At 72.0% G+C, this 112125-nt stretch carries 104 protein-coding genes, 2 tRNA genes, 2 pseudogenes and 1 riboswitch (2 of these 109 only partly in view); of the genes and pseudogenes, 44 read left to right on the top strand and 64 right to left on the bottom strand.

What is annotated here, in order from left to right; genetic code table 11:
- The 4 genes from QHG49_RS21095 to QHG49_RS21080 all read right to left on the bottom strand — a co-directional run.
- On the bottom strand, positions 1-664 hold the 5' portion of the coding sequence (locus tag QHG49_RS21095; protein ID WP_301490693.1) for a hypothetical protein. The gene continues 263 nt to the left of window position 1, outside the view; only the first 664 of its 927 coding nucleotides appear in the window; the start codon lies at positions 662-664; its stop codon lies off the left edge, out of view.
- Positions 665-725: 61 nt separating this feature from the next.
- Complete coding sequence (locus tag QHG49_RS21090) at positions 726-1433, bottom strand: LPXTG cell wall anchor domain-containing protein (RefSeq protein ID WP_159701984.1); 708 nt, start codon at positions 1431-1433, stop codon at positions 726-728.
- 203 nt (positions 1434-1636) lie between these two features.
- Positions 1637-2221, bottom strand: coding sequence for an ATP-binding protein (locus tag QHG49_RS21085; protein ID WP_301490691.1), 585 nt, complete (start codon positions 2219-2221; stop codon positions 1637-1639).
- Positions 2222-2579: 358 nt separating this feature from the next.
- Entirely contained in the window at positions 2580-2966 is a 387-nt protein-coding gene (locus QHG49_RS21080) for an STAS domain-containing protein (protein WP_145488996.1), read from the bottom strand.
- Positions 2967-3213: 247 nt separating this feature from the next.
- Between QHG49_RS21080 and QHG49_RS21075 the strand changes: the two genes are divergently transcribed.
- Positions 3214-4110, top strand: a complete 897-nt coding sequence (locus QHG49_RS21075) for an RNA polymerase sigma factor SigF (protein WP_145488998.1) — start codon at positions 3214-3216, stop codon at positions 4108-4110.
- Positions 4111-4233: 123 nt separating this feature from the next.
- On the opposite strand, the gene hutI is transcribed toward QHG49_RS21075, so the two are convergent.
- From hutI to hutU, 4 genes are all read right to left on the bottom strand, one after another.
- The gene (gene hutI / locus QHG49_RS21070; RefSeq protein ID WP_301490689.1) at positions 4234-5409 is read right to left on the bottom strand and encodes an imidazolonepropionase; all 1176 of its coding nucleotides are present in this window, start codon (positions 5407-5409) and stop codon (positions 4234-4236) included.
- 50 nt (positions 5410-5459) lie between these two features.
- Positions 5460-6794, bottom strand: a complete 1335-nt coding sequence (locus QHG49_RS21065) for a formimidoylglutamate deiminase (RefSeq protein ID WP_159701990.1) — start codon at positions 6792-6794, stop codon at positions 5460-5462.
- On the bottom strand, positions 6791-7990 hold the full coding sequence (locus QHG49_RS21060; protein ID WP_301492869.1) for an allantoate amidohydrolase: 1200 nt from the start codon (positions 7988-7990) through the stop codon (positions 6791-6793). Before QHG49_RS21060 ends, QHG49_RS21065 begins: the two co-directional genes overlap by 4 nt.
- Positions 7991-8139: 149 nt before the next feature.
- A complete protein-coding gene (gene hutU, locus QHG49_RS21055; protein ID WP_145489005.1) occupies positions 8140-9804 on the bottom strand; it encodes a urocanate hydratase in 1665 nt (554 codons plus the stop codon).
- 138 nt (positions 9805-9942) lie between these two features.
- Between hutU and QHG49_RS21050 the strand changes: the two genes are divergently transcribed.
- The 5 genes from QHG49_RS21050 to QHG49_RS21030 all read left to right on the top strand — a co-directional run bounded on the left by QHG49_RS21050 (position 9943) and on the right by QHG49_RS21030 (position 13675).
- Entirely contained in the window at positions 9943-11316 is a 1374-nt protein-coding gene (locus QHG49_RS21050) for a diaminopimelate decarboxylase (RefSeq protein WP_301490688.1), read from the top strand.
- Positions 11317-11495: 179 nt separating this feature from the next.
- A complete protein-coding gene (locus QHG49_RS21045) occupies positions 11496-11879 on the top strand; it encodes a hypothetical protein (protein WP_159701993.1) in 384 nt (127 codons plus the stop codon).
- Complete coding sequence (locus QHG49_RS21040) at positions 11876-12766, top strand: transcriptional regulator (RefSeq protein WP_159701996.1); 891 nt, start codon at positions 11876-11878, stop codon at positions 12764-12766. The genes QHG49_RS21045 and QHG49_RS21040 overlap by 4 nt, the downstream gene beginning before the upstream one ends.
- A gap of 31 nt (positions 12767-12797) precedes the next feature.
- Positions 12798-13289 carry a roadblock/LC7 domain-containing protein gene (locus QHG49_RS21035; protein ID WP_145489013.1) on the top strand — a complete coding sequence of 164 codons (492 nt, stop codon included), beginning with the start codon at positions 12798-12800 and terminating at the stop codon, positions 13287-13289.
- An 11-nt stretch (positions 13290-13300) separates the two neighbouring features.
- Positions 13301-13675 (top strand): hypothetical protein, encoded by a 375-nt coding sequence (locus QHG49_RS21030; protein ID WP_145489014.1) that lies wholly within the window; start codon positions 13301-13303, stop codon positions 13673-13675.
- Between the two features lie 46 nt (positions 13676-13721).
- On the opposite strand, the gene QHG49_RS21025 is transcribed toward QHG49_RS21030, so the two are convergent.
- The 3 genes from QHG49_RS21025 to QHG49_RS21015 form a co-directional block, all read right to left on the bottom strand.
- Positions 13722-14333 carry a hypothetical protein gene (locus tag QHG49_RS21025; RefSeq protein WP_236576307.1) on the bottom strand — a complete coding sequence of 204 codons (612 nt, stop codon included), beginning with the start codon at positions 14331-14333 and terminating at the stop codon, positions 13722-13724.
- Positions 14334-14423: 90 nt separating this feature from the next.
- Positions 14424-15266 (bottom strand): MurR/RpiR family transcriptional regulator, encoded by an 843-nt coding sequence (locus tag QHG49_RS21020; protein ID WP_186337924.1) that lies wholly within the window; start codon positions 15264-15266, stop codon positions 14424-14426.
- Positions 15267-15552: 286 nt separating this feature from the next.
- Positions 15553-16761, bottom strand: a complete 1209-nt coding sequence (locus QHG49_RS21015; RefSeq protein WP_159701999.1) for an MFS transporter — start codon at positions 16759-16761, stop codon at positions 15553-15555.
- Positions 16762-16823: 62 nt separating this feature from the next.
- Here QHG49_RS21015 and QHG49_RS21010 point away from each other — a divergent pair, with 62 nt between their 5' ends.
- Positions 16824-17198 (top strand): MerR family transcriptional regulator, encoded by a 375-nt coding sequence (locus QHG49_RS21010; RefSeq protein WP_301490685.1) that lies wholly within the window; start codon positions 16824-16826, stop codon positions 17196-17198.
- Here the strand turns inward: QHG49_RS21010 and QHG49_RS21005 are convergent.
- The 10 genes from QHG49_RS21005 to QHG49_RS20960 form a co-directional block, all read right to left on the bottom strand.
- The gene (locus QHG49_RS21005) at positions 17156-18073 is read right to left on the bottom strand and encodes a fumarylacetoacetate (FAA) hydrolase (protein WP_301490684.1); all 918 of its coding nucleotides are present in this window, start codon (positions 18071-18073) and stop codon (positions 17156-17158) included. The two genes, QHG49_RS21010 and QHG49_RS21005, sit on opposite strands and share 43 nt — an antisense overlap.
- Before the next feature lie 59 nt (positions 18074-18132).
- Positions 18133-19419 (bottom strand): pyridoxal phosphate-dependent aminotransferase, encoded by a 1287-nt coding sequence (locus QHG49_RS21000; protein ID WP_236576309.1) that lies wholly within the window; start codon positions 19417-19419, stop codon positions 18133-18135.
- 64 nt (positions 19420-19483) lie between these two features.
- Positions 19484-21139, bottom strand: coding sequence for an AMP-binding protein (locus QHG49_RS20995; protein ID WP_145489019.1), 1656 nt, complete (start codon positions 21137-21139; stop codon positions 19484-19486).
- Positions 21136-22251 carry a Glu/Leu/Phe/Val dehydrogenase dimerization domain-containing protein gene (locus tag QHG49_RS20990; protein ID WP_145489020.1) on the bottom strand — a complete coding sequence of 372 codons (1116 nt, stop codon included), beginning with the start codon at positions 22249-22251 and terminating at the stop codon, positions 21136-21138. Before QHG49_RS20990 ends, QHG49_RS20995 begins: the two co-directional genes overlap by 4 nt.
- A gap of 53 nt (positions 22252-22304) precedes the next feature.
- A complete protein-coding gene (locus QHG49_RS20985; protein WP_236576311.1) occupies positions 22305-22883 on the bottom strand; it encodes a type 1 glutamine amidotransferase in 579 nt (192 codons plus the stop codon).
- Positions 22880-23689, bottom strand: coding sequence for an acetylglutamate kinase (locus QHG49_RS20980; RefSeq protein ID WP_301490682.1), 810 nt, complete (start codon positions 23687-23689; stop codon positions 22880-22882). Before QHG49_RS20980 ends, QHG49_RS20985 begins: the two co-directional genes overlap by 4 nt.
- A complete protein-coding gene (argC, locus tag QHG49_RS20975; protein WP_301490681.1) occupies positions 23686-24744 on the bottom strand; it encodes an N-acetyl-gamma-glutamyl-phosphate reductase in 1059 nt (352 codons plus the stop codon). The genes QHG49_RS20980 and argC overlap by 4 nt, the downstream gene beginning before the upstream one ends.
- On the bottom strand, positions 24741-25589 hold the full coding sequence (locus QHG49_RS20970) for a RimK family alpha-L-glutamate ligase (protein WP_145489023.1): 849 nt from the start codon (positions 25587-25589) through the stop codon (positions 24741-24743). The genes argC and QHG49_RS20970 overlap by 4 nt, the downstream gene beginning before the upstream one ends.
- A 1-nt stretch (position 25590) precedes the next feature.
- Complete coding sequence (locus QHG49_RS20965) at positions 25591-25776, bottom strand: lysine biosynthesis protein LysW (RefSeq protein WP_145489024.1); 186 nt, start codon at positions 25774-25776, stop codon at positions 25591-25593.
- Positions 25777-25844: 68 nt separating this feature from the next.
- A complete protein-coding gene (locus tag QHG49_RS20960) occupies positions 25845-26996 on the bottom strand; it encodes an isopropylmalate synthase (RefSeq protein ID WP_301490678.1) in 1152 nt (383 codons plus the stop codon).
- Positions 26997-27228: 232 nt separating this feature from the next.
- Here QHG49_RS20960 and QHG49_RS20955 point away from each other — a divergent pair, with 232 nt between their 5' ends.
- Positions 27229-28377: an acyl-CoA dehydrogenase family protein gene (locus QHG49_RS20955; protein ID WP_159702017.1), complete on the top strand. Its 1149-nt coding sequence runs from the start codon at positions 27229-27231 to the stop codon at positions 28375-28377.
- 29 nt (positions 28378-28406) lie between these two features.
- On the top strand, positions 28407-29771 hold the full coding sequence (locus tag QHG49_RS20950) for an acyl-CoA dehydrogenase family protein (protein WP_301490677.1): 1365 nt from the start codon (positions 28407-28409) through the stop codon (positions 29769-29771).
- A gap of 90 nt (positions 29772-29861) precedes the next feature.
- Here QHG49_RS20950 and QHG49_RS20945 read toward each other — a convergent pair whose 3' ends face one another.
- Together QHG49_RS20945 and QHG49_RS20940 are read right to left on the bottom strand one after the other, a co-directional pair.
- Positions 29862-30551, bottom strand: coding sequence for a response regulator transcription factor (locus QHG49_RS20945; protein ID WP_159702023.1), 690 nt, complete (start codon positions 30549-30551; stop codon positions 29862-29864).
- Between the two features lie 407 nt (positions 30552-30958).
- Positions 30959-31609 carry a ScbR family autoregulator-binding transcription factor gene (locus QHG49_RS20940; RefSeq protein WP_301490676.1) on the bottom strand — a complete coding sequence of 217 codons (651 nt, stop codon included), beginning with the start codon at positions 31607-31609 and terminating at the stop codon, positions 30959-30961.
- A 114-nt stretch (positions 31610-31723) separates the two neighbouring features.
- Here QHG49_RS20940 and QHG49_RS20935 point away from each other — a divergent pair, with 114 nt between their 5' ends.
- Positions 31724-32653, top strand: coding sequence for a ScbA/BarX family gamma-butyrolactone biosynthesis protein (locus QHG49_RS20935; RefSeq protein WP_301490675.1), 930 nt, complete (start codon positions 31724-31726; stop codon positions 32651-32653).
- 88 nt (positions 32654-32741) lie between these two features.
- Here the strand turns inward: QHG49_RS20935 and QHG49_RS20930 are convergent, their stop codons facing one another.
- A complete protein-coding gene (locus QHG49_RS20930) occupies positions 32742-33506 on the bottom strand; it encodes a glucose 1-dehydrogenase (RefSeq protein WP_301490674.1) in 765 nt (254 codons plus the stop codon).
- A gap of 180 nt (positions 33507-33686) precedes the next feature.
- On the opposite strand from QHG49_RS20930, the gene QHG49_RS20925 reads away from it, so the two are divergent.
- The 3 genes and pseudogenes from QHG49_RS20925 to QHG49_RS34140 all read left to right on the top strand — a co-directional run.
- The gene (locus tag QHG49_RS20925; protein WP_301490673.1) at positions 33687-34340 is read left to right on the top strand and encodes a carbonic anhydrase; all 654 of its coding nucleotides are present in this window, start codon (positions 33687-33689) and stop codon (positions 34338-34340) included.
- 115 nt (positions 34341-34455) lie between these two features.
- Entirely contained in the window at positions 34456-34902 is a 447-nt protein-coding gene (locus QHG49_RS20920; RefSeq protein ID WP_145489036.1) for a hypothetical protein, read from the top strand.
- A 421-nt stretch (positions 34903-35323) separates the two neighbouring features.
- A pseudogene (locus QHG49_RS34140) lies at positions 35324-35479 on the top strand (UDP-N-acetylglucosamine--N-acetylmuramyl-(pentapeptide) pyrophosphoryl-undecaprenol N-acetylglucosamine transferase); the annotation flags it as partial.
- On the opposite strand, the gene tgmC reads toward QHG49_RS34140, so the two are convergent.
- The 5 genes from tgmC to QHG49_RS20895 all read right to left on the bottom strand — a co-directional run bounded on the left by tgmC (position 35470) and on the right by QHG49_RS20895 (position 38945).
- Positions 35470-36612: an ATP-grasp peptide maturase system methyltransferase gene (gene tgmC / locus QHG49_RS20915; protein ID WP_159702035.1), complete on the bottom strand. Its 1143-nt coding sequence runs from the start codon at positions 36610-36612 to the stop codon at positions 35470-35472. The pseudogene QHG49_RS34140 and the gene tgmC sit on opposite strands and share 10 nt — an antisense overlap.
- The gene (gene tgmB, locus QHG49_RS20910) at positions 36609-37571 is read right to left on the bottom strand and encodes an ATP-grasp ribosomal peptide maturase (RefSeq protein ID WP_301490671.1); all 963 of its coding nucleotides are present in this window, start codon (positions 37569-37571) and stop codon (positions 36609-36611) included. The genes tgmC and tgmB overlap by 4 nt, the downstream gene beginning before the upstream one ends.
- Positions 37571-37843 carry a putative ATP-grasp-modified RiPP gene (gene tgmA / locus QHG49_RS20905; RefSeq protein ID WP_159702041.1) on the bottom strand — a complete coding sequence of 91 codons (273 nt, stop codon included), beginning with the start codon at positions 37841-37843 and terminating at the stop codon, positions 37571-37573. Before tgmA ends, tgmB begins: the two co-directional genes overlap by 1 nt.
- Positions 37844-37910: 67 nt before the next feature.
- Positions 37911-38261 (bottom strand): hypothetical protein, encoded by a 351-nt coding sequence (locus tag QHG49_RS20900; protein WP_145489044.1) that lies wholly within the window; start codon positions 38259-38261, stop codon positions 37911-37913.
- Between the two features lie 225 nt (positions 38262-38486).
- Positions 38487-38945: a hypothetical protein gene (locus tag QHG49_RS20895; RefSeq protein ID WP_145489048.1), complete on the bottom strand. Its 459-nt coding sequence runs from the start codon at positions 38943-38945 to the stop codon at positions 38487-38489.
- A 121-nt stretch (positions 38946-39066) separates the two neighbouring features.
- On the opposite strand from QHG49_RS20895, the gene QHG49_RS20890 reads away from it, so the two are divergent.
- The 4 genes from QHG49_RS20890 to QHG49_RS20875 all read left to right on the top strand — a co-directional run bounded on the left by QHG49_RS20890 (position 39067) and on the right by QHG49_RS20875 (position 40658).
- Positions 39067-39903: a helix-turn-helix transcriptional regulator gene (locus QHG49_RS20890; RefSeq protein ID WP_301490669.1), complete on the top strand. Its 837-nt coding sequence runs from the start codon at positions 39067-39069 to the stop codon at positions 39901-39903.
- Complete coding sequence (locus tag QHG49_RS20885) at positions 39900-40094, top strand: DUF397 domain-containing protein (RefSeq protein ID WP_301490667.1); 195 nt, start codon at positions 39900-39902, stop codon at positions 40092-40094. Before QHG49_RS20890 ends, QHG49_RS20885 begins: the two co-directional genes overlap by 4 nt.
- Positions 40091-40282 carry a DUF397 domain-containing protein gene (locus QHG49_RS20880; protein ID WP_301490665.1) on the top strand — a complete coding sequence of 64 codons (192 nt, stop codon included), beginning with the start codon at positions 40091-40093 and terminating at the stop codon, positions 40280-40282. Before QHG49_RS20885 ends, QHG49_RS20880 begins: the two co-directional genes overlap by 4 nt.
- Positions 40283-40406: 124 nt before the next feature.
- Positions 40407-40658 carry a hypothetical protein gene (locus QHG49_RS20875; protein ID WP_301490663.1) on the top strand — a complete coding sequence of 84 codons (252 nt, stop codon included), beginning with the start codon at positions 40407-40409 and terminating at the stop codon, positions 40656-40658.
- A 71-nt stretch (positions 40659-40729) separates the two neighbouring features.
- On the opposite strand, the gene QHG49_RS20870 is transcribed toward QHG49_RS20875, so the two are convergent.
- Positions 40730-42121, bottom strand: a complete 1392-nt coding sequence (locus tag QHG49_RS20870; protein ID WP_145489056.1) for a cystathionine beta-synthase — start codon at positions 42119-42121, stop codon at positions 40730-40732.
- 158 nt (positions 42122-42279) lie between these two features.
- Here QHG49_RS20870 and QHG49_RS20865 point away from each other — a divergent pair, with 158 nt between their 5' ends.
- The 3 genes from QHG49_RS20865 to QHG49_RS20855 all read left to right on the top strand — a co-directional run bounded on the left by QHG49_RS20865 (position 42280) and on the right by QHG49_RS20855 (position 45889).
- Positions 42280-43299, top strand: coding sequence for an SGNH/GDSL hydrolase family protein (locus QHG49_RS20865; RefSeq protein WP_201300578.1), 1020 nt, complete (start codon positions 42280-42282; stop codon positions 43297-43299).
- Between the two features lie 281 nt (positions 43300-43580).
- On the top strand, positions 43581-44801 hold the full coding sequence (locus QHG49_RS20860) for an acetyl-CoA C-acetyltransferase (protein ID WP_159702056.1): 1221 nt from the start codon (positions 43581-43583) through the stop codon (positions 44799-44801).
- Between the two features lie 308 nt (positions 44802-45109).
- Complete coding sequence (locus QHG49_RS20855; protein WP_145489060.1) at positions 45110-45889, top strand: hypothetical protein; 780 nt, start codon at positions 45110-45112, stop codon at positions 45887-45889.
- A gap of 185 nt (positions 45890-46074) precedes the next feature.
- Here the strand turns inward: QHG49_RS20855 and QHG49_RS20850 are convergent, their stop codons facing one another.
- Positions 46075-46386, bottom strand: a complete 312-nt coding sequence (locus tag QHG49_RS20850) for a hypothetical protein (protein ID WP_145489062.1) — start codon at positions 46384-46386, stop codon at positions 46075-46077.
- Between the two features lie 99 nt (positions 46387-46485).
- Here QHG49_RS20850 and QHG49_RS20845 point away from each other — a divergent pair, with 99 nt between their 5' ends.
- Complete coding sequence (locus tag QHG49_RS20845; RefSeq protein WP_145489064.1) at positions 46486-46716, top strand: DUF4287 domain-containing protein; 231 nt, start codon at positions 46486-46488, stop codon at positions 46714-46716.
- Between the two features lie 77 nt (positions 46717-46793).
- Here the strand turns inward: QHG49_RS20845 and QHG49_RS20840 are convergent, their stop codons facing one another.
- Both QHG49_RS20840 and QHG49_RS20835 read right to left on the bottom strand, forming a co-directional pair.
- Complete coding sequence (locus tag QHG49_RS20840) at positions 46794-47678, bottom strand: Bax inhibitor-1/YccA family protein (RefSeq protein WP_159702059.1); 885 nt, start codon at positions 47676-47678, stop codon at positions 46794-46796.
- A gap of 191 nt (positions 47679-47869) precedes the next feature.
- A tRNA-Leu gene (locus QHG49_RS20835) sits at positions 47870-47956 on the bottom strand.
- A 354-nt stretch (positions 47957-48310) separates the two neighbouring features.
- Here QHG49_RS20835 and QHG49_RS20830 point away from each other — a divergent pair.
- Together QHG49_RS20830 and QHG49_RS20825 are read left to right on the top strand one after the other, a co-directional pair.
- Positions 48311-49126 (top strand): ABC transporter ATP-binding protein, encoded by an 816-nt coding sequence (locus QHG49_RS20830; RefSeq protein ID WP_370530490.1) that lies wholly within the window; start codon positions 48311-48313, stop codon positions 49124-49126.
- On the top strand, positions 49126-51651 hold the full coding sequence (locus QHG49_RS20825; protein ID WP_145489071.1) for an ABC transporter permease: 2526 nt from the start codon (positions 49126-49128) through the stop codon (positions 51649-51651). The genes QHG49_RS20830 and QHG49_RS20825 overlap by 1 nt, the downstream gene beginning before the upstream one ends.
- A gap of 69 nt (positions 51652-51720) precedes the next feature.
- Here the strand turns inward: QHG49_RS20825 and QHG49_RS20820 are convergent, their stop codons facing one another.
- The 8 genes from QHG49_RS20820 to QHG49_RS20785 all read right to left on the bottom strand — a co-directional run bounded on the left by QHG49_RS20820 (position 51721) and on the right by QHG49_RS20785 (position 61453).
- Positions 51721-53019 carry a class I SAM-dependent methyltransferase gene (locus tag QHG49_RS20820; protein ID WP_301490657.1) on the bottom strand — a complete coding sequence of 433 codons (1299 nt, stop codon included), beginning with the start codon at positions 53017-53019 and terminating at the stop codon, positions 51721-51723.
- 225 nt (positions 53020-53244) lie between these two features.
- A complete protein-coding gene (locus QHG49_RS20815) occupies positions 53245-54618 on the bottom strand; it encodes an NAD(P)/FAD-dependent oxidoreductase (protein ID WP_145489075.1) in 1374 nt (457 codons plus the stop codon).
- A gap of 444 nt (positions 54619-55062) precedes the next feature.
- The gene (locus QHG49_RS20810; RefSeq protein WP_301490656.1) at positions 55063-56004 is read right to left on the bottom strand and encodes a Ppx/GppA phosphatase family protein; all 942 of its coding nucleotides are present in this window, start codon (positions 56002-56004) and stop codon (positions 55063-55065) included.
- Positions 56001-56540 (bottom strand): DUF501 domain-containing protein, encoded by a 540-nt coding sequence (locus QHG49_RS20805; RefSeq protein WP_145489079.1) that lies wholly within the window; start codon positions 56538-56540, stop codon positions 56001-56003. The genes QHG49_RS20810 and QHG49_RS20805 overlap by 4 nt, the downstream gene beginning before the upstream one ends.
- 120 nt (positions 56541-56660) lie before the next feature.
- A complete protein-coding gene (locus tag QHG49_RS20800; RefSeq protein WP_145489081.1) occupies positions 56661-57137 on the bottom strand; it encodes a septum formation initiator family protein in 477 nt (158 codons plus the stop codon).
- A 239-nt stretch (positions 57138-57376) separates the two neighbouring features.
- Positions 57377-58666 (bottom strand): phosphopyruvate hydratase, encoded by a 1290-nt coding sequence (gene eno / locus QHG49_RS20795; protein WP_145489083.1) that lies wholly within the window; start codon positions 58664-58666, stop codon positions 57377-57379.
- 544 nt (positions 58667-59210) lie between these two features.
- Positions 59211-59927, bottom strand: a complete 717-nt coding sequence (locus QHG49_RS20790; RefSeq protein WP_301490654.1) for a transglycosylase family protein — start codon at positions 59925-59927, stop codon at positions 59211-59213.
- Between the two features lie 4 nt (positions 59928-59931).
- Positions 59932-60100, bottom strand: a riboswitch (cyclic di-AMP (ydaO/yuaA leader).
- A 177-nt stretch (positions 60101-60277) separates the two neighbouring features.
- Entirely contained in the window at positions 60278-61453 is a 1176-nt protein-coding gene (locus QHG49_RS20785; RefSeq protein ID WP_301490653.1) for a transglycosylase family protein, read from the bottom strand.
- 271 nt (positions 61454-61724) lie between these two features.
- On the opposite strand from QHG49_RS20785, the gene QHG49_RS20780 reads away from it, so the two are divergent.
- The gene (locus QHG49_RS20780) at positions 61725-62408 is read left to right on the top strand and encodes a DUF899 family protein (RefSeq protein WP_145490860.1); all 684 of its coding nucleotides are present in this window, start codon (positions 61725-61727) and stop codon (positions 62406-62408) included.
- On the opposite strand, the gene QHG49_RS20775 is transcribed toward QHG49_RS20780, so the two are convergent.
- The 6 genes from QHG49_RS20775 to QHG49_RS20750 form a co-directional block, all read right to left on the bottom strand.
- Positions 62402-63685 (bottom strand): cytochrome P450, encoded by a 1284-nt coding sequence (locus QHG49_RS20775; RefSeq protein ID WP_159702080.1) that lies wholly within the window; start codon positions 63683-63685, stop codon positions 62402-62404. The two genes, QHG49_RS20780 and QHG49_RS20775, sit on opposite strands and share 7 nt — an antisense overlap.
- The gene (locus QHG49_RS20770; RefSeq protein WP_159702083.1) at positions 63682-64671 is read right to left on the bottom strand and encodes a nucleoside triphosphate pyrophosphohydrolase; all 990 of its coding nucleotides are present in this window, start codon (positions 64669-64671) and stop codon (positions 63682-63684) included. The genes QHG49_RS20775 and QHG49_RS20770 overlap by 4 nt, the downstream gene beginning before the upstream one ends.
- Before the next feature lie 123 nt (positions 64672-64794).
- Positions 64795-65448: a SurA N-terminal domain-containing protein gene (locus tag QHG49_RS20765; RefSeq protein WP_145490885.1), complete on the bottom strand. Its 654-nt coding sequence runs from the start codon at positions 65446-65448 to the stop codon at positions 64795-64797.
- Positions 65449-65742: 294 nt separating this feature from the next.
- Positions 65743-67236 (bottom strand): serine/threonine-protein kinase, encoded by a 1494-nt coding sequence (locus QHG49_RS20760; protein ID WP_268982845.1) that lies wholly within the window; start codon positions 67234-67236, stop codon positions 65743-65745.
- A 38-nt stretch (positions 67237-67274) separates the two neighbouring features.
- Entirely contained in the window at positions 67275-67919 is a 645-nt protein-coding gene (locus QHG49_RS20755; RefSeq protein WP_301490649.1) for a hypothetical protein, read from the bottom strand.
- A gap of 112 nt (positions 67920-68031) precedes the next feature.
- Positions 68032-70278, bottom strand: coding sequence for an N-6 DNA methylase (locus QHG49_RS20750; RefSeq protein WP_301490648.1), 2247 nt, complete (start codon positions 70276-70278; stop codon positions 68032-68034).
- A gap of 240 nt (positions 70279-70518) precedes the next feature.
- Between QHG49_RS20750 and QHG49_RS20745 the strand changes: the two genes are divergently transcribed.
- The 3 genes from QHG49_RS20745 (at position 70519) to QHG49_RS20735 (ending at position 74149) form a co-directional block, all read left to right on the top strand.
- On the top strand, positions 70519-71226 hold the full coding sequence (locus QHG49_RS20745; RefSeq protein WP_159702095.1) for a hypothetical protein: 708 nt from the start codon (positions 70519-70521) through the stop codon (positions 71224-71226).
- Between the two features lie 35 nt (positions 71227-71261).
- Positions 71262-72968, top strand: a complete 1707-nt coding sequence (locus QHG49_RS20740) for a M48 family metalloprotease (protein ID WP_301490645.1) — start codon at positions 71262-71264, stop codon at positions 72966-72968.
- 68 nt (positions 72969-73036) lie between these two features.
- Positions 73037-74149, top strand: coding sequence for a hypothetical protein (locus QHG49_RS20735; RefSeq protein ID WP_301490643.1), 1113 nt, complete (start codon positions 73037-73039; stop codon positions 74147-74149).
- A 35-nt stretch (positions 74150-74184) separates the two neighbouring features.
- Here the strand turns inward: QHG49_RS20735 and QHG49_RS20730 are convergent, their stop codons facing one another.
- The 7 genes from QHG49_RS20730 to QHG49_RS20700 all read right to left on the bottom strand — a co-directional run bounded on the left by QHG49_RS20730 (position 74185) and on the right by QHG49_RS20700 (position 87699).
- The gene (locus QHG49_RS20730; RefSeq protein ID WP_301490642.1) at positions 74185-74901 is read right to left on the bottom strand and encodes an HNH endonuclease family protein; all 717 of its coding nucleotides are present in this window, start codon (positions 74899-74901) and stop codon (positions 74185-74187) included.
- Positions 74902-75115: 214 nt separating this feature from the next.
- Positions 75116-78661, bottom strand: coding sequence for a transcription-repair coupling factor (gene mfd, locus QHG49_RS20725; protein WP_301490640.1), 3546 nt, complete (start codon positions 78659-78661; stop codon positions 75116-75118).
- A gap of 315 nt (positions 78662-78976) precedes the next feature.
- Entirely contained in the window at positions 78977-81559 is a 2583-nt protein-coding gene (locus QHG49_RS20720) for an ABC transporter permease (RefSeq protein WP_301490639.1), read from the bottom strand.
- Complete coding sequence (locus QHG49_RS20715) at positions 81556-82344, bottom strand: ABC transporter ATP-binding protein (protein WP_301490638.1); 789 nt, start codon at positions 82342-82344, stop codon at positions 81556-81558. The genes QHG49_RS20720 and QHG49_RS20715 overlap by 4 nt, the downstream gene beginning before the upstream one ends.
- 458 nt (positions 82345-82802) lie before the next feature.
- The gene (locus QHG49_RS20710; RefSeq protein WP_159708261.1) at positions 82803-83675 is read right to left on the bottom strand and encodes a cellulose-binding protein; all 873 of its coding nucleotides are present in this window, start codon (positions 83673-83675) and stop codon (positions 82803-82805) included.
- 168 nt (positions 83676-83843) lie between these two features.
- Positions 83844-86666 (bottom strand): SUKH-4 family immunity protein, encoded by a 2823-nt coding sequence (locus tag QHG49_RS20705; protein WP_301490637.1) that lies wholly within the window; start codon positions 86664-86666, stop codon positions 83844-83846.
- A 10-nt stretch (positions 86667-86676) separates the two neighbouring features.
- Positions 86677-87699, bottom strand: coding sequence for an SMI1/KNR4 family protein (locus tag QHG49_RS20700; RefSeq protein WP_145490830.1), 1023 nt, complete (start codon positions 87697-87699; stop codon positions 86677-86679).
- A 285-nt stretch (positions 87700-87984) separates the two neighbouring features.
- Here QHG49_RS20700 and QHG49_RS20695 point away from each other — a divergent pair, with 285 nt between their 5' ends.
- Together QHG49_RS20695 and QHG49_RS20690 are read left to right on the top strand one after the other, a co-directional pair.
- The gene (locus QHG49_RS20695; RefSeq protein ID WP_301490636.1) at positions 87985-88497 is read left to right on the top strand and encodes a YwqJ-related putative deaminase; all 513 of its coding nucleotides are present in this window, start codon (positions 87985-87987) and stop codon (positions 88495-88497) included.
- A gap of 49 nt (positions 88498-88546) precedes the next feature.
- Positions 88547-89041 (top strand): SUKH-3 domain-containing protein, encoded by a 495-nt coding sequence (locus tag QHG49_RS20690; RefSeq protein ID WP_159702118.1) that lies wholly within the window; start codon positions 88547-88549, stop codon positions 89039-89041.
- Between the two features lie 331 nt (positions 89042-89372).
- Here QHG49_RS20690 and QHG49_RS20685 read toward each other — a convergent pair whose 3' ends face one another.
- Entirely contained in the window at positions 89373-90698 is a 1326-nt protein-coding gene (locus tag QHG49_RS20685; RefSeq protein WP_301490635.1) for a sensor histidine kinase, read from the bottom strand.
- A gap of 166 nt (positions 90699-90864) precedes the next feature.
- On the opposite strand from QHG49_RS20685, the gene QHG49_RS20680 reads away from it, so the two are divergent.
- From QHG49_RS20680 to QHG49_RS20650, 7 genes are all read left to right on the top strand, one after another.
- A complete protein-coding gene (locus QHG49_RS20680) occupies positions 90865-91725 on the top strand; it encodes a hypothetical protein (protein ID WP_301490634.1) in 861 nt (286 codons plus the stop codon).
- Positions 91726-91739: 14 nt separating this feature from the next.
- Positions 91740-91815, top strand: a tRNA-Gln gene (locus tag QHG49_RS20675).
- Positions 91816-91941: 126 nt separating this feature from the next.
- Positions 91942-93390: a bifunctional UDP-N-acetylglucosamine diphosphorylase/glucosamine-1-phosphate N-acetyltransferase GlmU gene (gene glmU, locus QHG49_RS20670; protein WP_145490820.1), complete on the top strand. Its 1449-nt coding sequence runs from the start codon at positions 91942-91944 to the stop codon at positions 93388-93390.
- A gap of 155 nt (positions 93391-93545) precedes the next feature.
- Positions 93546-94526 (top strand): ribose-phosphate diphosphokinase, encoded by a 981-nt coding sequence (locus QHG49_RS20665; protein ID WP_046427674.1) that lies wholly within the window; start codon positions 93546-93548, stop codon positions 94524-94526.
- Positions 94527-94725: 199 nt separating this feature from the next.
- Entirely contained in the window at positions 94726-95325 is a 600-nt protein-coding gene (locus tag QHG49_RS20660; RefSeq protein WP_159702124.1) for a 50S ribosomal protein L25/general stress protein Ctc, read from the top strand.
- 75 nt (positions 95326-95400) lie between these two features.
- The gene (gene pth, locus QHG49_RS20655) at positions 95401-96003 is read left to right on the top strand and encodes an aminoacyl-tRNA hydrolase (protein ID WP_301490633.1); all 603 of its coding nucleotides are present in this window, start codon (positions 95401-95403) and stop codon (positions 96001-96003) included.
- A gap of 52 nt (positions 96004-96055) precedes the next feature.
- Entirely contained in the window at positions 96056-96565 is a 510-nt protein-coding gene (locus tag QHG49_RS20650; RefSeq protein ID WP_201300579.1) for a hypothetical protein, read from the top strand.
- A 75-nt stretch (positions 96566-96640) separates the two neighbouring features.
- Here the strand turns inward: QHG49_RS20650 and ppc are convergent, their stop codons facing one another.
- Entirely contained in the window at positions 96641-99373 is a 2733-nt protein-coding gene (ppc, locus tag QHG49_RS20645) for a phosphoenolpyruvate carboxylase (protein ID WP_301490632.1), read from the bottom strand.
- 305 nt (positions 99374-99678) lie between these two features.
- Here ppc and QHG49_RS20640 point away from each other — a divergent pair, with 305 nt between their 5' ends.
- The 4 genes from QHG49_RS20640 (at position 99679) to QHG49_RS20625 (ending at position 101927) form a co-directional block, all read left to right on the top strand.
- Positions 99679-100686, top strand: coding sequence for a fatty acid desaturase (locus tag QHG49_RS20640; protein ID WP_301490631.1), 1008 nt, complete (start codon positions 99679-99681; stop codon positions 100684-100686).
- On the top strand, positions 100683-101366 hold the full coding sequence (locus QHG49_RS20635) for a TetR/AcrR family transcriptional regulator (protein ID WP_085565118.1): 684 nt from the start codon (positions 100683-100685) through the stop codon (positions 101364-101366). The genes QHG49_RS20640 and QHG49_RS20635 overlap by 4 nt, the downstream gene beginning before the upstream one ends.
- A 61-nt stretch (positions 101367-101427) precedes the next feature.
- Entirely contained in the window at positions 101428-101682 is a 255-nt protein-coding gene (locus QHG49_RS20630) for a type II toxin-antitoxin system Phd/YefM family antitoxin (protein WP_145490807.1), read from the top strand.
- A complete protein-coding gene (locus QHG49_RS20625) occupies positions 101679-101927 on the top strand; it encodes a type II toxin-antitoxin system RelE/ParE family toxin (protein ID WP_145490805.1) in 249 nt (82 codons plus the stop codon). Before QHG49_RS20630 ends, QHG49_RS20625 begins: the two co-directional genes overlap by 4 nt.
- Here QHG49_RS20625 and QHG49_RS20620 read toward each other — a convergent pair.
- Both QHG49_RS20620 and QHG49_RS20615 read right to left on the bottom strand, forming a co-directional pair.
- Positions 101902-102086 (bottom strand): annotated as a pseudogene (locus QHG49_RS20620) (hypothetical protein). The gene QHG49_RS20625 and the pseudogene QHG49_RS20620 overlap by 26 nt on opposite strands.
- Before the next feature lie 2 nt (positions 102087-102088).
- Entirely contained in the window at positions 102089-102901 is an 813-nt protein-coding gene (locus tag QHG49_RS20615; protein WP_301490630.1) for a trans-aconitate 2-methyltransferase, read from the bottom strand.
- A gap of 103 nt (positions 102902-103004) precedes the next feature.
- On the opposite strand from QHG49_RS20615, the gene tamR reads away from it, so the two are divergent.
- Positions 103005-103502 (top strand): MarR family transcriptional regulator TamR, encoded by a 498-nt coding sequence (tamR, locus tag QHG49_RS20610; protein WP_145490800.1) that lies wholly within the window; start codon positions 103005-103007, stop codon positions 103500-103502.
- Here tamR and QHG49_RS20605 read toward each other — a convergent pair.
- Complete coding sequence (locus QHG49_RS20605; RefSeq protein ID WP_167532415.1) at positions 103461-104228, bottom strand: response regulator transcription factor; 768 nt, start codon at positions 104226-104228, stop codon at positions 103461-103463. The genes tamR and QHG49_RS20605 overlap by 42 nt on opposite strands.
- Positions 104229-104347: 119 nt before the next feature.
- On the opposite strand from QHG49_RS20605, the gene QHG49_RS20600 reads away from it, so the two are divergent.
- The gene (locus QHG49_RS20600; RefSeq protein WP_145490795.1) at positions 104348-104791 is read left to right on the top strand and encodes an N-acetyltransferase; all 444 of its coding nucleotides are present in this window, start codon (positions 104348-104350) and stop codon (positions 104789-104791) included.
- A gap of 2 nt (positions 104792-104793) precedes the next feature.
- Here QHG49_RS20600 and galK read toward each other — a convergent pair whose 3' ends face one another.
- Genes galK through galT form a run of 3 tightly spaced genes read right to left on the bottom strand, consistent with a single transcriptional unit; the run spans position 104794 to position 107968 of the window.
- Positions 104794-105948 carry a galactokinase gene (gene galK, locus QHG49_RS20595; protein ID WP_301490629.1) on the bottom strand — a complete coding sequence of 385 codons (1155 nt, stop codon included), beginning with the start codon at positions 105946-105948 and terminating at the stop codon, positions 104794-104796.
- Complete coding sequence (gene galE / locus QHG49_RS20590; protein ID WP_301490628.1) at positions 105948-106910, bottom strand: UDP-glucose 4-epimerase GalE; 963 nt, start codon at positions 106908-106910, stop codon at positions 105948-105950. Before galE ends, galK begins: the two co-directional genes overlap by 1 nt.
- On the bottom strand, positions 106907-107968 hold the full coding sequence (gene galT, locus QHG49_RS20585) for a galactose-1-phosphate uridylyltransferase (protein WP_145490788.1): 1062 nt from the start codon (positions 107966-107968) through the stop codon (positions 106907-106909). Before galT ends, galE begins: the two co-directional genes overlap by 4 nt.
- A gap of 158 nt (positions 107969-108126) precedes the next feature.
- Here galT and QHG49_RS20580 point away from each other — a divergent pair, with 158 nt between their 5' ends.
- Together QHG49_RS20580 and QHG49_RS20575 are read left to right on the top strand one after the other, a co-directional pair.
- Positions 108127-109821 carry a sodium:solute symporter family protein gene (locus tag QHG49_RS20580; RefSeq protein ID WP_159702154.1) on the top strand — a complete coding sequence of 565 codons (1695 nt, stop codon included), beginning with the start codon at positions 108127-108129 and terminating at the stop codon, positions 109819-109821.
- A 20-nt stretch (positions 109822-109841) separates the two neighbouring features.
- The gene (locus QHG49_RS20575; protein ID WP_301490627.1) at positions 109842-110141 is read left to right on the top strand and encodes a hypothetical protein; all 300 of its coding nucleotides are present in this window, start codon (positions 109842-109844) and stop codon (positions 110139-110141) included.
- Between the two features lie 101 nt (positions 110142-110242).
- Here the strand turns inward: QHG49_RS20575 and QHG49_RS20570 are convergent, their stop codons facing one another.
- Entirely contained in the window at positions 110243-110917 is a 675-nt protein-coding gene (locus tag QHG49_RS20570) for a response regulator transcription factor (protein WP_145490781.1), read from the bottom strand.
- A gap of 218 nt (positions 110918-111135) precedes the next feature.
- Positions 111136-112125, bottom strand: the 3' portion of a protein-coding gene (locus QHG49_RS20565) for a PQQ-binding-like beta-propeller repeat protein (protein WP_301490626.1). It continues 900 nt past the right edge of the window; only the last 990 of its 1890 coding nucleotides appear in the window; its start codon lies off the right edge, out of view — the gene reads right to left on this strand; it ends in the stop codon at positions 111136-111138.

Genomic DNA, 112125 nt, shown 5'->3' with positions numbered 1-112125 from the left:
CCAGCCGGACGGGCAGGGGGCGCGGGGCGCGGTCCAGGACCCGCCCGAAGGTGCCTTCGGCGCGCACCGCGAGGGTCGGTACGAGCACGGTCGTACCCCGGTTGACCAGCTGGTACGTGATGCCGTCCGGGTGGAGGGCCACCTGCTCGACGGTCAGCGCGGCGAGCCGGGGCCCGGCGATCCGCAGCCGTACCGGGACGCTCGCCGTACGGCCCGCGCCGTCGCGCGCCTCGATCGTGCCCGAGCGGTCGCCGGGCGCGGAGCCGGACGGCACGGACACGGTGAAGGGCACCTCGGCGCGGGTGCGGGCCGGGACGGTGAGCGCGGACCTGGCGAGGACGACCGGCAGACCGGTGCCGCGCAGCCGTACCGTCACCGGGGTGCGGGCCGGGTTGGTCACGGCGACGGTGTCCTGGAGGGCGGTGCCGGGGGCGCCCTCGGCGTAGAAGGACGGGCGGGGGCCGCCGACGGGCGCGAGGGACCAGCCGGCCGGGCGCGCGGCGGCGGGCGACGCGGTCGCGGTGGCGGGCGACACGGTCGCGGTGGCGGGCGACGCGGCGGCGGCGGTGGCGGGCGACGCGGCGGCGGTGGCGGGTGACGCGGTGCCCAGCAGCGTCAGCGTCATCAGCAGGGGCGGTCCGAGGGCGCGTACGGCGGACGGCATGGGCGGCTCCAGCGCTGGTGACCGGGTTTCGGCGGCGAACGGCGGCTCGGGGCGGCGGAGTTCAGCGGCGTACGGCGGGACCGCGCCGGGTCAGCCAGAGGACGCCCGCCACGCCGGTGAGGAGCACGGTGCCGCCGAGGGTGCCGAGGGCGAGGGCGGAGTCGTCGGGGCCGGTCTGCGGGAGGGTGCCGCCGGGGGCGGAACCGGTGGTGCCGGACGAGCCGGTGGTGCCGGACGAGCCACCGGCCGAACCGCCGCCCGCCGCGGTCACGTTCAGTGTCAGGGAGGGGCCCGGGTCGCCGGTGGGGGTGCAGGTCGTCGTCGTACCGAGCGCCTTGATGGTGAGCGTGCCCGCCGTGAAGGTGACCTTGCCGGACTTCCTGGGCGTGTAGGTGCCGCTCAAGTCGCTGATCTTGATGGGGGTGTTGGCGGGGATCGCGGCGGCGTTGGGCGGTCCGCTCACCGGGAGGGTGCCGCTGTCGGCGCCGCCGAGCCCGATGGTGGCGCTCGGGCTCATCGCGCCCTTGCCCAGTTCGACGGGGCTGGAGGAGACGCCCTTCTGCCAGGACATCGTGACCTTGTAACCCGCGCCGCTGCGGACGCCCTTGATGTCGATCGGCGAGACGGCGCTCTTGACGCCGATCGGCGTCTCACACCGGTAGTCGACGTCGACCACGTCGGCTCGGGCCGCCGGCGCGGTCAGCACCACGGCCGCCCCGGCCAGCGCCGCGGCGGACGCGAGCGCGGCGGTTCGTTTCGGGTACGACACGATCGGTCCACCCCAATTCGTTCCCGGCAGTTTCCTGACGGTGCATCAGGTCAGCCGTCAAGGTACGCCTGGGGCCCCGAGGAAGGAAGACACGTACCTGCGGGGGTTGTGCGGGGATGCGGAAACGGCACGGCGGGCGGCCCCGGAATCGGGGCCGCCCGCCGTGCCGCCCGACGAGTCGGGCGGCGTGCCGGTCGACCGGGTCAGGCCGGGGCGCCCAGCTCCGCCCACACCGTCTTGCCGGGGCGGCCCTCGGCGCGCACCACACCCCAGTCCAGGCACAGGCGCTGGACGATGAACATGCCGTGGCCGCCGGGGCGGCCGGCGCGATGCGGGGTGCGGGGAGCCGGCTGGCCGGCGCCGCGGTCGGTGACCTCCAGGCGGATCACCTTGTTGTCGCAGACGAGGGCGAGCTCGTCGGGGCCCTCGGCGTGCAGGCAGGCGTTGGTGACGAGCTCGGAGACGACGAGCAGCACGTCCTCCGCCGCGGCCCGCTGTTCCGCGCCCGCGGCGGGCAGCCAGCCCCAGTCGTACAGCGCCTGCCGGGTGAAGTCACGGGCGAGCGGGACGACGCCGCTGGCCCCCTCGAGGCCGAGTCTGCGGACCTGCCGGCCCCGCGGCGTCTCCGCGCCGCCGGTGTCCGTCGGGGACGGCGGCGCGGCCGCGCCCGTCACGGACGCCATGGCAGCGCCGGCCGGCGCGTCCTCCCCGGAGGACCCGGACACCCCGGAAGCGCCGCTGGGCTCATGGCCGCGGTCGCCCGGCGGGTAGGGCCGGGTGGTGCTCATCAGCGCTTCACCTCACCGAATCACCAGTTCACGATTAAACAGTCCGGTGCTTCCCAGCACCGGTCGGTCCGTCCGTCGTCGGCAGCGCCGCCCCGTCGTCCGTTCCGTCATCCGCATATCAGCCCCCGTCCGCCCGTAGCATGACGCCTCGCACTCCTGTTCGCGGCCGCCCTGCCCGGGCAGGTTCCTGCCCGGTCGAGCCCGTCGCACACGCGCGGATATGTCACACCCGGAGCGCGGCGACGCCGCCTTGACGGTGGATGGTCGTCAGCATCTCTCCTGCCCGACCCGGGCGCCGGAACACCCCCGTCTTCGTGGGGCCCACGGGTACCGCACCCGGCCGCGCGCGATCGCGGGCTCAGTCGGCGCCGTCACCCTCCCCGACCAGGGCGTCCGCGACGGAGTCGTGGACGGTGAAGACCGCCTCGGCTCCGGTGATCTCGAACACGCGAGCGACTACGGGCTGCATTCCCGCCAGATGGACGCCGCCACCGGCGGCCTCCGCCTTCAAACGGGCCCCGAGCAGGACGTTCAGCCCCGTGGAGTCACAGAACTCCAGGCGCGAGCAGTCCACCACGAGCCGCGAGAATCCCTTGCCCAGGAGGTCGTCGAGGGGTTCGCGCAGCAGATCGGCGGTGTGGTGGTCAAGCTCACCCGCCGGTGTGACAACCGCGCTGGCGCCCTCTTCACGCACCTCCACCAGAAGCCGGCCCGACTGTGCGCTGCCGACCATCCCGTGGTCCATGCCGTCTCTCTCCAGAGGTCGTGGCTTGCTGATGCCCTCGAACATTACGCCTTCCTGGCGCAGTCCGGCACCCGAACAACCTCACATAATCGGACATACATGAACACAATGCACTTGCGATCGCTCAGGCAAAGCCGATAGGGCTAGTAAGGACACGTACTTCTACACGCCGGCTTTGGAGGCGCCGCACTCCGTAGTGCACCTGATGGCTTCGGCAGCCGTATGCCGAGAACGATGGAGGACACCCATGTCACCCCGGCTCGACGCCTCGTCTACCCCGACCGCGACGTCGACACCCCCACCGGTACAACTGGATCATCCCATCGATCTCCATGACCCCTTCGAGGGACTCCCGGAGATCCCCCCGTACGACGAGGTCGGCCCCGTCGACGCACGGGCCCTGTCCAAGACCCTCTTCGAGCGCCTGGAGGCGCTGGAGGAAGGGACGCACGAGCACGCGTACGTCCGGAACACCCTGGTCGAGCTGAACCTCGCGCTCGTCAAGTTCGCCGCCTCCCGCTTCCGCTCCCGCAGTGAGCCGATGGAGGACATCATCCAGGTCGGCACCATCGGCCTGATCAAGGCGATCGACCGCTTCGAGCTGTCACGCGGTGTCGAGTTCCCCACTTTCGCGATGCCCACCATCATCGGTGAGATCAAGCGGTTCTTCCGCGACACCTCGTGGTCCGTGCGCGTACCGCGCCGCCTCCAGGAGCTGCGTCTCGACCTGGCGAAGGCCGGGGACGAGCTGGCCCAGAAGCTGGACCGCGCGCCGACCGTCGCGGAGCTGGCCGAGCGCCTGGGCATCTCGAAGGAGGAGGTCGTCGAGGGCATGGCCGCCTCGAACGCGTACACCGCCTCCTCGCTGGACGCCCAGCCCGAGGAGGACGAGACCGAGGGCGCGCTCGCGGACCGCATCGGGTACGAGGACCACGGGATCGAGGGCATCGAGTACATCGAGTCGCTCAAGCCCCTGATCGCCGGGCTGCCCCAGCGCGACCGGAAGATCCTCTCGCTGCGGTTCGTGGCCAACATGACCCAGTCGGAGATCGGCGAGGAACTCGGCATCTCCCAGATGCACGTGTCCCGCCTGCTGTCCCGCACGCTGGTACGGCTGCGCAAGGGACTAACGGTGGAGGAGTGACCCCCGGGACGGCACCCGTCCCTCCCCCCACTCGGATACGCCGAAGCGGCCCGGACTCCCCGTCCGGGCCGCTTCGGCGTGTCCGCCGGGCCGCTTCGGCGTGTCCGCCGCCTGCCCGGGGCCTCAGACCACCCGTACGCCGCTCCGCCACACCCCGCTGACCAGCGGCACGCCCGGACGGTAGGCGAGGTGGACGTGGCTGGGGGCGTCGAGGAGGGTCAGGTCGGCGCGGGCGCCGGGGGTGAGGCGGCCGATGTCGGTACGGCGCAGGGCCGCGGCGCCGCCCGCCGTGGCGGACCAGACCGCCTCGTCGGGGGTCATGCCCATGTCGCGGACGGCCAGGGCGATGCAGAAGGGCACGGAGGAGGTGAACGACGAGCCCGGGTTGCAGTCCGTGGACAGGGCGACGGTGACCCCCGCGTCCAGCAGCCGGCGGGCGTCGGGCCACTCGGCGCGGGTGGAGAACTCGGCGCCGGGCAGCAGCGTGGCCACGGTGCCGCCGCACGCCAGGGCGTCGACGTCCGCGTCCGTGAGGTGGGTGCAGTGGTCGGCGCTGGCCGCGTCCAGCTCCACGGCCAGCTGCACGCCGGGGCCGTGGGAGAGCTGGTTGGCGTGGATGCGCGGGTGCAGGCCCTTCGCCTTGCCCGCGGTGAGGATCGCGCGGGCCTGGTCGCCGTCGAAGGCGCCCTTCTCGCAGAACACGTCGATCCAGCGGGCGTGCGGCGCGCAGGCGTCCAGCATCGCGCCGGTGACCAGCGCGACGTAGGCCGCCGGGTCGTCGGCGTAGTCCGGGGAGACGATGTGCGCGCCGAGGTACGTCACCTCGTCGGTGTGCTCGGCCGCGATGCGCAGGGCGCGGGCCTCGTCCTCGACGGTCAGGCCGTAGCCCGACTTGGTCTCGAAGGTGGTGGTGCCCTGCCGCAGCGCCTCGGCCAGGTAGCGGGTCAGGTTGGCCGCCAGTTCCGCGTCGCTCGCGGCGCGGGTGGCGGCGACGGTGGTGCGGATGCCGCCCGCCGAGTAGGCGCGGCCGGACATCCGGGCGTTGAACTCCCGGGTGCGGTCCCCCGCGAAGACCAGGTGGGAGTGGGAGTCCACGAACCCCGGCAGCACCGCCCGGCCGCCCGCGTCGACCCGGTTGTCAGTGGCGGGTGCTTTGCTTGATTCACCGGTCCACGTGACGCGGTCGCCCTCGATGACGACGGCCGCGTCCTGGATCAGACCGAGGGGGGAACCGTCGCCGAGGGAGGGATCGTTGGTGACCAGTGCGGCGATGTCGGTGATGGCGGTGCTGCTGCTCATGGTGTCGTCCTCGTGGGGGGCGATGGGGGTCGGCGCGGGGTCCGGCGCGCTCAGCGCAGGGCTTCGACGGCGGCGGCCAGCGCGCGGGGCACGTCCGGTACGAGCGTGTGCGCGCCGTCGCGTACGACCTGCCGGCCGCCCACGACCGTATGCCGTACATCGGCCGCGCCCGCCGCGAATACGGCCGTCTCGGCGCCCAGCCGGGGCTCGGGGCCCGCGGTCCTGACCGAGTCCAGGGCGATCGTCGTCAGGTCGGCGAGCGCGCCCGGCTCGATGCGTCCTGCCTCGTCCCAGCCGAGGGCGGCGTGCCCGTCGGCGGTGGCGGCCCGCAGCAGGGCGGCGGCCGTCCAGTGGCCCCGGGTGCGGCTGCGCAGCCGCTCGTCCAGCTCCATGGCCCGCGCCTCTTCGAGCAGGTCGATGACGGCGTGGCTGTCGGAGCCGAGGGAGAGCGGGGACCCGGCCCGCTGGAGGGCGACGGCCGGGCCGATGCCGTCGGCGAGGTCCCGTTCGGTGGTCGGGCACATGCAGGTGCCGGTGCTTGAGCCGCCGAGCAGGGCGATGTCCTCGTCGGTGAGGTGGGTGTTGTGCACCCCGGTGGTGCGCGGTCCGAGGACGCCGTGGTCGGCGAGCAGCCGGGTGGGGGTGCGGCCGTGCGCGGCGAGGCAGGCGTCGTTCTCGGCGGTCTGCTCCGAGAGGTGGACGTGCAGCGGGGCCCGCCGCTCCTCGGCCCAGCGGGCCACGGTCGCCAACTGGTCGGCGGGCACGGCCCGTACGGAGTGGATCGCCGCCCCGATCCGTGCGTGATCCCGTTCCTTGAGAACTGCACAGCGTTCGGCCCAGGCCTGCGCGCTGCCGTCGGAGAAGCGGAGCTGGTGGGCGTTGGGCGCCTGGTCGAAACCGGCCGCGAGATAGCAGGTGTCCAGGAGGGTGATCCGGATGCCGGCCTCGGCGGCGGCCGCGATCAGCGCCTCGCCCATGGCGTTGGGGTCGGCGTAGGGGGTGCCGCCGTGGGCGTGGTGCACGTAGTGGAACTCGCCGACGCAGGTGATGCCGGCCAGCGCCATCTCGGCGTACACGGCGCGGGCGAGCGCGTGGTAGGTGTCCGGGGTCAGCCGGTCGGCGACGGAGTACATCACCTCGCGCCAGGTCCAGAAGGTGCCGCTGCCGACCTGGACGGTGCCGCGCAGCGCCCGGTGGAAGGCGTGGCTGTGGGCGTTCGCCAGTCCGGGCAGGGTCAGTCCGCGCAGGGCCTCGGCGCCGGGCGGCGGGACGGGCACCTCGGTGCGCACGGCAGCGATCCGCCCGGCCGCGGTCTCGACCAGCACCCCCGGCTCGACACGGTCGCCGAGCCAGGCGTGCTCCAGCCAGTACGTCGCCCTGGTCAACAGGCCAGCCCTTCCAGTACGTCGGCGAGCGCCGCCACCCCGGCCACGCAGTCGTCCTCGGCCGCGGACTCGGCCGGGGAGTGCGAGACGCCGGTGGGGTTGCGCACGAACAGCATGGCGGTGGGGATGCTCCCCGAGAGGATCCCTGCGTCGTGTCCGGCGCCGGTGCCGAGGACGGGCACGCTGAGGCCGGTGTCCCGGCCCAGGATGCGGCCCAGTTCGTCGCGCAGCGCGTGGTCGAACTCCACGACGGGCGTGAAGGACTCCCGTACGACGTCCAGGTCCACGCCGTGCGCGTCCGCGTACTCCCGGGCCGCCTTCTCGATGCCGCCGACCACCGTGTCCAGGGTCTCCTGGTCGGCGGCGCGGGAGTCGAGCCAGCCGCGCACCCGCGAGGGGATCGCGTTGACGCCGTTCGGGTCCACCGCGATCTTCCCGAAGGTGGCGACGGCACCGGCGAGTTCGGCCTCGCGGCGGGCGGCGAGCACGGTCTCGGCGTACGACAGCATCGGGTCGCGGCGGTCGGCGAGGCGGGTGGTGCCGGCGTGGTTGGCCTCGCCCCGGAAGTCGAACCGCCAGCGACCGTGCGGCCAGATGGCGCTGGCGATGCCCACCCGGTCGCCGGACAGGTCCAGCGCGCGGCCCTGTTCGACGTGCAGTTCGACGAAGGCGCCGATCCGGGCCAGCCGTTCGGGGTCGGGCCCGATGGCCTCCGGGTCGTACCCGGCGGCGGCCATGGCGCGGGGCAGGCTGACGCCGTCCCCGTCGGTGAGCCGGTGCGCGTCCGCGACGGTCAGCGCGCCCGAGGTCAGCCGGGAGCCGACACAGGCGAGGCCGAACCGGGCGCCCTCCTCGTCGCCGAAGTTGACGATGGCGAGCGGCTTGGTGAACCGCGCTCCCCCGCGCAGCAGTTCATCGAGGGCGGCGAAGGAGGACACGACCCCGAGGGGCCCGTCGAAGGCCCCTCCGTCCGGCACCGAGTCCAGGTGCGAGCCGGTGACCACGGCGTCCCCGGCGGCGGGGTCGCCGAGCCAGGCCCACTGGTTCCCGTTCCGGTCGACCTCGTAGGCGAGCCCGCGGCCCTCGGCCTGCTCCTTGAACCACGCCCGGCAGTCGGCGTCGGGCCCGGTCCAGGCGTAGCGCCGGTATCCACCGGAGTCCGCGTCGCGGCCGATCGGCAGCAGCTCCCGCCACATCTCCTGGAAGGAGGATCCAGGCACCACGGGCCGCCCGGGCTGTGGGCAGCCGTTCCGCAGGGCGGAACGGGTGGGCACAGCCGAACCCGCAGTCGGCGGCGAACCCTGCGCCCCCGCCGAAGGGCTGCCGTCTTCGCCAGAACTCGGTGTCACGCCTCGTCACCTTCGCGCATCGGCACCCGGACCCCCCGCTCAGCGGCGACGGACTCCGCGATGTCGTACCCGGCGTCCACGTGCCGGATGACGCCCATGCCCGGGTCGTTGGTGAGCACGCGGCGGATCTTCTCGCCGCCGAGCCTGGTGCCGTCGGCGACGGTGACCTGGCCGGCGTGGATGGAGCGGCCCATGCCCACGCCGCCGCCGTGGTGGATGGAGACCCAGGACGCGCCGGAGGCCACGTTGACCATGGCGTTCAGCAGCGGCCAGTCGGCGATCGCGTCGGAGCCGTCGAGCATGGCCTCGGTCTCGCGGTACGGCGAGGCGACGGAGCCGCAGTCGAGGTGGTCACGGCCGATGGCGAGCGGCGCGGCCAGCTCACCGGAGGCGACCATGTCGTTGAAGCGCTCGCCGGCCTTGTCCCGCTCGCCGTAGCCGAGCCAGCAGATGCGCGCGGGCAGGCCCTGGAAGTGGACCCGCTCGCCGGCCATCTTGATCCAGCGGGCGAGGGACTCGTTCTCGGGGAAGAGTTCGAGGAGCGCCTTGTCGGTCTTGGCGATGTCCGCCGCCTCGCCGGACAGCGCGGCCCAGCGGAAGGGGCCCTTGCCCTCGCAGAACAGCGGCCGGATGTAGGCGGGCACGAAGCCGGGGAAGGCGAACGCGCGGTCGTACCCGGCGAGCTGGGCCTCGCCGCGGATGGAGTTGCCGTAGTCGAAGACCTCGGCGCCGGCGTCCATGAAGCCGACCATGGCCTCGACGTGCGTGGCCATCGACTCGCGCGCCCGTGTGGTGAACCCGGCCGGGTCCTTCGCGGCGGCGTCGGCCATGTCCTCGAAGGCGACGCCGACCGGCAGGTAGGCCAGCGGGTCGTGGGCGGAGGTCTGGTCGGTGACGATGTCGATGGGGGCGTTCATCGCGAGCAGCTGCGGGACCAGCTCGGCCGCGTTGCCGAGGACGCCGATGGACAGCGGGCGGCGGGCGTCGCGGGCCTCGGTCGCGAGCTGGAGCGCGTGGTCGAGGCTGTCGGCCCTGACGTCCAGGTAGCGGTGCTCGATGCGGCGCTCGATGGCGCGCGGGTCGCAGTCGATGCAGAGGGCGACGCCGTCGTTCATGGTGACGGCGAGCGGCTGGGCGCCGCCCATGCCGCCGAGCCCGGCGGTGAGGGTGATGGTCCCGGCGAGGGTGCCGCCGAACTTCTTGGCGGCGACGGCGGCGAAGGTCTCGTAGGTGCCCTGGAGGATGCCCTGGGTGCCGATGTAGATCCAGGACCCGGCGGTCATCTGGCCGTACATGGTCAGGCCGAGGGCCTCCAGGCGGCGGAACTCCTCCCAGTTGGCCCAGTCGCCGACCAGGTTGGAGTTGGCGATGAGGACGCGCGGCGCCCACTCGTGGGTCTGCATCACGCCGACCGGGCGGCCGGACTGGACCAGCATGGTCTCGTCCTGCTTGAGGGTGCGCAGGGTGCGCACCATCGCGTCGAAGGAGCGCCAGTCACGGGCGGCCTTGCCGGTGCCGCCGTAGACGACGAGCTTGTCGGGGTGCTCGGCCACCTCGGGGTCGAGGTTGTTCTGGAGCATGCGCAGGGCGGCTTCCTGCTGCCAGCCCAGGGCGCTGAGTTCCGTGCCGCGCGGTGCTCGTACGGGGCGGGGTCCCGACATCGTCTGCCTCCTGCTGTTGCTACGTCTATTCACATCCTGGCTGCATGAATAGAACTAGTCAATACATCGGGGCGGCCCCGTCCGCGCGTCCCGGGTGTTTGGCTGGAAGCAGCTGACGTCCGACAGGAGGGAGTCGCGGTGGACCACGAGGGCGAGGCCGAGGCGCGGGAGCGGTCCGGGCGCCGGGACGAGGCGGTGCGCGCCGCCGTGGAACAGGGCCTGCTGGGGCCGGACGCGGCGGTGGCGGGGCTGCTCGACGCGCGGGGCATCCGGGAGTCGGCGGCGGCGCTGCGGACGGCGTTCGAGGCGGTCCTCGCGCCCGGCACCCCGGTGCTGCACGCGTTCGCGGTGAAGGCGTCCCCGCTGGTGCCGGTGCTGCGGCTGCTGCACGAGGAGGGCATCGGCGCCGAGGTGGCGAGCCCCGGCGAGCTGGCGCTGGCGCGCGCGGCCGGCGTACCGGCGGCGCACACCGTGCTGGACTCGCCCGCCAAGACCCCGGCGGAGCTGCGCGAGGCGCTGGCGCTGGGCGTCGCCGTGAACGCGGACAACCCGCAGGAGCTGGACCGCCTGGACGCCCTGACGAGGTCCGCGCCGACCCGGTCCCCGCTCGGCATCCGGGTCAATCCGCAGATCGGCGGCGGCAGCATCGGGGCGACCTCGACGGCGACCGAGACCTCGAAGTTCGGGGTGGCGCTGCGCGACGAGGGGGCGCGCGAGTGGGTCGTGGCGGCGTACGCGCGGCGGCCGTGGCTGACCCGGCTGCACGCGCACACCGGCTCGCAGGGCATTCCGCTGGAGCTGCTGGCGCGGGGCGTGGCGGAGACGTACGTGCTGGCGGAGGAGATCAACGCGCGGGTCGGGCGGCGGCAGATCGACACGCTCGACATCGGCGGCGGGCTCCCGGTGAACTTCGCGGGCGAGGCGACGGAGCCGTCGTACGCGCGGTACGCGCGGCTGCTGGCCGAGGCGGTGCCGGGGCTGTGCGCGGGGCGGTACGGGCTGGTGACCGAGTTCGGGCGGTCGCTGCTGGCCAAGCACGGCACGGTGGTGGCGCGGGTGGAGTACGCCAAGCGCTCGGGCGGGCGGCGGATCGCGGTGACGCACGCGGGCGTGCAGGTGGCGACGCGGACGGTGTACGCGCCGGGGGCGTGGCCGCTGCGGATCGCCGCGTACGACGCCAAGGGGCGGCCGAAGCCGGGGCCCGAGGTGGTGCAGGACGTGGCGGGCCCGGCCTGCTTCTCCGGCGACCTGCTGGCCGAGGGGCGCGCGCTGCCGGAGCTGGAGCAGGGGGACTACGCGGCGGCGCTGGACACGGGCGCGTACTACTTCGCGCACCACTACGCCTACAACTCCCTCGCCCGGCCCGGGATCTACGGCTTCGCGCCGGACGGCGCGGGGGGCGTGGCCTTCGCGACCGTGCGGGAGCCGCAGACGATCGCGGAGGTGGTGGCGGAGTCCGGGGGCGCGCACGCCTCGGCGCTCACCACCCTGCGTGCACCCGGGAGCCGTTGACGCGCCCCCGCCTCACTCGAACAAATGGTTTAACTCAGCTGACCCATGGGTCAGTTGACCAACTCTAGCCCGCCGGACGCATGTTCCACTGGAAAATGCCAAACAGCTCACCCCTCCCCCACACGTTGCGTAGTGTCGGGATCACTCAGCCGGAGTCCCAGCGGGAGGGGAGCCACGCGGTGCCCGGAATCGACGAGTGCCTGCTGGAAGCGATGCGTTTGCCCGGTGCCCGGGGTGCCGCGCTGGTGGACTGGACGAGCGGCCTCGCGCTCGGCACGGTCGGGGAGGCGCCCGGCGGCGACCACGAGACGGCCGCCGCCGAGGCCGCCGAACTGGCCCGGCTGGCGGCCGAGCACCGCACCTTCACGGCCCAGGGGGCGGACCGGCCGCCGGTGGACGACGTGATCGTCAGCAACGCGGACAGCTATCACCTGCTGCGCTTCATCGACACGTCCTTCGACAGCAGTGTGTTCCTGCATCTGTGGCTGGGGCGCGAGGAGGGCAATCTCGCGCTCGCCCGGATCCGGCTCGGCGAGATGGCCGCGCGCCTGGTGCTGGGATGACCATGGTCCGTACGCCACCGCCGCCGCTGCCGGTGCGGGACAGGGCCGCCGCCCGCGCGCTGTCCCCGATGCTGAACCGGCTGGCCGAGGAGCGGGCCACCGGCGTCCTGGTCCGCGAGCACGGCACCCTGTACCTCACCGAGGGCCGGGTGGTGCACGCCGAGAGCCCCCTCGCCCCGGGTCTCGACGTGCTCCTCACGGCCCACGGCACCCTGGCCGCCGCCGCCTGGCAGCGGGCCGCCGCCGCGGCCGAGGGCCTGTTACACGCGGCCGAACTCCTCCTGGAGTCCGGCCTGTTACCCGCCGGCGCGCTGGAACTGTGCCATCTGGACGCGCTGTACGACGCCGGGTACTTCGCCCTGGCACCCAGCAGTACCCCGGGCCGGTTCCACTACGACGGCGCACCCCGCACCGGCCCGCTGCCCTCGGTCCCGGTGGTCGCGCTGGAACGCGAGACCCTGCGCCGCCGGCTGCAACTGCACCGGCTGTGGCCCGACCCGGCCGCCGACACCGCGCCCCTGATCCGCGCGGACCCCCTCCTCCCCCGGGACGCCGGGCCCGCGCCCCGCGCACCGGCGGGACCCGCCCGCCGCACCCCCGTCGCCCCCCGCCAGCGCGCCGTCCTGGACCGCGTGGACGGCACCCGTACGGCCGCCCACATCGCCCGGGAGCTGGGCCGGCAGGCGTTCCACACCCTGGTCGACGTGCGCAGGCTGGCGGCGGCCGGGCACCTTCGGCCCCTGGCGCCGGCCGTGCCCGTCCCCGCGGCGGCACCGCCCCCGACCGCACCGGAGCGGGCCCGGAACCTTCCGCCGCCGCTGCCCCCGGTCACCGACCCCGACATCGCGCTGCTGAAGAGGCTCAGGGATGCGCTGGAGGCCCTTTGAACGGCCACGCCCCGCCGAGAGGAGAGAGCTGATGGTGTCCGAGGACGCCCTTGGGACCGTCCTGGAGGAGCTGCACCGGCTGCGCACCCGGGTGCCGCAGCTCACCGGCTCGCTCGCGGCCGGCGTCGACGGACTCGTCGTCGCCCACGACACGCCCGGCGTCGACCCCGACGGGCTCGCGGCGCTCACCGCGGCCGCGCTCGGCGTCTCCGTGCGGGTCTCCGACGCCACCGGCAACGGCGGCCTGCGGGAACTGCTGGTGCGCGGCGAGCGCGGCTACGTCGCCACCTACGCCGCCGGGCGCAGCGCCGTACTGACCCTGCTCGCGCAGGACCGGGTCAACGTCGGGCGGCTCCATCTGGAGGGCCGCCGCTCCGGCGCCCGGATCGGCGAGGTCCTGGACGCCGCCGAGGCCGAGGCCGCCCGGAACGCGCCCGCGCGCCAGGCCACCGCGCCGCCCCCGCGCGCCCGCGCCACGCGGACCCCGCGCACGACCACCGCACCCACCACAACCGACAGTTGAGAGGACCCGAGATGTCCAACACCGAGACCGCCCTCAAAGAGGCGCTGACCTCGATCGAGGGCGCCACCGGCGTCGCGCTCGTCGACTACACCAGCGGGATGGCGCTGGGCACGATGGGCGGCGGCACGACCTTCGACCTGAACGTGGCCGCCGCCGGCAACACCGATGTGATCCGCGCCAAGATGCGCACGATGGAGATGCTGGGCATCAAGAGCGAGATCGAGGACGTCCTCATCACGCTCTCCGACCAGTACCACCTGATCCGCCTGCTCAAGGGGCGCGGCGGCAACGGCCTGTTCCTCTACCTGGTCCTGGACTCCACCCGGGCCAACCTGGCGATGGCCCGCCACCAGCTCAAGCGGATCGAGGAGGAGCTGGAGGTCTAGGTCCTCACCGGCCCTGGGCGACCTCACCGGCCCAGGACCTCACCGGTCAGACGAGGGCCGCGGTACGGCGGCGTGCCCCGCCCGGGGCCGCGTCGCCGGCCGCGATGCCCGTACCGCGCAGGCCCTTGACCGCCTTGCCCGCCGGCCGGCCGCCGCGCGCGTCGAGCCAGTCGACCCGTACCCAGAGCAGGCTCTCCAGGGCCCGTTCGCGGCGCCCGAGCCAGCCGGCCTTCAGCCACAGCCCGGTGCCGCACCCGGCCAGCAGCAGTCCGCCGGCCACCGGCACCGCGAAGGCGGAGCCGAGCGCGAGGGCCCAGGCCGACACCAGCCACCAGCGGTGCCCGCGGCGCCAGTCGCGCACGGTCACCGCGCGGTCCTGGAGCACGTCGTACTTGCCCGCGCGGGCCGCGCCCCGGGCGAGGGCGTCGTAGCGGCGGCGGCGCGTCAGCGCCACCACGGCCGCGGCGACGATGAAGAGCGCGGCCCCGGCGAGCACCCCGATCCGGCGCCCGGTCCATCCCTCGGGCACGGCGCCGACGCCCGCGGCGACCACCCCGAACCACCACAGCGGGGCGGCTCCCGCCCGTACGACGACGGCCACCCGGGCCAGTCCCCGGCCGCCGCGTTCCCTGCCCTCGCCACGCCCTGCGCGCGCCACGTCGCCCTCCCGTGTCACGAGTCCCGCACTGCCTCTGTCCGGCGGGGACGCTAGCGGGCGAACCTGAGACGGACCTGAGAGGACCGGGGCTCACTCCACGAACAGGCCCCGGGCGGCGGCCTTCGCGTCGAACTCCTCCAGGCGGGCCTGCGCGTCCGGCAGGTCGTCGCAGACCGCCTCCAGCAGCACCCGGCCCAGCAGCATCGGCGCGCACGCGGTGTCGAAGGCGAGACCGGTGCCGACGGCGGCGGGCAGCAGCAGGTCGGAGTGCTTGGCGACGGGCGCGAACGCGGAGTCGGCGACGGTGACGACGGTCAGGCCGACGTCCTGGGCGTGGGCGAGGGTGTCGACCACCTCGCGCGGATGCCGGGGCAGCGCGAAGCAGAGCAGGGCACTGGCACCCGCGCGGACGGCCGCGTCGATGCGGTCCTGGACCATCGTGCCGCCCTCGTCGAGCAGCCGGACGTCCGGGTGGACCTTGGCGGCGAAGTACGCGAAGCCGTACGCCTGGGAGGCGGCGGCGCGCAGGCCGAGCACCGGCAGCGGGCGGGAGGCGGCGAGGATCCGGCCCGCCTGCCGCACCGGGCGGGGGTCGGCGAGCAGGTCCGCGAGATGGCGCAGGTTCTCGATCTCGGCCTCGACGGCGAGCTGGTACTCGTTGTGCACGCCGTTCTCGGGGGCCGGTTCGGCGGGCACCACCTCGCGCAGGTGCCGGCGCAGCGCGGGGTAGCCGTCGAAGCCGAGGGCGACCGCGAACCGGGTCACCGACGGCTGGCTGACCCCGGCCAGTTCGGCCAGCTCCACGCTGGACAGGAAGGGTACGTCGGCGGCGCGCCGCACCATGCTGTGCGCGATGCGGCGCTGGGTCGGCGTGAGCCGGTGGCCCTCGAAGAGCGCCTGCAACCGGTTGGCCGGGCTGTCGGTCACGCTCATCACGTACTCCCCCTCGGTTGTCCTCGACGCCCCGGGAGAGTACAGCGCCGAGGCCGTACCGAACACGGACCGATATTCAGACAAGATTTCTCTGTATACCGTTATACAGCGCGGGTGCGGTCCACCGCACCGTCGCACCGGCCGCGCGGCGCGGGAAGACCCCGTACCCGATGGAGATGGGTACGGGGTCTTCGTCAGCGCCTCGCACGGCCGGACCCGGCGGGGGATGTCGAGATCCGGCGTGGGTGCGCGGCGCGTCCTCGGAGGGCTCGCCCGGCCCGGTGCCTCACTGGGCTCCGGGGCGGGTCGAGGGGAAGGCGTGCTTGCGGGCGGCGAGCACGACGACGAGCACCGGGGCCATGAGCGCGAGGACGCTCCAGGGGAAGGACTTGGGGCCCAGCGCGTCCAGCAGGATGCCGCCCGCCGCGCCGCCGCCGGCCATGAACGAGTTCCAGGTGGTGACCAGCAGGGCCTGCCCCCGGTCGCCGCCCGCGTCGGTGACCGCGGTCTGCAGCAGGGTGGTGACGCCTCCCCAGCCCAGGCCCCACAGCACCATGGCCGCGTAGAGCACGACCACGTTGCCGGCCAGCACCCCCAGCAGGACGGCGGCGACCAGGAACAGCGCGCTGCTGACGATGGTCAGCTGGCGCAGCTTGCGGTCGACCAGGGCGCCGGTGATCCAGATGCTCACCACGGACGCGATGCCGAAGACGAGCAGCACGATGTCGCGGGAGCCGCCCATGTGGTAGGCGTCGAGGAAGGTGGCGATGTAGGTGTAGAGGATGTTGTGGGCCAGCACGTAGGCCGCGACCACGAACAGGACGGCCACCACGCCCGGCAGGGACAGCGCCTTCAGGATGGGCTCGCGGACGCCGGGCCGCTGCCCCGGGGCGTCCGGGACCGACGCCGTGATCCAGCCCAGCAGCGCCACGGAGATCAGCGTCACGAGGCCGAAGGTCAGGCGCCAGCCGAAGAGCCCGCCGAGGAAGGTGCCGAGCGGGATGCCCAGCGACAGGGCGAGCGGGACGCCCGCCATGGTGATGGCGATGGCCCGGCCCTGGAGGTGCGGGGGCGCCAGGCGCCGTGCGTAGCCGACGAGTTCCGCCCAGACCGCCGCCGCGGCGACACCCGCGAGGAGCCGGAACGCCATCGTCAGCGGGTAGCTGGCGGAGAGGGCGGTGACCAGGTTGGCGACCGCGATCACGGCCACGGCCAGCAGCAGCAGCTTCTTGCGCCGCCAGGCGCCGGTGGCGACGGACAGGGGGATGGCCGCGACGCCGGTGGCGAGGGCGTAGACCGTCAGCGCCTGGCCCATCGCGGACTCGCTCACCGACAGGTCACGGGCCATCTCGGGGAGCACGCCCGCCGGGAGTGCCTCGGTCAGAATCCCCATGAAGGCTGCTGTGGCCAGAGCCAGAAGCGGTGAAAGGGGCAGCTTCCGATTGTCTGCTGCTGGAGCGGAAGCGCTCGGCAGCTCTGTCTGGGATGTCGACATGGCTGTATCCTCAAACCCTCACATTGGTGTGAATGTCAAGCTCCTGCGAAGAGGTGGGTCACATGCGGATCGGTGAACTGTCCGAGCGGACCGGAACCCCTCGTCGGCTGCTGCGCTACTACGAGGAGCAGGACCTGCTCGTCGCCGGTCGCGCGCCGAACGGCTACCGGGACTACCCCGAAGGCTGTGTGAACCGGGTACTGCAGATCAGGGGGCTGCTCGACTCCGGCCTGCCGACGCGGATCATCAAGCAGATCCTGCCGTGCATCAACGACCCCCGGGCCATCCACGTCTCCGACGCGACGCCGGAGACGATCGCCACCCTGGAGACGGAGCGGCAGCGCATGACCGACCGGATCGAGTGCCTGCTGCGCAGCCGGGAGGCCATCTCCGGTTACCTCGACGCCGTCCGTGCCGAGTCGCCGGTGGCCGCCTGACCGTACTGGACGGGGTTGGCCAGCACGACGCCGTGGCTGGCCACGTCGATGACCATCCGGTCGCCGTCCTCGATCCGGAAGCCGTCGTGGTACGTGGCCTTGTCGGCGCCGAGCAGCAGGTAGTTGACCAGCCCCGGCCGGCGCAGATGCGGGTACGACAGGACGTACCGCGTCATGTCCTCGACGCGGTGGTAGAGGGAGTCCGCGCCGCAGGAGAAGCCGCCCTCCCAGGCCGGGGCGCCGTCCCGCTCGATGGTGACCCGGCCGGTCACCGTCCGCGGCGGTTCACCGAGGAACAGCCAGGGCGTCAGCGAGGTCTCGCACAGCTTGGCGTACGGCGTCCAGGCCCACGGGTTCTTCAGGTGCAGCCCGATGTCGTTGAAGTCGTTGCCGAAGGTGTAGCCCGCGTAGTGCGGCACACCGTCGTCGTCGTTGACGTGGACCAGGGCGATCTCCGGTTCCTCGATGAGCCAGACGGGGTCGGCCGGGGTGACCAGGGGCTCGTCGGGCATGCGCAGCCAGGAGCCGAATCCCTTGAGGTAGTAGTTCGGCGGGGTGAACTCCTGGTCGGGGGCCGGGTCGTGGTCGAACTTGGAGCGGTGGGTGCCCATGAAGCCGTTGACCAGGGAGTTGTTGGTGCTCGTGGGCAACAGCGGGGGAAGGAAGCGCAGTTCGGGGTCGCCGGTGGTCACCTCGACCGTCTCGGCGCCCTCGGTCACGGCCGCGAGGAGCGCTTCCGGTCCGGCGCCCGCGATGACGGCGGCGCGCACCTGGTCCTCGGACACCCGGTACAGGACGTGGGGCTCACCGGGGACCGGGATGCCGGTACCGGCGTACCGCTGCCCCTTGTACTCGCATTCGAAGAGGATGGACATGGCGGTGTGGGTTCTCCTTGGTGGACGGGGCGGGCGGGGCGGGCGGGGTGGTCGCGTCGTCAGGGGGTGGGCCGGTCAGGGGCGGTGAGGTCGGTCAGGACGTCGGTGACGCGGTCCAGCGCGGCCCTGATCCAGGGCAGCCGGGTGGGCTCGGGGGCGTCCAGGGCCGCCAGGCGCTCGGCGTCCGTCTCGCCGTAGAGGCGGCTGGTGGCGACCCGGAGCCGCAGGCAGTGCGCCGACTCGCCGAAGGCGGTGCCGGGCAGCAGCCCCACTCCGTACCGGTCGGCGAGGAGGGCGGCCAGGGCGTCGCCGCCGCGCACGTCGTGGACCGCGGCGAGGCGGTCCCGCAGCGGATGGAAGTCCGGGTAGAGGTAGCAGGTGGCCCGCACCGGTGCGAGCGCGGCGCCGGCGGCGGTGAACCGCTCGGCCGCCGCGCGCACCACCTTCTCGTGCAGCCGCCGGGCGGCGGCCATGTACGCGACCACCTCGGGCGGCTCGGCGAAGGCCCAGGCCGCGGCGGCCTGTACGGGGGCCGCGGTGCTCGACCAGATCTGGCTGGCGATGCCGACCAGCCGGGTGTGCACCTCGCGCCCGAGCGGGCCCTCGGGCAGCCGGGCCACCCCGAGCCGCCAGCCGCCGAGCGCCAGGTTCTTGGTGAGTCCGGTGGTGACCACGGTCCGTTCCGGTGCGAAGGCCGCCGGGGAGACCGCGGGACGGGCGGGGTCGAAGACCAGGTCGCGGTAGATCTCGTCGGAGACGACGACCAGGTCCAGTTCGCGGGCCGCCCGTGCCAGGCGCTCGACCGTGCCCGGGGTGGCGACGGTGCCCGTGGGGTTGTCGGGCAGGGTGACCACCACGCACCGGGGGTCCCGCCCGGCGGCGCGGGCGAGGACCACCGCCTCGCGCAGCGCCGCCGGATCGGGCACCCCGCCCTCGCCCGGCAGGGTGGCGACCGGGATCGGCCGCGCCCCGGCCAGCCGGGCCTGCGCCGCGTAGCTGACCCAGCCGGGCACCGGCACCACCACATCGCCGCCGACGGCCAGCAGCAGGGCGAACAGCAGCGGCTTGCTGCCCGGACCGCAGACCACCAGGGCGGGGTCCGCGGCCAGGCCCCGCCGCCCCCAGTAGCCGGCGGCGGCGGACCGCAGGGCCGCGCTCCCGGCCACCGGCCCGTAGGCGTTGCGGTCCGCCGCCGCGCCGAGCCGTTCGCGCAGCCCGGTCAGGACGGGCAGACCGATCTCGCCGCCCGCCAGGGAGAGGACCTCCTCCCCGGCACGGCGCCGTCGGGCCAGCGCCTCGTCGGCGGCGAGGGTCGCCGACATGGTGACGGGCACGGATGCGGACATGGTGGACTCCAACGGGTCGGGCAGGGCGGGTTGGTGACGGGCATTCAGCACAGGGGGCGGGCGGTCACACCCCGGCGAAGCGCTCCCGCAGGGCGACCTTGCGGACCTTCCCGGTGAGGGTCTTGGGCAGGGCCGTGACGGTCTCCAGGCGCTCCGGGTAGAAGCGGGGGTCCTGCTCCGCCTCCCGCAGATAGGAGCGGATCTCCTCCAGCGTCACGGTGGTGCCGCGGCGCGGGACGACGACCGCGAGGATCGGGTCGTCGACCGTGCCGTTGGGGCCGACCAGCGCGGCCTCGGCCACCTTCGGGTGCCGGGAGATGATCGCCTCCAGCTCGGCCATCGGTACGACGGTCCCGTCCCGCAGGATGGTGTCCTTGGCACGCCCCAGGATGCGGATGCCGCCCCGGCCGTCCTCGCGCGCCACGTCACCGGTGTCGAACCAGCCGTCCTCGCTGAGTTCGGCGTCGAAGACGTCCTGCTGCTTGTAGTAGCCGAGCGCCCGGGACGCGCCGCGCACCTGGAGGCGGCCCACCGTGGCCCGCTGGGTGAGGTCGTGGCACAGGCTGATGCGGATCTCCATCGAGTCGATGGGCCGGCCGTGGCTGTGCGCCGCCCAGTCCTGGTTGTAGTCGAGCCGGCTGATGGTGACGGGGCCGAACTCCGACATGCCCCACACCGAGTACGTGCGCGCCCCGAAGGTCTGGCGCAGCTCGTCCACCAGCGGCTGGAGCACCGGCGCCGCACCGGTGACCGTGTGCCGCAGGCTGGAGACGTCGTGCGGATCGATCCGCTGGGCGCGGGCCACCCCGGAGAGGGTGGGCGGCGGGCCGTACAGCAGGGTGCCGCCGTACCGCTCGACCAGGTCCAGCAGACCGGCGTGGTCGGGTCCGTCCTGGAAGGCGATCGTGCCGCCGAGCATCACCCCGGCGAGGATGCCCTGCCCGAAGCCGGAGTAGTGCACCAGCGGGGTGGTGACGACGACCACCAGGTCGTCGCGGAGCAGGAAGGTGTCCACATAGCCGCGCACGCCCGAGTGGACCGTGTTCTGGCTGTGCACCACGCCCTTGGAGAAGCCCGTCGTACCGGACGTGAACAGCACCACGAACGGTTCGTCGGGGCGCAGCTGGCGACCCTCCAGGTCGGCCGAGCGCTGCTTCTCCCAGTGGGTGGCGACGAAGTGGTCGTGGAAGTCGAGGGCGCCCTCGGGGGCGTGCCCGTCGACCACCAGCACGTGTTCGAGCGGCAGTTCGCCCTTGAGCGCGGTGACGGTCGCGGCGAGCGGACAGCCCTCCCACTCCGGCACGGTGACACACACCTTCGCCTCGGTGAGCGCCAGCCGGTGGCGTAACTCCTCCTCCTGGCAGACCGGGGCGATCGGGCAGATGACCGCGCCGACCGCCATGCAGGCGAACATCAGGGGCACCATCTCCCACCGGTTGGGCAGCTGCACGGCGACCACGTCACCGCGCCGCACGTCCAGTTCGAGCAGGGCCCCGGCGAACCGGTCGGTCAGCCGCGCCAGTTCGGCGTAGTCGAGGGTGTCGGTGCGCGCCTCGGCGAGGCGGCGCCCGGCGATGACCGGCTTGCGCGGCCGCTCCCGTGCCTGGCGGCGCAGGTCGTCGAGGAAGGTCTCGTCCCGCCACCAGCCGCGCCGCCGGTACTCCGCCATGCGGTCCGCGGCCGACGCGGTGGCCAGGATGGCGGTGGTCGTGGAGGTCATCCCCGCTCCTCCCGCCGGGTCTTGAGCAGTTCGGGCAGCGGGTCGCCGGCGGTCGCGGCGGCGATCTCCAGCAGGTCCCGGGTGTTGCGGCGGACCCGGTCGCCGATCCAGTCGAAGACCCATGCCTTGCGGGCGTCCGCCGGAAGGCCGAAGGGGACGACCCGGGTGACGGCCAGGGCGGCCGAGCCGGCCCCGCCGATGTTGGCGATCACGCCCGGGACCAGGGTGGCGCCCGAGGCCCGGGTCTTCTCCCGCGCCTCGGCGCTGGAGGCGAGGTTCGCGCCCTCCACCACCAGGGCGGCCCGCAGCCGGTGCGCGTTGCCGTCGTTCAGGGCGTGCTTCTGCGCGGCGAGGACCAGCAGGTCGGCGTCGACGTCGAGCCAGGCGTCCGGCTCGGCGGAGACGGTGACGCCCTGCGGCAGCCGGGAGCGGTCGATCAGCCCGAACTCGTCGGTGACCGACAGCAGTTCGGCCACCGGAAGCCGGTCCGCGCTGATGGTGCCCTCGACGTCGGCCACGCCGACGATCACATGGCCGCGGTCCTCCAGGAACCGGGCGACCGCCCGGCCCACCGCGCCGAAGCCCTGCACGACGACCCGGGCGGGCCCGGTACGGCCGCTCGCCTCCAGGGCGGTGACCGCCGCCACGCCGACCCCGTGGCCGGTGCAGTCGATCAGGGGCTCGTAGTAGGTGCGCCAGTCGATCGGCATGTCCGGCGCGCCCAGCCGGTAGCGGGGGTCGTAACCGGCCTGCTCGAAGAAGACGGCACGGTCGGCGGGGGTGACGCCCATGTCGATGCCGAGGTGGATCCCGCCGTGCAGCAGCGGCTTGACGGTACGGCCGAAGGTGCGGAACGTCTCCTCACGGTCCGTGCCGTCGGCGACGATGCCGCCCTTGGCGCCGCCGATGGGCAGCCCGGCGAGGATGAACTTGTGCGTCATGTCGCGGGCGAGACCGGCGACCTCTTCCTCGGTGACCCCGGTGGTCATCCGTACGCCGCCCATGGCCAGGCCGTCGTAGAGGGAGTCCACGACGACCCAGCCCCTGAGCGTGCCGCCGCTGCCGTTCAGCCGGACCGTGAACGCGGGCTGTGGGTTTTCCAGTTCACTCATTGCCGAGTCCTTGCCTACGTGGAGGTGGTGAGGGGGGAGGGGCCGTGCGCGTGTCACTGGTACAGCTCGGCGAAGCCCCGCAGGATCTCCAGGCCGTCGCCGCGGAATTCCAGGTGCGCCTGCGAGCCGAGGATCCGGCCGTCGTCGGAGCGCAGGAACTCCACGGGCGCGTGCTCGGAGCGGCCGATGGAGCGGAAGCCGGCGGGGGCTTCCCGGAGGTAGAGGGTGTGCCGGTGGAAGACGGTCACGGTCGGCTTCACATGGGTGAACAGCGGTTCCTCCTTGTCCACCCGTACCTCGTAGCCGCCGACCCGCTGGGGGCCCTCGGCGAGCCGGCCGCCCGCCGCGACCGCGAGGATCTGCATGCCGCCGCAGATCCCGAAGACCGGGACGTCGGCGGTCATGACGAGGTCGACGAGCGGCCTGTAGTGATCGCGGTCGTAGGCCCGCACCTTGGTGCCGCTCAGGACGATCGCCTGGTAGCGGCCGCCGAGCCGGTCCGGCACGGACGCCGCGTCGACCGCGTCGGTGTCCGAGCCGAGTTCCTCGAAACGCTTGCGGAGCTGTTTCAGCGACAGCGTTCCGTTGTTGACGACGAGTACCCGGGACTGCGCCACGCGCTTGCTCCTCATGGTCGGGTGATGACGGTGCCGGTGCGGGCGGCGAGCAGGTCCGTGACCGGCGCGCTGCCGATGACGACGCGCGCCACGCCCGCTTCCAGGGCCTCGCCGGCGGCGCGCAGCTTCTTGCGCATGCCTCCGGTCGCGCCCTTGTCGCGGAACTCGGCGGCGGCCCGGGCCGTGATCCGGCGCACCGGTTCCCCGTCGATCAGCAGGTGTTCGACGTCGGTGACCAGCACCAGGTCGGTGGCTCCGGCCGCGCCGGCGATCGCGGCCGCGGCCCGGTCGGCGTCGGTGTTGACCTCCTGCCCGGCCGCGTTGCGGGCGAGCGGGGTGATGAGGCAGGCGTGGCCCGGTTGCAGGTTCTTCAGCGCGGTGGGGTCGACGCCGGTGATCGGGCCGACCAGGTTCTCCAGCTTGACCAGCTGCTTGTCCCGCCACCACCAGCGCTCGCCCTCGCCCGCGCTGACGAGCCCGTCGCTGGCGAGCAGCCGTTCCGCGGTGATCCCGCGCTGTTCGAGCCGGCCGAGGACCGTCTCGCCCAGTTCGGCGCTGACCGCCTTGATGTCCTCGATGACCTCGGGCGTGGTCCAGCGGCTCTGGTTGCCGTACCGGTCGCGCAGGATCGCGGAGGGCTCCCGGTAGCGGGCGCTGAGCCTCTTCAGCGGCTTGGACCAGCCGTGCACGAGGACCAGCGGCCGTGCCTCGGCGTGCCTCGCCAGGTCGTCCCACCAGGCACCGGCGAGATCGTCGAGGCAGCTGCCGCCGAGCTTGACCACGGTCGGGGTGGCTTCGGACGCCGTTTCCGGGGCGCTCATGCGGGCATCACCGGCTGCATCGTCAGGCCCGTCTCCTCGGGCAGCGCGAACCGCTTGTTCATGGCCTGGAGCGCCTGGCCCGCCGCGCCCTTGACGAGGTTGTCGAGGGCGGCGAGGACGACGATCCGGCCGCCCTCGTCGTCGTACAGGACGCTCACGTCGCAGAAGTTGGAGCCGAGGACCGCCTGCGGGTCGGGCACCGGGATCAGCGTCTCGGTGTTCCGGCGCACCCGCACGAACCGCTGCCCCTTGTAGAAGCGCAGGTAGGCGCGCTGGAGTTCGCGGCCGTCCACCTGGTCGTCGGTGAAGGCGTAGACGCTGGCGAGCAGTCCGCGGACATGGGAGACGCCGTAGGCCGACATGGTCAGCGAGCCGACGGTGCCCGGCTTGCCGCGCTCCAGGAAGTCGCTCACCTCGGCGGCGTGCCGGTGCCCGGTGGGGGCGTACGGGGCGATGGCGCCGTTGCGCAGCGGGTGCAGGTCCGGCACCCGCAGTTGCAGGCCGCCGCCGCTGGAGCCGCTCTTGCCGTCCACGACCACGGTCCTCAGGTTCAGCCCGAGGCCGAGGGTCAGCGGGGCGAGCCCGAGGGTGATCGCGGTGGCGTAGCAGCCGGGTACGGAGATCAGCGGGGCGCCGGCCAGCTGGTCGCCGACGAGTTCCGGTACGCCGTAGACGAAGCGGTCGGCGAGTCCGGCCGGCCGGGTGGCCTTGGGGTACCAGCGTTCGTGCCGCCGGGGGTCGCGGATGCGGAAGGCGCCGCTCAGGTCGATCACGCAGGGGACGCGGTCGGCGAGGAGGGCCGCGAGTTCGGCCGAGACCGGGGCGGGCGTGGCGAGGAACACCACGTCGCAGCGTTCGGCGAGGGCGTCCGCGGTGACGCGTTCCACGACCAGGCCCAGGTCGAGGCGGAGCCCGGGGTGCAGTTGGGCGGGGGTCCGGCCGGCGCTGGAGTCACCGCCGAGGAAGGCCAGTTCGAGTTCGGGATGCTGGCTCACCAGCCTGATCAGTTCACCGCCGGCGAGCCCTGAGGCGCCGACGATTCCCACGCGGATCATGCGAATATCTCCTGGAGGTGACGGGCGATGGCCGCCGGGATGTCCGCTCCGGTGACCGCTGCCACCCCTCGCCAGGCGGGGGCGTGGTTGACCTCGTTGACGAGATGGCCCGTCGGCGTCCTGAAGAGATCGACTCCGTAGATGCCGTCGCCGAGCTGGTCCACGACACCGTCGACCAGTTTCTGCACCTCGGGGTCGTGGGTGAGGGCCCGGCTCTGGTTGCCGAGCGCCGCGTTGCTGCGCCAGTCGGCCCCCGCGCTCTCGAACTCGGCGGCGGCGACGATCTCCCGGCCGACGACCAGGCAGCGCACCGAGCCGCCGCCCAGGTACGGCTCCACCAGGCAGGCCTGTTCGAAGGCGTGGCCGAGGTCCTCGACGTAGTCGTAGACGGACTGCGCCAGATCGGCGTCGCGCACCAGGGTGACGCGTTTGCCCATGCCGCCGTAGACGGGTTTGAGCACCACGGGCAGGCCGAGGTCGTCCAGGGCCCGGGTGAAGTCCTTGCGGGACAGGGCGAGCCGGAACTCGGGCACCGGTACGCCCGCCGCGCGCAGCAGGGCGCGCAGCACCAGCTTGTTCTCGCAGGCGTGGATGGCGGTGGCGGAGTTGAGGACGGGTACGCCGCTCGACTCGGCCAGGGTGGCGAGGAGGCCGCCCCGGGTGTAGCTGCGGCTGCGGACCAGCAGGGCGTCGTAGCCTTCGATGGAAGAGGTTCCGGGCTCTCCCAGGCACAGGGACTCGTCGTTGATCCAGTCGATCCGGAGCCCCAGGTCCGGTGCGCGGCGGATGAGTTCGCGTTCCTCCCAGCCGACCCGGTCCGCGACGATGGCGACTCTCAGGGTCATCTCACTGGCCCCAGTCGCGCAGCTGGACCTCGACCATCTGCAGGGACAGCCGGCCGTCCCGTATCTCCTCCACGCGCAGCGTGAGCATGCACTCGGGGCAGGAGAGGGTCTCGCCCCGGACCATCGGGGGCACGGTCAGGTCGGTCTCGCACTCGGGGCAGTCGCCGGTGAGGGTGGCGGTGGACATGGGTCAACTCCTGGTTCGTCGTACGGGATCGGGTGGGGCATGGCGCCGGGGCGGGGCTGGTGAGGGGGTCAGGCGGCCTGGAAGTCGACGGCGGCCTTGCGGATCGTGTCCCGGTCGAGCAGGGGGGATCCGTCGCGTTCCTGCCGCTCGGTGAGCCAGGGGGTGAAGGCGTCGAGGTCGACGGAGACGCCCGAGTCGGCCAGCGCCCACGCGACGAGCGCCGTGGTCAGACGGGTACGGACGCGCAGCCCGCGGGCGTTGCCGACGAGTTCGGCGGGCAGCGTCTCGTACGCCTCCGGGTGGGTGAGCTGGCCCGGCAGTTCGTAGGCGAAGGCGTGCGGGGTGGTCGGGCCCGACTGGAAGGCGTCCCCGAGGCCGGCGCCGCGCAGCGCGACGCGCGACAGCTCGGTGAGGTGGCTCAGGTCGAAGCGGGTGTCGTCGTGGATGACGCGCAGTGAGGTGAGCAGTTCGGCGAGCGGGGCGTTGCCGCCGCGTTCCCCGATGCCGCCGACGGTGGCCGAGATCCACTGCGCGCCCGCGCGGACGGCGGCGAGGGAGTTGGCGACGGCCATGCCGAGCATGTTGTGCGAGTGGATCTCGATCTCGGAGCCGTCGATCGCGGTGAGGTTCCCGATGACCGCCTCCATCTGCCAGGGCGACAGATACGCGACGGTCTCGGCCAGCCGGAACCGGTCGGCGCCCGCCTCGAAGCCGGCGGTGACGTAGGGGACGAGGCGCTCCTCGGGCGTGCGGGCGCCGTCCTCGCCGCTGAAGGTGACGTGGAAGCCGCGCTCCTTGGCCTGGGATATCGCCGAACGGGCCAGGGTGTGCAGGAACTTGGCGCTGGACGAGCCGAGCTTGAGCTGCGCGTGCTGCTCGGAGGTCGGGATGGAGTACATGATGTGCCGCACACCCAGGCGCTCGGCCTCGTCGAGTGCCTGGGCGACCTGCCGGCGGTCGCGCACCACGACGAGCGTCATGCTGCGCTCCGGTCCGACGGCCTCATGGGTGGCGAGGACCAGATCGGCGTCCTTGGAGCCCGGACCGGACACCATGCCGACCTCGACGAGTTCGATCCCGGTCTTCACCAGCAGGTCCGCGATGACCGCGGCGTCCTTGAGGCCGAACTCGACGCCGGCCATGTGCGCGGAGTCCCGCAGGGTCGCGTCGGACAGCCGGGGCGGCCTCGGAAGGCTTCCCCCGTGCTCTTCTCCTGCCATTGCGTTTTCCTCCTTTTACGAGGGCCGCCCACCATGATGGTCCGGGCGATGTGAGGGGACAACGACTCCGATGTCAGAGCATTGTCAAGGACTGTGAGGGAAAGTCAGCAGCGGTCAGATCTGTGAATTCTCCGGGGGCTGGTCGAAAAATCTGCATTCCACGTCTGGAATTGTTCGAATTGTTGGCTACGGTGACCGGGCCTGTTTCCAGCAGATGGGAGTGGAGAGTTCGATGGAAATTCCGCCTTTCCCCACGGGTGCGTGGGCACGGGAACTCGCCGGCCGCGTCGCGGCACCCACCACCGCCGACCGCGACCGCGAACGGCGCTGGGACCCGCGGCTCTTCGCCGAACTGGCCGGGGCCGGACCCGCCGGACCGGGTCTCACCGGCGCCCTGGTCCCGCGCGACCTGGGCGGCGCCGGTCTGTCCGCCGCCCAGACCCTCGATCTCCTGGCCGGGCTCGGCGAGGGCGCCCGGGACCCCGGTCTCGCCCTCGCGGTCGGGGTGCACGCGGTGCTCGCCACCGTCCCGCTGCGCGCCTTCGGCAGCCCCTCGCAGCGGGAGCGGTACCTGCCCCGGATGGCGTCCGGCGAGTGGGTCGGCGCCCTGTCGCTGCACCAGACGCAGGGGGCGTCCGTCACCCCGGCCGTCAGCGCACGGCCCGCCCCGGACGGGTCGGGCCGGTGGCTGCTCACCGGCGCACTGGACCTGGTCGCGGGCGCGCCCGTGGCCCATCACTTCCTGGTCGTCGCCGCACACGGGGACGGCGGCCGGACGGCGTTCGTCGTGGACCGGTCCACCCCTCGGCTGGGCGTCGGCGAGGCAGGCCCGGACGCGATGCCGACCTGCCCCTGGGGCCGGCTGGTCCTGGAGGACTGCGCGGTCCCGGACACCGCGGTGCTGGGCGGCGTCGGCGGCGCGGCGCGCGAGGTGGAGCCGCTGCTGGCGGCGCTGGACTGGGTCTTCTCCAGCGCGCCCTGGCTCGGTCTGCTGCGCGCGCTGACCCGGGACGCCGTCGACGGCGCCCGCGAACGCCGGCTCTTCGGCCGGCCGCTCCACCACGACCAGTCCGTCCGGTTCACCCTCGCGGACCTGGCCGCGCGCTGCGAACTCGCCGACGGGATGCTCCGCCGGGCCGCCGAGCAGTTCGACTCCGGCGCCCGGCCCGCGCACCGGGACGCGGCGGCCGCCCGGCTCTTCGTGGCCGCCGCCGTGCGCACCGTCACCGACGCGGCGGCCCGGCTGTCCGGCCCGCTCGGCCTCACCGGCGACCACCTGACCGGACGGGCCCACCGCGACGGACTGTTCTTCGCCGGCACCGGAGGCGGCACCGAGGTGCTGCGCCCGGTGATCGCGGCGTCCCTGCTCGAACTCGGCTGACCAGGCTCGACACGAGGAGCGCACAGGACATGACCAGTACGACGAGCATGTACGACCCGACCGGCGCCCCCGCCTTCGCGGGCAACCCCGCGACCGAGACCGCCTCCGCATCCGAGGGCAACCCCGCGACCGAGACCGCCCCCACGTCCGAGGGCTCCCCCGCCTTCGACGGCTCCCCCGCCTTCGACGGCACCGCCGCCTTCGAGGGCATCGCCGCCCGGGCCGCGGAGACGGACGCGACGGGCCGGATACCGGCCCGGAACTGGAAGGATCTCGCCGACAGCGGCTATCTGCGGCTGTTCCACCCGCCGGAGGTCGGCGGCAGCGGCGCCGACGCCCGCACCCAGGCGGACGCCATGGAGGCGCTGGCCCGGGCCTGCCCCGGCACCTACTGGGCGGCGACCGTCTCCGCGCTGCTGTGCGGCAAGCTGATCACCACCTACGGCGACCTCCGCAGCCACGAGCCGCTGCTGCGGTCCCTGCTGTCCGGGGAGAAGCTGGCCGCCTTCGCGGTGGTGGAGCGCACGGCGGGCAGCGACGCCGGCACCTTCCGCACCACGGTCCGGCGCGCCGGGGCGCCCGGCGGCGGCTTCGTCATCGACGGCGAGAAGTCCAGGATCACCAACGCGCCCGTCGCCGATGTCGCCATCGTGCTCGCCCGCCGGGAGCGGCTGCCCGGGGACGACGGCCCCGACTGGTGCCTCGCCTTCGTGGACCTGCACCAGGCGGGCGTCGAGCGGTACGGGATCGCGCACATGGGGCTGCGCGGCATGCCGTGGGGCGGGATGGTCTTCACCGACGCCCGGGTCGCCGAGGCCGATGTGCTGCCCGTGCCGTTCGAGGAGCTGGCCGAGGGCATGGCGTGGGGCTGGCTGAAGAACTCGTTCGCCGCCATCGCCGTCGCCGAGTCCGCCCTGGCCGCCTCCGTACGGCACGCCCGTGAGCGGGTCTCGTTCGGCCGGCCGCTGGCGCACATGGAGGGCGTGCAGGCCCAGCTCGCCGAGTCGCGCGCGCAGATCGACGCCGCCCGGCTGCTGGCCCGCCGGGCGATGGGCGAGCGGGCGGCGGGGCGCTCGGCGCGGGATCTGATCGCCATGCTGAAGATCTACGCCACCGAGATGGGCGTCGAGGTCGCCGCGCGGGCCGTGCAGATCCACGGGGCGACCGGTGTGACCCAGGGACACGAGGTGGAACGGCTGTACCGCGACGCCCAGATGAACGTCATCGGCGGCTTCACCTCCAACCGGCTGCGGGAGCAGGTCGCCGAGGGCCTCGGCCTGGGGCCCGCGGTCTACAGCGCCTTCGACTGGGTGGCACCGGCCGGTCTCGGCCAGGACCCGGCGGGACTCGACGGACCGCCGCACCCGGAGGAGACGGCGCGTCAAAAGCCGTAGGGCGAATCGAATCACGCCGCCGCGGGTCCGTATCCCTTTCCTGGGTCCGGGCCCGCGGTGGCGATTCCGCGGTGTTCGCCGGCCGTGCCGTCAGCCGTGCCCCATGCGGTAACCGACACCACGGACGGTGATGATCCAGGAATGGGCGCCGAGTTTCGCCCGCAGGCTGCGTACATGGGTGTCGATGGTGCGGCTGGAATCCGCCCACGTGGTTTCCCATACCCGTGCCATCAATTCTTTTCGGGAAATGACGCTCTCGGGGGTCGCGGCCAGGGTGCGCAGTAATTCGAACTCCTTGGCGGTGACATTCAGCGGCCGTCCGTCCAGACGGACCTCACGCGTTCTGCTGTCGATGCACAGCGGGCCGAGGGAGAGCGGCCGGGACCGCTCCGACCGGGGGCGGGCCCGGCGCAGTACGGCCTCGATGCGCGCCAGCATCTCGCGCTCCCCGCACGAGGTGACCACGCAGTCGTCCGCCCCGGCCTGGAGGGCGAGGACCCGGTCCAGTTCGGTGTCGCGGGCGGTGACGGAGATGATGGGCTTGTCCCCGGCCTCGCGTATCGACCGGCAGACCTCCAGACCGTCGATGTCGGGAAGATCGAGGTCGAGCAGGACCAGGTCCGCCTGCTGATGGGCGCTCAGCGCCTCGGCACCGGTGTCGACGCTCCGCGCCTGGAACCCCTGCCGGCGCAGCCCGCGCACCCTCGCCTCGGCCCCGCCGACATCGTCGCCGACCACCAGCACGCGAGTCGTGTCCGGTTGCGCAGCGTGCCCTGCCATCGCTCCCCCTCCTACGCATACGCGCCAGTCTTCCCTTGATTAAAAGAACACACGTCCTGTTTTTTGTACAGCCGCACATGCGGAGCAGGGCGGGGCAAACCGGGGCGGAACCGGCGCATATTCCTGTCACAGTACGCCGAGAGGGGTAACAAATCCGAAATTTGCGCTATTTCGGATGCTCGAAAACAGGACGCCTAACACGTACACTCGCTCGAAAGCACCCACTCGGGGGGTCCGGGCGGCTGGGGCTGTGAGGTCACACCCTTGTCCGCAACTGGGTGATGGCTGGCGTTCGACTCATCCGTCACAGCACGGTACGGGGGTACACGAATGCAAATCGATCGAGGTTTGAACGCAGCGCGGCCCCGGGTGGGGACCCGGAGCCGCCGATCTGGACCGGCCACGTGTCACCCGTGGCCGGCAGCCTCCTGTTCGTCGCTCTCCCGCAGGAGCCGCTCCGCCCGGTAGGGCGACAGGTCGAGCTTGGCCAGCACCGCCGGGGTGACGATGCTGGGCAGCAGCAGCTGGTACAGACCGGCTATCTCCTCGGCCAGGCTCAGCTTCTCCTCCAGGACCTCCGTCACGAGCTGCACACCGGTCCACGCGCCGACGAACACCCGGGACACGGCCGCGGGGTCGGCGTGAGCCAGCAGCTCACCACTCTCCTTGGCCTCGGTGAGCAGTTCCCGCCCGAGTGCCACCCAGTCCGGCCACCGCGTCCCGAACAGCCGCCGCGCCTTGGGGTCGACGGCCAGCCGGATGGCGGCGTGCAGTACCGGCTCCCTGGGCAACCGGTGGGCCAGCAGCAGTCCGAGATCCACCCATTCCTGCAGTTTGAACGACTGCGGGCTGAGCCCTTCAGTGGTCACGGCCTCGTCCAGCACGGCGCGCGCCATGTCCTCCTTGGAGGCGAAGTGGAAGTACAGGGCCCCTCGGGTCAGTCCGGTCCGCTCGACTAGCGCGGCGATGGTCGCGGCGTCGTACCCGACCTCATTGAACAAGCTCGCCATGTTCTCCAAGATGAGTTTACGAGTGCGAATCGCGCGATCCTGCCTCACCACCCGGCACCTTCCAGCAGTCCGTAGATCTGTCGTCTGTCACTCACTGAAGGGCCACCTATGAGTAACCGAATGCCCGTTACTTTATCAGCGCAACTCACTCGAGCGAACTCCATGTCACGACTGAGGACGCTGTGCGACAGGCGGGAGGCCCTGCCGGGTGCCGTCGATGTCGGGCGTCCCGCGCCTCGCGGCACCGGTCCCAGACCGGAACTGGGCGAGTACATCCACCTCAGACACGCCCCGGCGATCCTCGTCGGGGCGTGGCGCCAGGAGGGGCCGGACAGCTTCACCGTGACCGCCCGCTGGCCCGGGCACGGCGGCCCCGGCACGTACGACCCCCGGCTCCTGACGCAGACCATCCGGCAGAGCGGACTGCTCGTCGCGCACGCCGAGTACGGCGTGCCGACGGGGCATCAGGCGCTGCTGAGCAACCTCGACATCACGGTGCGGCCCGGCTTCGAGGCCCCCGAGGTCTCGGACCTCGACGTCGACATCGCGGTCACCCGGCCCGAGAGGCGCAGCCTCGGCATGGAGTTCCGGATCCGGCGGGACGGCGTCACCGTGTGCCTGGCGAACACGAAGTTCAGCTGGGTGGCCCCCGCGGTCTACCGACGGGTGCGCGGCCCGCACTCCACCGTCGACTGGGGCGGGTGGCCCCTGCCCGAGCCCGTCGACCGCGGGCTGACCGGACGGGCCGACGACAGGGACGTGCTCCTGGCGCCCGGAACGGCCGGCCACCGGTGGCGGTTGCGCGCCGACGTCTCCAACACCCTGCTCTTCGACCACCCCGTGGACCACGTCCCCGGTCTCGTCCTCCTGGAGGCGGCGTACCAGGCGGCCCACGCCGCGGCGGGCCCGAAGCCCCTCGAACTCACGGACGTCGCCATCGGCTACGAGCGGTACGTGGAGTTCGACGAGCCGTGCTGGATCGAGGCCGAGTGGCTGCCCAGCCTGATGCCCGACTGGTTCGCCATCGCCGTCACCGGGCACCAGGGCGGAGAGGTCGCCTTCCAGGCGCAGTTGAGGGGGCTGCGGCCGTAGCCGCGGGCCGGGGCGGGTGCGGGTGCGGGTCGCGAGGCCCGCCGCCCGTGCCCGTGCCCGTGCCGAGGGGACGCCGGTGGTGCCCGGGTCAATGATTGGCGAACCCTCCGTCCACCGGCAGGACCGTGCCCGTCAGGAAGGGGCAGCGGTCGCTGAGCAGCCAGGCGGCGGCCTCCGCGATCTCCTCCGGCTCGGCGGTACGGCCCTGCGGGGTCAGGGAGTTGACCATCTGCTCCAGGCCGGGGTTGCGCGCGAACCAGTCGACGGTGATCTCGCTGCGCGTGGTGCCCGGGGCGACGGCGTTCACCCTGATGCCCCGCGCCGCGTACTCGTCGGCGGCCGCCCTGGTCAGGCCGACGACCGCGTGCTTGGAGGCGATGTACGGCGCGGCGGCGGGGATGGCCACCAGGCCGGCCACGCTGCTGTTGTTGACGATCGCGCCGCCGCCGCGCGGCAGCATCGCGGCTATCTCGTGGCGCAGGCAGTTCCACACGCCCCGCACGTTCACGTCCATGATCGTGTCGTACACGTCGTCGGTCATCAGGTGCAGCGGAGTGCGGTCCCCGCCGATGCCCGCGTTGTTGAACGCCCCGTCCAGGCGCCCGTACCGGGCGACGGCGAGGTCCACCGCGCGGCCCGCGTCGGCGGCGACCGACACATCGCCCACCACGTACGACGCCTCGGCCTTCCTGTCCTGTAATTCGCTCACGAGTGCCGCCAGCCGGTCCTCTCTTCGGCCGGTCAGCACCACCGTCGCGCCCTCTCCGCTGAACACCCTCGCCGCCGCGGCACCGATGCCGCTGCTCGCGCCGGTGATGAGGACCACCTTGTCTGCCAGAAGCTCGCTGTCCATGGCGCGCAGTCTCTCAAGGGGGCGGGGACCCCACCGGAACGTCCGGATGTCGGCCAAGGGGCGGTATCGGGGCGGCGATGATCCGGCGCGGAAACGGCCAAGTGTCGTTAAATCGCCACCCAGAGTGATGGGTCGCGTGCCTACGGTGAACACTACTGGCACGAACACCGAGGAAGCGTCATGGCCACCCCCCACCGGGCCTTACGGACGCCGACCGCGCCCGCTCCCCGTCCGCCCTGTCCTCCTTTTCCCGCCCTCGTCCCCCCACCCGAAGCGGACGAGCCGCGGCCGACCGCGGTCGCCGTCCTGGACGAACTCCTGGCCGGCAACGCCCGCTCCACCGGTGGCCTCGCCCGGCAGCCGTACGTCCGTCCCACCGGGCGGCGGCCGTGCGCGGTGGTCATCGGCTGTGTGGACGCGCCCGTTCCGCCGGAGCTGGTCCTCGACCAGCCGCTCGGGGAGCTGCTGTGCGTGCGTACCGCCGGGCTGGTCCTGGACGAGGCCGTGCTCGGGTCCGTGCAGTACGGCGTGCAGGAGCTCGGCGCGCCGCTCGTGCTGGTCCTCGGACACGAGCGGTGCGCCGCGGTGGCCGCCACGCTGGAGCGGCTGCGCACCGGGGCGCCGGTGCCGGGCCATCTGGAGCTGCTGGTGGAGGAGATCGCCCCCGCCGCCCGCCGCACCCGGAACCGGCCGGGCGACTGGGCGGAGCACACCGTGCGGGCCCAGACCACCTGGGTGCGGGACGCGATCCGGGCCGACCCCGCGTTCGGGGCGGCGCGGGTGGTGGCCGCGCGGGTGGACGACGGGACGGGGCTGGTGTCGCTGCTGCCCTGAGGCCGCTCCGTCCTGAGGCCGCTCCGTCCTGAGGCCGCTCCGAGGGGTTTGCGCCACCTCGAATGGGGGGCTTTCCCCAGTGTGGTGGGGGGCCGGTGTTTTCTAGGGTGAGGGCATGAGCGCACGTGACCCGCAGGACGTCGGACTCAAGGGCGACGCCGAGCTGCGGAAGGACCTCGACGCGACCGTCCGCGCCCGCCGGGACCTGGGAGAGGAGTACGACTCCGCCCTGGTCGAATCCTTCCTGGAGAAGGTCGAGCAGCGGCTCGACGGCGCGGTGGACCGGCGGGTGCGGCGGCAGGTGGCCGAGCAGCAGATGGCGGCCGCGCGCGGCACCGCCGGCCGCCGCAACCCGGTGGACTCCTGGGGCGAGAGGTACGGCTTCGCCCTGCTCACCCTGGTCCTCGCCATCCCGCTGTCCGCGATCGCGGGGGCCGGCGCGGGACTCGCCGGAATGGTGGTCACCTGGCTCGGGATCGTGGGGGTCAACGCGGCCCAGGTGATACGCGTGCACCCTCAGCTGCTGTCGGGGCGGTCCCGCCGGTCCGGCCGGGACGTGTAACCCCGCTCACCGCACACGGAACAGAGCGAAAAAGATTTGCGCGGGGACCGCCGCACCCCCGTTGCCGGGGGGCGGGACGACGGCGGTCCCCGCGGGGGACGCGAGCCGGGTCAGGGCCGAGCCGCGCGTCCTTGGCGTCCATGGAGGTCCGGGAGCCGCTCCGGAAGTCCGTGACGCCGACAACCCCTAATCTGCCGGACGCGTGTTAAGAGGGTGCTGCGTGCACGTGACACCCTCGTACCACTTACGCGGCGAATCGAACGGCCCCGGTCACCGCGAGTTCGCCGAGGTCAGGGACCACACCCATGGCACCGGCCCCCACCTGCGCGGACCGATCCCCGGCGCGACGGACATGTGGCGTGGATTCGCGGGAGGGCGCAGGGGGCGGGGCGGCGCACCCACTACCGTGGCAGCTCGTCCGATCTCTGTTTCGCCGAGGAGCAGCCCGACGCACAGCGCCCCTTTCCGCCTCGTCGTCACGGGCGGCGGGACCGGTGGACACACCTACCCCGCGCTGACCGCGGTGCGCACGCTTCGTCGTGGGCGAGGGAAGGGGATCGACGCCCGTCAGATCGGCAGGTACCAGCCGGGGCCGTCCTCGGTGGCGAGCCACACCCGCTGGCCGGCGGCCGAGACGGTGATTCCGAAGCCCTCCTGATGAGGTTCGCCGGCAGCCTGCCAGCGCCGCACGGCCTGTTCGACCCGGTCCCACAGCCGGACGGGCCCGCGTTGTACGACGGTCCACTCGCCGTCGGGGCCAAGGGCCGTCCGGGCCTGTGAACCGGTGGACACGTCCCAGAGGATCTGTTCCGGTCCCGCCCCCATGCGTTCGGCCGAAGGTGCCGCGAGCTGTGCGACCCAGCCGCCGGTCCAGTCGTCGAGCCTCGCGGGGTCGATCCGGCTCGGGCGCTCGTCCCCCGGCAACAGGACCAGCGTCGGACGAGGCGGCCGGTCGTGCGGCCGGGCGATCATGAAGCTGGTACAGCCGGGCAGGAACCGGCCCATGGCCTCCCCGGGGCCGGTCACCTCCAGCAGCGCGAGGGCGTTGGCGTAGCTCCACCCGGACAGCGTGACCAGGATCTTTCCGCCGGGCTTCACCTGGTGCAGCCACGACAGCGGGACGTACCGGACCGAACACGTGGCGATGAGCCGGTCGTACCGGCCCCCGTCCGGGTCGCCGCGCAGCCCGTCGCCGATGATCAGCCGGGGCGCGAAGCCGGCCGCCTTGAGCGCGGTGGCAGCGGCGCTGGCCACCACCGGGTCGTACTCGACGCTGGTGAGGCCGGCGTCGCCGAGACGGTGTGCTCCGAGAGCGGTCGAGTACCCGGTTCCGGTGCCGATCTCCAGTACCCGGTGCCCGGTCTCGACACCGAGTTGCTGCCACATGCGCAACACCAGCGAGGGCAGGGTGGACGACGACGAAGGGGAACCTGTCACGGTCCCCTCGGTCGCGTCGTCGGGCCTGGTGCGGCCGTCGAGTTGGGTGATCAGCGTCTCGTCGGAGTAGACCCCCTCCAGCCATCCGGGCTCGCCCTCTCGCACGGGGCGGTACCGGGTCGGGACGGTGCCCGCGACCGGCCTGAAGTAGGAGCCCGTGAACAGCTCACGGGGAACCGCCCCGGCGGCGCTGCGCCATTCGGGTTCCATGGACGGAGCGTCCTCGCTGAGCCTGTCCACCAGGGCGGCGCGTAGCCGAGTCGCTGTGCTCACGTGTCGGGGCCTTTCTCCAACTGGTCCGCGATGGCACGGGCGATCGCCGCGGTGGTCTCCGCCGGCTGCCACGCCCACTGGCCGTTCGGGTTGCACTCAAGGAAGTACCAGTCACCGGTGGTGGACACGGCGAAGTCGAACGCGCCGTAGACCAGATGGAGTTCGGCGAAGTAGACGGCGACCGCACGGGCGACCGGCTCCGGTAGGTCGACCGGTGTACACGCCATCAGGTCCTGCCGATGGCGCCAGTCGAGGTCGGGGCTGTCGATCCGGACTCCGAACAGTCGGCCGCCTACGACGGTCACCCGCGCGTCGAACGCCTTGTCCACCCTGGCCTGGAACAGGTGCGGGCAGACGGACACGGCGTCGGTGATCTCGACTCCGCGCACCTCCCGGACCCACACGCTGTGTGGCTGGTCGTCCACGCGGTAGGGCGTGTTCCACACCGGCTTGTAGACCACGCCGCCGGGCTGACGGGCGGCGAACGCCCGTGCCTCGTACGGGTCGTTGGTGATCAACGTGCTGGGCACCAGGAACCCGCAGCGTCGCGCGGTCGAGAGCTGCGCGGGCTTGAACTCGGCGGCTCGGTTGCGCCAGGGGTGATTGACGTAGTGCGCGCCCGGCAGGGAGGCGAGGATGCCACCCGCGCCCCACCGCGCCTGTTCGGCGGCGAACCGGCGGTCCCGCTCCCGCAACCCCTGCGGCCCCTCGTAGGGCGAGGGTCTGCGCACCCAGACGGACCGGACCCGGCCGGTGTCGAGTTCCCGGCTCGCTGTGCGCAGGACGCCCCCCTGACCGCTCGTACGGTACGTGGCGGTCAGCGAGGAGCCCGTGTGCAGGTCGGTGCCGGGGTCGAGACGGACCACGGGAACCCGGCGATCGGCGAGAAGCCGCAACACCAGGTCCGCCGTCACATCACGGGGGTTGGTCAGCACCAGTACCGGCCTGCTGTCACTCATCAGTCGGAACTCTCGTCCTGGTCGTACGACTCGGTGCTGTCCGCGTCGGTCGCGCCGTCCGGTCCGGAGCCGTCACCGGGGGTGGTCATGGTGGGCGTCAGGCCGTTCGTACTGGTGCCGTGCTTGCCCCATTCGACCGACCGGCCATGCCCGTCCACGATGACGGCGATCTGCGTCTCGGGATCGATCACGGGCATGTACCGCGGGGCCGTGACGGTGGCCGCGTACGGCCCCATGCGCCGCGTGCCCCACGGGGCGGGTGGCTGTGTCATCTGTGCGCGTCTCCGTTTCCTGGTGGTGCCGGGTATGTTTCGGCCGACGGCCGGATCGAGAGGCTGGTCACAGGATGAGTCGGTCGGCTGCCTCCTGGATGGCGGCGTCGTCGGGGTCGGCGTACTGCCAGTCGCAGCGGCCGGGGTGTTCCTTGAAGAGGGTGCAGCCCGTGGCCAGGGGGGCCGGCCTGTTCATGCAGCACTCGATGTCCTCGAACCACTGCTCCGACGCCCCGTCGCGCCAGCACACGAAGACGTCGGAGTCCGGGGCCGTGCTCGCGCCGGTGCGGAGGAACGCCGCGTGGTGGTCGTGCGGAACGTCTTCGAGCAGGCACCGCAGCGAGCGGGACAGCGCCCAGTCGATCTCCGCGTGCGGGGAAGGGATCTGCTGCGCGAGGGCGAGGACAGCGTCGTCCAAGCCGGTCGTGGCCTTACATCGGAACATCGTGGGCTCCCGGAGGCGAGGGCGATGACGGGTAACTGCTGAGAAGGGGGGCGCTGGTCCCACCGCGATGCCTCGGGCATCGGCACGGCGGCCACGCGCTGGAGAATTCCGGCGCCTTGAGGGGGGTCACCTCGTGCTCCTGCCGCACGACGTGCCGGTGCCCCTGGCGGTCCACCCGGTACACGGCGAGGGTCATCGTCAAACCTTGATCACCCTGGCCCTGACGCCGGCCTCGACCGTGAGGATCAGTTCCTCCACGTGCTCCAGCCCGAGGCCGTTGCGGAACGTGAGGCGCGGTCCCCAGGCCGTCTGGATGACATCCACGTCGACCAGCCAACCGGCCTCGCTGAAGGCGCACTTCAGCCTGGCCAGCATGTCGTCCGGCCGCAGCCCGCACGCCGCGGGTCCCACCGGAGCGCCGGTCGGGAACTCGGAGGGGTACCGCTGCCGCAGGGCCAGTCCGTCGAGCAGCAGGCAGAGAAGGGCACGCCCCTGCCGTACGTTGCAGTCACCCAGTCGGATGACGAAATCCCGGCTCTCGTTCGGGGCCAACCGGGCGTGGAACTGGGGGAGTTTGATGGCGGCCTCGTTCAAGACCGCCGTGAGCGAGTTGGTGATCTCCGCGACCTCGATGGCCATGCTGGTGTGGGGGTGCATCGCCCAGCCTTTCTCAACCACTCCTCTGTGTAGCGGAATCGCTACCGTGCGGGTTCAGAGTGACCTACAGTGGAAACCCCTTCAACTGGTCAGGCTGGAACGGAAGGACGTCGTACGACCCTTGAACCGCAAGGAGTTGAACCCCGACGCCTCGCCCCAGGCGGCCTTCGGGGCACGTATGCGCAGCAAGCGCGAGACGCGCGGCTGGACCCAGGAGGATCTGGCCACTCTCACGGAATATTCCAGCGTGCATATCTCGGCCATCGAAACTGGTCGGAAGCCTCCAACCCTTCGCTTTTCGCGTAGTGCTGACAGGGCGTTCGGCATCGCGGACACGTCGGAGTCGTTCGAGCGCGAGTACCGCGAGATCAAGCACGGCAATCTGCTGGAGGGCTTCCCGGAGTACATCAAGTACGAGGGGAGGGCCGCGGAGATCCGGCTGTACGAGATCGGAATCGTCCCCGGACTGCTCCAGACACCGGAGTACGCACGGGTGCTGGCGAACAGCGCGGTGCGTCGAGGCGCCATCACGCCGGAACAGGCCGATGAGCGCGTCGCGTTCCTGGCGGAGCGGCAGGCCGCCCTGGAGCGGCCCCGGCCGCCCATGATCCTCGTGGTGATGGATGAGAGCTGCGTTCGCAGACTGGTCGGCGGCTCCAAGGTCATGAACGCTCAGCTTGATCGGCTGGCTCAGTTCGCCGAACTACCGAACACTGTGCTCCAGGTCGCCCCGTTCGAGATAGGAGAGCGTCGCTCGTTCAACCTGCCCATGAACTTGCTGACGTTGCCTGACCTCTCCGTCGTCGCGTACGCGGAATCCCAATTGCGAGGGCATGTGGAACGCGATACGGCAGCCGTACTGCCCCTGTTGACGGCCTACCATCAGTTGCAGGCCGAAGCTCTGCCCCAGGCGGCATCGGTGGCCATGATCAATGAGGCACGAAAGGGCACCCCGTGACGACCGACTCCCCCCGCTGGTTCACGTCCTCCTACAGCGACAACGGCGGCAACTGCGTGGAAGTCGCCACCAACGTCCCCGGCACCGTGCCCGTACGCGACACCAAGGACCGCGAGGCCGGAACTCTCACCTTCAGCGCTAACTCCTGGTCCGCGTTCGTCCAGTTCGCCTTTCGGAAGGCAGCCTCGTGACAACTAACTCCCCCTGCTGGTTCACGTCCTCCTACAGCGACAACGGCGGCGCCTGCGTCGAGGTCGCCACCAACATCCCCGGCGCCGTGCCCGTCCGCGACACCAAGGACCACGACGCCGGCACCCTCACCTTCCGCACCGACTCCTGGTCCGCGTTCGTCCAGTTCGCCTCGCACCAGCGCGCCTGACACGCCGCACGCAGGAACGGGCCCCTCCGAACGCGTCGGAGGGGCCCGTTCCTGTGCTCACGGCCACACCGTTCTGCCCTGGAGGCGAGGCACATCGACGAGTTCACACGTAAGCACAGCGGCTGTGCGTAAGTGGTGGTTCACCCTGTACCCCGAGGTGCGGCCGTCGGCTGAGCAGTCCGACCGGTTCTGCAACTCGGATGTGCTCGCCAGCGGCGAGGTCGGATGGGAGCAGGACCCGAACGGCGTGTCCTTCCCCTGCGCGGTGGCAGCGCCATGCCTGGAGGACGCCGTGACGTGGGCCGCGCGGCGACTCCGGCAGGAGACCGGGGTGCAGATCGCGCGCGTCGAGATCGAGATGAAGATGTTCGGCTGACGAGGGACTCGTACATCGCGCACAGGCACGGGCCCCCTCCCACCCGGGAAGGGGCCCGTGTCGGTCGGCTGCTACTTGCCGCCGCCCTTGGCCAGGAAGGACAGCAGGTCCTGGCGGCTGACGACGCCCTTGGGCTTGCCCTCGACCAGGACGATCGCCGCGTCCGCCGTGCCCAGCACCTGCATCAGGTCGCCGACCGGCTCACCGGAGCCGACCTGGGGCAGCGGGGCGGACATGTGCTTCTCCAGCGGGTCCTCCAGGGACGCGCGCTGGGAGAACAGCGCGTCGAGCAGCTCGCGCTCCACGACCGAGCCGACGACCTCCGCGGCCATCACGTCCGGGTGACCCGCGCCCGGCTTGACGACGGGCATCTGCGAGACGCCGTACTCACGCAGCACCTCGATGGCCTGGCCGACGGTCTCCTCCGGGTGCATGTGCACGAGGGAGGGGATGGTCGCGCCGGACTTGTCGTTCAGGACGTCGGCGACGCGGGCGCTCGGGCCCTCGTCCTCCAGGAAGCCGTAGTCGGCCATCCACTCGTCGTTGAAGATCTTCGAGAGGTAGCCGCGCCCGCTGTCCGGGAGCAGCACCACGACCACGTCGTCCGGGCCGAGCCGCTCGGCGACGCGCAGCGCGGCGACCACGGCCATGCCGCAGGAGCCGCCCACCAGCAGGCCCTCCTCCTTGGCGAGGCGGCGGGTCATCTGGAAGGCGTCCTTGTCGGACACGGCCACGATCTCGTCGGCGACGGTGCGGTCGTAGGCGGTCGGCCAGAAGTCCTCGCCGACGCCCTCGATCAGGTACGGCCGCCCGGAGCCGCCCGAGTACACGGAGCCCTCCGGGTCGGCGCCGATGACCTGGACCTTGCCGTCGCTGGCGTCCTTCAGGTAGCGGCCGGTGCCGGAGATGGTGCCGCCGGTGCCGACGCCCGCCACGAAGTGGGTGATCTTCCCCTCGGTCTGGTCCCACAGCTCCGGACCGGTGGAGTGGTAGTGCGACAGCGGGTTGTTCGGGTTGGAGTACTGGTCGGGCTTCCAGGCACCGGGGGTCTCGCGCACCAGGCGGTCGGAGACGTTGTAGTACGAGTCCGGGTGCTCGGGGTCCACGGCGGTCGGGCAGACGACGACCTCGGCGCCGTACGCACGCAGCACGTTGATCTTGTCGGTGCTCACCTTGTCAGGGCAGACGAAGATGCACTTGTAGCCCTTCTGCTGGGCCACGATCGCCAGACCCACGCCGGTGTTGCCGCTGGTGGGCTCCACGATGGTGCCGCCGGGCTTCAGCTCCCCGCTCTCCTCGGCGGCCTCGATCATGCGCAGGGCGATGCGGTCCTTCACGGAACCGCCCGGGTTGAAGTACTCCACCTTGGCCAGGACGGTCGCCTGGATGCCCTTGGTCACGTTGTTGAGCTTCACCAGCGGGGTGTCGCCGACGAGGCTGATCATCGAGTCGTGGAATCGCACCGTTGTCTCCGGTCGCTGCAAAAAAGTGGTCGTAGTGGTGCCGTCAGCCTACGGCCCCCGGAACGGCCCGGGCGGTCGTTCACTCCCCGTCGAGATTGGCGCACGCCCTGTACGGGGCAAGGAGTGGGTGTACGGCTACGAGGAGGTGGCGGCGACGCATGACGAACATGTCGAGGGCGCGGGTGGCCCGGCGGATCGCGGCCGGGGCGGCGTACGGCGGGGGCGGGGCCGGGCTGGTCGGAGCGGCCGCGGTCGGGCTGCTGCTCGCGGAGGTGCGGCTGGCCCGGCGCCATGTGGGCAACGGCGCCGCCGAGCGGGTACCGGGCGCGGAGGGGACGTACGGCCGGGTGTTCGACGTACCCGGTGAGCCGCCCCTGCGCCTGGTGATGCTCGGCGACTCCACGGCCGCGGGGCAGGGGGTGCACCGCGCGGGGCAGACCCCCGGCGCGCTGCTGGCCTCCGGGCTCGCGGCGGTCGCGGAACGCCCGGTGGAGCTGCGGAACGTGGCGCTGACCGGGGCGCGGTCCGACGATCTGGACCGCCAGGTCGCGCTGGTGCTGTCGGCCGGGCCGCCCGCCCCGGACATCTGCGTGATCATGATCGGGGCGAACGACGTGACGCACCGGATGCCGCCGACGCGTTCGGTACGGCATCTGTCGGCGGCCGTACGGCGGCTGCGCACGGCCGGCGCGGAGGTGGTGGTCGGCACCTGCCCGGATCTCGGCACCATCGAGCCGGTGCAGCAGCCGCTGCGCTGGCTGGCGCGGCGGGCCTCGCGGCAGCTGGCGGCGGCGCAGACGATCGGGGTGGTGGAACAGGGCGGGCGCACGGTCTCGCTGGGCGATCTGCTGGGCCCGGAGTTCGCGGCCAATCCCCGGGAGCTGTTCGGCCCGGACAACTACCACCCCTCGGCCGAGGGCTATGCGACGGCGGCGATGGCCGTGCTGCCCACGGTGTGCGCGGCGCTGGGCCTGTGGCCGGCGGAGGAGGACCGGCCGGACCTGACCCGGCGCGAGGGCTTCCTGCCGGTGGCCCGGGCGGCGGCCGAGGCGGCGGCGGAGGCCGGTACGGAGGTCACGGCCGCGATGCCGACGGGGCCCCGGGGCCCCTGGGCGCTGCTCAAGCGGCGCCATCGCCGCCGGGTCCCGGAGCCGGAGCCGGCGGCACCGTCCTCCTGAGGGCAGGCGCCGGGCGGGCGAGTGCGCCGTATCCTGGCCTCACCCGCCCGCCGCGCCTCTGGACCCCGCCCGGCGCAGGTCCGGCGCCCGCCCGTACGGCCGATGGCGTCCGGGCGGCCCACCGACCGGCACCCCGCCCCGCCCGCCGGAGGCGCCCGGCCGCCAAAGCAAGCGCTTAGAAACTGCGGTCAGTGTCACACCCCGACACCGATGACCTGTCAACTACGGGCGGGTAACTTCCAGACCGGCCCTGCAACAAACCCCGTTCATCTGGAGCCCCGATGCCCGAAGCCGTGATCGTCTCGACCGCCCGCTCCCCCATCGGCCGCGCCGGCAAGGGTTCGCTCAAGGATCTGCGCGCCGACGACCTCGCCGCCACGATCATCCAGGCCGCGCTCGCCAAGGTGCCCGAGCTGGACCCGACGGACATCGACGACCTGATGCTCGGCTGCGGTCTGCCCGGCGGCGAGCAGGGCAACAACCTCGGCCGGATCGTCGCCGTGCAGATGGGCATGGACCACCTGCCCGGCTGCACCATCACCCGCTACTGCTCCTCCTCGCTCCAGACCTCCCGCATGGCCCTGCACGCCATCAAGGCCGGCGAGGGCGACGTCTTCATCTCGGCCGGCGTCGAGACCGTCTCGCGCTTCGCCAAGGGCAGCTCCGACAGCTTCCCGGACACCCGCAACCCCTTCTTCGCCGAGGCCGAGGCCCGCACCGAGGCCGTCGCGCGGCAGGAGGGCACCAGCTGGCACGACCCGCGCGAGGACGGTCTCGTCCCGGACGCGTACATCGCGATGGGCCAGACCGCCGAGAACCTGGCCCGCTGGAAGGGCATCACCCGCCAGGAGATGGACGAGTTCGGCGTCCGCTCGCAGAACCTCGCCGAGCAGGCCATCGCGGCGGGCTTCTGGGAGCGCGAGATCACCCCGGTCACGCTGCCCGACGGCACCGTGGTCGGCAAGGACGACGGCCCGCGCGCCGGCGTCACCATGGAGGGCGTCTCCGGCCTGAAGCCGGTCTTCCGCCCCGACGGCCTGGTCACCGCCGGCAACTGCTGTCCGCTCAACGACGGCGCCGCCGCCCTCGTGATCATGAGCGACACCAAGGCCCGCGAGCTGGGCCTGACCCCGCTCGCCCGCATCGTCTCCACCGGCGTCTCCGCCCTCTCCCCCGAGATCATGGGCCTCGGCCCGGTCGAGGCCAGCCGGCAGGCGCTGCGCCGGGCCGGTCTGACCTCCGACGACATCGACCTGGTCGAGATCAACGAGGCCTTCGCCGCCCAGGTGATCCCCTCCTACCGCGAGCTGGGCTTCGACCTGGACAAGGTGAACGTCAACGGCGGCGCGATCGCCGTCGGCCACCCCTTCGGCATGACCGGCGCCCGGATCACCGGCACGCTGATCAACTCCCTCCAGTGGCACGACAAGCAGTTCGGCCTGGAGACGATGTGCGTCGGCGGCGGCCAGGGCATGGCCATGGTCATCGAGCGCCTCAGCTGACGCGGCCCGCGCGCACCGGCTGACCAACCGTCCGTAGCGAATCGGGCACCTTACGTCAGGGATCGGCCCAGAACCCGCAAAACCACCGGGTTCTGGGCCTTTCTGTGATCCAATCTCCCCCAGGATGTGACCTATCTCCCCCGACTCGGGCATCGGCGCAGGTCAGCACCGGACGGCACATCGCCGAAGGTGGCCGCGAGGCCAAAGAACTGTCCGTTTCGTGACGTTACGCACTGACAGCTGGGTAGTCCGCCCTTCAAGCTGATGTAGGAAGTCGGGGGTCGACTTTTGAACCTGGGAGTACGTCAGTGAGCGCCATGCCGATCGCCCTGCTGCTCACCACGGCCGCCACGGGCGCCGTGGGCGTCGCCGTCCTGCGCACCGTGCTGAAGCTGCGCCGCCAGCTCACGGAGCTTCAGGCACAGCTCGCGGAGAACCAGTCCGCGGCGATGCACGCGCTGCTGCCGCACGCCCGCAGTCACGCCGACACCGAGCGGATACGCGCGGCCGTGGCCGAGGCGCTCGCCGAGGAGCGGGAGCGGGAACTCGCCGAGGCGCGTGCCTTCTGGGCCGCGCAGGAGGCCCGGGACGCCTCCGACGCGCCCTCGGTGCTCGGCCTGTCCGACCACGAGCCCTTCCTGCCCCGGGCGTCCGACTTCGCGGGCCTGGAGCCGGTGGCGGAGTCCGCCGCCGACGCCGACGAGTTCGCCGGGGAGTCCCCGGAGCTGGCCGCGGCCCGCCGCCGGCACCCCTCCCACCCGGACTTCGTCCCGGCCCAGTCGGCCGCGGGCGACCACGAGCGCACGGCCACCACGCTGGAGCACCTGGCCGACGAGCGGGTGGAGCTGTCCGATGTGCGCCCCGGACCGCTGGGCACCCTCGACGTCTATGTCTTCGCCGACGGCACCACGCTGTGCATGACGCCGGGTCACCGGGAGACGGCCGAGCGGCTCGCGCGGGCCGTGGAGGCGGGCGACGCGCCCTATCTGCTGGGCGGTTCGGGCGTCTCCGGCGCCTACACGCTCACCTTCGCCTGCGGCGAGGACATGCTCTACATCCTGGCGGACCGCGTCATCGCGTCCCTGTAGCGGACCGCGTCATCGCGTCCCTGTAGCGGACCGCGTCAGCGTGACCCGGTAGCGGACCGCGTGCGTGACCCGGTAGCGGACCGCGTCAGCGTGGCCCTGTGGGCGGGACGGCGCCGGCTCTGACGGCGCCTCGGCACCCGGGCGCGTTCCAGACCTGGCGGGGCGCTCAGAACCTGGCGGGGCGCTCAGACCCCTGCCCGTCCCCGCGCCTCCTCGACCAGCCGCACCGCTTCGCCGACCTCGTCGTCGTTCCTCAGCACCAGCGCCAAGTCGTGCGCGGCCACCACGATCTGGTCCGCCACCGCGAACATCCCCGCTTCCGGCATCTCCCGCGGCTCGGTGCCCGGCTCCTCCACCGCCTGCGCCCGCCGGGCCAACTCCCGGGCCAGCTCCAGCGCCGCCCCGGCGGCGCTGCGCTGGAGCCTGCTCTGCGGCGCGGCACGCAGCCGGTCGGCGAAGTGATCCACGGCTTGGGTCAGGGGTGTCGTATCAACCACGCGCCGAGCGTAACGCGCCGCACTGTTGCCAAGAGGCGCACCCTCGGGCACGGTGACGTGAAGGACCGGCCCACATCCCCTTTGCGCCCGGAGGTGCCGATGTCCCAAGTCTTCTCCCAGGAGACCCATCGCAACATGCTCGCCCGCATCCCGCACTGCACCGGTCGTGAGGTCTCCGACTGGCTGCGCACCGTCGAAGAAGGCCCCGCCCTGTTCCGCTTCGAGGAGAAGGTCAGCTGGCTGCGGCACGAGTACGACCTGGCGTACGGCCACGCCAAGGCCATCGTGCACGAGTACGACCTGCGCAGGGCGGCCCGCAAGCTGCTCTGAGACACCCGCCCCCGGACGGCGAAGGGCCCCGGACGGGAAGCCCGGGGCCCTTGCCTGAACTGCGCGCCGTACGCGCGCTAGTCGTTGTTGGTGAAGATCGCCACCAGTCGCAGCATCTCCAGGTAGATCCACACCAGGGTGACGGTGAGACCGAACGCGGCGAGCCAGGACTCGTTGCGCGGCGCGCCGTAGGCGATGCCGTCCTGGATCTGCTTGAAGTCCAGGGTCAGGAAGAACGCGCCGAGCAGGATCGCGATGATGCCGACGACCGCGCCGAGCGGACCGAAGCTGCGCAGGCCGCCGTCCTCGGCGACACCGAACACGACCAGCAGCAGATTGACCACCATGACGGCCATGAAGGCCATCGCGATGGCGAGACCGATGCGGGCGTAGCGCGCGGTGACGCGGATCCAGCCGGCCTTGTAGACCAGGAGGGTGGCGCCGGTGACGGCCATGGTGCCGAGCACCGCCTGGAAGGGGGCGCCCTGCCAGCGGCTGTTGTACATCTCGCTGATGACGCCGAGGAAGACGCCCTCGAAGGCCGCGTATCCGATGATCAGCGCGGGCACCGGGGTGCGCTTGAAGTTCTGGACCATCGCCAGGACGAACGCGATCAGCGCGGAGCCGACGGCCAGGCCGTAGCTCGTGGGCGAGACCGGCAGCAGGGCCCAGGCCAGGACGGCGCCCAGGACGACCGTACCGAGCGTGAGGGCCGAGCGGACGACGACGTCGTCCATCGTCATCCGGCCGGTGGCGGCCGGGGCCTGCGGCGGGGCGCCGTACTGGACGCCCGGCTGTCCGTGGCCGCTGTGCGCGTACGGGTTCTGGCCACCCTGTGCGTAGGGGTTCTGCGCGTACGGGTTGCCGCCTGCGTACCCGGCCTGCGGTGCGGCGTTGAAGCCGGCGTAGCCGTTGTCGCGGCTGAAGCCCCGTCGCGAGAAGACCGGGTTGCTGCTCCTCATCTCACTCCTCCATGGCTGCCTCGCGCAGCCTTGGCTCAAGCGTAATGGATTGGCAAAGGATCGATCGTGCTACCTGAGGAGGATCTTTCCCCTGCCGTGTTGACCCACACGCTACGCGGAGGAGTGCGTCCCGGCCATGGGTGATCGTCTTCTATGACGAACTTGCTACCCGACCGAACGATGGAGTGAGGTGGTGCCCGGAGCCGGACTTGAACCGGCACGCCCGCGAAGGGGCAGCGAGGTTTAAGCTCGCCGTGTCTGCATTCCACCATCCGGGCAGGCCATGGGCTCCGCTTCGAGGGTCCGAGCCTATCGGGACGCATCCCCCGAACAGCGGAACGTCGGACCGATGTTGTCTTATTTTATTGACGTCTGAGGGTGCATCAGACCACGGAACTCGCCATCCGCACTTGCCAGTAGCGTGACGTGACGCATGTGCACCTGTATGTGAAATGACGGAATTTCACCGTCCAAAGAAGGGCGCTCCCCCTGTTCTTGGTGCCGGGGCTCCCTCGCGGGCCTCAGGGGCCGGGGTCCTCCCCAGGTATGACACGGCACCCGCCCGGTCCGTCCCGAGTCGCCCCCGAGAACCGGAACAGCGGCTGACTCGCCGGGCCCCGGGCACCGGGACGATGGAGAGGTCCCCACGACCCCATCGTCCCGAGGAGCACCGTCCCGTGACCACCACACCCATCGCAGGTACGGCCACCGCCGTGGCCGCCCGCGCCACGGAGCTGTCGAAGATCTACGGGCAGGGTGAGACCCGGGTGGTCGCCCTGGACCGGGTCTCCGTCGACTTCCGGCAGGCCGAGTTCACCGCGATCATGGGCCCCTCGGGTTCCGGCAAGTCCACCCTGATGCACTGTGTGGCCGGCCTCGACACCTTCTCCTCGGGCTCCGTGCGCATCGGCGACACCGAGCTGGGCTCGCTGAAGGACAAGCAGCTCACCAAGCTGCGCCGGGACAAGATCGGCTTCATCTTCCAGGCGTTCAACCTGCTGCCGACCCTGACCGCGCTGGAGAACATCACCCTCCCGATGGACATAGCCGGGCGCAAGCCCGACAAGGCGTGGCTGGACCAGGTCATCTCGATGGTGGGCCTGTCCGGGCGGCTGAGCCACCGGCCGTCCCAGCTGTCCGGCGGCCAGCAGCAGCGCGTCGCCGTCGCCCGCGCCCTGGCCTCCAAGCCGGAGATCATCTTCGGTGACGAGCCGACCGGAAACCTCGACTCGCGCTCCGGTGCCGAGGTCCTCGGCTTCCTGCGCAACTCCGTGCGCGAGCTGGGCCAGACGGTGGTCATGGTGACCCACGACCCGGTGGCCGCCGCCTACGCGGACCGCGTGATCTTCCTGGCCGACGGCCGGATCGTGGACGAGCTGTACGGCCCGACCGCCGACTCGGTCCTCGACACCATGAAGCAGTTCGACGCGAAGGGCCGGACCAGCTGATGTTCCGCACCGCCCTGCGCAACGTCCTCGCGCACAAGGCCCGGCTGCTGATGACGGTGCTCGCCGTCATGCTCGGCGTGGCCTTCGTCTCCGGGACACTCGTCTTCACCAACACCATCTCCGACGCCTACCAGAACAGCGCCGCCAAGGGCTTCGGCCATGTCGACGTCGCCGTCCAGCCGGAGTACCAGTACTCCGAGGGCGACAAGGTGGGCAAGCTGCCGGACCTGAGCCGGGCCATGCTCGACAAGGCCGCGAAGGTGCCCGGCGCCGCCTCCGCCACCGGGGTCGTCAGCGGCTTCACCGCCGTCGCCGACAAGCACGGCAAGCTCGCGGGCGGCAACTGGCAGTCCAGCGGCGGCAACTACTGGGGCACCGAGGACGCCCGGTACCCGCTGACCAGCGGCCACGCGCCGCACGGCGCGAACGAGGTGCTGCTCGACGCCAAGACCGCCCAGCGGGCCGGCTACAAGGTCGGCGACACCGTGCGGCTCTCGGTCGACGGCCCCGTGCTCACCCCGACCGTCGTGGGCATCTTCACCACCGACGACGGCAACGTGACCGCGGGCGGCAGCCTCGCCCTCTTCGACACGCCGACCGCGCAGAAGCTCTTCCACAAGAAGGGCTTCGACGAGATCGACGTCAAGGCGGCGCCGGGCACCACCCAGGCCGCGCTCAAGGACGCGCTCGACAAGGCGCTGCCCGCGCAGCAGGTGGAGACCATCACCGGCCAGCGGCTCGCCGACGACCAGGCGAAGACCATCGCCGAATCGATGAGCAGCATGAAGCAGGGCCTGCTGGTCTTCGCCGGGATCGCCCTGTTCGTCGGCACGTTCATCATCGCCAACACCTTCACCATGCTGGTCGCCCAGCGCACCAAGGAACTCGCCCTGATGCGGGCGGTCGGCGCCTCCCGCCGCCAGGTCACCCGATCGGTGCTGATCGAGGCGTTCGTGGTCGGCGCGGTCGCCGGTGTGGCCGGTCTGGTCGCCGGTATCGGCATCGGCGCGGGCCTGCGCGCCCTGGTGGGCTCCTTCGGCGCGAGCATGCCCGACGGGCCGCTCGTGATCAGCCCGGGGACCGTGGTGGCCGCCCTCGCGGTCGGCATCCTCATCACCATGCTCGCCGCCTGGCTGCCCGGCCGCCGGGCCGCCAGGATCCCGCCGGTGGCGGCGATGAACAGCGTGCACGCCCAGGCGACCACCAAGTCGCTGGTGCTGCGCAACACGATCGGCGCGCTGTTCACGGCGGCCGGCGCCGCGGTGATCGTCGCCGCCACGTCGATGGACGCCTCCTCCGGCGAGGCCCCGATGGGTCTCGGCGCCGTCCTGCTGATCATCGGCGTGTTCGTACTGACCCCGCTGCTGTCCCGCCCGCTGATCGCGGCCGTCGCCCCGCTGCTGCGCGCGTTCGGCGTCTCGGGCAAGCTGGCCCGCCAGAACTCCGTGCGCAACCCGCGCCGTACGGCCGCCACCGCCTCCGCGCTGATGATCGGCCTGACCCTGATCACCGGCATGACGGTGATGGCCGGCAGCCTCCAGTCCTCCATCGACAAGATGGCCGCCTCCGCGATCCGCGCCGACTACGTGGTCTCCATGGCGAACGGCTCCGCGCTCTCCCCGGACGTGGCGAAGAAGATCGCCGCCACCGACGGGGTCAGCGCGAGCAGCCCGCTGCGCAGCACCGAGTCCCGCATCGACGGCAAGAGCGAGTACGTGACCGGCGTCGACGGCGCGTCCATCGCCGAGCTGACGGACCTGAAGATCGACCGGGGCAGCTTCACGGTCGGCGGCGACCGCGTCGTGGTCGACAAGGACCGGGCCGAGGAGTACGGCTGGCAGCCCGGCTCGCACTTCACCGCCCACTTCGAGGACGGCAAGGCGCAGAACCTGACGGTCGCCGGGATCTACGACGGCAACGAGATGATCCGCGGCATCATGCTCGACAACAAGGTGCTCACCCCGCATCTGTCCGAGGCCGCCGACAGGCAGGTCATGGTCAAGACGAAGGACGGCGCCTCGACCGCGGTCAAGGACCGGCTGGCGAGCGCCCTGGGCTCCAACCCGGCGATCAAGATCCAGGACAAGAAGGACATCTCCGATGACATCGCGCAGATGTTCACGATGATGCTGAACATGGTCTACGGCCTGCTCGGCATGGCGGTGATCGTCGCGGTCCTCGGCGTCATCAACACCCTGGCGATGTCGGTGTTCGAGCGCTCCCAGGAGATCGGCATGCTCCGCGCGATCGGCCTGGACCGCAAGTCGGTCAAGCGGATGGTCCGCCTGGAGTCCCTGGTGATCTCGCTCTTCGGCGGCGTGCTCGGCATCGGTCTCGGCGTGTTCTTCGGCTGGGCGGCCGGTGAGCTGCTCGGCACCAAGATGCCCACGTACGAACTGGTCCTGCCCTGGGGCCGGCTGGTGCTCTTCCTGGTGCTCGCGGGCCTGGTCGGCATCCTGGCCGCCCTGTGGCCGGCCCGTCGCGCGGCCCGGCTGAACATGCTGACGGCCATCAAGGCCGAGTAGCGGACGGCCCGCCTCGGCGAGGGGCCCCGTTCCGTCACCGGAGCGGGGCCCTTCGTCGTACCGGCGGGATCAAACCTGCCAGGTGCGGGTGCGCGGCGGCAGCACGGAGGCGCCCGAGGGCGGGGTGCGGACCGCGAGGACCTGGTTGACGCCGATGCGGTTGCGCTCGAAGGCGAGCGCGGAGGCGGCCATGTAGAGCTGCCACACCCGCGCCCTGCCGGGGCTGGTCAGCCGGACCGCGCGGTCCCAGTCGGCCTCCAGGTTGGCCACCCATGCGCGCAGGGTGCGGCCGTAGTGCTCGCGCAGCGCCTCCACGTCGCGCACCTCGAACCCGGCGCTCTCCAGCTGGGTGACGGTGGTGCCGATGGGGGCGAGTTCGCCGTCCGGGAAGACATAGGCGTCGATGAACTCGTCGACGCTGTACGCCGATTCGTCGGTCTGCGGGCGGCGGGCGATCTGGTGGTTCAGCAGGCGTCCGCCGGGCTTCAGCAGGCCGTACAGCTGCCGCGCGTACTCCAGGTAGCGTTCGGCGCCGACATGCTCGGCCATGCCGATGGAGGAGATGGCGTCGAAGGGGCCGTCGGAGACGTCCCGGTAGTCCTGGACCCTGATCTCCACCTTGTCGGTCAGGCCCTCGTCCGCGATGCGCTTGCGGGCGTAACCGGCCTGTTCCTGGGAGAGGGTGACGCCGACGACGCTCACGCCGTGCTCACGGGCCGCGTGCAGGGCCATGGAGCCCCAGCCGCAGCCGACGTCCAGCAGCCGCTGGCCCTCCTTCAGGCCGAGCTTGCGGCAGACCAGTTCGAGCTTGTCGCGCTGGGCGGCCTCCAGGGTGGCGTCCTCGCCGAAGGACTCCCAGTAGGCGCAGGAGTACACCATGGAGGGGCCGAGGACCAGCTCGTAGAAGTCGTTGCCGACGTCGTAGTGGTGGCTGATGGCCCGTCTGTCGCTGTGCCGGGTGTGCAGATGGCGGGGCCTGCGGACCTCCTCCTGCGGCGGCGCGGGCGGGATGGGCGGCCCGGCGAGCTTCAGCAGCTCGCGGCCCGCGGCGCGGACTGCCGGGTCGCGCAGCGCCTGGAGGAGTGTGCGCTCGTCGCCGTCGCGCTCCCAGATCAGTCCCGCCATGGCGTCCAGCATCGTGTACAGGTCGCCCTCGATGCCCAGGTCGCCGGAGACCCAGGCGCGGGCCAGGCCCAACTCCCCCGGTTTGAAAAGGATGCGGCGCAGAGCGCGCCGGTTGCGCACGACGAGCGTGGGGGCGCCCGGGGGCCCGGCCTGTGATCCGTCCCAGGCCCGCAGCCGTACCGGGAGCGGGGCCCCCAGTAGCTGCTCGGCAAGACTGCTCAGCCGCGACGCGGCGTCTGCCATGACGCACACCTCCAAGACGAGATCCCGGATGCCGGATACCACGTGAACACCGTGGAGGGTCCCGCACAGTCCCGTGAAGGAGTTACGACTGGGCAAAATAGTTGCACTAGCCACCTGGATGGCCCGGGAGCGGCGGGCAGGCGCCCCAGAACGCCGAAGGACCTCCCGCACCACGGATGGCGGGAGGTCCTTCGGGTCGTACGTCGACCGGCGGCTGACCGGGGGTCAGGAAGCCTTGGCCTCGGTCTTCGCTGCGGCGACCGGCGCCGGCTTGGCGGCCTCGTAGAACTCCTCGCGGGGGTTCTCCATGGCGCCCAGGGACACGACCTCGCGCTTGAGGAACATGCCCAGCGTCCAGTCGGCGAAGATGCGGATCTTGCGGTTCCAGGTCGGCATCGCCAGACCGTGGTAGCCACGGTGCATGTACCAGGCGAGACGGCCCTTGAGCTTGATCTTGGTCTTGCCCAGGACGATCATCGCCACGCCCTTGTGCAGGCCGAGACCGGCGACCGCGCCCTTGTTGGCGTGCTCGTACTCCTTCTGCGGGAAGCCCCGCATGCCGGAGACCACGTTGTCGCCGAGGACCCTGGCCTGGCGCAGCGCGTGCTGGGCGTTCGGCGGGCACCAGGCGTTCTCGTTGCCCGCCTTGCGGCCGACGAGGTCCGGGACCTGGGCGTTGTCGCCCGCGGCCCAGATGTAGTCGGTGCCCTTGACCTGGAGCGTGGGCTCGCAGTCGACGTGGCCGCGGGGGCCGAGGGGCAGACCGAAGCGGGTCAGGGCCGGGTTCGGCTTGACGCCGGCGGTCCAGACGATCGTGTTCGAGTCGACCTCAAGGCCGTTCTTGAGGACCACGTGGCCGTCGACGCAGGAGTCCATGGAGGTGGAGAGGTAGATCTCCACGCCCCGGCTCTCCAGGTGCTCCTTGCCGTACTGGCCGAGCTTCGGGCCGACCTCGGGAAGGATCTTGTCCGCGGCGTCCACGAGGACGAACCGCATGTCCTCGCGGGAGACGTTCTTGTAGTACTTGGCGGCGTCGCGGGCCATGTCCTCGACCTCGCCGATGGTCTCCGCACCCGCGAAGCCACCGCCGATGAAGACGAAGGTGAGCGCCTTGCGGCGGATCTCCTCGTCGGTCGTGGAGTCAGCCTTGTCCAGCTGCTCCAGGACGTGGTTGCGCAGGCCGATGGACTCCTCGATGCCCTTCATACCGATGCCCTGCTCGGCGAGGCCGGGGATCGGGAAGGTGCGGGAGACCGCGCCCATGGCGATGACCAGGTAGTCGAACGGCAGCTCGTACGCCTCGCCCACGAGGGGGGAGATCGTGGCGACCTTGCGGTCCTGGTCGATGGTGGTGACCCGACCGGTGAGGATCTCCGCCTTCGGCAGCACGCGTCGCAGCGGGACGACGACGTGGCGAGGGGAGATGCTGCCGGCGGCGGCTTCGGGGAGGAAGGGCTGGTAGGTCATGTACGACCGGGGGTCGACGACCGTGACGGTCGCCTCGCCGTAGCGCATCTTCTTGAGAATGCGCCGAGCTGCGTACAGGCCTACGTACCCACCGCCTACTACGAGGATCCTGGGACGCTCCGTGGTGCTCATGGCATCGAGTATCCACCCGCTTGAGGGGGGTGGCTCGTGCGCCCCTTCACAAGGTTCTGGAGGGGCTGTGCTAAACTCCGCGGCCCGCGTGACGCAGATCATGTCGCCGAGGAGGAACCGCGAGGCGGTTCGTACCGTTGTCAAGGCCGTGTGAGCTGCTGGTCCGGGTCTTCGAGGTGATCGTAGAGACTCCGGGGCGGCCCGTGGAACCCCTCCTTCCGGCCATCTTTGCGCGCCTCATCTGAACATGTTCAAACGGGTTTTGACCCCCCGGAAGGGCCAAGTGGTCCCCTTCGGGCAGCAGTCAGGACCCATTTCCTTGTGAAGAACTTCACGAAGGTTTCCACCGGGGTGTGAACGAGGGGCCCCTGGGGGCCCCTCGGAGACGCTCAAACGTTATCCGACCTGCTCAGCCGGATGCTACTGGCGGGTAACAAAAGAGAGCTACGCCACCGACCAGGCGATGCCGTCGAGGATGTCGTGCTCGCTGACGACGACCTCCTCGGCGCCGATGCGCTCCATGATCGCGAGGAGCACCAGGGAGCCCGCGCCGATCACGTCGACCCGGCCCGGGTGCATGGAGGGGATGGTGGCGCGTTCGGCGTGGGTGGAGCGCAGCAGGTGTCCGGTGATCTCGCGGACGCGGGCGCGCGAGACGCGGGAGTGGTGGATGCGCGCGGAGTCGTAGTCCGGCAGGTCCTGGGCGATCGCGGAGACCGTGGTGACCGATCCGGCGAGGCCGACCAGGGTGCGCGCCTCGCGCAGCGGGACGGTCTGCCCGGCCAGGTCCAGCGCGGCCTCGATGTCGGCGCGGATCGCGGCGATCTGCGCCTCGGTGGGCGGATCGGAGACCTCGCCGTCGTGCACCAGGTGCCGCTCGGTCATGCGCACACAGCCGACGTCCACGGAGCGCGCGGCCCGCACCCGGTCGTCGCCGACGACGAACTCGGTGGAGCCGCCGCCGATGTCCACCACCAGATAGGGCCTGGCGAGATCCGTACGGCCGCTCAGCTCCCGGGTCGCGCCGGTGAAGGAGAACTCTGCCTCCTGGTCGCCGGTGATGACCTCCGGCTCCACCCCGAGGATGTCCAGCACACCGCGCACGAAGTCCTCGCGGTTCTCGGCGTCCCGGGAGGCGGAGGTGGCGACGAAGCGCAGCCGCTCGGCGCCGTGCTCCTTGATGATCGCGGCGTACTCGCGGCACGCGGCGAAGGTGCGCTCCAGCGCCTCGGGGGCGAGCCGGCCGGTGCGGTCGACGCCCTGGCCGAGCCGGACGATGGTCATCCGGCGGTCCAGGTCGACCAGTTCCCCGGTCGCCGGGTCGGCGTCCGCGACCAGCAGCCGGATGGAGTTCGTACCGCAGTCGATCGCGGCGACCCGGGTCACTGCGCCTCCCCCTTCGGCTCCTGCGCGAGCGTCACGCACGCGCCCTTGCGCCACCACTCGGGCAGCATCGCGATCGCCTCGTCGCCGAGCGGGTTGACGCCCGGTCCCGCGGCCAGCGAGTGGCCGACCAGGACGTGCAGGCACTTCACCCGGTCCGGCATGCCGCCCGCGCTCGGGAAGCCCGCCAGCACCTCGATCTCGTCCCGGCGCCGGATGTAGTCCTCGTGCGCGGCCCGGTAGGCGGCGGCCAGCTCCGGGTCGCTCTGCAGGCGCTCGGTCATCTCCTTCATGACGCCGTTGGCCTCCAGCGTGCCGATGGCCGAGGCGGCCTTGGGGCACGTCAGGTAGTACAGCGTCGGGAAGGGGGTGCCGTCGGGCAGGCGCGGCGCCGTCTCCACGACGTCCGGCTGACCGCAGGGGCAGCGGTGCGCGATGGCGCGCAGGCCCCGCGGGGGGCGGCCGAGCTGCTGCTTGAAGGCCTCGACGTCCGCGTCGGTGGGCTCGGTGCGCGGGGTGGGCGGCGGAGGGGTTTCCATGACTGCTTTCAGAGTGGCTTTCTGTGGGTCACCGGCCGGAGAGCCGGATCACTGGTCGGGGCCGGGTCACCGGTCGGAGCCGGGTCACCGGACGGGGCCGGGTCACTGGACAGGGCCGGGTCACTGGTCGGAGGCGTCGGACTTGTCGACCCCGTCCCAGATGTTCGTGTACCAGGGCCGGCGGGCGGCCTTGAGGTCGGTGCGGGACTGCCGGGCCGCGCCCGGGTCGACCACCACGTACCCGGTCTCGCCGGGCATCACATAGTGCAGACGTCTGCGGATCTGCTGCTCGGCATAGGCGTCGTCCTGCCAGCGCGCCTTGAGGTCGCGCAGCTGTTCGACACGCTTGCGGGCGTCGGACTGCTGCCGCTGGAGGTCGGAGATCTGGGCACGCTGGGAGACGTACTGCCGCATCGGGTAGGCGAGCGCGACCACCAGCGAGCACAGCACCAGCGCGAGCAGCGCGGCGCGGCCGGTCAGCCGTGAGCGGCGCGCCTGCCGCTTGGTCTGCGAGCGGTAGACCCGGGCCGCCGTCTGCTCGCCGAGCAGCCGCAGCCTGGTCGCGGTGGAGAAACGGTCCCGGTCCCTTGCGGCCATGTCGGCTCTCCGCCTCCCCTTTCACGCCCTCCTCGGGCGGTCGCACACGTGCGTACGTCCCCGGACACGGTACGGGACCGGGTACGGGGACGTACGTACGACTGGCCAAGAGGTGGCCCGGGCTGCGTCAGCCCTTGCTGTACCTACTGGTTCGCGGAGCGCTGTACCTACTGGTTCGCAGAGCGCTGTACCTACTGGTTCGCAGAGCGCTGTACCTACTGGTTCGCAGAGCGCTGTACCTACTGGTTCGCAGAGCGAAACCGCGGGAAGGCGCTGCGACCCGCGTACACCGCGGCGTCGTCGAGGATCTCCTCGATGCGCAGCAGCTGGTTGTACTTGGCGACACGCTCGGAGCGGGCCGGGGCGCCGGTCTTGATCTGGCCGCAGTTGGTGGCGACGGCCAGGTCGGCGATGGTGACGTCCTCGGTCTCGCCGGAGCGATGGGACATCATGCACTTGAAGCCGTTGCGCTGGGCCAGCTCGACGGCGTCCAGGGTCTCGGTCAGGGAGCCGATCTGGTTGACCTTGACCAGCAGGGCGTTGGCGGAGCCCTCCTCGATGCCGCGGGCCAGACGCTCGGGGTTGGTGACGAACAGGTCGTCGCCGACGATCTGGACCTTGTCGCCGAGGCGCTCGGTGAGGACCTGCCAGCCGCTCCAGTCGTCCTCGAACAGCGGGTCCTCGATGGAGACCAGCGGGTAGGCCGCCACCAGCTCCTCGTAGTACTCCGTCATCTCGGCGGCGGAGCGCTCCTTGCCCTCGAAGAGGTACGAGCCGTCCTTGTAGAACTCGGAGGCGGCGACGTCGAGGGCGAGGGCGATCTGCTCGCCGGGCGTGTAGCCGGCTTCCTTGATGGCCTCAAGGATGAGGTCCAGGGCCTCGCGGTTGGAGCCGAGGTTCGGGGCGAAGCCGCCCTCGTCGCCGAGACCGGTGGCCAGGCCCTTGTTCTTCAGGACCTTCTTGAGGGTGTGGTAGACCTCGGCACCCCAGCGCAGCGCCTCGGAGAAGGACTCCGCGCCGATCGGGGCGATCATGAACTCCTGGATGTCCACGTTCGAGTCGGCGTGCGAGCCGCCGTTCAGGATGTTCATCATCGGCACCGGCAGCAGGTGCGCGTTGGGGCCGCCCAGGTAGCGGAAGAGCGGCAGGTCGGACGCCTCGGAGGCGGCGTGCGCGACGGCCAGGGAGACGCCGAGGATGGCGTTGGCGCCCAGCGAGCCCTTGTTGTCGGTGGCGTCCAGGTCGAACATGGCCTGGTCGATCAGCCGCTGCTCGGTGGCGTCGTAGCCGACCAGCTCCGGGCCGATCTGCTCGATGACGGCGAGGACGGCCTTCTCGACACCCTTGCCCAGGTAGCGGTTGGGGTCACCGTCGCGCAGCTCGATGGCCTCGAAGGCGCCGGTGGAGGCGCCGGACGGGACGGCGGCACGACCGGTGCTGCCGTCGTCGAGGCCGACCTCGACCTCGACCGTGGGGTTGCCTCGGGAGTCCAGGATTTCCCGGGCTACGACGACGTCGATGGACGGCACGAGCATCTCCTTCTTGGATGTGACGCTGGAAGTGCGGGGCGGCGGCCGTGCGGCTGCGCCTTGCGACTAGAGCCTAACGGTCCCGGGGTCGCCAGCCACCGACCGACCGTCTGGTGGGCGACGGGGACATGCAGACGGTACCTATTGTTCACCACCGGAACAAAGGGGTTCGCGGATGAGACCTGGCTGAAGGCCGGGAAAACACAAGACCCCACCCCGGCGCATACGGGGGAAACGCGCCGGGGTGGGGGGGGTTGGGGGGACGGGGGGCCGGGGGGCCGGGAGAACCGTGGGGGGGGTGGGTCCCCGGGGGTGAGCCCTAGGGGGTTGGCCCCTGGGGGGCTGGTCCGTGGGGGTTGGCCCCTGGGGGCTGGTCCCTGGGGCCGTTGGGGGGCGGTCACCGGGGGCCGGGTTCTCGGGGCTTGTCGCGGCGGGTCCGCGGTCGCCTCGGAGAGAGGCTCCCGCACCCGTGGGGACGGGGCGGGCCCTTGGGGGCAGGGCATCGGGGGTACGGCACCGGGGGGCCGTACCCCTTCGGGTCGGACTACTTCAGGTGGAGCTGCTGGCCCGGGTAGATCAGGTCGGCGTTGTCCACGATGTCCTTGTTCAGGTCGAACAGCTTCCCCCAGCCGCCGGCCACGTGGTGCGCGGACGCGATGGAGCTGAGGGTGTCGCCCTTGACCACCTTGTACTCGCCGTCACCCTTCTTGACCTTCTTGCCGGTCGGGGTGGTGACGGTCTTGCTCGCGGAGGAGCCGGTGGAGGTGCTCGTGGACTTGCTCGGCGCCGGGGTGGTGCGCTGGGTGGAGCGCGTGGCGGCCTGCTCGTCCGTGGAGCGGGTGGCGGTGCTGTCCGACGGGGTGGTCGTGGAGGCGGAGCCGCCGTACGGGGTGCTGCTCAGACCCGTACCGCAGACCGGCCAGGCGCCCTTGCCCTGCGCCGCGAGAACCTTCTCGGCGACGGTGATCTGCTGCGACTTGCTGGCCTTGTCGGCGGTGGACGCGTAGGCGGTACCGCCGTACGCGGCCCAGGTCGAGGCGGAGAACTGCACACCGCCGTAGTAACCGTTGCCGGTGTTGATGGCCCAGTTGCCGCCGGACTCGCACTGGGCGACCGCGTCCCACTGGGAGGCGGTGGCGGCGGAGGCGGTGCCGGTGGCCATCAGCGGAGCGGCGACAGCGGCACCGGTGACACCGGCGAGCGTGACGACGCGGACGGCCTTGGACGGACGACGGTGCTTGCCCTTGCCGGAAAACAGCATGGAACGATCCCCTCACCGACGCCTGCGAGGTGAGCTGTCGGGTTCGGGCCGGTTGAGTTGCCCGGCCACCCCTCCCGTGGAGGCGTGGCTTCACCCCGAGCCGGTCCGGCATCAACTGCCGGGCCCGGCACTTACCTTGGGTCCCCCGCTCCTGCCTTCGGCGCTTGACGCGACGACTGTTCCCGGGCAGCCGCTGGCAGGATTCGGCGTTGCGGCCGCCGGGGCTCGTGGTGACGAGCGGCCTTGACCGTAGCCACGTGATCCGCGGAATTTCAAAGACGATCAAGGCTTCTGAGACTCATCCCACACTTTCACCAAATCGGACATTTAGCGATCAAGTGGGGCGCCAACTAGCCCTGGTCCGCGTCCGTTTCGTCACCGACTTTCAGGGTCTGACCGGCGGTGATGTGGTTCGGGTCGGCGCCCACGACCTTCTTGTTCGCGGCGTAGAGCGTGTGCCATCCGCCGTTCACGTCAAGGGAGTCGGCGATGACGCTCAGCGAGTCGCCCTGGCGGACGGTGTAGCTGCCCGGCTCGCGGGAGGCGTGGCGGCCGGCGGTCGAGTCGTTCTGCCCGTTTGCCGTGCTTTCGTCCGCGTTGCCGCCGCGGTGACGTCCGCCGGTGAGGGCCCCGGTGTCGACCAGGTTCCAAGAGCCGACGGTCTGCTGGGGGTTGTCCAGGGTGCCGGTGGACGGCGCGGACGGCGTGGAGCCGCCGGTGGGCGCGGACGGCGTGCCCGGGGCGGAGGGGTCCGACGAGGACGGGTCGGACGGGTCCGGGGCGGGGGTGCCCGTGCCGGACGTGCCGGTGCCGGACGTGCCGGTGCCGGACGTGCCGGTGCCGGACGTGCCGGTGTGCTCGCCCGGGTGCGGGCTCGCGTCCTTGCCGGTCTGCTTGCCGGAACCGTGGCTCGGCGAGGCGGAGGGGTCGGACGGGCCGGACGGGTCGGTGGAGTCCTTCCCGGAGCCGGAACCGGTGCTGGAGCCCGTGCCGGAGCCGCTGCCGGTGCCGCCGCCGTCCTGGTCGCCGCTCTGCGTGCCGGACGGGGTGGAGGAGTCGGGCAGGCCGGACGGGTCGGTGGTGCCGTCGCCCTGGCCGCTGTCGCTGCCGCCGCTGCCGCTGACGCCCGGATCGACGTTCACCGAACCGGAGTTCGAGGTCAGTCCGGACAGCAGGGCGCAGGTGGCCCAGGGCGCGGTGCCCTTGTCCTTGAGGATCTTCTCGGCCACGGCGATCTGCTGCGAGCGGCTGGCCTGGTCGGCGGAGGAGGCGTACTGCGTGCCGCCGTACGCGGCCCAGTCGTCCTGGGATATCTGGAGACCGCCGTAGTACCCGTTGCCCGGGTCGGCGCTCCAGGCGCCGCCGCTCTCGCAGTTGGCGACCTTGTCCCAGGTGGTGCCGTCGGCCGCGTGGGCGCTGGCGGCGCCGAGCAGCGGGATGGCGATGGCGGAGCCGGTCACTCCGGCCGCGACGAGGAGGGCCGGAGCCTGACGGGGGCGGCGGTGACGACCGTTCCCGGAGATCATGCGGAAGCCTTTCGTACGACGGCGGGGACCGGCGCGGCGGGTGGTGCCGGTCGCCGCGCTGAGGGGTGAAGGTAGCGGCAGACGATCACTTGTCACAAGTTCATGCCGCGCGGATAACGCGAAGATCACAGAATTGGACGTCCGCCCCTCCGCTCCGTCACGTCCCGTTTCACCCGTCGGGCACGGCGACGCCTCATTCCCGGGGCACACGGCGCCCGGAACCATGGAACCGACCTGATTTCGGGGGGCTGTTCACCCAGGAGGACACAAGATGCGGCACACCCGGTTGCACGGTGAGTCCACGGAGTACCTCGCCGCCCGCGAGGAGCTGCGCCGCGCCGAGATCGAGCTGATGCGCGAGCGCGAACGGGTCGCGGCCCTGCGCCGGGCGCTGCCGCCGGGGGCCGAGGTGGACGACTACGTCTTCCTGGAGGGCCCCGCCGACCTGGACGCGGGCGACGAACCCGTGCGCGAGGTCCGGCTGGGCGAGCTGTTCACCGGCGGCCCCGAGCGGGCCCTGCTCGTCTACCACTTCATGTACGGCAAACGGCAGACCGATCCCTGCCCGATGTGCACCCTGTGGCTCGACGGCTTCGACGGCGTCGCCCACCAGGTCGAGCGGAACGCCGACCTGGTGGTGGTGGCCGCCGCCGACCTGCCCACCCTGCGCCGGCACGCCCGCGCCCGCGGCTGGTCCCGGCTGCGGCTGCTGAGCGCCGGGGACAGCACCTTCAAGTACGACCTGGGCAGCGAGGACGAGGACGGCGTCCAGGACTCGACCGTCTCGGTCTTCACCCGGGACGCGGACGGCACGGTCCGGCACTTCTACTCCGCGCACCCCCGGATGGCCGAGGACATCGACCAGCGCGGCATCGATCTCCTCAACCCCGTCTGGCATCTGCTCGACCTGACGCCGGGCGGCCGGGGCGACTGGTCCGCGGGCCTGGACTACTGAGCGGGCGGGGTGAACTCCACCGGCAGGGTGCGCAGGCCCCGCATGATGAGCCCGCCGCGCCAGCGCAGCTCGTCCGGTTCGGCGGCGAGCCGCAGGTCGGGCAGCCGGGTCAGCAGGGTGGCCAGCGCGGTCTGCCCCTCCAGACGGGCGAGCGGGGCGCCCAGGCAGTAGTGGATGCCGTGTCCGTACCCGAGGTGCTGGTTGTCCCGCCGGCCGAGGTCCAGTGTGTCCGGGTCCGCGAACCGCTCCGGGTCCCGGTCGGCGGCGGCCAGTACGACGAGCACCGGGTCGCCGGGCGCGATGTCCTGGCCGCCGATGGTGAGCGGCTCGGTGGCGAACCGCCAGGTGGCCAGCTCCACCGGGCCGTCGTAGCGCAGCAGTTCCTCCACGCCGGTCGCGAGCAGCTCCTCGTCGCCGCGGGCGAGGGCCGCCTGGAGGCGGTGGCGCTGCTCGGGGTGGGTGAGCAGGGCGTAGGTGCCGTTGCCGATCAGGTTGACGGTGGTCTCGAAGCCGGCGAAGAGAAGGATGAAGGCCATCGCCGCGGCCTCGTTCTCGGTGAGGTGCTCGCCGTGGTCGGAGGCGCGGATGAGGCCGGAGATCAGGTCCTCGCCGGGCGCGGGCTCGGCGGGCAGCGCCTCGCGCTTCTTGTGGATCAGCTCGGCGAGGTAGCCGCGCATCTTCTTCACCGACCGGGCGACACCGCCCCGGGGCCCTCCCCCGTGCCGGATCATCATGCCCGCCCAGTCCCGGAAGTCGTCCTGGTCCTCGCGCGGGACGCCGAGCAGGTCGCAGATGGCGTAGATAGGGAGCGGGAAGGCGAACTCGTGGATGAGGTCGGCCGAGCCGCGCTCGGCGAACCGGTCGATGAGGTCGTCGGTCAGCTCCTGCACCCGGTCCGCGAACTCGGCGACCCGGCGGGGGGTGAACGCCTTGCTGACCAGTCGGCGCAGCCGGGTGTGGTCCGGCGGGTCGATGTTCAGCAGGTGCGTCATCAGCTCGGCCTTGCGCTCGCCGGGGATGCCGGTCTTGCCCTTGGCGTGCTCGGGCTCGTCGTGATGCGCCGGGTTCTTGCTGAGCCGCTGGTCGGCGAGCGCCTGCCGGGCGTCCGCGTACCGCGTGACCAGCCATGCCTCCACCCCGCTGGGCAACCGGGTCCGCCGCACGGGCGCGTGCTCGCGCAGCCACGCGTACGCCGGGTAGGGGTCGGCCGCGAACTCCCAGGTGAACAGCTCGGGAGCGGCGGGGACGGTGTCATCGGGGGGAAGCTGGTCGGTCACTCCTCGACGGTATCCGGCAACCCCTCCGCCCTCCGTATCGCGTCCCGGTACGTCCGGGCCGCGGCGCGCAGAGCGGTCTCGGGGTCCGTGCCGGCTGCTTCGGCCCGGGCGGCGAGGGCGAGCAGGGCGTACCCGATGCCGTCGCCCTGGGGCAGGGGGACATCGAGACCGGCGGTGCGGGCGCGGGAGGCGAGCTTGGCGGCGAGGGCGAGGCCGGGCTGGCCGAGGGGGATGCCCTCGGTGACCGAGGTGCGGCGCTTCTCCTCGGCCTTGGTGCGCAGCCAGTGCGCCTTGACGTCCTCCGGGGTCTCCGCCACCGCGTCGCCGAAGACATGGGGGTGGCGGTGGATGAGCTTGGCGACGATGCCGCCCGCCACGTCGTCGACGGAGAACGGCGTCTCCGGGTGCTCCTCGGCGATCCGGGCGTGGAAGACGACCTGGAGCAGGACGTCGCCCAGCTCCTCGCGCAGTTCCTCGCGGTCGCCGGCCTCGATCGCCTCGACCAGTTCGTACGCCTCCTCGATGCCGTACTTGGCCAGGCCCTCGTGGGTCTGCCGGGAGGACCAGGGGCACTCGACGCGGATGCGGTCCATGACCTGGACGAGGTCCAGCAGCCGGGCGCCGGGCAGGTCGTACGAGGCGGGCAGCAGCTCCAGCTCGGGCATCCGGACCCGGCCGGAGCCGGCCAGCCGGGCCAGGCCGTCGGTGAGGGCGGGCTCTCCCTCACCCGTCGCCACGACCACCACCGTGCGCCCGCCGGCGCAGGCGTCGATCAGCTCCTGCGCCGCGGGCTGCGTCTCGGACACCTCTATACCGGCCTCCCGCAGATACGGCAGCTGCGGATGGGCGCCGTCCGCGCACAGCACGGCGTCGGCGGCGCGCAGCGCCTCCCACGCGGGCCAGGACAGCAGGCCGGGGGCGACGCGGTGGCTGGTGGTGAGGAGGACGATGCGGCCGGGGCCGGCGGCGGGGCTGGATGCGTTCACGATCCGAAAGTAACCCACCGCCGCGACGAGCGGATTCAGTTGTCCACAGGGGCACCCGGGTCGTGTGATCGTACGACCTACACCGCCCCGGCCCGCCGCCCTGCGCCGTGACCGGCCCGCCGTCTAGGCCGTGACCGGCTGGCCGGCCGACACCGACGTGACCTCCCGCACCCACGGCGTCTTCGCGTCCGCCCGGCTGCTCTTCTGCACGTCCCAGGTGCCGTAGCGCGGGTTGACGTCGATGTGCAGTTCCCCGGACGCCTTGGCGAGGGCCTTCCAGAAGGCGGGCTGGGTGGTGTCGGTGCCGAGCCGGGCCGCGAGCTTCTGCGCCTCCAGCTGGAGGCGGAGGTTCTCGTCCAGGTGCGCGGGGGCGATGCCGTACTTCTGGAGCCAGGCGGTCCGCAGGCCCTTGGAGCCGCCCGCCTGCTGCTCCAGGCTCGCGCGCAGCTGCTGGACCTCCTTGCGGGTGACCGAGATCCCCTCGTCCCGCGCGGCCCGGTGGATCACCCGGTCCAGGACCAGGTTGTGCAGGGTGTCGCGGGTGAGGCTGCTGGTCTGGGCGAGCACCTGCTGGTACTGGGCCTGGTCGGGCACCGCGGCCCGCTGGGCGTCACGGACCTCGCCGACCCGGTTCTCCAGCTGCGCGACGGTGATCCGCTGTCCGCCGACGACGGCCGCCGCGCCCGGGTGCGCGTCGTTTCCGCAGGCGGTCAGCAGGGGGGCCGCGGCGGCGATCGCGGCGGTGAGGACGAGCGCGGTGCGACGGCGGCGGTGCAAGGGGACCTCCAAGGGGAGATTGCAAGGACAGGTGCGGCGCGCCAGCGCCTCCGCCTGGGGTGGTGGTCGGGCGACGGGCGGGCGCACAAAGTCTTGCGGTGATCGATGGTAGGCAGTGGCACTGCTCCGGCCAACCCATTCGACCAACGATTCACCGCGACTTCGGGCACCGGCACACCCCCGCGAGTTCGCCGCTCAGCCTCCATGCCGAGGCAGATCGGGCTGCCGGCCTTCATGCCGAGGGCGGCGGCCCTGACCGCCGCTCGGAGCCGACCTGATCCGGGAAGAAGGGCCCTACCCGCGTACCTGGCCCAGCCAGTGCAGGGTGCGGCGGATCTCGACGGCCATCGGGTGGCCGGGGCCGCCGAGGCGTTCCACGTCCATCACCAGGCGGGCGAGGGTGTCGTGCGCGGCGGGCCGGTCGCCGAGGGCGAGCAGCAGATGGCCGATGCGCCGGCGGACCTCGTGGGCCTGCTGCGGATCGCCGGACACGTACTGGTTCTCGTAGTACGGCAGCAGGGCGCGGTACTCGGCGAGCGCCGCCGCGGGCTCGCCCAGCTGTTCGAGGCAGTGCGCGGCGTCGTAGCGGAAGCGCAGGGACGCCGGGTCGGCCTGGCCGGCCTCGGCGGCGCGTTCGTCGGCGAGGCGGCGCAGTTCGGGCAGGGCACGCCGGTACTGGCCGTCGTCCATGAGGGTCGCCGCGTACTGCTTGCGCAGGGTGCGCACCACCGGGGAGTGCTCACCGTGCTGTTCGGCAGCGGCGGGCAGGATCGCGCCCAGGATGTCGACGGCCTGGGTGATCCGGCCCTCCCCCAGCAGGCGCTTGACCTCGTCGACGGCGGCGGCGACATCAGGTCTGCCGGTGGCCGGGACCGCCGGTGCGGCGGGGGCCGGCCGGGGCGCGGGCGTGCGCGCGCGGTCCGGCCAGGGGGCGTGCGGGCGCAGGAAGGGGCGCGTGGGGTCCAGGGGCGCTCCGGTGGGGGTGCCGCGGGCGGGCAGCAGCGGCGCCAGGTGCTCGTACACCTCCTGCGCGGAGGCCGGCCGGTGCTGCGGGTCCTTGGCGAGCAGCCGCAGCACCAGGCTCTCCAGGGCCTCGGGGACCTCGGGGCGGATCCGGCGCACGGGCAGCGGCGGCTCGTACAGGTGCCGGTGCAGCACGCCGAGCGCGGTGGCGCCGGTGAACGGCACGTCGCCGCTGAGCAGTTCGTGCAGCAGCACCCCGAGCGCGTACAGGTCGGTGTACGGGCCGACCGCGCCGCCCATGGCCTGCTCGGGCGCCATGTAGGCGGGCGAGCCGATCGGGGAGCCGGTGTGGGTGAGCCGGGTGGTGTCGGTGTCCATGACGGAGGCCACGCCCAGGTCGAGCACGGTGACCAGGCCGTCCTGCTTGACCATCACATTGCGCGGCTTGAGGTCGCGGTGGACGATCGGCACGGCGTGCACGGCGCTGAGCACGGCGCACAGCTGGGCGGCCACCGCGACCGCCCAGGGCCAGGGGTAGGGGTCGTGCTCGGCGAGGTGGTCGGAAAGGTCGGCGCCGTCCACGTACTGCATGACGAGGAACAGTTCCTCGCCCTCGCTGCCCGCGTCGTGCACGGTGACCAGGCCGGGGTGGTCGACCTGGGCGGTCACCCGGCACTCGCGCTCGAAGCGGCGGCGCAGCTCGTCGGCCTCCTGGCCCGCGACCTTGTCGGGGCGCAGCAGCTTCACGGCCACGCGCCGGTCGAGCCGCTGGTCGTACGCCGTCCACACCTGGCCCATGCCGCCCTGGCCGATGAGGGTGGACAGTTCGTAGCGGCCGGCGACGAGGCGTCCTGTCGCCACGGTCACCTTCCGCTGCCGTCCGCGGGCCGGCCGTCGTGCTGCCCGTCGTGCTTGCGCAGGTAGTCGCTGAGCTCGTCCAGTTCGGCCCGCACCTGGTCGATGCGCGCGGGGGCCGGGCGGTGCGGGGGCGGGGCGACGGGCGGCGGGCCGGGCACGGGGGTGTGCGGGGCCGTCGGGGGCGGGGTGGGCAGCCTGGAGATGGCGGGGGCGGCGGGCATGGCGGGGATGACGGGCGTGGCGTACGAGGGGGTCGCCGGGTGCGGGTAGCCGTACGCCGGTACGGACCGGGCCTCGAACTCCCGTCCGAGGCGCCCGTAATGGCGTATCTCCGCGACGAGGTAGTACGTGGTCACGGAGACCAGCGTGCCGAGCACCAGGCACATGCCGACGGTGCCGCCGACGCCCGACGCGTCCTCCGACGGATCGTTCCCCACCAGGACGATGCAGGCGATGTCGACCAGCAGCGCGGCCACGAACAGCCCCCAGTCCAGGGCCCTGCGGGTGACGGCGGCCAGCCGCAGCAGCATCGCCCAGGCCAGGAACCCGACGCTGAGGAATCCGGCCGCCACGAACAGCACGCGCAGCAGCACCAGCACCGCGAGATGCGGCGGCTTCTTGGCCGGCTGTCCGTAGCCGTGGCCCTGCATGGCTGCTCCTGTTGCCCGAAGTCCCTGGTGGCGTGTGGATCGAGCATATGGCCCGGCACCGACAACACATCCGGGATGTATCAAACCGTTGTCAGGGATCGGTCGTCAGGGATCAGTCGGGGGCGACGGTGCCGTCCGTGAGGCCGTCGTACATCCCGCGCACCAGCTGGTCCCCGAGCCGGCTCGCGTGCCGCAGCGTCCGCTCGAACTCGTCCAGGGCGTGGAACCGGGCGCCGTAGCGCCGCTGTTCCTCCAGGGGCAGCCGGGGCAGCTGGAGGCGGCGCACATCGAGGCGGGTGGCGGTGGAGGCGTAGCTGCTGGCCTGCCGGTTGTTGGCGGTGCCCCGCAGGAACCCGGCCAGGAACCAGGGGTCGAGCGCCGTGGGATCGGGACGCAGCAGGACGAGGTTGCGCCCCAGGGCGGCGCCCGCCGCCGCCTCCTCGATCACGCGCGCCACGGAGCCGCCGCCGAGCACGGGTACGACGACGTCGCCCGGCTCGGTCAGCACGGCCGCCTCGTCGCTCTCGGGGAGCGTACCCGAGGGCGCGGTCGCCGAGAGGACGTCGGTGTCGGTGAGCACGGGCAGGCGCGCGTGACCGCCGTTGCCCCCGGTACGCATCACCAGTGCGCCGGCGCGCGCCAGTTCGCCGATGGTGGTGAGCGGCCAGCGCACCGGCGGGGCCGGGTCGGCGGCGGGCGGGGTGAGGTCGGTGGTCAGGCGCAGGGTCTCGCCGAGGCGTTCGCGCACCGCGGCGAGCTGCTCGGCACCGTCGGCCACGGCGGGCGGCGGCAGATGGCGGGCGGGCGCCAGGTCCACGTCGTCGTCGAGGAGTTCGATGACCGGCACCGAGCGGGCGAGGCCCGGCCGCTCGGCCGGCCGCCCCGGGCGGGTGAAGGCGCGCCAGGCGCCCAGGACGGCCTCGCGCACCGCCGCCCAGTCCGAGCCGCCGCGCCCCTCCCCGGCGAACTGCCCGGTGTCCATGAGCAGCACCTCGGGCGAGGCCGGGTTCCGCTCGGGCCGGCGCAGCACCCAGACGTGCAGGGGGATGTTGTACGGCGGCGCCGCCCCGACCGGGAGCGCGAGCACCGCCCGCAGCGCGCCCCGGCGCAGCAGGTCGGCGCGGATCCGGCGCCCGGAGCGGCGGGAGGCGGCGGCCGGGGGCATCAGCAGGACGGCCGTACCGCCGTCGGCGAGCCGGGCCAGGGCGTGCTGCACCCAGGCCAGCTCGGACTCGGTGCGCGCCGGGAAGCCGTACTCCCAGCGGGGGTCGTACGCGAGTTCGTCATGGCCCCAGTTGCGCTCGTTGAACGGCGGGTGGCACAGCACGACGTCGGCGCGCAGCTCCGGGAAGGCGTCGGCGCGCAGGGTGTCCCCGGCGGCGGCGCGCACGCCGGCGCGCGAGTGCAGCGCGAGCCGCAGCGCGGTGAGCGCGGCCAGGTCGGGGGCGCTGTCCTGGGCGTGCAGCCACTGCTCGGGTCGGGTGTCCACGGCCCGCAGCAGGGCGCCGGTGCCGCAGGCCGGGTCCAGGACGGTACGGGCGGGACCGGCCAGGTCGGCCATGAGGGCGGCGAGTTCGGCGGGGGTGAGCGTGTACTGGCGGGGGTTGGCGTCCAGATGGCGGCCCAGCAGGAACTCGAACGCCTGCCGCGCCCCCGCCTCGGCGGCGAGTTCGGCGGCACCGCGCAGGAGGGGGACGGAGGGGAGGAACGGGGGCCGGGTGTCCGCGGCGGGGACAGCGGGGGTGGTGGGGGCGGTGGGGTTCGCCGGGGCCACCGCGGGGTCGGGGGTGTTCGAGGCGCCGGGAGTACCGAAGGCGTCGGGGATGTCGGGAGTGTTCACACCGGGGCCCGTCGGCACGGTGTTCACACCCGGGTCTGTGGATCCCCTGTCCGCCGCCTGGGCGTCGTCCGGCGTGTTCACATCGCCCGGCGTCCCGAGTCCGGGCAGCAGCACCGCCGTCAGCTCTCCGAGCCGGGGGGTCAGCACCTGCGCCAGCGCGCCCGGCAGCAGCCGGGCCAGGCGCTCGTCGGAACCCGCGCTCGCCGCCAGCCAGACGGTGGGGCGCTCATGGATCAGCAGCAGCGCGCACCCGGCGTGCACCAGTGCGGTGAGCGGGCCCTCGGGATGCCCCGCGAGCAGCTGCCAGACCCTCTCACGCAACGGGACTTCGGCGAGTTTCCCCTGCTTGCGCAGCCACGCCTCGACCTCGGCGAGCGCGAAGGAGGGGCTGGTCTCGGTGCCCCCGACCGGCTTGGGGAAATCGGCGTGCCGGCGGCGCCAGTTGCTGACGGCGGCCCGGCCCACTCCGGCGAGCCGCGCGATACCGGCCGCGGTCACCTCTGTCGCCTGATCCTGCACCGGCCCCGCTCCCCTCGTCCCGTTTGCGCCGAGCATACCGGCGTACACAAGATCCCTGCATTCACGGCGTGTTCGTTGTAGAACCCTGTGAACGATGTTGACTCGGTTCACACGCTCTGCTGTTATTGACCCAGCGAACGCTCATCCGTCCGGCCTTGCGCCGGACGCGGTACGGCACGCCGCTCGCCGTACACACCTCTCCTACACACCTCTCCGTTCCACCAGCCCTGAAGGACTGTCATGCGTCTCTCGTCCCGTGCCGCCGCGCTGCTCGCCGCCACCGCGGCCCTGCCCCTGGCCCTCACCGCCTGCTCCACCGGCTCCACGGACGCCTCCGCCCCGAGCGCCGGACAGACCAAGGCGAAGGACCCGGACGCCGGCCTGCGCACGGGCACCCAGCTGAAGAAGCTGCTGGCCCCCGCCTCCGCCTTCCCGGCCGGGTACACCGTCGAGGACGACAACACCGCCGACAGCGGCGCCAAGCTGCTCTCCACGTCCGCCCGGAAGACCGCGAAGCCGGACTGCGTCGATCTGGAGAGCACGTCCTGGATCCAGGTGACCGGCTACGCGAACAGCTCCTCGTTCGCGCAGAACGACTATGTGAACGCGCAGAAGACCGAGGAGATCGCCCAGGAGATCGACGAGTTCCCGGCCGCCCAGGCGAAGGACGCGATGAAGCGGATCGAGGCCGTCGCCGCCCGGTGCGCCACGTTCACGGACACCGACGCGCACGCCAAGGTGAAGGTCGCCGGCAAGGCCGCCGCCGGGCTCGGCGACGAGGCGTACACGATGACGCTGACGAGCGGGAAGTGGCAGAACGGCACCACCCTCGTCGCGGCCCGCTCCGGCAGCTCCGTGGTCACCGTGCTGTCCACGGCGGGCACCGACAACGGCGCCGCCTCCGCGAAGAAGCTGACGACGACGCTCCTCGCCGCTCTGAAGAAGTAGCGGTACCCGCCCACCGTCCTCCTCGAAGGGTGCCGATGCCTCCGCGTCCCGCCGGCCCGGGAGCCTCCCTGCGCGCCGCGCTCGCCCTCGGCCTGCTGCTCGGGTTCTACCTGCCGGCCCTGCTGCTCCTCGTCGCCGTGGCGGCCCTGGACGTCGTCCTGGCCAGGGGCACCTTCACCGTCGTCACCGTCGAGGGCTGCCTCGGCTCGCTGGCCGTCGCCTGGTGCGTGCTGCGCGTCGTCGTGCTCGGCCGGCGTCCCCGGGAGGGCCGGGAGGGGCCGCCGGGCCTCTCGCTGACACCGCGGGAGCAGCCGGAGCTGTGGGAGCACGTGCGGCGGCTGGCGGAACAGGTGCGCACCCGGCCGCCCGCGGAGATCCGGATCGTCCCGGGCGCCGTCGCCATGGTGCGGGAGGACGCCCGGTGGCTCGGGCTGGTCCCGGGCGAGCGGCGGCTCTTCCTCGGCGTGGCCCTGCTGCTGGGCCTGCCCGAGGCCGAGCTGGACGCCGTACTCGGGCACGAGCTGGGCCACCACGCCCACCACGACACCCGGTTGAGCCCTCTGATGGCGGCGCTGCGCGGCCGGCTGGCGCACACCGTCGGCACGCTGGAGGAACGGGCCGCGCGCGAGGAGGCCGAGGAGCGGGCCGAGTTCGCCGCGAAGGCCGCCCGGCGCCGCGCGGAGGGCAGACCGCCGCCCCTGAAGCGGGGCGGCACGCGGGGGCCCGACCACTACCTGGCGCTCCTCTTCACCGCGTACACGAAGCTGTGCCTGCGCCTGACCGAGGCGGTCGGCCGCCGCGAGGAGTACGCGGCCGACCTGGTCGCCGCCCGGATCGCCGGCCCTGCCGTCACGGCCGCCGCCCTGCGCCGCGTCCTCGCGCTGCAAGCGGCCGACGAGCTCTATCTGAACCACTACGCCCTGCTGGGCTGGGACGCCGGACTGCTGCCCCCCGAAGGGCAGTTCTACGGCGGGTTCGCCCTGCTGCTCGCCGACGGCACCCGCCGGGCGCAGCTGACGGCACTGGCGCGCGAACCACTGCCAAAGGAGCCCGCCGAGGACCGGTCGCCGTACGCCTCCCACCCGCCCACGGCCGACCGGATCAGGGCGCTGGAGTCGATCCCCGGCGACGGCCGCGCCCCCGCCGCCGTACGGCGTCCGGCCACCGCCCTGCTCCGGACGCCGGACCGGCTCCTGGCCGGCCTGGAACAGGCCACGCTGAGCACGGAAGCGCTGTCCAAACGCCGGGTCCCCTGGGCCGAACTCCCCTGGCGGGCACGCCGGGAGACCTACGCGCGGGAGGCGGCACCGCTGCTCGCGGCCATGGCCGGGCTGACCGGTGCCCCGGCCGCCCCCGGCGCCGTCGCCCTGCGCCACCTCCTCGACCTGCTCGACCACGGCCTGCTGCGCGAGCTGGCCGCCCGGCTGCCGCGGTCCGAGCAGGCGGCGCGCAGCAGTGGCCGCGCGGCGCGCGAGTTCGCCCGTACGGCGTTGCGCTCGGCCCTGCGCCCCCTGGCCCTGCTCGCCGCGCTGGAGACGGGGCTGTGCCGCTGGGAGCTGTGCTGGGCGGGGCCCCCGGTGCGGCGGTCGGCGCCCGCGTGGTTCACCGAGGACCTGCCGAAGGCGCTGGACCTGGCCGTCGCCGAACCGGCCGTGACCGCGCCCCTGCGTACGCTGCTGCTGCGCGGCAGCGCCCACGGACCGCTCGACGGCACCGGGCCGGCACCCCACACCCTGGCCTGACGGCCGCTCGCCCCGCTCTCCCCGGTCACCTCCCCCAGGCGGCCCCGAATCACCCGGAAGACCCGTTCATGAACGTCCTGATCGACATAGCCGGCGTCGGCGTCCTCGCCTACGCGGCCGTCACCATCCCGCGCAACATCCGCAAGGCGCGCGCCCAGAAGGCCGAGGAGAAGGCCAAGGCGCCGGTCACCATCGACGCGGCCGCCTACGGCCTGGTGCCCGCCGCACAGCTCGACCAGCGGTACGCGGGCCCCGACCCGGAGGCCGACGCGGTGGCCGCGGCCGCGCTCGCCGGTGACTGGCGGCGGGCCGCCGGCTATCTCGCCGACGCGGGCCGCGACTGGGATCTGCGCTGGTACCGGCTGGGCATCCTGGTGGACGCCGCCGTCGAGGACGACTCCTGGGTCACGGCCTGGCGCGCCGCGTACCCCGGCGACCCGGCCGCCGCGCTCGTGCACGCCGACGCGCTCGTCTCGCTGGCGGGCAAGGTCCGCGGCGCGAAGGCGGCGAAGCACACCACCGCCGAGCAGTTCGAGGGCTTCCACCGGCTGCTGGCCGAGGCGCTGCCCGCCTGCCGGGAGGCCGCGCGGATGGCGCCCGAGGACCCCTGCCCCTGGATCGCCCAGATCACCATCGCCCTCGGGCTCGGCTGGGGCCACGACGACTTCCGGGCCCTGTGGGCCGAGATCACTGCGCGCGACCCGCACCACTTCGGCGCCCATGACCGCGCGCTCCAGTACTGGTGCGCCAAGTGGCGCGGCTCGCACGAACTGATGTACGCGTTCGCCGAGCAGGCCGCGGCCACCGCCCCGCCCGGCAGCCTGCTGCCCGCGCTGCGCCTGTACGCGCTGTACGAGCACGCCGTCCGCGAGCCCGACGAGCCCGTGTACGCCCAGCCGTTCGTCGACCCGGCCATCGACGCCACCCTGGACGCCGTGGACCGGGTCCCGGCCGGGCACCACCGGCTGCCGCCGGTACGGCATCTGCTGGCCGAGATGCTGTTCCAGAAGAAGCGGTACGCGGAGGCGGTGGAGCAGTTCCGGGCGATCGGCGGGTACGTCGGCAGCATGCCCTGGACCTATTCCACCGACCCGGTGAAGGCGTTCGTGTACGCCCGCACCAACACCTTCGTCGGCTGGGAGAAGGCGGGCCGCCCGGCCCCGCCGCCCCGCGTCCGCTGACGAACGCCCCTGGCCGCGGCGGGGCTTGACGGGCCCTAACGGGCCCTGAAGCGTGCCGGGGCCTCGGTCGGGTTGCCGCCGGAGGGCAGCTTCTGGTTCGGGCAGGCGGTGAGGACCTTCTCCATCGCCGCCTTCTCACCGGAGGTGACCCACAGGCCGTACTTCTTCTTCACCGCCACCTGCGTCGCCACGTACGAGCAGCGGTAGTCCTTGTCCGGCGGCAGCCAGGTGGCCGCGTCGCCGTCGCCCTTGCCGCGGTTGGCGCTCGCGTCGACCGCGATGAGGTTGAGCGGGTCGTTGGCCAGCGCGATCCGCTTGTTCGCGTCCCAGTACTTGGCGCCCTTCTGCCAGGCGTCCGAGAGGGCGACGACATGGTCGATGTCGACCTTGCTGGCGCCGCGCCGGTAGGTGATGTCCTTGCCCGAGTACGGGTCGGGATCCAGCAGCCCGTAGGTGACCTTGCAGGTGCCGCCGGTGAACTTCACGTCCTTCAGATCCCGTTTGAGGATGTCGTCCCGGGTGTCGCAGGAGTTGGAGTCCGTGTCCGCCCACGCGCTGCCGAACCGCTCCCGGGAGTAACCGGTCTTCGGAGCGCGGCCCTTGACGGGCAGTGCCTTCGCGGCGGTCAGTACGGCACCGCCGCCGCTCTTCGGTTCGGGGCCGGCGGCCCCCTTGTCCTGGCCCGACTTGCAGCCCGTCGCGGCGGCCAGTACGACCACCGCGCAGACCGCCCCACTCTTCAGACGCGTCATGCCACGCCCCCCTCGCTCGCCCTCGCGGGTCCGCCCTCGGAAGCGGGGCGGATCGTTCCGCCCCTTACGGTAACTGCCCGTTCCGGAGCGGCAGATGGGTCCCAAAGGGAGGATTCAGGGGCAAGCGGGGCGTGAGGTGGGGCACACGGCGGCCGAGAAACGGCGCACGGACCGTTCGTCCGTGCGCCGGCTCACACCCGGGGTCCGGGCGGGGTCAGGATCCCAGCACCGAGGCCAGGAACTCCCCGACCCACGCCAGCAGTTCGCGCCCGACCAGCGGCTTGCCGCCCACCTTCGCGGTCTTCGGGCGGGGCACCAGCACCTGGTGCGCGGCCACCTTGACGACCGTACCGGGATACAGCCGCTTGAGGCGCAGCTCCTGCGACTCGCGCAGCTCGACGGGCGCGAAGCGGATGTTGGTGCCCTGAAGGACGATCTCGCCGACCCCGCAGGCCCGCGCGAGCATCCGCAGCCCGGCCACCAGCAGCAGGTTCTCCACCGGCTCGGGCAGCTTGCCGTAGCGGTCGGTGAGTTCCTCGCGGACGGCCCTGATGTCCTCCTCCGAGTTGGCGGAGGCGATGGCGCGGTAGGCCTGGAGGCGCAGCCGCTCGCCGGGCGCGTAGTCGTGCGGGACGTGCGCGTCGACGGGCAGCTCGATCTTGACCTCCAGCGGGGCCTCTTCCGCACCTCCCGCCGAAGGCTCCCCGGTCTCCAGCTGCCGCCGGTAGTCCGCGACCGCCTCACCGACCATGCGCACGTACAGATCGAAGCCGACGCCCGCGATGTGCCCGGACTGCTCGCCGCCGAGCAGATTGCCGGCGCCGCGGATCTCCAGGTCCTTCATCGCCACGTACATGCCCGCGCCCATCTCGGTGTGCTGGGCGATGGTCGCGAGCCGCTCGTGCGCGGTCTCGGTGAGCGGCTTCTCCGGCGGGTACAGGAAGTACGCGTACCCGCGCTCGCGGCCACGCCCGACCCGGCCGCGCAGCTGGTGCAGCTGGGACAGGCCGAAGGTGTCGCCGCGCTCCACGATCAGGGTGTTGGCGTTGGAGATGTCGATGCCGGACTCCACGATGGTGGTGGAGACCAGCACGTCGAACTTCTTCTCCCAGAAGTCGACCACGACCTGCTCCAGGGCCGCCTCCGACATCTGCCCGTGCGCGGTGGCGATACGGGCCTCGGGCACGATGTCGCGCAGCCGGGCGGCGGCGCGGTCGATGGACTCGACCCGGTTGTGGATGTAGAAGACCTGGCCCTCGCGCAGCAGTTCGCGCCGGATGGCGGCGCCGATCTGCTTCTCCTCGTACGGCCCCACGAAGGTGAGCACCGGGTGGCGCTCCTCGGGCGGGGTGGTGATGGTCGACATCTCGCGGATGCCGGTGACCGCCATCTCCAGGGTGCGCGGGATGGGGGTGGCGGACATGGTGAGCACGTCCACGTTGGCGCGCAGCTTCTTCAGCTGCTCCTTGTGCTCGACGCCGAAGCGCTGCTCCTCGTCCACGATGACCAGGCCCAGGTCCTTGAACTTGGTCTCGGAGGAGAACAGCCGGTGGGTGCCGATGACGACGTCCACCGAGCCCTCGCGCAGCCCCTCCAGAACGGCCTTGGCCTCGGTGTCGGTCTGGAACCGGGACAGCGCCTTCACGTTCACCGGGAACTGTCCGTACCGCTCGGAGAACGTCCCGAAGTGCTGCTGCACCAGCAGCGTCGTCGGCACCAGGACCGCGACCTGCTTGCCGTCCTGTACGGCCTTGAAGGCGGCCCGCACCGCGATCTCGGTCTTTCCGTAGCCGACGTCGCCGCAGACCAGGCGGTCCATGGGGATCGACTTCTCCATGTCGTCCTTGACCTCGGCGATGGTGGTGAGCTGGTCCGGGGTCTCGGCGTACGGGAAGGCGTCCTCCAGCTCACGCTGCCAGGGCGTGTCGGTGCCGAAGGCGTGGCCGGGGGCGGCCATGCGGGCACTGTAGAGCTTGATCAGGTCGGCCGCGATCTCCTTGACGGCCTTCTTGGCGCGCGCCTTGGTCTTCGTCCAGTCCGCGCCGCCCAGGCGGTGCAGGGTGGGCGCCTCGCCGCCGACGTACTTGGTGATCTGCTCCAGCTGGTCGGTGGGGATGTAGAGGCGGTCGCCGGGCTGGCCGCGCTTGGCGGGGGCGTACTCCACGACCAGGTACTCGCGGGTGGCGCCCTGCACGGTGCGCTGCACCATCTCGATGTAGCGGCCCACGCCGTGCTGTTCGTGGACGATGTAGTCGCCCGGCTCCAGGGTGAGCGGGTCGATGGTCTTGCGGCGGCGGGCCGGCATCCGGGCGCCGTCGCGGCTCGCGGTGCGCTGCCCGGACAGGTCGGTCTCGGTGAGCACGGCGAGCTTGAGCCCGGGGTCCACGAGGCCGTACTCGATCGAGCCGCAGGAGACATGCACGAGGGAGGGGCTCAGCTCACCGAGGTCGGTGTCCAGGCGGGCCGCGATGCCCTCGCCGCCGAGCACCTCGACGGTGCGGGAGGCCGGGCCGTGGCCCTCGGTGACGTACACCATGCGCCAGCCGTCGGCGAGCCAGCCCTTGGTGTCGGCGAGTGCCCGGGCGGTGTCGCCGCGGTAGGTGTCGGGCGCGTGCATGCCCAGCTTCAGGGTGCCCGCGTCCAGTTCCTCGTCGGCGGCGAAGGGCGAGACGGACCACCACATCATGTCCAGCTCGCGCGCCCGGTCGCGGACGTCGGCGATGGACCACAGGGAGGCCGCGCCGACGTCGATCGGCGCCTCGCCCCCGCCCGCGGTGGCCGCCCAGGACGCCTGGAGGAACTCCTGGCTGGTGGCCACCAGGTCGGCGGCCCGGGTACGGACCCGCTCCGGGTCGCAGACCACGGCCATCGATCCCTGGGGCAGCACGTCGAGGAGCAGCTCCATGTCGTCGACCAGGACGGGGGCGAGGGACTCCATGCCCTCGACCGCGATGCCCTCGGCGATCTTGTTCAGGAGTTCGCCCAGCTCCGGGTGCTCCTCGGCGAGCACCCGGGCGCGCTCGCGCACCTGGTCGGTGAGCAGCAGCTCACGGCAGGGCGGCGCCCACAGGCCGTGCTCGGCGACCTCCAGGGAGCGCTGGTCGGCAACCTTGAAGTAGCGGATCTCCTCGACGTCGTCGCCCCAGAACTCGATGCGCAGGGGGTGTTCCTCGGTGGGCGGGAACACGTCCAGGATGCCGCCGCGCACCGCGAACTCGCCGCGCTTCTCCACCAGCTCCACGCGGGCGTACGCGGCGGCGGCGAGAGCCTCCACGATCTCGTTCAGATCGGCGCTCTGACCGGTGCGCAGGGCCACCGGCTCCAGGTCACCGAGGCCCTTGACCTGCGGCTGGAGCACGGAGCGCACGGGCGCGACGACGACGGAGACCGGCCCGGTCTCGGGGTCGTCGGCGCGAGGGTGGGCGAGGCGGCGCAGCACGGCGAGGCGCCGGCCGACGGTGTCGCTGCGGGGGCTGAGGCGCTCGTGCGGCAGCGTCTCCCAGGAGGGGTACTCCACGACGCCCTCGGCGGGCAGCAGCGAGCGCAGCGCCGCGGCCAGGTCCTCCGCCTCGCGGCCGGTGGCCGTGACCGCGAGCACCGTACGGCCGCTCTCGCGGGCGAGGCCGGCGAGAGCGAAGGGGCGGGCGGCGGGGGGACCGACGAGGTCGACGTGCATACGGTTGCCGTCCGCGGCCGCCGTGATCGCTTCCGCGAGGGCGGGGTCCTTGACGATGGCGTCGAGCAGACCGTGCAGGCTCATGGGGCTTTCCGTCCAGGGTGGGCAACGCAAGCAGCCCGGCGCGGGGCGCGACCGGGGGTGTCCAGCGTACGACGCCGTCGAGGTTGGCGCCGGTGCCTGTGGACAACCCCGTTCCCCGTTGCCCCGCGTCCAGGTCACCCTCCCAGGGGGCTCCGCCCCCTGGACCCCCGGCCTATGCCCACCCACCACCCGACTCGGTCGGCCGAGAAGTGGACGGACAAAGCCCAGGCACCGAGAAGTCCCCCAGGACCCCTCGGTACCGGGTGCTCCCCCGCAACCCCCGTATGCGGTGGTCGTCGGCCGGGCCGGCGGTGGCTAGTCCGTGGCGATGGCGGTCAGGATGTTCATGCGGCCCGCGCGGAAGGCCGGGACGAGGGCGGCGAACAGGCCCACGAAGGCGGAGCCGATGAAGACGGCGGTGATCGTCGGCCAGGGGATGTCCAGGACGTTCAGCCCCTGGAGGGCGAGGAGCCGCTGGGCGGTCGCGCTCCAGCCCATGCCCAGGCCGAGGCCGAGCAGCGCGCCGAAGACGGCGATCACCACGGACTCCAGGCGGATCATGCGCCGCAGCTGGCGGCGGGACAGGCCGATGGCCCGCATCAGGCCGATCTCCCGGGTCCGCTCCACCACCGACAGGGCCAGGGTGTTCACCACACCGAGGACCGCGACGATGATCGCCAGGGCCAGCAGACCGTAGATCATGTTGAGCAGCTGGCCTATCTGGTCCTTGAGCACCTTCTTGTAGTCGGTCTGGTCGCGCACCGTCAGGGCCGGGTCGGCGTGCAGCGTCCGCTTCAGCGACGCGTAGGCGGCGGCCTGCTGCCCGTCCTCGGCGGTGGCGAAGACCAGCTGGTCCAGCGGCATCCTGCTCGCCGGAACGTACTTCGCGGCGGTCGCGATGGACGCGTACATCGCGCCCTTGTCGATCACGACGTCGTCGCTGGTGATGGCGCGGACCGTCAGCCTGGCGGACCCGCCGTCCTCGAAGCCGACCGTGACGGTGGAGCCGAGCCTGATGCCGTGTTCCTCGGCGAAGCCCTCGAAGACGGACATGGAGTCGGGCCGGTAGGCGTCGGCGAGGTCACCGGCGACCGTCTTGGTGCGCAGGTCATTCGCGTACGTGGCGTCGGCGGCGTTGATCGTCCGGTTCCTGGAGACCTTGCCGTCGGGCGTGCGCAGGGTGGCGTCGAGCAGTTTGTACTCGGTGACCCGCTCCAGGCCGGGCGTGGCCTTGATCCGCTGGACCATCTGCGGCTTGACGAAGGTGAACTCCTGGTCGCCCTGGATGATGAAGTCCGCGCCGACGGTCTTGTCCAGCTGGTCGGTGGCCGAGGCCACCATCGAGGAGCCGACCACGGACAGGCAGGCCACCAGGGCGAGGCCGATCATCAGGGCGGCGCCGGTGGCACCGGTGCGGCGCGGGTTGCGCAGTGCGTTGCGCTCCGCCATCCGACCGACCGGGCCGAAGACCCGCAGGATGATCGCGCCGAGGACGCGGACCACACCGCCGGCGAGCAGCGGGCCGATCACCACGAAGCCGACCAGGGTGAGCAGCACGCCGACGCCCAGCAGGCTCGACCCGGACGTGGCCTTGTCGGCGGTCGCGGCGGCGTACAGGCTCCAGCCGCCGGCGCCGGTGAGCACCAGTCCGAGCACGGCGCGCACGGCACCGGCCCTGGCGTCGCCCGGGGTGCCGGAGTCGCGCAGGGCGGCCATCGGGGAGACCTTGCCGGCCCGGCGGGCGGGCAGACAGGCCGCGAGGACGGTGACCACGACGCCCAGCAGCAGGCCGAGCGCGGGCGTGGTCCAGGTGATCGTCAGATCGTCCGTGGACAGGTCCATGCCCATGCCGCTCATGAGCTTCATCAGGCCGACCGCGATGCCGACGCCCGCGCCGACACCGAGCACGGAGCCGATCACACCGAGCAGCAGCGCCTCGATCAGCACGGAGCGGTTGACCTGCTTGCGGGAGGAGCCGATGGCGCGCATCAGGCCGATCTCGCGGGTGCGCTGGGCGACCAGCATGGAGAAAGTGTTGACGATCAGGAAGATGCCGACCAGGAAGGCGATCCCGGCGAAGCCGAGCATCGCGTACCTCATGACGTTCAGGAAGCTCTCGACGCTCTTCTGGTTGGCGTCGGCGACCTCCTTGGCGGTGCGCACCTTGTAGCCGTGGCCGAGGGCGGCCGTCACGTTCTTCTTCAGCTGGTCGTCCGTCACGCCCTTGGCGGCGGTGACATCGACGTCGGTGTAGACACCGGTGCGCCCGACCAGGGTCTGCTGGGCGGTCTTCGTGTCCAGGTAGAAGATCGCCGCGCCGGGGTTGGTGACCTTGAAGGCGGCGATGCCGGACACGCGGGCGTGGTGCGTGCCCACGACCGAGATCATGCCGATCTCGTCGCCCGGCCTCAGATGGTGCTTGGCGGCGGTGTCCTTGTCGACCATCACCTGGTCCGGGCCCTTGGGGGCGGTGCCGGTGGTGATCTCCATGGTGCGGGCGTCGTTGCCGTTCCAGCTGCCCACGATGGTCGGGGCGCCGCTGGTCGGGGACAGCTTGTCCTTCTTGGCGTCGATCACGGTCACCGAGGTGGAGAACACCGTGCCCTCGGCCGACCGCACGCCCGGCGTCCTGCGCACGGTCCCGACGACGGAGGCCGGCATGACCGGCGGCTTGCCGGTGCGGGAGGTGGTCTGGCCGGTGTCGGAGGAGCCCTGGGCGCTGACCGTGACGTCCGAGGCGGTCGCCTGGAACAGCTTGTCGAAGGTGGTGTCCATGGTGTCCGTGAACACCAGGGTGCCGCAGACGAAGGCGACGGACAGCAGGACCGCGACCGCCGAGAGCGCCATGCGGCCCTTGTGCGCGAAGAAGTTGCGCAGCGAGGTTCTGAGCACGGTCATGACGTGCGTCCCCGGGCGTCGAAGTCCTTCATGCGGTCCAGGACCTGATCGGCCGTCGGCTGGTGCATCTCGTCGACGATCCGGCCGTCGGCGAGATACAGCACCCGGTCCGCGTACGAGGCGGCGACCGGGTCGTGGGTCACCATGACGATGGTCTGGCCGAGTTCGTCCACCGAGCGGCGCAGGAAGCCCAGCACCTCGGCGCCCGCCCGCGAGTCCAGGTTTCCGGTCGGCTCGTCGCCGAAGATGATCTCCGGGCGGGCGGCGAGCGCGCGGGCCACGGCGACGCGCTGCTGCTGGCCGCCGGACAGCTGGGTCGGCCGGTGCTTGAGCCGCCCGGCGAGGCCGACGGTCTCCACGACCCGGTCCAGCCAGGCCCGGTCGGGCTTGCGGCCGGCTATGTCCATCGGAAGCGTGATGTTCTCCAGGGCGTTCAGCGTCGGCAGCAGGTTGAACGCCTGGAAGATGAAGCCGATCCGGTCCCGGCGCAGCCGGGTGAGCTTCTTGTCCTTCAGACCGGTGATCTCGGTCTCGGCCAGATGGATCTGACCGCTCGTCACGGTGTCCAGGCCCGCGAGGCAGTGCATCAGCGTGGACTTGCCGGACCCCGAGGGACCCATGATCGCGGTGAAGCGGCCTCTGGCGATGTCCACGTCGACGTGGTCCAGGGCGACGACACGGGTCTCCCCGGAGCCGTACGCCTTCACGACCTGCCGCGCCCGCGCGGCAACGGCCGTCAGCCCTCCAGTGCCCCCGTGCCTGGGAATGGTCACAGCCGTTGTCACGGTATGTCTCCTATATCGGTCGGCAGATGCGTGTGCGGTGCCCCGGTGCTCCGGTGCGTGCGGGTTGCGGTGCGTGCGGGTTGCGATGCGTGCGAGTTGCGATGCGTGCGGGTTGCGGCCACGTCCGTACGCGGTGCTGTCCGCGCCGTGCGTGGCCCCGGCCACTTCGATGAGTCTCGCGTCCCACGAGGGTGCGGCGCGCTGGTGCGGAGCCCCCTCTTCAGCAGGGGGAAAACCCCACCCCTCCGGTCGGGACGACCGCCCCCCAGCGGCGTAAAGCCAGAGTAAGGAACACCCCTGCCCCGGCTCGTCCTCCGCCGGGACGAGCCCTCCCCGACCCGTTGTACGGAGATACCCCTAGGGGACCCCCACCCCTGGATGGACCCGTTCTCAGGGTTCGTCTCCGCCCCGGGGCGGGTCCGCCCCCGCCCCCCCGTCGCCCCCTTCGCCCCCCGTCGCTACTCCACGGCCGCCTGGCCCGTCAGCGCCGTCAGCTTGCCGCGCACATGGTCCATGTGGGCCTGCACGTCGTCCCAGGCCGCGCTGTGTTCGCCCAGGACCCGTTCCGTCTCCTGGGCGATGCGCTCGGCGCGGGCATGGGCCTCGGCGACGATCGTGGCCGCGCGGGCGTGCGCCTCCTCCTCGCACCGGCGCCCGTACTCCTCCGCCTCCTCCAACGCCCGCTCCGCCGCGGCCGCCTCCGCCTCCGCGCGGGCCATCCGCTCGGCTTCGCGCGCGCCCAGGACCGCCGCCTCCCCGGTCTCCGCGCGCTCGGCACCGGCCCAGTGCTCGGCCCGTTCCCGGGACCGCTCGGCGAGCAGGTCGGCGGTGCGCCGCCGTACCTCGCGCAGCGCCTCCAGGGACTCCTTGCGCCCCTCCCGCACCGCGCGCCGCGCGCCGACACGGAGATCGTCGGCCTCCGCGCGGGCGGCGAGCAGGAGTTGGCGGGCGCGTTCGTCGGCCTCGGCACGCAGCGCGTCCGCGTCCTGCTGGGCGGCCAGGCGCACGCCCTCCGCGTCCGCCGCCGCCCGCGCGATCTCGTCACGCGCCTCGCACCGCGCGCGCTCCCGCAGTTGCCGCGCCTCCTCCAGCGCGAGCTGGAACAGCCGGCGGGCGCCGTCGTCGAGCGTGTCGTACTCCTGCGGCTGAAGCCGGGAGACCACCTCGCGCAGCCGCGCGGCCTCCGCCGCCATGTCCTTGGCCAGCACCGTCAGCCGCGCGGCACGCTCCCACGCGGCGTCCCGGTCCCCGGACAGCGCCTCCAGGTACGCCTCGACCTGCTCTGGGCGGTAACCGCGCCCCCGGCCGGTCGCGAAGCCGTTCGGCGGCATCCATGCGCAGCTCACCTCGGGAACCCCTCTCCGACGGACATGCACGACAGCAAGAGTTCGCGCACATCGTGACGGATCGGGCTTAACTGTTCATAACGCGACACTCCGCAGCCGTGTCACGGGCGGAGTGCCGCGTTCACCGTTCCCGGGGTGCTCCGGCGGGCCGGCCTACAGCAGCCCGTCCCACATCTGCTCCAGCAGCACCGACCACCAGCTCTCCGGCGAACCCAGCGCCGCCGGGTCCAACGCGGCCAGCTGCGCCTGGAAGTCGACGGTCCAGCGGCCCGCCTGCTCCTGGTTCAGCCCGTACCGCAGCCGCCACATCCGGCCCAGCAGCGCCAGAGCGCGCACGAACTCCGGCAGCCCGGTGTTCACGAACTGCGGCGGCACCGGCGCACCACCCGGACCGGCCTCCACCGGCACGGCCACGATGTGCGCCGTCCCGTACTGCACACACAGCGCCTTGCCGAAGTCCGTGCCCATCACCAGGTACGACCCCGCGTCCGGCGCGGGCCGCACCCCGCGCTCGGCCGCCAGCTCCGCCAGCGTCGGCACCGGACGGCCCGGCTGGGCCTGCGCCCAGAAGAACGGGCCCATGTCCACCGGCAGCCCGGCCACCACCAGGGTGTGCGCCACGACCGGCGGCACCCCCTGCCGGGACACCGCCTGCTGCTCGAACCGGAAGACCCCCGGCCCGAACGCCGCCGCCAGCTCCTGCCCGGCGACCTCCGGCGGCACCGGCGGTGCGACCTGCACCGGCGGCAACGGCGCACGCACCGGCGCGGGCCGCGCGGGACCGTCCGCCACCTGATGCAACTCACCCTGATGAGCGAGCAGCTGCCGCATCCCCTGCTGCCGGCTCGCGTGGTCCGTGCCGTACGGCGCGATGCTCGTGATCCGCGCCTGCGGCCACTGCTCCCGGATCATCCGCGCGCAGTAGGCACCCGGCAGCTCGCACGACTCCAGCTCCGTGTGCAGCTCCAGCACCTGGTCCGGCGGCACGTTCATCGAGCGCAGCTCATGGAAGATCTGCCACTCCGGATGCGGCGTACCCGGCGCCGAACGCCGGATCAGCTGCTGCTCCGAACCGTCCTGCGCCCGGTACCGCAGCACGGCCTGGTACCCCGGGCCCACCGTCGGCTGCCCGGCCTGCGGATACCCGTACGCCCCCGGCTGCCCCGGCACAGGGGCCGCCGTCCGGGCCGGGGGCATCGGCGACGGCGCACCGGGCACCCCCGGAGGCACACCGGGAGCACCGGGCATCGCGGGCGGCGGGGGCACACCGGGACCGCCCACGGGAGGCGCCGCCAGCATGGTCTCCGCCTGGTGTACGGCACCACGCGCACCCGGCGCCGCGGGGGCACCGGGCATACCGGGAGCGCCGGGAGGCTGCGGCGCACCGGGGACGGGGGGCACACCGGGGGCACCCGGAGCGCCGGGCGGGACCGGCATACCGGGGGCGCCCTGCGCACCAGGCGCGCCCGGCATCCCCGGGGCCGCCGGAGGCTGCGGGGCGCCGGGTCCCATCGGGCCGGGACCGGCCAGCATCGTGGCCGCGTGGTGTACGTCGCCCGGAGGCGTCGCGGGCGGCTCGGGGGCACCCGGCGCGCCGGGACCGCCCGCCGTACCGTCCTGCCCCTTTGAGCCCTCCAGGCCCTCCGGGTCGATCGCGGACACCAGACGCGTCGGCACGTACCCGCCCGGCGCGGGCGGCGGCGGCACACTCCCCGGACGCGCGCCCGGCACACCCGGGGCGCCCGGCGGCGGAGGCGGCGCGCCCACCCCGCCGCGCGCCTTCGTCGGCGGCGCGGCCTTGCTCGTCGCGGCGTCCGCGATGTCCCCGGCGTTCGGCGCGAGCGGACGCCCGGCCGCACCGGGACCGGCGGCCGGAACACCCGGACCGCCCGGAGCCCGCGGCGCGTCGGGGCCGCCCGGTGCCTGCGGATAACCCTGCGGCGAAACGGCCGGCGGCGGCGTGCTGCCCGGAGGCACCGGCGCACCGGGACCCTGCGGATGACCGTAGGCCGGGGCACCCGGCGGCGGGAGCGGCGTACTCCCCATCGGCGCGCCCGGCGCACCACCCGGAAGCGGCGCACCACCCGGAAGCGGTGCACCACCCGGCGCGTCCGGCAGATCCAGCGCCGGAGCGACCGCCGTGCGCGGCAACTGGCTGCCGCCCGACATCAGCGCCGTCTTCGCGTCCGGCACCGAGACCGGCGGCGGCACGTCCTCGTCGGAACCGCTCAGCGGCGGCGCGAACACCGTCGCGGGCAACGGCACCGAACGGTCGTCGTCCTCACCGGCACCCCCGTTCGTGTCCGTACCGGCCCAGGGGGTCGCCCCCACCGGCACATCGGCGGGAGCGGGAGAAGCCACGGGAGCGGCAGGGGCAGGGGCCGCGGGGGCGGCGGGAGCCGACGGAGGCCCGGCCTGCGTCCGCGCCAGGTCGCCCCCGGCCGGAACACCCGCCCCCTCCGACGCGCCCGAACCCGCGTCCCCGACGCCCTGCGACACACCCGAACCCGCGACCTCGGTGCCCTGCGACACACCCGGACCCGCGACCCCCGCCCCCGGCGAGGCACCGGAATCCGCGGCCGGCTGCCGCCGCTCCCCGATCCCCATCTTGTCCGCCGCCTCCTGCAACCACTCCGGAGGAGTCAGCAGGAACGACGTCTGATTCAGATCCAACCGCGCCGCCGCGGGCGCCGCCGCCGCCTCTTCGGGCCCGTCCGGACGGCCGTACTCCTCCTCGTACCGGCGGATCACCTCACCCACCGGCAACGCCGGCCACAACGTGGCCTCACCACTGTCCCGGGCGATCACCAGCCGCTGCGCACCCGCGTCCGACCGCGGCCCCTCCGCCCGGTCCTCGCCCCACACCACGAACCCCAGCTCGAACTCCCGCACCCGCACCTCACGGTGCTGATACGCGGGCACATCGCCGTTGATCCACTCCTCGGCGCGCTCCTGCGCCTGCGCGTACGTCACCATCGCCGTCAGCTCACTCCCCCACCGGGCCGGAAGACACCGGGACGACACGCGCGAAACCGCCGTCCACCATCAGATTCGCCACCGTCTCCAACTCCGGCGGATTACCCGCCAGCCGGGACAGGAACGCGTCGAAGTCATCACCGCACGGCAGCAGCAGACGCTCCACCCGCTCCGCCGGCGGCAACGACGGATCCACGTCCCGCACATCGTCGTACGCGCAGAACCACACCGAACCCAGCCGCTCGCCCCGCACCTTCACCGCGAGCAACCCGCCCTGCACGAACGACACCCCGAGATAGTCCTTCGTCAGGTGGTCGCGCAGACACTTGTTCACATAGACCAGATCATTGACCGCGGCCTCGTCCCGCACCGTGAAGAACGGCTGGTCCAGCAGCAACCCCAGCTCGGCCACCAGCGCCGTACCCACCGGAGCACAACCACCCGCCGCCTTCAGGAAGTCACGATAGGCACCCGGCAACCGGTACCCCAGATCCTCCTCGACGCCCTGCACCTGCGCCTCGGTCACCGCCACACCCGACTTCGGCAGACCGAAATGCGCCGGCCGCGTCTCCTGCAACGGCCGCGTGCCCCGCTTGCCGTGATCCACCGGAGCCGTCGCCACCCCACCGTGATGCCGCAGCAACGCCTTCACATCGACCGGGACCAACTCCAGACGCCGCGTACCCACCACGTGATGCCACGTCCAGCCGTGCGGCGTCGCCACATCCGGCACCGTGTCCCACCACTCGTGCCCCGCCGCCGCCAGCGCCGCGTTCGCCGACACATAGTCCGTCAGCCGCAACTCGTCGACGCCGAAACCCTCCGGCGGCTCCGCGATCTCCACCGCCACCCGCGCATACGGCGAGAAGTCCGGAAAACCCCGCTCGTCGACCCGCACCCCACCGGGATGACGCGCCGCCCGCACCGGATCCGGGAAATGCACGACCTGCCCCGCGTACGCCGCGTTCGGCGGCACGGCCTGTCCCCCCTGGCGGCCGGGAGGTGCCCCCAGCCCGAGCCGACCTGTCGTCATGGCGGTTGCCCCCTGAGGCGTTCACTAAGGCCTGAACGGCGGTGTCCATCGCGGATGCCGACAGCCTAAGCGGTACCCGAACCCCGGTCACCGGCCCACCGCGCCCCCGCGACACACACCACAACCACCACCCGCCACCCCCACCCCACCTCCGTGACCAGCCGTCACCCCACCGTGACCGACCCCACCCATCACGGGCGTGTCGCACCGCCCCAGCTTCCGCACGACCCACGGCATTTGGCACCCTGTGTCCTTCGGGGGACAGCCCGGGGAGGGAAAGCCAACATGAATACCTTGCACACCGGAGGTACCGACGTGCGCGCCGGCGACCCGCGCATCGACTGGAGCGGCACCGAAGCACCCACCGCACCCACCCTGCGACAACGCCGCGACGGCATCCTGCCCACCGTCGCCGCCGCCCTCTCCGTCCACGGCACCACCCTCACCGGCACCGCCGCCCGCAGCGAGGAACCCCCCACCCTGCACCCCCTCGTCCAGGACTTCCTGGACACCCTCCCCAGCGCCCAACGCGACCGCTTCACCGGCCGCTGCGCCGAGACCATCCTCATCTCCCGGCACCTCGCCGCCGCCGACGCCACCCGCAGCAAACGCGCCTCCCGCAGACCCATGACCAACGGCGAAGCCCGCAAAGCCCTCAAACACGCCAAACTCACCGCCCGCCGCATACGCGAGGACGGCGACCCCCTGCACGGCAGCTTCGCCACCCCCTGCCGCGCATGCAGCGCCCTCACCTCACACTTCGGCGTCCGCGTCGTCGACCCCGCCAGCAACGACTGACCACGCGGACACCCCGCACCACCCCGTCAGCACGACGAACGAAGGGCCGATGCACGCCGACCGCACCTCCACCACGCGCTTCTCCGTCCCCGTCGACGCCGCCCTGCGCGCCGCCGGCTGGCAACCCGGACGCTGGGACATAAAACAGGCCGAGATCTGGGCCGACACCCTGCGCGAACACACCTCACCCGCCGGACACCGGCACACCGTCTTCCCCGCCGCCGTCGAGGCCTGGGCCGAATTCGGCGGACTGCACATCGCCCCCGGCGGCAGCGGACGCCAGATCGCCCCCGCCACCCTCCACCTCGACCCCCTGCACGGCCGCCACCTCGCCCGCACCCTCGGCGACCTCGGCCGCGCCCTCGGCACCGAACTCTGCCCCCTCGGCACCGAGACCGACACCGCCGCCGCCCTCGCCATCGACACCGAAGGCCGCGTCTACGCCCTCGACCACACCGGCGACTGGTACCTCGGCCCCGACATCGACCACGCCCTGGCCACCCTCGTCACCGGAACAGAACCGGCACGGCTCACGGCCGGATGACCCACAGGGGGCCGGAGGGCCGGGGATCCGGGAGGACCGGGGATCCGGGAGGACCGGGGGCCCGGAAGGCCGGGGATCCGGAAGGCCGGGGATCCGGAAGGCCGGGGATCCGGAAGGCCGGGGATCCGGAAGGCCGGGGATCCGGAAGGCCGGGGATCCGGAAGGCCGGGGATCCGGAAGGCCGGGGATCCGGAAGGCCGGGGATCCGGAAGGCCGGGGATCCGGAAGGCCGGGGATCCGGAAGGCCGGGGATCCGGAAGGCCGGGGATCCGGAGGGCCAGAGGCCCAGAGGCCCCGTCCGGGGATCCGAGGTCTCCCGGGAAACCCCGCCCTACACCGCCGGAATCACCGCCGACACCCGGAAACCCCCCGCATCCGTCGGACCCGACACGAACACCCCGCCCAACGCCAGCACCCGCTCCCGCATCCCCAGCAGACCATTGCCCCCCGACGGCAGACCCGCCGCCGACGCCGAGCCCGGCTCCACCGGCGGCTCGTTCTCCACCTGCATCGCGATCTCCGACACCCGATGCGCCAACCGCACATGCGTCTTCGCCCCCGCCGCATGCTTGTGCACATTCGTCAGCGCCTCCTGCACCACCCGGTACGCCGTCTGCTCCACCTCCGCCGCGTACGACCGCGCCTCCCCCTGCACCGAAAACTCCACCACCATCCCCGCCGCCGCGGACTGCCCCACCAACTCCTCCAGCTCCGACAGACACGGCCCCTCACCGGCCTCCTCGACCACCCGCGAAGCAGCGGCGGCAGCCGCGGCAGCCGCCTCACCCACCGCCGCCAACGGCACCCCCACCGGACGCCGGCCCGCGACCTGATCCCCCTCCCCCGCCCGCAACACCCCGAGCATCTCCCGCAACTCCGTCAACGCCTGCCGCCCCATGTCCCCCACCAGCGCCGCATTGCGCACCGCCTTCTCCGGATCCTTCCGCGCCACCGCCTGCAACGCCGCCGCGTGCACCACCATCAGACTCACCCGGTGCGCCACCACGTCGTGCATCTCCCGCGCGATCCGCGTCCGCTCCTCACCCCGCGCCCACTCGGCACGCTCCTCGGCACGCTCCGCGAGCAGCTGAAGCTCCCGCTCCAGACTGTCCGCCCGCTCCCGCAGACTCTCCATCAACCGCCGCCGCGCCCCCACGTACAACCCCAGCAGCACCGGCGGAGCCGTCAGCCCCAGCGCCGTCGCCACCGCGGCGAACGGCACGAACCAGTCACCGAGCGTCAGATCGCCCCGCGCCATGTCCTGCCGCACCCGTACGAACGTCACCACCGCCGTGCCCGCCAGCGACATCCCCGCCAGCGCACCGATCACCCGGCGCGGCACCTCGGCGGCGGCCAGCGTGTACAGGCCGACGATGCCCAGCAGGAAACCCATCTGCGCCGGGGTCACCGCGATCGCCACCAGCACGACGGCGACCGGCCACTTGCGCCGCACCAGCAGCACGGATCCGGCCACGAGGCCGAACAGAACACCCGCGAGGACCGGGATCCCCGCGTCCCGGGCGAAACCGATCCCCTCCGCGCCGCACTCCAGCGCGGACGCCAGCGCCAGCGCGCCGTCGAACACCGCGCTGCGCCGGCGCGGCCACCACCATGGGCCGGTCAGCCCCCTGGTGTGCTCTTCCCCCGTCATGGTCATGCGTCCAGCCTACGGGCGACGCGCGCGGCTTTTCCGGTGACTTTCACCTACCTCCACACACCACACTCCGTGACCGACCCGTGTCGAAACCTCCCCCTATCCCTCGAACTGGTGAACCCTCCGTGTTCGACCCCGGAATGGCTCATTCCGCCTGGACGGTATGCCCATGGCACATACGCACGGCAAATACGCCGACTTCGAGGGCCTGCGGGAACAGGCGGTGGCGCTGCGGCGGGCGGGGCACAGCCTCCGCCAGATCCGCGACCGGCTGAAGATCTTCAACAACGACCTCCTCAACCAACTGGTCAAGGGCGAGCCCCCGCCCGCCTGGACGAAGCGCCCGAACGCCAAGGACGACCTCCGGGAACGGGCCAGGGAGCTGCGGCGCCAGGGCTGGACCTACGACCGGATCGAGGCGGAACTGGGCTGCTCCCGCAGTTCGGTGTCGCTGTGGGTGCGAGACCTGCCGAGGCCCGAGCCCCGGTACACGCCGGAGGAGCAGCACGCGCTCATGCGGGAGGGCCTCGCACAGCACCGGGCTGTCGAGCGCGGGAAGCGTGAGGAGTCCAAGGTCTCCGCGCTGCGGGAGATCGGAGAACTGACCGACCGCGAGCTCTTCACGGCGGGAATCGCGCTGTACTGGGCGGAGGGCTCGAAGAGCAAGCCGTACGACCGCCGCGAACGCGCGGTGTTCGTCAACAGCGACCCCGGCGTGATCAAGACTTACCTGGCCTGGCTGGACCTGCTGGGTGTGGACCGCGGTCGCCTGTCCTTCCGGCTGCTCATCCACGAGTCCGCTGATGTCGAGGCAGCCCATCGTCACTGGGCGGGGATCGTCGACGCGGACGCCTCCGTTTTCGCGAAGCCGACCCTCAAGAAGCACAACCCCAGGACGGTCCGCAAGAACACCGGGGACGACTACCACGGATGCCTGGTAGTCGTGGTGGCCCGAAGCGCCCATCTGTACAACCGAATCGAGGGCTGGTGGACCGGAATCGTGGCCCAGGCCGACGAACGTCTCGGGTAAGGTCTGAACCGCTGTCCCCCGTGGTGTAACTGGCAGCACACTGGTTTTTGGTACCAGCAGGACAAGGTTCGAATCCTTGCGGGGGAGCCACAGCGCACAAGACCCACGTTCGGGCCCTGACCGGCAAACCGCCCCGTCAGGGCCCGCCCCCATATCCCTCAAACCCCGCCCCGGTATCCTGCGGCTGTTCCCACCCTCAGAGCCGAAGGGCAAACCGTGAGTGCCATCCGCCCGGCAGCCGTCGTCGTTCTCGCAGCGGGTGAGGGCACCCGTATGAAGTCGGCCACACCCAAGGTGCTGCACCAGATCTGCGGCCGCTCCCTGGTGGGCCATGTGCTCGCCGCCGCCCGCGAGTTGAAGCCCGAGAACCTGGTCGTCGTCGTCGGCCACGCCCGTGAGCAGGTCACCGCGCATCTGACGGAGACCGACCCGGCCGTCCGCACCGCCGTGCAGGAGCAGCAGAACGGCACCGGACACGCCGTACGGATGGGCCTGGAGGAGCTGGGCGGCGATGTCACCGGCACCGTCGTCGTGGTCTGCGGCGACACCCCGCTGCTGACCGCCGACACCCTGCGCGCGCTCGCCGAGACCCATCACGCCGACGGCAACGCCGTGACCGTGCTGACCGCCGAGGTCCCGGACGCCACCGGGTACGGCCGGATCGTGCGGGACGCGGCCTCGGGCGCGGTGACCGCGATCGTGGAGCACAAGGACGCGAGCGCGGAGCAGCGGGCGATCCTGGAGATCAACAGCGGGGTGTTCGCGTTCGACGGGCGGCTGCTGGCGGACGCGTTGACGAAGGTGCGCAAGAACAACAGCCAGGGCGAGGAGTACCTGACCGATGTGCTGGGGATCCTGCGCGAGGCCGGGCACCGGGTCGGGGCGTCGGTTGCGGGTGATCACCGGGAGATCGCGGGGATCAACAACCGGGTGCAGCTGGCGGAGGCGCGCCGGATCCTGAACGACCGGCTGCTGACGCTGGCGATGCTGGACGGTGTGACCGTGGTGGATCCGGCGACCACGTGGGTGGACGTGACGGTGACGTTCGAGCGGGACGCGGTGGTGCATCCGGGTACGCAGCTGTCCGGTGCGACGCATCTCGGGGAGGGCGCGGAGGTCGGTCCCAACAGCCGGCTGAAGGACACCAAGGTGGGCGCGGGGGCGCGGGTGGACAACACGGTGGCGGACGGGGCCGTGGTGGGTGCGCAGGCGAGTGTGGGGCCGTACGCGTATCTGCGTCCGGGGACGCGGCTCGGTGCGAAGGGCAAGATCGGGACGTACGTCGAGACGAAGAACGCGCGGATCGGTGAGGGCACGAAGGTGCCGCATCTGTCGTACGTGGGGGATGCGACGATCGGTGAGGGCACGAACATCGGTGCGGCGAGTGTGTTCGTGAACTACGACGGGCAGGACAAGCATCACACGACGATCGGGTCGCATTGCCGTACGGGTTCGGACAACATGTTTGTGGCACCTGTCACGGTGGGGGACGGGGCGTACACCGCCGCCGGGTCCGTGATCACGAAGGATGTGCCGCCCGGTTCGCTGGCCGTGGCCCGTGGTCAGCAGCGGAATATCGAGGGTTGGGTGGCTCGGAAGCGGCCGGGGAGTGCGGCGGCGAGGGCTGCCGAGGACGCTTCCCGGCAGGGCAGGAACGAGGACTGACCGGAAACGAGTGCGTCAAAGTCGGCGTACCGTGATAAGTGCACATCCGCACGTGTGCACCCGCACCCTTACCAGCTGTTTCGGTCTCTCACGCTCGGACGGGAGGCCGGTCGAGACGTCGGCTGGGTTGAGACAACCTCTGAGGAGACAGTGCTGTGACCGGGATCAAGACGACCGGCGAGAAGAAGATGATGTTCTTCTCCGGCCGCGCCCACCCCGAGCTTGCCGAGGAGGTCGCCCAGCAGCTGGGTGTCGGGGTCGTCCCGACGAAGGCCTTCGATTTCGCCAACGGTGAGATCTACGTTCGTTACCAGGAGTCGGCCCGTGGTGCGGACTGCTTCCTGATCCAGAGCCACACGGCTCCGATCAACAAGTGGATCATGGAGCAGTTGATCATGATCGACGCGTTGAAGCGCGCGTCGGCCCGCTCCATCACGGTGATCGTGCCGTTCTACGGTTACGCCCGTCAGGACAAGAAGCACCGGGGTCGTGAACCGATCTCGGCGCGTCTGATCGCGGATCTGATGAAGACGGCGGGTGCCGACCGGATTCTGACGGTGGATCTGCACACGGATCAGATCCAGGGCTTCTTCGACGGTCCGGTGGACCATCTCTTCGCGCTGCCGCTGCTGGCGGACTACGTGGGTGAGCAGGTGGACCGGAACAAGCTGACGGTGGTGTCGCCGGACGCGGGCCGGGTGCGGGTGGCGGACCGTTGGTGCGACCGGCTGGGCGCGCCGCTGGCGATCGTGCACAAGCGGCGTGACAAGGACGTGGCGAACCAGGTGACCGTCCACGAGGTCGTGGGTGAGGTCGAGGGTCGCGTGTGTGTGCTGGTGGACGACATGATCGACACCGGTGGCACGATCTGCGCGGCCGCGGACGCGTTGTTCGCGCACGGTGCGGAGGATGTCATCGTGACGGCGACGCACGGTGTGCTGTCGGGTCCGGCGGCGGACCGGCTGAAGAACTCCCGGGTGAGTGAGTTCGTGTTCACGAACACGCTGCCGACGCCGGCGGAGCTGGGCCGGGAGCAGGACAAGATCACGGTGCTGTCGATCGCTCCGACGATCGCGCGTGCGGTGCGTGAGGTGTTCGAGGATGGTTCGGTGACCAGCCTCTTCGACGAGCAGTGAGGTTTCTTCAGGCGGCCTTTCGCGGCTAGTTGAAGATCCTTTTGGTACGGCCTCCGGGTCCGGGTAAGCTTCTGGAGTTGCTCGGCGAGGGAGGCCGTACGCGTGCGTACGGCGGTCCGTTATCGACGCGCTCTTCGTAGCAGGCCGTTCGTGGCCGGGTGACCACGTCCGTTCCTAGTTACTACGAGGAGTGATCCACATGTCCGAGGTGAAGATCGCCGCCGAGTCCCGCACCGAGTTCGGCAAGGGTGCGGCCCGCCGCATCCGCCGTGACAACAAGGTCCCGGGTGTTCTGTACGGCCACGGTTCCGACCCGGTGCACCTGACCCTGCCGGGTCACGAGCTGCTGCTGGCGCTGCGTACGCCGAACGTCCTGATCTCCCTGGACATCGACGGCAAGACCAACGAGCTGGCGATCCCGAAGTCGGTCGTGCGCGACCCGCTGAAGGGCTTCCTGGAGCACGTCGACCTGCTGCTGGTCAAGCGCGGCGAGAAGGTCAACGTCGAGATTCCGGTGCACACCGAGGGCGAGCTGGCCCCGGGTGGCAACCTGCTGGAGCACGTCCTGTCCGCGCTGCCGGTCGAGGCCGAGGCCACGCACATCCCGGAGTCGGTCACCGTCTCCGTGGCGGGCCTGGAGGCCGGTGCCTCCGTCCACGCCAAGGACATCAAGCTCCCCAGCGGTGTCTCGCTGGCCGTCGAGGACGACGCCGTCGTTCTCCAGGTCCTCCAGGCCCAGGCCGAGGAGACCGAGGGCGAAGAGGCCGCGGCCGAGGGCGACGAGGCTGCCGAGGCCTGATCCTCGCCCCGTCATCATCTGTTCAGCCGCCGCTCTCCCTCGCGGGGAGCGGCGGCTGGCGCGTATCAAGGAGACATGGACGTGACCACCCCCGCCAATGAGCCCTGGTTGGTTGTCGGGCTCGGGAATCCTGGGTCGGAGTACGCGATGAACCGGCACAACGTCGGTTTCATGGTGGTGGATCTGCTCGCGCAGCGGATCGGGGGGAAGTTCAAGCGGGCGGGGAAGGCGCAGGCGCAGGTGCTGGAGGGCCGGATCGGGCCCGCGGGTCCTGCCGGTCGCCGGGTGATCCTGGCGAAGCCGACGTCGTACATGAATCTGTCCGGTGGCCCGGTGAACGCGCTGAAGGACTTCTACAAGGTGCCGGTGGCGAACATCGTGGCCGTGCACGACGAGCTGGACATCGACTACGGCACGCTGCGGCTGAAGCTGGGCGGCGGGGACAACGGGCACAACGGTCTGAAGTCGATGACGAAGGCGATGGGCGCGGAGTACCACCGGGTCCGGTTCGGGATCGGTCGTCCTCCGGGCCGGATGCCGGTGGCGGATTTCGTGCTGAAGGACTTCTCCGCCGCGGAGCGCAAGGAGCTGGACTACTTCGTGGACCGTGCGGCGGACGCGGTGGAGGCTCTGGTGATCGAGGGGCTTGAGCGGGCGCAGGGCACGTACAACTCCTGACTTGTACGGCTTTGCCGACGGGCCGAGTTGACCGGTCGTAGGGGTATGGCCAATGATCCCGGCCATGTCTCCCACCGGCGGTCGTTCCGCTCGTCAGGCGTCCGTGTCCGCGTTGTGGTTCGGGCGGGTCGCGGTGATGGGCGCGCTCGCCGCGTTGATCGTGTTCGCGGGGGTGTGGGGTTCCTGGGGGAACGCCCAGCATGTGCTGCTGACCAAGGGCCGCGAGCAGGGCACGGTGAGGGTGACCGCCTGCTCGGGCGGCAGGTGCAGCGGTGCGTTCACGCCGACGTCGGCGGGGGCGCGGGCGCGGGCGCGGGTGGAGATCGCGGAGCCGGTCGCGGTGCGTGCGGGGCGGACGTACGAGGTGGTGCTGAAGCCGGGTGGTTCGGACGCGCTGCGTTCGGGTTCGGCGGGGATCCTCTACGCGTGGGTGCCGCTGGGCGGTGCGTTGCTGCTGGCCTCGGTGGTGGTCGCGGGCGGGATGCGGCTGCGGCGGTTGGCGTGGGGGCTGGGGCTGGCGGGTCTCGGTCTGCTGACGGCGGCGTTCGTCGCGGTGCAGTGAGCCATGAGTGGACAGTGGACATGGGGGTGCCCCCGGGGTCGTACGACCCCGGGGGCACCCCCATGTGGCGTCGGGTCAGCCGGTGTTGCGCAGGCCGGCCGCCACGCCGTTGACGGTGAGGAGCAGGGCGCGGGAGAGCAGCGGGTCGGGTTCGCCGCCGGTGGCGGCCTCGTCGCGCTGGCGCTTGAGCAGGGCGACCTGGAGGTAGGAGATGGGGTCCAGGTAGGCGTCGCGGATGGTGAAGGTCTGCTTGAGGGCGGGCTGGGCGTCGAGGAGTTCGGTGCCGCCGGTGATGCGCAGGACCTCGCGGACGGTGAGTTCGTGTTCGGCCTTGATGGTGTCGAACACGTGCTTGAGTTCGTCGGGGACGAGGGTGTCGACGTAGTGCTGGGCGATCCGCAGGTCGGTCTTGGCGAGGGTCATCTCGACGTTGGACACGAAGTTGCGGAAGAAGTGCCACTGTTCGTGCATCTCGTCGAGGACGCCGTCGAGGCCGGCCTCGCGCAGGGCCTTGAGTCCGGAGCCGACGCCGAACCAGCCGGGGACGATCTGCCGGGACTGGGTCCAGCCGAACACCCAGGGGATGGCGCGCAGTCCGTCGAGTGAGACGCCCGAGCCGGGGCGGCGGGAGGGCCGCGAGCCGAGGTGCAGGTCGGCGAGCTGGTCGACCGGTGTGGAGGCGAGGAAGTACGTCGGCAGGTCGGGGTCCTCGACGAGTCCGCGGTAGGCGGCGTGGGCGGCGTCGGAGACGACGTCCATGGCCGCGTCCCAGCGGGCGAGGGCCTCGTCGGACTGGCGGGGCGCGGTGTGCAGGGCGGATGCCTGGAGGGTGGCGGCGACCGTCAGTTCCAGGTTCTCCCGGGCCAGGGAGGGGATCAGGTACTTGTCGGAGATGACCTCGCCCTGTTCGGTGACCTTGATCTCGCCCTCCAGGGTGCCCCAGGGCTGGGCGAGGATGGCGTCGTGGGAGGGGCCGCCGCCGCGGCCGACGGTGCCGCCGCGGCCGTGGAAGAGGCGCAGTCGCACGCCGTAGCGGTGGGCGACGTCGCGCAGCCGGCGCTGGGCGCGGTGGATCTCCCACTGGCTGGTGGTGATGCCGCCGAACTTGGAGGAGTCGGAGTAGCCGAGCATGACCTCCTGGACGTCGCCGCGCAGTGCGACCAGGCGCCGGTAGGAGGGGTCGGAGAGCATGTCCTCCAGGATGGTGTCGGCGGCGCGCAGTTCGTCGGTGGTCTCCAGGAGGGGGACGATGCCGATCTTGGCCCAGCCGGCGTGCAGGTCGAGGAGTCCGGCCTCGCGGGCGAGGACGGCGGCGGCGAAGACGTCGTCGGCGCCCTGGCACATGGAGATGATGTAGGACTCGATGACCTCGGGTCCGAAGACGTCGAGGGCCTTCTTGACGGTGCCGAAGACGCCGAGGGTCTTGGCGCCGGCGGCGTCGACGGGGGCCGGGGTGGGGGCGAGCGGCCGGCGGGAGCGCAGTTCCTTGGCGAGGAGCTTGGTGCGGTACTCGCGGGGCATGTCGGCGTAGCGCCAGGATTCCTCGCCGAGTCGGTCGAACATCTGGCCGAGGGCGTGGTGGTGGGCGTCGGCGTGTTCGCGGACGTCCATGGTGGCGAGCTGGAGGCCGAAGGCGGCGAGGGTGCGGATGGTGCGGGAGAGGCGGCCGTCGGCGAAGAGGGCGCCGCGGTGGCGGCGCAGGGATTCCTGGATGAGGCGGAGGTCGGCGAGGAGTTCGGCGGTGCCGAGGTAGTCGCGGCCGTCCTCGTGGGTGGTGCCCTTGGCGAGGCGCTGCTTGGTGTTCTCCAGCTTCTGCCGGATGCAGGTGGCCTTGAGGCGGTAGGGCTCCTCGGCGTTGAGGCGCTTGTAGCGGGGGCTGATCTCGGGGAGCAGGTCGAGGTCGGCGCGCAGGGAGTCGAGGAGTTCCTCGGTGGCTCCGGTGTAGCGGATGGAGTTGGAGAGGAGTCCGCGCAGTTCGTCGATCATCTCCAGGGCGTCGTTGATGCCGTGTTCGTGCTGGAGGATGAGGACGTCCCAGGTGACCTGGGGGGTGACGTTGGGGTTGCCGTCGCGGTCGCCGCCGATCCAGGTGCCGAAGGTGAGGGGGCGGGTCTCGTCGGGCAGGTGGACGCCGACGCGCTCCAGTTCGGCGGTGAGGTCCTCCAGGACGTCGCCGACGGCGTCGGCGTGGAGTTCGTCGAGGTAGTAGATGGCGTTGCGGGCCTCGTCGGCGGGTTCGGGGCGTACGACGCGCAGTTCGTCGGTCTGCCAGACCAGGTCGATGTTCTCGGCGAGGCGGGTGTCGTGGCGGCGGCGGTCGGAGTCCAGGACGGGGGTGTCCAGGAGGGCCGCGATGCGCCGGAGCTTGTTGAGGACGGAGCGGCGGGCCGCCTCGGTGGGGTGGGCGGTGAAGACGGGCCGGACGTTGAGGTGGCGGACGGTGGACCGCAGGTGTTCGGGGTCGGCGTCCTTGAGGCGGTCGGCCGTACGGGCGATGAGGCCGCCCTCGGCGGCGCGCCTGGCGCGCAGTTCGCGGCCTCGGTGGACCTGTTCGGTGATGTTGGCGAGGTGGAAGTAGGTGGAGAAGGCGCGCACGAGCTTGGCGGCGGTCTCCAGTTCGGTGCCGCGCAGCAGCTCGGCGGCGGCCTCGCCGTCCTCGCGGGTGAGGCGGCGGACCTTCTCGACCAGTTCGAGGAGCTCGGGGCCCTCCTGCCGTACGAGGGTCTCGCCGAGGAGATCACCCAGGCGGCGGATGTCGGCGCGCAGCTCGGTGCTCGTCGTGGTGGTCTGGTCGTCGGCACTGCTCACAGGTACGGCTCCTTGCAGTGTTGAAGCGTCTCGGGGAGGTACCCGGCCGTCTGCCGCGCGGCCTGTGCCGCATACGGGCCGGAGCGTCCGGGAAGGAAACTTCAGCGGACCGCGCTGTCCGACCGATTCCAAGGATAGGTGTCGATGGGGACGCGCAGGATCTCAGGGCTCTTGCCGCCGCTCGACACGCTGCCATACTTACGATGCCGTAGGTTACGGAGCCGTAGGGATGTACGGACTCCCCGCGTCCGGTTCCGCAGGCCCGGCACACCCACCCCCGACCCTCGACCCCACAGGGGACGCGCATGACCTCACATTCCGATGTGATCGAAGAAGCCCGCGAGGCCACCGGCACTCCCCCTCCGCTGGCCACGCTGGGCGGTGAGAAGAAGCGGTCGATCGAGCAGATCACGCTGCTGCTGTTCATCACCGTTCCGTTCCTGGCGCTGGTGGCCGCGGTGCCGCTGGCCTGGGGCTGGGGGGTGAGCTGGCTCGATGTGGGCCTGCTGGTGTTCTTCTACTACCTGGGGTGCCACGGCATCACCATCGGTTTCCACCGCTACTTCACCCACGGTTCGTTCAAGGCGAAGCGGCCGCTGCGGATCGCGCTGGCGATCATGGGGTCGCTGGCGGTGGAGGGGCCGCTGGTGCGCTGGGTGGCGGATCACCGCAAGCACCACAAGTTCTCCGACGCGGAGGGTGATCCGCACTCCCCGTGGAAGTACGGCGAGTCGGTTCCGGCGTTGCTGAAGGGCCTGTGGTGGGCGCACATCGGCTGGATGTTCGACGAGGAGCAGACGTCTCAGGAGAAGTACGCGCCGGATCTGGTCAAGGATCCGGCGCTGCGGGCGATCTCCCGGCAGTTCGTGCTGTGGACGGCGCTGTCCCTGCTGCTGCCGGCGCTGATCGGCGGTCTGGTGACGATGTCCTGGTGGGGCGCGTTCACCGCGTTCTTCTGGGGTTCACTCGTGCGGGTGGCGCTGCTGCATCATGTGACGTGGTCGATCAACTCGATCTGTCACGCGGTGGGCAAGCGGCCGTTCAAGTCGCGGGACCGTTCGGGCAATGTGTGGTGGCTGGCGGTGCTGTCCTGCGGCGAGTCCTGGCACAACCTGCACCATGCGGACCCGACGTCGGCGCGGCACGGGGTGATGCGCGGGCAGATCGATTCCTCGGCCCGGTTCATCCGGATCTTCGAGCAGCTGGGGTGGGCGTACGACGTGCGCTGGCCGTCACGCTCGCGTATCGATTCGCGCCGTAACGACGCGGATGGCGGCTCCCGGCGCCGGAAGGGGACGGCCGAGGCGGCATGATTGACGCCGTGGCGACCGATTCCAGCAGCAGTCCAGGAACTGACAAAGACAAGCAGCGGCGGACGCGCCGGACCCGTATGACCGGTGCCGAGCGCCGTCAGCAGTTGCTGGAGATCGGTCGCACGCTCTTCGCGGCGAAGGGGTTCGAGGGCACCTCGGTGGAGGAGATCGCGGCGAAGGCCGGGGTCTCCAAGCCGGTGGTGTACGAGCACTTCGGCGGCAAGGAGGGGCTGTACGCGGTGGTGGTCGACCGCGAGATGCGGCGCCTGCTCGACATGGTGACCGGGTCGCTGACGGCCGGGCATCCGCGTGAGCTGTGCGAGCAGGCGGCGTTCGCGCTGCTCGACTACATCGAGGAGTACACGGACGGTTTCCGTATCCTCGTGCGCGATTCGCCGATCCCGCAGTCGACGGGGTCGTTCGCGTCGCTGATCTCGGACATCGCCACGCAGGTGGAGGACATCCTGGGCCGCGAGTTCAAGTCCCGCGGCTTCGACCCCAAGCTGGCCCCGCTGTACGCGCAGGCCCTGGTCGGCATGGTCGCCCTGACCGGCCAGTGGTGGCTGGACGTGCGCCGCCCGAAGAAGGCGGAGGTGGCGGCGCATCTGGTGAACCTGGCGTGGCACGGCCTGGACGGGCTGGAGCAGCGACCGCGGCTGATAGGCCACCGGAAGAGCTGAGGCCCACCGGAAAAGGTGACACTAGTGGTCACTTGCATGCACCTTGTGGAATCATGAGCGCATGACCCGGATCGCGATCAGCTCTGCTCGTTCCCAGCTCGGGGACCTCGTTCGCCGCGCGGCCCACGGTCGCGAGACCATCGCCTTGACCGATCACGGGCATGTGGCCGCGCTCCTCGTATCGCCACAGGTGATAGAGGATCTTGAGGACGCACTGGCCGTCGCCGACTACCAGCGACGCAAGGCGGAGGGGACGCTGGGCGAGGGCATCCCGATGGCAGAGGTGCGCAGGCGACTGGGGCTTGAAAAGCCGTGACGTACGAGATCGTCTTCGAACCGCACGCCCTCGATGCCGCGACACGGTTCCTGGAGGAGGACCCTGCGGGGCTCGCCAAGGTACTGGACGCGATCGACGAGTTGGCGCACGATCCGCGGCCGGTGACATCGGCGGCGTACGGCCCGAGTATCCGCCGTCTTCGCGTCGACGCTTACCGCGTCCTCTACGTCATCGACGACGCGGTGATCCACATCCTGGTCACCCACCTCGGCCGGACCGCCTGACCGGCTCCAGGAATTCCAGCCGGTTGCCGACCGGGTCCGCGGAGTAGAAGCGCAGGTGGCCGCAGGGGCGGTGCCGAGGGCTTCGGCGTAGTACGAGCGCAGCGCGCCCTCCGCTCCGGGCGGCGCCGCGAGTTGCACATGGTCGACGGCCACCAGCACGGTCAGGTTCCCTTCACGGCGACGGCGAACAGGCGGCGGAAGGGCAGGACGGTGCCGTAGGGCGCCCTCGGGTAGGCCTCGCGGAGCAGGTCGCGGTATTCGGTGAGGAACGCGTCCCGGGCCTCGGGGTCGTCGGCGAGCACGGTCAGGACGGGCCGCAGGCCGGTGCCCTTCACCCAGTCGAGGACCGGGTCCTCCCCCGCCAGGACGTGGAGGTAGGTGGTCCGCCAGACGTCGGTGGCGCAGCCGAGGCGGGCGAGCCGGTCCAGGTAGGTGCCGGGGGTGTGCACGGAGTCGGTGCGGCGCAGCACCCCGGCGAGCCGGTCCCGCCAGCGCGGGGCTGCGGCCAGTTCGCGCATGAGGACGTGCTGCGGGGCGTCGACGTTGTCCGGCATCTGGAAGGCGAGGGTGCCGCCGGGCGCGAGGGCCCCGGTCCAGTCGGCGAACCGGTCGAGGTGCCCCGGCACCCATTGCAGGGTGGCGTTGGAGACGATCAGGTCGTACGGCTCCTCGGGCGTCCAGGTGCGGGCGTCGGCGTGGGCGAAGTCCAGCCGGCCGCCGCCGGGGGTGGGGCCCTCGTGCCCGGTGTGGGCCGCGTCCAGCATCTCGGGCGAGTTGTCGTACCCGGTGATGTGCGCGGTGGGCCAGCGCCCGGCGAGGGTGGCGGTGGCGTTGCCGGGGCCGCAGCCGAGGTCGGCGATGCGGGGCGGGGTGCCGGGCAGGTCGGGGACGCGGGCGAGGAGGTCGGCGAAGGGGCGGGCGCGGTCGCCGGCGTGCCGGAGGTACTGGCCGGGGTCCCAGGTCGGTGTCGTCATGCTGTCCACCTTCCCGCCCGACATCTCTCGACGTCAAGATACTTGAGTAAAAGATACTTGGTTCCAAGAGACTTCATGTCGACACAACCACTACACTGATCTCATGGAGGACGAGGTCGATCGGCTGGTCGCAGCGTGGCGCCGGGAGCGCCCGGACCTCGACGTGGAGCCGCTGGAAGTGCTCAGCCGGGTGAGCCGGCTCGCCCGGCACCTGGACCGCGCCCGCCGGCTCGCCTTCGCGGAACACCAGCTGGAGCCCTGGGAGTTCGATGTGCTGACCGCGCTGCGGCGCGCGGGCACGCCGTACCAGCTCTCCCCCGGGCAGCTGCTGACCCAGACCCTGGTCACCTCGGGCACCATGACCAACCGGATCGACCGCCTGGCGAAGAAGGGCCTGGTCGAACGGCTCCCCGACCCGAGCGACCGGCGCGGTGTGCTGGTGCGGCTGACCGACACCGGCCGGGACCGCGCCGACCAGTCCCTCGCGGGGCTGCTGGCGCAGGAGCGGGCCATCCTCGGCGAACTGTCCCGCGCGCAGCGGGCGGAACTGGCGGGTCTGCTACGCCAGTTGACCGCCCCGTTCGACAACATTCCCGGCTAGGTCCACCGGGCCCACCCCGGCCCGGCGGGCGAGGGCGACGGCGGCCAGGGTGGAGTGGACGCCGAGTTTGCCGAGGACGTTCTGCATATGGGTGCGGACGGTGTGCGGGGAGAGGTACAGCCGCTCGGCGACGGCCTTGCGGCCCAGGCCCGCGACCATGCAGCGCAGCACCTCCCGCTCCCTCGGGGTGAGGGACTCCACCAGGCGTTCGCTCTCGCTGCGGTGCCTGCGGGCGGCGGTCAGCTCCTTGAGCACGCCGGTCAGCAGCGCGGGCGGCAGATGCGTCTCGTCGCGCAGCACCCCCCGGATCACCGCGAGCAGCCGCGACAGGGAGCAGTCCTTGGCGACCCAGCCGCAGGCACCGGCGCCGAGCGCGAGGGCGGCGCGGCGCGGGTCGTCCTTCCCGGCGAGGACCACGGTACGTACGGCGGGCTGGGCGGCGCGCACCCCCGCGACCAGCGAGATCCCGTCGACCACTCCCTCTTCGTCCGCGTCCCGCACGGGTACCGGCGAGCGGCCGCCGGCCGGCCTGCCGCCCAGGTCGGCGTCCACGAGCAGGACGTCGTAGCGGCGGCCCTCGGCGACGGCCCGCTCCAGGCAGCGCAGGGCGGCCGGGCCGCTGCCGGCGGCGGCGACCTCGACATCGGGCTCGGCGGCCAGCGCGGCGGCGAGCGACTCGGCGAAGATGCGGTGGTCGTCCACGACCAGGACTCGGATACGAACCACAGAACCCCCTGAACGGCACCGGCCCCCGACCGGTCGCTGGTATCTCAGCGTACGGATACCGGCACGCAGCGGAAGGAGATTTACAGAACTGGCCGACGGGCGCGTTTATGGTGTGCCGCATGTTTCGTATCGAGGCGGAAGTCGACAAGGCACGACAGGAACTGCTCCGCAACCGGCTGCTGGACACCAACACGGCTGCCTCCCCGGTCCTCGCGGCCCTGCGCGGCACCCCCGCCGAACGCGAAGTCCCCCTGCACGTCTGGGCCCTCGACCCCGCCGGCGAGCTGGCGGGCGGTCTGGTGGGCCACACCTGGACCGCCTGGCTGCACGTCACCTACCTCTGGGTGGACGCCGCCCACCGCGGCACGGGCCTCGGCTCCCACCTCCTGGCCCGCGCCGAACACCACGCCGCAACCGACCGCGCCTGCGCCGCCGCCCGCCTGGAGACCTGGGACTTCCAGGCCCCGGCGTTCTACCGCAGACAGGGCTACGAGGTGGTGTGCGAGATCCCCGACTACCCGCCGGGGATCACGGAGTACACGCTGGTGAAGCGGCTGCGCTGACGTCAGGCCAGTCGCCGCGCCCCCGCCGACGGCACCGCCTCGAACACCCGGGGGGCCTTGGACTCTGCCGCCGCGAAGGCCGTTTCCAGGGACCTGGTCAGGGCGGGGACCTCGGTCGCCTCCGTGAGGACGATCGCGGAGCCCCCGAAGCCGCCGCCGGTCATGCGGGCGCCCAGGGCGCCGTGGGCGAGGGCCGTCTCCACGGCGAGGTCCAGTTCCGGGCAGGAGATGCGGAAGTCGTCGCGCAGCGAGGCGTGGCCCTCGGTGAGGACCGGGCCGATGGCGCGGGGGGTGCCGGCGCGCAGCAGGGCGACCGTGCGTTCGACGCGCTCGTCCTCCGTGACGACATGCCGGACCAGGCGGCGGATCTCCTCGTCCGCGCCCAGCCGGGCCAGCGCCGCGTCCAGATCGGCGTGGGCGATGTCGCGCAGGGCGTCGACGCCGAGCAGGGCCGCGCCCTTCTCGCAGCCGGCCCGGCGCTTGCCGTACTCGCCGCCGCTGTGCGCGTGCTTGACCTGGGTGTCGACCACGAGCAGGCGCAGGCCCTCGGCCGCGAGGTCGAAGGGGATCTGCCGCTGGGACAGGTCGCGGGTGTCGAGGAAGAGCGCGTGGCCCGGCTCGCAGCACGCGGCGGCGGTCTGGTCCATGATGCCGGTCGGCGCGCCGACGTAGACGTTCTCGGCGCGCTGGCACAGCCGGGCGAGCTGCCACCGGGCGAGGTCGAGGCCGTACAGATCGCGCAGCGCGAGGGCGATCACGACCTCCAGGGCGGCGGAGGAGGACAGGCCCGCGCCGGTGGGCACGGTCGAGGAGAGGTGGATGTCCGCTCCGGTGACCGGGTGGCCCGCCTCGCGCAGGGCCCAGACGACGCCCGCCGGGTACGCCGTCCACGCGGGGTCGGTGCCCGGCGCGAGCGCGTCGAGGCGCAGTTCGACGACGCCCCCCGCCATGTCCGCCGAATGCAGGCGCAGCAGGCCGTCGGCCCGGCGGGAGACCGCAGCGAGGGCCTGGTGGGGCAGGGCGAACGGCATGACGAAGCCGTCGTTGTAGTCGGTGTGCTCGCCGATCAGGTTGACCCGTCCCGGCGCCGCCCACACTCCCTCCGGGCGCGCTCCGTACAGCTCGGTGAAGTGCTCGGCGACCTGCTGTGCCCCCACTAGTCCTCCTTCGACGAGTTCTGCGCGAACTCCCAGGCGTCCGCGACGATGCCCGCGAGGTCCGCGCGGGTCGGGTGCCAGCCCAGCTTCTCGCGGGCGGTGTCCGCGGCGGCGACCAGGACGGCCGGGTCGCCGCCCCGGCGCGGCGCGGCGATCTCGGGGATCGGGTGCCCGGTGACCTGCCGGACGGTCTCGACGACCTCGCGGACGGAGAAGCCGTTGCCGTTGCCGAGGTTGCAGATCAGGTGCTCGCCGGGGCGCGCGGCCGTCAGCGCCAGCAGGTGCGCGTCGGCGAGGTCGGCCACGTGGATGTAGTCGCGCACGCAGGTGCCGTCGGGGGTCGGGTAGTCGTCGCCGTAGACGGAGATGGCGTCGCGGCGGCCCTGGGCGACCTGGAGGACGAGCGGGATGAGGTGCGACTCGGGGTCGTGGCGCTCGCCGTACGCGCCGTACGCGCCCGCCACGTTGAAGTAGCGCAGCGAGACCGCGGCGAGGCCGTGGGCGTTCGCCTCGCTGGTGATCATGTGGTCGACGGCGAGCTTGGACGCGCCGTAGGGGCTGGTGGGGCGGGTCGGGGCGGTCTCGGTGATCGGGACCCGCTCGGGCTCGCCGTAGGTGGCGGCCGTGGAGGAGAAGACGAGGGTGCGCACGCCCGCCTCGCGCATCGCGCCGAGCAGGGCGAGGGTGCCGGCGACGTTGTTGTCCCAGTACTTCTCCGGCTTCACCACGGACTCGCCGACCTGGGAGAACGCGGCGAAGTGCAGCACGCCGCGGTACGAGGCGTCGAGCCACTTGGCGGCGTCGCGGATGTCGCCCTCGATGAAGGCGGCGCCGGCCGGGACGCCCGCGCGGAAGCCGGTGGAGAGGTTGTCGAGGACGGTGACCTCGTGTCCGGCCTCCAGCAGATGCTGGGCCACCACGCTGCCGACGTAACCCGCGCCACCCGTCACCAGGTACTTCATGAAGTCGCTACCTCTCGCAGTCGCTCGGCCGCCCGTTCCGGCGGCACGTCGTTGATGAACACGCTCATGCCGGACTCGGAACCCGCGAGAAACTTCAGCTTGCCGGAAGTGCGGCGGATGGTGAAAAGCTCCAGATGGAGCGCGAAGTCCTCCCGTGTCACCCCGTCGAGACCGGCCGGCAGGGCGAACGGCGCCTGGTGCCAGGCGGAGATGTACGGCGTCGGCGGCTCGCCGGGCCCGAAGATCCGGTCGAAGCGCCTCAAGAGTTCCAGATACACCTGGGGGAATTCTGTGCGCGCCGCCTCGTCCAGGGCGAGCAGATCGGGGACGCGGCGCCGGGGATACAGGTGGACCTCGTACGGCCAGTGCGCCGCGTACGGCACGAAGGCCACCCAGTGTTCACCCTCCAGGACGACCCGGTCGCCGGCGAGTTCACGCTCCAGGACGGCGTCGAAGAGGTTCTCCCCTGCCTCGGCCGCCTTGTGGGCGGCGAGCGAGCGGAGCATCAGCGCGGTGCGCGGGGTGGTGAAGGGGTAGGCGTAGATCTGTCCGTGCGGGTGACCGAGGGTCACACCGATCTCGGCGCCGCGGTTCTCGAAGCAGAACACCTGCTCGACGCGGGGCAGCTGCGACAGCTCCGCCGTGCGGTCGGTCCACGCGTCCAGCACCAGGCGCCCCTGCCCGGGGGTCAGATCGGCGAAGGAGGCGTCGTGGTCGGAGGTGAAGCAGACGACCTCGCAGCGGCCGGAGTCACCGGCGAGGGAGGGGAAGCGGTTCTCGAAGACGACGACGTCGTACGAGGAGTCCGGGATCTCGCTGAGCCGCTCGCCCTCGGTCGGGCACAGCGGGCACTGGTCGGCCGGCGGGTGGTAGGTGCGGCCCTGCCGGTGCGAGGCGACGGCGACCCGGTCGCCGAGCAGCGGATCTCGGCGGATCTCGGAGGTGGTGGCCGTGCGGTCCAGCGGACGGCGGTCGACGGCGTCGCGCACGGTGTCGTCCCGCAGGTCGTAGTAGATCAGCTCGCGACCGTCGGCCAGCAGGGTCGGGGTCTTCTTCACGCCGGACTCCTCTCAACAGAATCAAACATAACAGACCACAACCCGACACAGAATCAGATCATCACAATCGAACAAAGATCACCATCAAAACTGTTCATTTTTTAAACACACAGGCGTAGGTTCCGCTCTGATCAGTTCGCGCAACGAAGCGAGTTCTCATGCAGACCCCCACATACGCGCATACGTATCTGGCGGCGGCCGGGCTACGGCTCCCGACCAACTGGCTGGACTACACGATCCTGGCGATCTACTTCGTCGTCGTGCTCGGTATCGGTTTCGCCGCCCGCCGCTCCGTCAGGACCAGCCTCGACTTCTTCCTGTCCGGACGCTCGCTGCCCGCCTGGATCACCGGCCTCGCCTTCATCTCGGCGAACCTGGCGGCCACCGAGATCCTCGGCATGGCCGCCAACAGCGCCCAGTACGGCGCCTACACCGTGCACTGGTACTGGATCGGCGCCATCCCCGCCATGGTCTTCCTCGGCCTGGTGATGATGCCCTTCTACTACGGCAGCAAGGTCCGCTCGGTCCCCGAGTTCCTGCTGCTGCGCTTCGACAAGGCAGCCCACCTGCTCAGTTCGATCCTGTTCGCCTTCGCCGCGATCCTGATCGCCGGCGTCAACCTGTACGCCCTCGCGATCGTGGTCGAGGCCCTGCTGGGCTGGCCCCAGTGGGTGGCCATCGTGGTCGCCGGCGCCTTCGTCCTCGCGTACATCACCCTGGGCGGTCTGTCCTCGGCGATCTACAACGAGGTGCTCCAGTTCTTCGTGATCCTGGCCGCGCTCATCCCGCTCACCATCCTCGGGCTGCGCAAGGTCGGCGGCTGGGGCGGACTGACCCACAAGCTCGCCGAGACCCACGGGCACAACTTCACCACCGCGTGGGGCGGCACCGGGATCGGCAGCACCAACCCGCTCGGCGCGAACTGGCTGACGATCGTGCTCGGCCTCGGTTTCGTGCTCTCCTTCGGCTACTGGACCACCAACTTCGCCGAGGTCCAGCGCGCCCTGTCCGCGAAGAACCTCTCCGCGGGCCGGCGCACGCCGCTGATCGCCGCGTACCCGAAGATCTTCATCGTCTTCCTGGTGATGATCCCGGGCCTGGTCGCGGCCGCGCTCGTGCCGGACATCGGCACCAGCGGCTCCGGCCTCCAGTACAACGACGCCATCCCCTACCTGATGCAGGAGCTGCTGCCCAACGGCGTGCTCGGCATCGCGGTCACCGGTCTGCTCGCCGCGTTCATGGCGGGCATGGCGGCCAACGTGTCGTCCTTCAACACCGTGTTCACCACGGACATCTGGGCGAAGTACGTGGTGCGCGGGCGGGAGGACGCGTACTACGTCCGGTTCGGCCGGTGGATCACCGTGATCGGCGTCTGCGCGTCGGTGGGCACGGCGTTCCTCGCCTCGTCGTTCTCGAACATCATGTCCTATCTCCAGACGCTGTTCTCCTTCTTCAACGTGCCGATGTTCGTCGTCTTCATCATCGGCATGTTCTGGAAGCGGGCGTCGGTCAAGTCCGGCTTCTGGGGGCTGCTCGCGGGCACCGTCACCGCGATGGTCAACTACTTCGTCCTCTACAAGAAGGGGATCATCTCCATCCCCTCCGACCAGGGCGCCAACTTCGTCTCGGCGATCGCCGGGTTCGTAGCCGGCGCGGTCGTGATGGTCCTGGTGTCGCTGTTCACCGCGCCGAAGCCGGCGAAGGAGCTCCAGGGCCTGGTCTACGGCACCCGCTCGCCGGGGATGTCCGAGCCGCCGGCGCCCGGTGACGACGCGTGGTACCGCAAGCCGGCGCTGCTGGGCTGGGGTGCGGTCGTGCTGGCCGCCGTCTGCTACATCCCGTTCTCGTTCTGACGCGGGAGGATCGAGGGAACATGTCCGAGAACTCCGAACACCATTACACCGAGGGCGACATCGCGCGCGAGGTCAGCGAGCTGGAGACCAAGTCGGCGACGGCGTCCCGGATCTTCGATCTGCGGCGCATCATCGGCGGGCTCTTCGTGGTCTACGGCGTGATCGTCACGATCACCGGCATCACGGACTCGCGGTCCGCGATCGACAAGGCGCAGGGCGTCAACATCAACCTGTGGACCGGGATCGGGATGCTGGTCCTGGGTGTCTTCTTCCTGGTGTGGCTGAAGCTCAGGCCTGCGGCGCCTCAGCAGGAGGGTTAGCGCCGTCGGGAGGGGGCGGCCCGTCTGCCGGGTGCGGCCGCGTCGTGGCTGATCGCGCAGTTCCCCGCGCCCCTGGCGGGGCGCTGCGGCGGGGCCGGGAGCTAGGCTCCCGGCCCCGCCGCGCGGTCCAGCAGCCCCGTCCGCGCGGCCAGCGCCGCGGCCTCCAGACGCGAGCCCACGCCCAGTTTCATCAGTACCCGCTGCACATGGGTGCGGGCCGTGCTCGGGGCTATCCGCATGCCGGAGGCGATGACGCGGGTGTCCTCGCCGTCGGCGACGCGGACGAGGACCTCGACCTCGCGCGGGGTCAGCACGCTCAGCAGGCGCTGGGCCTCGTCGTCGGGCTGGGCGGCGGGGTTCAGCAACTCCTCGAACGCCTCCTGGAGCAGCCCCGGGGCCACCGCCGACTCGCCCGCCCGGGCCTTCAGGATCGCCCGCTCGACACCCTCGATGCGCTCGTCGTGCCGTACGTACCCCGACGCCCCGGCGGCGAACGCGGCGGCGATCCCCCGCGGCGAGGGCACCGGGCCGAGCACCACCACCGCCACCTGCGGCCGCTCCCGCTTGATCTTCGCCACCGGATCGAAGGCCCCCGGCTCGGCCGGGGCGGCCGTGCCCAGCAGGCACACCTCCGGCGCCCGCGCGATCACCAGATCGGCGGCGCCCGCGGCGGGCGCGGCCGAGGCGAGCACCCGGTGCCCGCGCAGTTTCAGCGCCGATGCCAGCGCCTCCGCGAGCAGGCGATGGTCGTCCACGACCATGAGCCGTACTCCCATTGAGAAACCCCCCAGCCCCGCCCATGGATGCCCCACTATGGACGTCCACCGGCCCGATGGACAGAGGGCCCCCCGGCACCCCGCCCCTTTGCATGCCCCCGGAAGCTACACGCTTGTTCGACGCCACACCGCCCCTGGACAGCAGAAGTGCCCCGGACCGATGACATCCGGGGCACTGCTGACCAAGTCACCCGTTCGGGTGATTGTGTGGCGGGGGGTCAGCCGCCCGTGCCGAAGGCCAGCACCAGGTACGACTTGTCGTCGTTCGGGTCCGCCTTGTCGACGAAGACGTCCGACATGTACAGCCGGCCGTTCCCGAAGAGGATCTCCGCGTAGTCCGGCAGCATGCTGCCCTCGGCACGCCGGACGCTCTCCGTGGAGGGGTTCTCCAGGAGCTTGGTCTCCTTGAAGGTGGAGCCGTCGATGCTGACGATCTGGCCGCCCTTGTCGTACGGCGGCTTCTTGTAGGCGATCAGGTTGTCGCCGTCCATGCGCAGCGGCGACAGCAGATAGCCGTCCCCCGCCTCGGCGCGCAGGCCGGTCGGCTTGCCGGTGGCCAGGTCGAAGGCGACGACCTCGTTGGTGGTGCTGTAGGAGGACCCGCTGCCGTCGTGCTCCTCGGTCGGCACGAACAGCTTGCCGCCGCCGGCGACGACCTCGTGGCAGTCCTCGATCCGGGTGATGCCGTCGCAGCGGCCGCCGTACGTCTTGCCGGGCGCGGAGATCCGGGCGAGCAGCTTGCCGGTCCTGTCGTCGATGGAGAAGTAGTCCGAGATGCCGCTGCCGTCGCCCGCGCTGTCGCCGACGTCGGCGGCCACCACCAGCGGGTCGGTGGAGACGACCGAGGCGTACTCGATGCCCGGGTCCATCTTGTACTCGGAGAGCACCTTGCCCGACTTCGGGTCGATGGTCTGGATGGACAGCTGGGTGTTGTCCGAGTCGCCGCAGCTGCGCACCGCGACCAGCTTGGCGCCGCCGCCGTAGCCCGAGTCGTAGCAGTCCTCGCCCGGCTTCGGCTGCCACAGCGGCTTGCCGGAGTCGATGTCGAAGGCCGCGCCGCCGTTGCTGTCACCGAGCGCGACGGTGTGCTGGGAGACCGTCACGTTCTGGTAATTGACCGGGTAGTCACCGACGTTGACGGTCTTCGTCCACAGCTTCTTGCCCGCGTCGAGGTCGATCGCCGCGATGTCGGAGCAGCCGGAGTACTT

The organism is Streptomyces sp. WP-1 (assembly GCF_030450125.1).
Taxonomy (GTDB): domain Bacteria; phylum Actinomycetota; class Actinomycetes; order Streptomycetales; family Streptomycetaceae; genus Streptomyces; species Streptomyces incarnatus.
This window is presented reverse-complemented; position numbering and strand designations above follow the sequence as displayed.

Excerpts from the sequence above, each read along its gene's own strand:
- QHG49_RS21085 (WP_301490691.1), bottom strand. The coding sequence starts at position 2,221 with ATGAGCACCACCCGGCCCTACCCGCCGGGCGACCGCGGCCATGAGCCC.
- QHG49_RS21080 (WP_145488996.1), bottom strand. The coding sequence starts at position 2,966 with ATGGACCACGGGATGGTCGGCAGCGCACAGTCGGGCCGGCTTCTGGTG.
- QHG49_RS21075 (WP_145488998.1), top strand. The coding sequence starts at position 3,214 with ATGTCACCCCGGCTCGACGCCTCGTCTACCCCGACCGCGACGTCGACA.
- hutI (WP_301490689.1), bottom strand. The coding sequence starts at position 5,409 with ATGAGCAGCAGCACCGCCATCACCGACATCGCCGCACTGGTCACCAAC.
- QHG49_RS21060 (WP_301492869.1), bottom strand. The coding sequence starts at position 7,990 with ATGTGGCGGGAGCTGCTGCCGATCGGCCGCGACGCGGACTCCGGTGGA.
- hutU (WP_145489005.1), bottom strand. The coding sequence starts at position 9,804 with ATGTCGGGACCCCGCCCCGTACGAGCACCGCGCGGCACGGAACTCAGC.
- QHG49_RS21040 (WP_159701996.1), top strand. The coding sequence starts at position 11,876 with ATGACCATGGTCCGTACGCCACCGCCGCCGCTGCCGGTGCGGGACAGG.
- QHG49_RS21035 (WP_145489013.1), top strand. The coding sequence starts at position 12,798 with ATGGTGTCCGAGGACGCCCTTGGGACCGTCCTGGAGGAGCTGCACCGG.
- QHG49_RS21030 (WP_145489014.1), top strand. The coding sequence starts at position 13,301 with ATGTCCAACACCGAGACCGCCCTCAAAGAGGCGCTGACCTCGATCGAG.
- QHG49_RS21020 (WP_186337924.1), bottom strand. The coding sequence starts at position 15,266 with ATGAGCGTGACCGACAGCCCGGCCAACCGGTTGCAGGCGCTCTTCGAG.
- QHG49_RS21015 (WP_159701999.1), bottom strand. The coding sequence starts at position 16,761 with ATGTCGACATCCCAGACAGAGCTGCCGAGCGCTTCCGCTCCAGCAGCA.
- QHG49_RS21010 (WP_301490685.1), top strand. The coding sequence starts at position 16,824 with ATGCGGATCGGTGAACTGTCCGAGCGGACCGGAACCCCTCGTCGGCTG.
- QHG49_RS21005 (WP_301490684.1), bottom strand. The coding sequence starts at position 18,073 with ATGTCCATCCTCTTCGAATGCGAGTACAAGGGGCAGCGGTACGCCGGT.
- QHG49_RS21000 (WP_236576309.1), bottom strand. The coding sequence starts at position 19,419 with ATGTCCGCATCCGTGCCCGTCACCATGTCGGCGACCCTCGCCGCCGAC.
- QHG49_RS20995 (WP_145489019.1), bottom strand. The coding sequence starts at position 21,139 with ATGACCTCCACGACCACCGCCATCCTGGCCACCGCGTCGGCCGCGGAC.
- QHG49_RS20990 (WP_145489020.1), bottom strand. The coding sequence starts at position 22,251 with ATGAGTGAACTGGAAAACCCACAGCCCGCGTTCACGGTCCGGCTGAAC.
- QHG49_RS20985 (WP_236576311.1), bottom strand. The coding sequence starts at position 22,883 with ATGAGGAGCAAGCGCGTGGCGCAGTCCCGGGTACTCGTCGTCAACAAC.
- QHG49_RS20980 (WP_301490682.1), bottom strand. The coding sequence starts at position 23,689 with ATGAGCGCCCCGGAAACGGCGTCCGAAGCCACCCCGACCGTGGTCAAG.
- argC (WP_301490681.1), bottom strand. The coding sequence starts at position 24,744 with ATGATCCGCGTGGGAATCGTCGGCGCCTCAGGGCTCGCCGGCGGTGAA.
- QHG49_RS20970 (WP_145489023.1), bottom strand. The coding sequence starts at position 25,589 with ATGACCCTGAGAGTCGCCATCGTCGCGGACCGGGTCGGCTGGGAGGAA.
- QHG49_RS20965 (WP_145489024.1), bottom strand. The coding sequence starts at position 25,776 with ATGTCCACCGCCACCCTCACCGGCGACTGCCCCGAGTGCGAGACCGAC.
- QHG49_RS20960 (WP_301490678.1), bottom strand. The coding sequence starts at position 26,996 with ATGGCAGGAGAAGAGCACGGGGGAAGCCTTCCGAGGCCGCCCCGGCTG.
- QHG49_RS20955 (WP_159702017.1), top strand. The coding sequence starts at position 27,229 with ATGGAAATTCCGCCTTTCCCCACGGGTGCGTGGGCACGGGAACTCGCC.
- QHG49_RS20950 (WP_301490677.1), top strand. The coding sequence starts at position 28,407 with ATGACCAGTACGACGAGCATGTACGACCCGACCGGCGCCCCCGCCTTC.
- QHG49_RS20945 (WP_159702023.1), bottom strand. The coding sequence starts at position 30,551 with ATGGCAGGGCACGCTGCGCAACCGGACACGACTCGCGTGCTGGTGGTC.
- QHG49_RS20935 (WP_301490675.1), top strand. The coding sequence starts at position 31,724 with ATGTCACGACTGAGGACGCTGTGCGACAGGCGGGAGGCCCTGCCGGGT.
- QHG49_RS20930 (WP_301490674.1), bottom strand. The coding sequence starts at position 33,506 with ATGGACAGCGAGCTTCTGGCAGACAAGGTGGTCCTCATCACCGGCGCG.
- QHG49_RS20925 (WP_301490673.1), top strand. The coding sequence starts at position 33,687 with ATGGCCACCCCCCACCGGGCCTTACGGACGCCGACCGCGCCCGCTCCC.
- QHG49_RS20920 (WP_145489036.1), top strand. The coding sequence starts at position 34,456 with ATGAGCGCACGTGACCCGCAGGACGTCGGACTCAAGGGCGACGCCGAG.
- tgmB (WP_301490671.1), bottom strand. The coding sequence starts at position 37,571 with ATGAGTGACAGCAGGCCGGTACTGGTGCTGACCAACCCCCGTGATGTG.
- tgmA (WP_159702041.1), bottom strand. The coding sequence starts at position 37,843 with ATGACACAGCCACCCGCCCCGTGGGGCACGCGGCGCATGGGGCCGTAC.
- QHG49_RS20895 (WP_145489048.1), bottom strand. The coding sequence starts at position 38,945 with ATGCACCCCCACACCAGCATGGCCATCGAGGTCGCGGAGATCACCAAC.
- QHG49_RS20865 (WP_201300578.1), top strand. The coding sequence starts at position 42,280 with ATGACGAACATGTCGAGGGCGCGGGTGGCCCGGCGGATCGCGGCCGGG.
- QHG49_RS20860 (WP_159702056.1), top strand. The coding sequence starts at position 43,581 with ATGCCCGAAGCCGTGATCGTCTCGACCGCCCGCTCCCCCATCGGCCGC.
- QHG49_RS20845 (WP_145489064.1), top strand. The coding sequence starts at position 46,486 with ATGTCCCAAGTCTTCTCCCAGGAGACCCATCGCAACATGCTCGCCCGC.
- QHG49_RS20840 (WP_159702059.1), bottom strand. The coding sequence starts at position 47,678 with ATGAGGAGCAGCAACCCGGTCTTCTCGCGACGGGGCTTCAGCCGCGAC.
- QHG49_RS20830 (WP_370530490.1), top strand. The coding sequence starts at position 48,311 with ATGGAGAGGTCCCCACGACCCCATCGTCCCGAGGAGCACCGTCCCGTG.
- QHG49_RS20825 (WP_145489071.1), top strand. The coding sequence starts at position 49,126 with ATGTTCCGCACCGCCCTGCGCAACGTCCTCGCGCACAAGGCCCGGCTG.
- QHG49_RS20820 (WP_301490657.1), bottom strand. The coding sequence starts at position 53,019 with ATGGCAGACGCCGCGTCGCGGCTGAGCAGTCTTGCCGAGCAGCTACTG.
- QHG49_RS20815 (WP_145489075.1), bottom strand. The coding sequence starts at position 54,618 with ATGAGCACCACGGAGCGTCCCAGGATCCTCGTAGTAGGCGGTGGGTAC.
- QHG49_RS20805 (WP_145489079.1), bottom strand. The coding sequence starts at position 56,540 with ATGGAAACCCCTCCGCCGCCCACCCCGCGCACCGAGCCCACCGACGCG.
- QHG49_RS20800 (WP_145489081.1), bottom strand. The coding sequence starts at position 57,137 with ATGGCCGCAAGGGACCGGGACCGTTTCTCCACCGCGACCAGGCTGCGG.
- QHG49_RS20790 (WP_301490654.1), bottom strand. The coding sequence starts at position 59,927 with ATGCTGTTTTCCGGCAAGGGCAAGCACCGTCGTCCGTCCAAGGCCGTC.
- QHG49_RS20785 (WP_301490653.1), bottom strand. The coding sequence starts at position 61,453 with ATGATCTCCGGGAACGGTCGTCACCGCCGCCCCCGTCAGGCTCCGGCC.
- QHG49_RS20780 (WP_145490860.1), top strand. The coding sequence starts at position 61,725 with ATGCGGCACACCCGGTTGCACGGTGAGTCCACGGAGTACCTCGCCGCC.
- QHG49_RS20755 (WP_301490649.1), bottom strand. The coding sequence starts at position 67,919 with ATGCAGGGCCACGGCTACGGACAGCCGGCCAAGAAGCCGCCGCATCTC.
- QHG49_RS20745 (WP_159702095.1), top strand. The coding sequence starts at position 70,519 with ATGCGTCTCTCGTCCCGTGCCGCCGCGCTGCTCGCCGCCACCGCGGCC.
- QHG49_RS20740 (WP_301490645.1), top strand. The coding sequence starts at position 71,262 with ATGCCTCCGCGTCCCGCCGGCCCGGGAGCCTCCCTGCGCGCCGCGCTC.
- QHG49_RS20735 (WP_301490643.1), top strand. The coding sequence starts at position 73,037 with ATGAACGTCCTGATCGACATAGCCGGCGTCGGCGTCCTCGCCTACGCG.
- QHG49_RS20730 (WP_301490642.1), bottom strand. The coding sequence starts at position 74,901 with ATGACGCGTCTGAAGAGTGGGGCGGTCTGCGCGGTGGTCGTACTGGCC.
- mfd (WP_301490640.1), bottom strand. The coding sequence starts at position 78,661 with ATGAGCCTGCACGGTCTGCTCGACGCCATCGTCAAGGACCCCGCCCTC.
- QHG49_RS20720 (WP_301490639.1), bottom strand. The coding sequence starts at position 81,559 with ATGACCGTGCTCAGAACCTCGCTGCGCAACTTCTTCGCGCACAAGGGC.
- QHG49_RS20710 (WP_159708261.1), bottom strand. The coding sequence starts at position 83,675 with ATGCCGCCGAACGGCTTCGCGACCGGCCGGGGGCGCGGTTACCGCCCA.
- QHG49_RS20705 (WP_301490637.1), bottom strand. The coding sequence starts at position 86,666 with ATGGTGACGTACGCGCAGGCGCAGGAGCGCGCCGAGGAGTGGATCAAC.
- QHG49_RS20700 (WP_145490830.1), bottom strand. The coding sequence starts at position 87,699 with ATGACGACAGGTCGGCTCGGGCTGGGGGCACCTCCCGGCCGCCAGGGG.
- QHG49_RS20695 (WP_301490636.1), top strand. The coding sequence starts at position 87,985 with ATGAATACCTTGCACACCGGAGGTACCGACGTGCGCGCCGGCGACCCG.
- QHG49_RS20690 (WP_159702118.1), top strand. The coding sequence starts at position 88,547 with ATGCACGCCGACCGCACCTCCACCACGCGCTTCTCCGTCCCCGTCGAC.
- QHG49_RS20685 (WP_301490635.1), bottom strand. The coding sequence starts at position 90,698 with ATGACCATGACGGGGGAAGAGCACACCAGGGGGCTGACCGGCCCATGG.
- QHG49_RS20680 (WP_301490634.1), top strand. The coding sequence starts at position 90,865 with ATGGCACATACGCACGGCAAATACGCCGACTTCGAGGGCCTGCGGGAA.
- QHG49_RS20660 (WP_159702124.1), top strand. The coding sequence starts at position 94,726 with ATGTCCGAGGTGAAGATCGCCGCCGAGTCCCGCACCGAGTTCGGCAAG.
- pth (WP_301490633.1), top strand. The coding sequence starts at position 95,401 with ATGGACGTGACCACCCCCGCCAATGAGCCCTGGTTGGTTGTCGGGCTC.
- QHG49_RS20650 (WP_201300579.1), top strand. The coding sequence starts at position 96,056 with ATGATCCCGGCCATGTCTCCCACCGGCGGTCGTTCCGCTCGTCAGGCG.
- QHG49_RS20640 (WP_301490631.1), top strand. The coding sequence starts at position 99,679 with ATGACCTCACATTCCGATGTGATCGAAGAAGCCCGCGAGGCCACCGGC.
- QHG49_RS20635 (WP_085565118.1), top strand. The coding sequence starts at position 100,683 with ATGATTGACGCCGTGGCGACCGATTCCAGCAGCAGTCCAGGAACTGAC.
- QHG49_RS20630 (WP_145490807.1), top strand. The coding sequence starts at position 101,428 with ATGACCCGGATCGCGATCAGCTCTGCTCGTTCCCAGCTCGGGGACCTC.
- QHG49_RS20615 (WP_301490630.1), bottom strand. The coding sequence starts at position 102,901 with ATGACGACACCGACCTGGGACCCCGGCCAGTACCTCCGGCACGCCGGC.
- tamR (WP_145490800.1), top strand. The coding sequence starts at position 103,005 with ATGGAGGACGAGGTCGATCGGCTGGTCGCAGCGTGGCGCCGGGAGCGC.
- QHG49_RS20600 (WP_145490795.1), top strand. The coding sequence starts at position 104,348 with ATGTTTCGTATCGAGGCGGAAGTCGACAAGGCACGACAGGAACTGCTC.
- galE (WP_301490628.1), bottom strand. The coding sequence starts at position 106,910 with ATGAAGTACCTGGTGACGGGTGGCGCGGGTTACGTCGGCAGCGTGGTG.
- QHG49_RS20580 (WP_159702154.1), top strand. The coding sequence starts at position 108,127 with ATGCAGACCCCCACATACGCGCATACGTATCTGGCGGCGGCCGGGCTA.
- QHG49_RS20575 (WP_301490627.1), top strand. The coding sequence starts at position 109,842 with ATGTCCGAGAACTCCGAACACCATTACACCGAGGGCGACATCGCGCGC.
- QHG49_RS20570 (WP_145490781.1), bottom strand. The coding sequence starts at position 110,917 with ATGGGAGTACGGCTCATGGTCGTGGACGACCATCGCCTGCTCGCGGAG.